The sequence below is a fragment of the Microbacterium sp. NPDC088619 genome, assembly GCF_044752825.1.
Classification (GTDB): Bacteria; Actinomycetota; Actinomycetes; order Actinomycetales; family Microbacteriaceae; genus Microbacterium.
Genome location: NZ_JBIVLZ010000001.1, coordinates 2816118 through 2928956, shown reverse-complemented (window position 1 = coordinate 2928956; position 112839 = coordinate 2816118). Strand labels below are relative to the sequence as shown.

At 68.7% G+C, this 112839-nt stretch carries 109 protein-coding genes and 1 riboswitch (2 of these 110 running past the window's edge); of the genes, 47 read left to right on the top strand and 62 right to left on the bottom strand.

Translation table 11 applies throughout. The annotated features are described in order from the left end of the window. Both ACIP5T_RS14155 and ACIP5T_RS14150 read left to right on the top strand, forming a co-directional pair. Positions 1 to 440, top strand: partial view of a carbohydrate ABC transporter permease gene (locus ACIP5T_RS14155; RefSeq protein WP_400864382.1) — the end only. It extends 466 nt beyond the left edge of the window; the window shows 440 of its 906 coding nt (coding positions 467-906); the start codon falls outside the window, past its left edge; its stop codon occupies positions 438 to 440. 37 nt (positions 441 to 477) lie between these two features. Next, positions 478 to 2001, top strand: coding sequence for an alpha-N-arabinofuranosidase (locus tag ACIP5T_RS14150; protein WP_400864380.1), 1524 nt, complete (start codon positions 478 to 480; stop codon positions 1999 to 2001). A gap of 82 nt (positions 2002 to 2083) precedes the next feature. On the opposite strand, the gene ACIP5T_RS14145 is transcribed toward ACIP5T_RS14150, so the two are convergent. From ACIP5T_RS14145 to ACIP5T_RS14105, 9 genes are all read right to left on the bottom strand, one after another. Then, positions 2084 to 3097, bottom strand: coding sequence for an arabinan endo-1,5-alpha-L-arabinosidase (locus ACIP5T_RS14145; RefSeq protein WP_400864378.1), 1014 nt, complete (start codon positions 3095 to 3097; stop codon positions 2084 to 2086). Positions 3098 to 3102: 5 nt separating this feature from the next. Further along, positions 3103 to 4602: an alpha-N-arabinofuranosidase gene (locus tag ACIP5T_RS14140; protein WP_400864375.1), complete on the bottom strand. Its 1500-nt coding sequence runs from the start codon at positions 4600 to 4602 to the stop codon at positions 3103 to 3105. Positions 4603 to 4679: 77 nt separating this feature from the next. After that, positions 4680 to 5330, bottom strand: coding sequence for a YesL family protein (locus tag ACIP5T_RS14135; protein ID WP_400864373.1), 651 nt, complete (start codon positions 5328 to 5330; stop codon positions 4680 to 4682). Then, positions 5327 to 6667 (bottom strand): arabinan endo-1,5-alpha-L-arabinosidase, encoded by a 1341-nt coding sequence (locus ACIP5T_RS14130; protein WP_400864371.1) that lies wholly within the window; start codon positions 6665 to 6667, stop codon positions 5327 to 5329. Before ACIP5T_RS14130 ends, ACIP5T_RS14135 begins: the two co-directional genes overlap by 4 nt. 1 nt (position 6668) lies before the next feature. Next, positions 6669 to 7634 carry a carbohydrate ABC transporter permease gene (locus ACIP5T_RS14125; protein WP_400864368.1) on the bottom strand — a complete coding sequence of 322 codons (966 nt, stop codon included), beginning with the start codon at positions 7632 to 7634 and terminating at the stop codon, positions 6669 to 6671. Between the two features lie 8 nt (positions 7635 to 7642). Continuing rightward, positions 7643 to 8545: a carbohydrate ABC transporter permease gene (locus ACIP5T_RS14120; RefSeq protein WP_400864366.1), complete on the bottom strand. Its 903-nt coding sequence runs from the start codon at positions 8543 to 8545 to the stop codon at positions 7643 to 7645. A gap of 81 nt (positions 8546 to 8626) precedes the next feature. Continuing rightward, positions 8627 to 9949 carry an ABC transporter substrate-binding protein gene (locus ACIP5T_RS14115; protein ID WP_400864364.1) on the bottom strand — a complete coding sequence of 441 codons (1323 nt, stop codon included), beginning with the start codon at positions 9947 to 9949 and terminating at the stop codon, positions 8627 to 8629. A 166-nt stretch (positions 9950 to 10115) separates the two neighbouring features. After that, positions 10116 to 11126, bottom strand: a complete 1011-nt coding sequence (locus ACIP5T_RS14110; protein ID WP_400864362.1) for a LacI family DNA-binding transcriptional regulator — start codon at positions 11124 to 11126, stop codon at positions 10116 to 10118. A gap of 165 nt (positions 11127 to 11291) precedes the next feature. Further along, positions 11292 to 13463, bottom strand: a complete 2172-nt coding sequence (locus tag ACIP5T_RS14105; RefSeq protein WP_400864360.1) for a S1 family peptidase — start codon at positions 13461 to 13463, stop codon at positions 11292 to 11294. Positions 13464 to 13802: 339 nt separating this feature from the next. Between ACIP5T_RS14105 and ACIP5T_RS14100 the strand changes: the two genes are divergently transcribed. Next, positions 13803 to 14234 (top strand): META domain-containing protein, encoded by a 432-nt coding sequence (locus ACIP5T_RS14100; protein ID WP_400864357.1) that lies wholly within the window; start codon positions 13803 to 13805, stop codon positions 14232 to 14234. 73 nt (positions 14235 to 14307) lie between these two features. On the opposite strand, the gene ACIP5T_RS14095 is transcribed toward ACIP5T_RS14100, so the two are convergent. The 5 genes from ACIP5T_RS14095 to ACIP5T_RS14075 form a co-directional block, all read right to left on the bottom strand. Beyond that, complete coding sequence (locus ACIP5T_RS14095; protein WP_400864354.1) at positions 14308 to 15441, bottom strand: bifunctional 2-methylcitrate synthase/citrate synthase; 1134 nt, start codon at positions 15439 to 15441, stop codon at positions 14308 to 14310. A gap of 2 nt (positions 15442 to 15443) precedes the next feature. Further along, positions 15444 to 16346 carry a methylisocitrate lyase gene (gene prpB / locus ACIP5T_RS14090; RefSeq protein WP_400864352.1) on the bottom strand — a complete coding sequence of 301 codons (903 nt, stop codon included), beginning with the start codon at positions 16344 to 16346 and terminating at the stop codon, positions 15444 to 15446. Beyond that, positions 16346 to 17872 carry an MmgE/PrpD family protein gene (locus ACIP5T_RS14085; RefSeq protein WP_400864349.1) on the bottom strand — a complete coding sequence of 509 codons (1527 nt, stop codon included), beginning with the start codon at positions 17870 to 17872 and terminating at the stop codon, positions 16346 to 16348. Before ACIP5T_RS14085 ends, prpB begins: the two co-directional genes overlap by 1 nt. After that, positions 17869 to 18537 (bottom strand): GntR family transcriptional regulator, encoded by a 669-nt coding sequence (locus ACIP5T_RS14080; protein WP_400864347.1) that lies wholly within the window; start codon positions 18535 to 18537, stop codon positions 17869 to 17871. Before ACIP5T_RS14080 ends, ACIP5T_RS14085 begins: the two co-directional genes overlap by 4 nt. 73 nt (positions 18538 to 18610) lie before the next feature. Then, the gene (locus tag ACIP5T_RS14075; protein WP_400864345.1) at positions 18611 to 19591 is read right to left on the bottom strand and encodes an EamA family transporter; all 981 of its coding nucleotides are present in this window, start codon (positions 19589 to 19591) and stop codon (positions 18611 to 18613) included. A gap of 39 nt (positions 19592 to 19630) precedes the next feature. On the opposite strand from ACIP5T_RS14075, the gene ACIP5T_RS14070 reads away from it, so the two are divergent. From ACIP5T_RS14070 to ACIP5T_RS14035, 8 genes are all read left to right on the top strand, one after another. Beyond that, positions 19631 to 20167, top strand: a complete 537-nt coding sequence (locus tag ACIP5T_RS14070; protein WP_400864342.1) for a CGNR zinc finger domain-containing protein — start codon at positions 19631 to 19633, stop codon at positions 20165 to 20167. Positions 20168 to 20329: 162 nt separating this feature from the next. Next, a complete protein-coding gene (locus ACIP5T_RS14065; RefSeq protein WP_400864340.1) occupies positions 20330 to 21313 on the top strand; it encodes an acetylxylan esterase in 984 nt (327 codons plus the stop codon). A 221-nt stretch (positions 21314 to 21534) separates the two neighbouring features. Next, positions 21535 to 22125, top strand: coding sequence for a glucose-6-phosphate isomerase family protein (locus tag ACIP5T_RS14060; RefSeq protein WP_400864337.1), 591 nt, complete (start codon positions 21535 to 21537; stop codon positions 22123 to 22125). 9 nt (positions 22126 to 22134) lie between these two features. Next, positions 22135 to 23637 (top strand): xylulokinase, encoded by a 1503-nt coding sequence (gene xylB / locus ACIP5T_RS14055; RefSeq protein ID WP_400864335.1) that lies wholly within the window; start codon positions 22135 to 22137, stop codon positions 23635 to 23637. Further along, complete coding sequence (locus ACIP5T_RS14050; RefSeq protein ID WP_400864332.1) at positions 23637 to 24593, top strand: phosphoglycerate dehydrogenase; 957 nt, start codon at positions 23637 to 23639, stop codon at positions 24591 to 24593. The genes xylB and ACIP5T_RS14050 overlap by 1 nt, the downstream gene beginning before the upstream one ends. Before the next feature lie 11 nt (positions 24594 to 24604). Continuing rightward, positions 24605 to 25549 (top strand): shikimate dehydrogenase family protein, encoded by a 945-nt coding sequence (locus tag ACIP5T_RS14045; RefSeq protein WP_400864328.1) that lies wholly within the window; start codon positions 24605 to 24607, stop codon positions 25547 to 25549. Beyond that, on the top strand, positions 25549 to 26517 hold the full coding sequence (locus tag ACIP5T_RS14040; RefSeq protein WP_400864326.1) for a phosphotriesterase: 969 nt from the start codon (positions 25549 to 25551) through the stop codon (positions 26515 to 26517). The genes ACIP5T_RS14045 and ACIP5T_RS14040 overlap by 1 nt, the downstream gene beginning before the upstream one ends. Before the next feature lie 61 nt (positions 26518 to 26578). After that, positions 26579 to 26875, top strand: a complete 297-nt coding sequence (locus tag ACIP5T_RS14035) for a putative quinol monooxygenase (protein WP_400864324.1) — start codon at positions 26579 to 26581, stop codon at positions 26873 to 26875. Positions 26876 to 27262: 387 nt separating this feature from the next. Here the strand turns inward: ACIP5T_RS14035 and ACIP5T_RS14030 are convergent, their stop codons facing one another. From ACIP5T_RS14030 to ACIP5T_RS14015, 4 genes are all read right to left on the bottom strand, one after another. Further along, on the bottom strand, positions 27263 to 28264 hold the full coding sequence (locus ACIP5T_RS14030; RefSeq protein WP_400864322.1) for an ABC transporter substrate-binding protein: 1002 nt from the start codon (positions 28262 to 28264) through the stop codon (positions 27263 to 27265). A gap of 49 nt (positions 28265 to 28313) precedes the next feature. Then, positions 28314 to 29348 (bottom strand): ABC transporter permease, encoded by a 1035-nt coding sequence (locus tag ACIP5T_RS14025; RefSeq protein ID WP_311257874.1) that lies wholly within the window; start codon positions 29346 to 29348, stop codon positions 28314 to 28316. Next, positions 29348 to 30850, bottom strand: coding sequence for a sugar ABC transporter ATP-binding protein (locus ACIP5T_RS14020; protein WP_400864318.1), 1503 nt, complete (start codon positions 30848 to 30850; stop codon positions 29348 to 29350). The genes ACIP5T_RS14025 and ACIP5T_RS14020 overlap by 1 nt, the downstream gene beginning before the upstream one ends. Before the next feature lie 187 nt (positions 30851 to 31037). After that, positions 31038 to 31907: a sugar phosphate isomerase/epimerase family protein gene (locus ACIP5T_RS14015; protein ID WP_400864315.1), complete on the bottom strand. Its 870-nt coding sequence runs from the start codon at positions 31905 to 31907 to the stop codon at positions 31038 to 31040. A 213-nt stretch (positions 31908 to 32120) separates the two neighbouring features. On the opposite strand from ACIP5T_RS14015, the gene ACIP5T_RS14010 reads away from it, so the two are divergent. Continuing rightward, positions 32121 to 33122 carry a LacI family DNA-binding transcriptional regulator gene (locus tag ACIP5T_RS14010; RefSeq protein WP_400864312.1) on the top strand — a complete coding sequence of 334 codons (1002 nt, stop codon included), beginning with the start codon at positions 32121 to 32123 and terminating at the stop codon, positions 33120 to 33122. Positions 33123 to 33137: 15 nt separating this feature from the next. Here ACIP5T_RS14010 and ACIP5T_RS14005 read toward each other — a convergent pair whose 3' ends face one another. Next, positions 33138 to 34103 carry an aldo/keto reductase gene (locus tag ACIP5T_RS14005; protein WP_400864309.1) on the bottom strand — a complete coding sequence of 322 codons (966 nt, stop codon included), beginning with the start codon at positions 34101 to 34103 and terminating at the stop codon, positions 33138 to 33140. Continuing rightward, on the bottom strand, positions 34090 to 35385 hold the full coding sequence (locus tag ACIP5T_RS14000; RefSeq protein WP_400864307.1) for an L-fuconate dehydratase: 1296 nt from the start codon (positions 35383 to 35385) through the stop codon (positions 34090 to 34092). Before ACIP5T_RS14000 ends, ACIP5T_RS14005 begins: the two co-directional genes overlap by 14 nt. A gap of 135 nt (positions 35386 to 35520) precedes the next feature. Between ACIP5T_RS14000 and ACIP5T_RS13995 the strand changes: the two genes are divergently transcribed. After that, a complete protein-coding gene (locus tag ACIP5T_RS13995) occupies positions 35521 to 36381 on the top strand; it encodes a fumarylacetoacetate hydrolase family protein (RefSeq protein WP_400864305.1) in 861 nt (286 codons plus the stop codon). Further along, entirely contained in the window at positions 36363 to 37136 is a 774-nt protein-coding gene (locus ACIP5T_RS13990) for an SDR family NAD(P)-dependent oxidoreductase (protein ID WP_400864303.1), read from the top strand. Before ACIP5T_RS13995 ends, ACIP5T_RS13990 begins: the two co-directional genes overlap by 19 nt. A 140-nt stretch (positions 37137 to 37276) precedes the next feature. Here the strand turns inward: ACIP5T_RS13990 and ACIP5T_RS13985 are convergent, their stop codons facing one another. Then, a complete protein-coding gene (locus ACIP5T_RS13985) occupies positions 37277 to 38257 on the bottom strand; it encodes an amidohydrolase family protein (RefSeq protein ID WP_400864300.1) in 981 nt (326 codons plus the stop codon). A gap of 46 nt (positions 38258 to 38303) precedes the next feature. Between ACIP5T_RS13985 and ACIP5T_RS13980 the strand changes: the two genes are divergently transcribed. After that, entirely contained in the window at positions 38304 to 38981 is a 678-nt protein-coding gene (locus tag ACIP5T_RS13980; protein WP_400864297.1) for a FadR/GntR family transcriptional regulator, read from the top strand. A gap of 174 nt (positions 38982 to 39155) precedes the next feature. Here the strand turns inward: ACIP5T_RS13980 and ACIP5T_RS13975 are convergent, their stop codons facing one another. After that, positions 39156 to 39818 (bottom strand): transaldolase family protein, encoded by a 663-nt coding sequence (locus ACIP5T_RS13975; protein WP_400864294.1) that lies wholly within the window; start codon positions 39816 to 39818, stop codon positions 39156 to 39158. A 107-nt stretch (positions 39819 to 39925) separates the two neighbouring features. On the opposite strand from ACIP5T_RS13975, the gene ACIP5T_RS13970 reads away from it, so the two are divergent. The 6 genes from ACIP5T_RS13970 to ACIP5T_RS13945 all read left to right on the top strand — a co-directional run bounded on the left by ACIP5T_RS13970 (position 39926) and on the right by ACIP5T_RS13945 (position 44851). Further along, entirely contained in the window at positions 39926 to 40876 is a 951-nt protein-coding gene (locus tag ACIP5T_RS13970) for a ribokinase (protein ID WP_400864292.1), read from the top strand. 19 nt (positions 40877 to 40895) lie between these two features. Further along, positions 40896 to 41300: a D-ribose pyranase gene (rbsD, locus tag ACIP5T_RS13965; RefSeq protein ID WP_400864289.1), complete on the top strand. Its 405-nt coding sequence runs from the start codon at positions 40896 to 40898 to the stop codon at positions 41298 to 41300. Between the two features lies 1 nt (position 41301). Further along, complete coding sequence (locus ACIP5T_RS13960) at positions 41302 to 42105, top strand: GntR family transcriptional regulator (RefSeq protein ID WP_400864286.1); 804 nt, start codon at positions 41302 to 41304, stop codon at positions 42103 to 42105. Between the two features lie 495 nt (positions 42106 to 42600). Next, the gene (locus ACIP5T_RS13955; RefSeq protein WP_400864283.1) at positions 42601 to 43122 is read left to right on the top strand and encodes a hypothetical protein; all 522 of its coding nucleotides are present in this window, start codon (positions 42601 to 42603) and stop codon (positions 43120 to 43122) included. 20 nt (positions 43123 to 43142) lie between these two features. Next, positions 43143 to 44201, top strand: a complete 1059-nt coding sequence (locus tag ACIP5T_RS13950) for a PLP-dependent cysteine synthase family protein (protein WP_400864280.1) — start codon at positions 43143 to 43145, stop codon at positions 44199 to 44201. Between the two features lie 134 nt (positions 44202 to 44335). Then, the gene (locus ACIP5T_RS13945) at positions 44336 to 44851 is read left to right on the top strand and encodes a glycine cleavage system protein R (protein WP_400864278.1); all 516 of its coding nucleotides are present in this window, start codon (positions 44336 to 44338) and stop codon (positions 44849 to 44851) included. Positions 44852 to 44971: 120 nt separating this feature from the next. On the opposite strand, the gene ACIP5T_RS13940 is transcribed toward ACIP5T_RS13945, so the two are convergent. Then, a complete protein-coding gene (locus ACIP5T_RS13940) occupies positions 44972 to 45688 on the bottom strand; it encodes a FadR/GntR family transcriptional regulator (protein ID WP_400864275.1) in 717 nt (238 codons plus the stop codon). Between the two features lie 164 nt (positions 45689 to 45852). Between ACIP5T_RS13940 and ACIP5T_RS13935 the strand changes: the two genes are divergently transcribed. Genes ACIP5T_RS13935 through ACIP5T_RS13920 form a run of 4 tightly spaced genes read left to right on the top strand, consistent with a single transcriptional unit; the run spans position 45853 to position 50318 of the window. Beyond that, the gene (locus ACIP5T_RS13935; RefSeq protein ID WP_400864272.1) at positions 45853 to 47088 is read left to right on the top strand and encodes an aminotransferase class V-fold PLP-dependent enzyme; all 1236 of its coding nucleotides are present in this window, start codon (positions 45853 to 45855) and stop codon (positions 47086 to 47088) included. 60 nt (positions 47089 to 47148) lie between these two features. After that, positions 47149 to 48462, top strand: a complete 1314-nt coding sequence (locus ACIP5T_RS13930; protein WP_400864269.1) for an ABC transporter substrate-binding protein — start codon at positions 47149 to 47151, stop codon at positions 48460 to 48462. A gap of 3 nt (positions 48463 to 48465) precedes the next feature. After that, positions 48466 to 49416: a carbohydrate ABC transporter permease gene (locus tag ACIP5T_RS13925; protein WP_400864267.1), complete on the top strand. Its 951-nt coding sequence runs from the start codon at positions 48466 to 48468 to the stop codon at positions 49414 to 49416. Beyond that, positions 49413 to 50318 carry a carbohydrate ABC transporter permease gene (locus tag ACIP5T_RS13920; RefSeq protein ID WP_400864265.1) on the top strand — a complete coding sequence of 302 codons (906 nt, stop codon included), beginning with the start codon at positions 49413 to 49415 and terminating at the stop codon, positions 50316 to 50318. The genes ACIP5T_RS13925 and ACIP5T_RS13920 overlap by 4 nt, the downstream gene beginning before the upstream one ends. A gap of 62 nt (positions 50319 to 50380) precedes the next feature. On the opposite strand, the gene ACIP5T_RS13915 is transcribed toward ACIP5T_RS13920, so the two are convergent. After that, positions 50381 to 51394, bottom strand: a complete 1014-nt coding sequence (locus tag ACIP5T_RS13915) for an aldo/keto reductase family protein (protein ID WP_400864262.1) — start codon at positions 51392 to 51394, stop codon at positions 50381 to 50383. Positions 51395 to 51480: 86 nt separating this feature from the next. After that, positions 51481 to 52989, bottom strand: a complete 1509-nt coding sequence (locus ACIP5T_RS13910) for a PLP-dependent aminotransferase family protein (protein ID WP_400864259.1) — start codon at positions 52987 to 52989, stop codon at positions 51481 to 51483. Between the two features lie 19 nt (positions 52990 to 53008). On the opposite strand from ACIP5T_RS13910, the gene ACIP5T_RS13905 reads away from it, so the two are divergent. After that, positions 53009 to 53344 (top strand): hypothetical protein, encoded by a 336-nt coding sequence (locus ACIP5T_RS13905; protein ID WP_400864256.1) that lies wholly within the window; start codon positions 53009 to 53011, stop codon positions 53342 to 53344. 18 nt (positions 53345 to 53362) lie between these two features. Here the strand turns inward: ACIP5T_RS13905 and ACIP5T_RS13900 are convergent, their stop codons facing one another. Together ACIP5T_RS13900 and ACIP5T_RS13895 are read right to left on the bottom strand one after the other, a co-directional pair. After that, complete coding sequence (locus tag ACIP5T_RS13900; RefSeq protein WP_400864254.1) at positions 53363 to 54988, bottom strand: DUF4407 domain-containing protein; 1626 nt, start codon at positions 54986 to 54988, stop codon at positions 53363 to 53365. A gap of 88 nt (positions 54989 to 55076) precedes the next feature. After that, positions 55077 to 55643: a TetR/AcrR family transcriptional regulator gene (locus tag ACIP5T_RS13895; RefSeq protein WP_400864251.1), complete on the bottom strand. Its 567-nt coding sequence runs from the start codon at positions 55641 to 55643 to the stop codon at positions 55077 to 55079. 66 nt (positions 55644 to 55709) lie between these two features. Between ACIP5T_RS13895 and ACIP5T_RS13890 the strand changes: the two genes are divergently transcribed. Beyond that, entirely contained in the window at positions 55710 to 56372 is a 663-nt protein-coding gene (locus tag ACIP5T_RS13890) for an NAD(P)H-dependent oxidoreductase (RefSeq protein ID WP_400864249.1), read from the top strand. On the opposite strand, the gene rlmN is transcribed toward ACIP5T_RS13890, so the two are convergent. Next, positions 56321 to 57610 (bottom strand): 23S rRNA (adenine(2503)-C(2))-methyltransferase RlmN, encoded by a 1290-nt coding sequence (gene rlmN / locus ACIP5T_RS13885; RefSeq protein ID WP_400864247.1) that lies wholly within the window; start codon positions 57608 to 57610, stop codon positions 56321 to 56323. The two genes, ACIP5T_RS13890 and rlmN, sit on opposite strands and share 52 nt — an antisense overlap. A gap of 70 nt (positions 57611 to 57680) precedes the next feature. Here rlmN and ACIP5T_RS13880 point away from each other — a divergent pair, with 70 nt between their 5' ends. From ACIP5T_RS13880 to ACIP5T_RS13870, 3 genes are read left to right on the top strand one after another with little or no spacing between them, the layout of a single operon-like run. Next, the gene (locus tag ACIP5T_RS13880; RefSeq protein ID WP_400864244.1) at positions 57681 to 58235 is read left to right on the top strand and encodes a ribosomal protein L7/L12; all 555 of its coding nucleotides are present in this window, start codon (positions 57681 to 57683) and stop codon (positions 58233 to 58235) included. Between the two features lie 54 nt (positions 58236 to 58289). Next, a complete protein-coding gene (locus tag ACIP5T_RS13875; protein ID WP_400864242.1) occupies positions 58290 to 58928 on the top strand; it encodes a bifunctional 4-hydroxy-2-oxoglutarate aldolase/2-dehydro-3-deoxy-phosphogluconate aldolase in 639 nt (212 codons plus the stop codon). A 16-nt stretch (positions 58929 to 58944) separates the two neighbouring features. Further along, positions 58945 to 59694 carry a sulfite exporter TauE/SafE family protein gene (locus ACIP5T_RS13870; RefSeq protein WP_400864239.1) on the top strand — a complete coding sequence of 250 codons (750 nt, stop codon included), beginning with the start codon at positions 58945 to 58947 and terminating at the stop codon, positions 59692 to 59694. A gap of 111 nt (positions 59695 to 59805) precedes the next feature. Here the strand turns inward: ACIP5T_RS13870 and ACIP5T_RS13865 are convergent, their stop codons facing one another. From ACIP5T_RS13865 to ACIP5T_RS13855, 3 genes are all read right to left on the bottom strand, one after another. Continuing rightward, complete coding sequence (locus ACIP5T_RS13865; protein WP_290161686.1) at positions 59806 to 60636, bottom strand: NAD(P)-dependent oxidoreductase; 831 nt, start codon at positions 60634 to 60636, stop codon at positions 59806 to 59808. Between the two features lie 29 nt (positions 60637 to 60665). Continuing rightward, positions 60666 to 61427 carry an SDR family NAD(P)-dependent oxidoreductase gene (locus ACIP5T_RS13860; protein WP_400864237.1) on the bottom strand — a complete coding sequence of 254 codons (762 nt, stop codon included), beginning with the start codon at positions 61425 to 61427 and terminating at the stop codon, positions 60666 to 60668. A gap of 171 nt (positions 61428 to 61598) precedes the next feature. Further along, a complete protein-coding gene (locus tag ACIP5T_RS13855; RefSeq protein WP_400864234.1) occupies positions 61599 to 62225 on the bottom strand; it encodes a hypothetical protein in 627 nt (208 codons plus the stop codon). 138 nt (positions 62226 to 62363) lie between these two features. Here ACIP5T_RS13855 and ACIP5T_RS13850 point away from each other — a divergent pair, with 138 nt between their 5' ends. Continuing rightward, positions 62364 to 63089 carry a phosphotransferase gene (locus ACIP5T_RS13850; RefSeq protein ID WP_400864231.1) on the top strand — a complete coding sequence of 242 codons (726 nt, stop codon included), beginning with the start codon at positions 62364 to 62366 and terminating at the stop codon, positions 63087 to 63089. A gap of 3 nt (positions 63090 to 63092) precedes the next feature. Here the strand turns inward: ACIP5T_RS13850 and ACIP5T_RS13845 are convergent, their stop codons facing one another. From ACIP5T_RS13845 to ACIP5T_RS13825, 5 genes are all read right to left on the bottom strand, one after another. After that, the gene (locus ACIP5T_RS13845; RefSeq protein WP_400864228.1) at positions 63093 to 64403 is read right to left on the bottom strand and encodes a hemolysin family protein; all 1311 of its coding nucleotides are present in this window, start codon (positions 64401 to 64403) and stop codon (positions 63093 to 63095) included. 94 nt (positions 64404 to 64497) lie between these two features. Next, a complete protein-coding gene (locus ACIP5T_RS13840; protein ID WP_400864225.1) occupies positions 64498 to 65535 on the bottom strand; it encodes a TerC family protein in 1038 nt (345 codons plus the stop codon). A 217-nt stretch (positions 65536 to 65752) separates the two neighbouring features. After that, complete coding sequence (locus tag ACIP5T_RS13835; RefSeq protein WP_400864223.1) at positions 65753 to 66550, bottom strand: energy-coupling factor transporter transmembrane component T family protein; 798 nt, start codon at positions 66548 to 66550, stop codon at positions 65753 to 65755. Further along, the gene (locus ACIP5T_RS13830; RefSeq protein WP_400864220.1) at positions 66547 to 68010 is read right to left on the bottom strand and encodes an ABC transporter ATP-binding protein; all 1464 of its coding nucleotides are present in this window, start codon (positions 68008 to 68010) and stop codon (positions 66547 to 66549) included. The genes ACIP5T_RS13835 and ACIP5T_RS13830 overlap by 4 nt, the downstream gene beginning before the upstream one ends. Then, on the bottom strand, positions 68007 to 68663 hold the full coding sequence (locus ACIP5T_RS13825; RefSeq protein ID WP_400864217.1) for an ECF transporter S component: 657 nt from the start codon (positions 68661 to 68663) through the stop codon (positions 68007 to 68009). Before ACIP5T_RS13825 ends, ACIP5T_RS13830 begins: the two co-directional genes overlap by 4 nt. After that, positions 68657 to 68766, bottom strand: a riboswitch (TPP riboswitch). (Overlaps the previous gene by 7 nt.) A gap of 82 nt (positions 68767 to 68848) precedes the next feature. On the opposite strand from ACIP5T_RS13825, the gene ACIP5T_RS13820 reads away from it, so the two are divergent. After that, on the top strand, positions 68849 to 70546 hold the full coding sequence (locus ACIP5T_RS13820; RefSeq protein WP_400864215.1) for a D-alanyl-D-alanine carboxypeptidase family protein: 1698 nt from the start codon (positions 68849 to 68851) through the stop codon (positions 70544 to 70546). 149 nt (positions 70547 to 70695) lie between these two features. On the opposite strand, the gene ACIP5T_RS13815 is transcribed toward ACIP5T_RS13820, so the two are convergent. From ACIP5T_RS13815 to ACIP5T_RS13805, 3 genes are all read right to left on the bottom strand, one after another. Next, positions 70696 to 72945, bottom strand: a complete 2250-nt coding sequence (locus ACIP5T_RS13815; protein WP_400864213.1) for an ABC transporter ATP-binding protein — start codon at positions 72943 to 72945, stop codon at positions 70696 to 70698. Continuing rightward, positions 72942 to 74669: an ABC transporter ATP-binding protein gene (locus ACIP5T_RS13810; RefSeq protein WP_400864210.1), complete on the bottom strand. Its 1728-nt coding sequence runs from the start codon at positions 74667 to 74669 to the stop codon at positions 72942 to 72944. The genes ACIP5T_RS13815 and ACIP5T_RS13810 overlap by 4 nt, the downstream gene beginning before the upstream one ends. Before the next feature lie 200 nt (positions 74670 to 74869). Next, entirely contained in the window at positions 74870 to 75931 is a 1062-nt protein-coding gene (locus ACIP5T_RS13805; protein ID WP_400864208.1) for an enoyl-CoA hydratase/isomerase family protein, read from the bottom strand. A 121-nt stretch (positions 75932 to 76052) separates the two neighbouring features. On the opposite strand from ACIP5T_RS13805, the gene ACIP5T_RS13800 reads away from it, so the two are divergent. After that, a complete protein-coding gene (locus ACIP5T_RS13800; RefSeq protein ID WP_400864205.1) occupies positions 76053 to 78131 on the top strand; it encodes an ATP-binding cassette domain-containing protein in 2079 nt (692 codons plus the stop codon). 82 nt (positions 78132 to 78213) lie between these two features. Here the strand turns inward: ACIP5T_RS13800 and ACIP5T_RS13795 are convergent, their stop codons facing one another. Next, positions 78214 to 78663, bottom strand: coding sequence for a hypothetical protein (locus ACIP5T_RS13795; protein ID WP_290161661.1), 450 nt, complete (start codon positions 78661 to 78663; stop codon positions 78214 to 78216). Positions 78664 to 78808: 145 nt separating this feature from the next. Here ACIP5T_RS13795 and ACIP5T_RS13790 point away from each other — a divergent pair, with 145 nt between their 5' ends. Beyond that, positions 78809 to 80203 carry a DUF222 domain-containing protein gene (locus ACIP5T_RS13790; protein WP_400864202.1) on the top strand — a complete coding sequence of 465 codons (1395 nt, stop codon included), beginning with the start codon at positions 78809 to 78811 and terminating at the stop codon, positions 80201 to 80203. Between the two features lie 109 nt (positions 80204 to 80312). Here the strand turns inward: ACIP5T_RS13790 and ACIP5T_RS13785 are convergent, their stop codons facing one another. From ACIP5T_RS13785 to hemE, 11 genes are all read right to left on the bottom strand, one after another. Then, complete coding sequence (locus ACIP5T_RS13785) at positions 80313 to 81635, bottom strand: glutamate-1-semialdehyde 2,1-aminomutase (RefSeq protein ID WP_400864199.1); 1323 nt, start codon at positions 81633 to 81635, stop codon at positions 80313 to 80315. A gap of 107 nt (positions 81636 to 81742) precedes the next feature. Further along, positions 81743 to 82720, bottom strand: coding sequence for a porphobilinogen synthase (hemB, locus tag ACIP5T_RS13780; protein WP_400864197.1), 978 nt, complete (start codon positions 82718 to 82720; stop codon positions 81743 to 81745). Further along, a complete protein-coding gene (locus tag ACIP5T_RS13775; protein ID WP_400864195.1) occupies positions 82717 to 83508 on the bottom strand; it encodes a uroporphyrinogen-III synthase in 792 nt (263 codons plus the stop codon). Before ACIP5T_RS13775 ends, hemB begins: the two co-directional genes overlap by 4 nt. Beyond that, positions 83505 to 84521, bottom strand: coding sequence for a hydroxymethylbilane synthase (gene hemC, locus ACIP5T_RS13770; protein ID WP_400864192.1), 1017 nt, complete (start codon positions 84519 to 84521; stop codon positions 83505 to 83507). Before hemC ends, ACIP5T_RS13775 begins: the two co-directional genes overlap by 4 nt. Before the next feature lie 7 nt (positions 84522 to 84528). Continuing rightward, positions 84529 to 85206, bottom strand: coding sequence for a hydrogen peroxide-dependent heme synthase (gene hemQ, locus ACIP5T_RS13765; RefSeq protein WP_400864189.1), 678 nt, complete (start codon positions 85204 to 85206; stop codon positions 84529 to 84531). 67 nt (positions 85207 to 85273) lie between these two features. Continuing rightward, entirely contained in the window at positions 85274 to 85555 is a 282-nt protein-coding gene (locus tag ACIP5T_RS13760) for a hypothetical protein (protein WP_400864186.1), read from the bottom strand. Beyond that, positions 85542 to 85949 (bottom strand): phage holin family protein, encoded by a 408-nt coding sequence (locus ACIP5T_RS13755; RefSeq protein ID WP_400864184.1) that lies wholly within the window; start codon positions 85947 to 85949, stop codon positions 85542 to 85544. The genes ACIP5T_RS13760 and ACIP5T_RS13755 overlap by 14 nt, the downstream gene beginning before the upstream one ends. Before the next feature lies 1 nt (position 85950). Continuing rightward, positions 85951 to 86373: a hypothetical protein gene (locus tag ACIP5T_RS13750; RefSeq protein ID WP_400864181.1), complete on the bottom strand. Its 423-nt coding sequence runs from the start codon at positions 86371 to 86373 to the stop codon at positions 85951 to 85953. Positions 86374 to 86577: 204 nt separating this feature from the next. Continuing rightward, positions 86578 to 88128, bottom strand: a complete 1551-nt coding sequence (gene hemG, locus ACIP5T_RS13745) for a protoporphyrinogen oxidase (RefSeq protein ID WP_400864178.1) — start codon at positions 88126 to 88128, stop codon at positions 86578 to 86580. Positions 88129 to 88160: 32 nt separating this feature from the next. Then, a complete protein-coding gene (locus ACIP5T_RS13740; RefSeq protein ID WP_400864176.1) occupies positions 88161 to 88490 on the bottom strand; it encodes a metalloregulator ArsR/SmtB family transcription factor in 330 nt (109 codons plus the stop codon). A gap of 75 nt (positions 88491 to 88565) precedes the next feature. Beyond that, complete coding sequence (gene hemE, locus ACIP5T_RS13735; RefSeq protein ID WP_400864173.1) at positions 88566 to 89588, bottom strand: uroporphyrinogen decarboxylase; 1023 nt, start codon at positions 89586 to 89588, stop codon at positions 88566 to 88568. A 61-nt stretch (positions 89589 to 89649) separates the two neighbouring features. Between hemE and ACIP5T_RS13730 the strand changes: the two genes are divergently transcribed. The 4 genes from ACIP5T_RS13730 to ACIP5T_RS13715 all read left to right on the top strand — a co-directional run bounded on the left by ACIP5T_RS13730 (position 89650) and on the right by ACIP5T_RS13715 (position 92511). Further along, entirely contained in the window at positions 89650 to 90957 is a 1308-nt protein-coding gene (locus ACIP5T_RS13730; protein ID WP_400864170.1) for a glutamyl-tRNA reductase, read from the top strand. Positions 90958 to 91101: 144 nt separating this feature from the next. Further along, positions 91102 to 91467, top strand: a complete 366-nt coding sequence (locus tag ACIP5T_RS13725; RefSeq protein ID WP_400864168.1) for a hypothetical protein — start codon at positions 91102 to 91104, stop codon at positions 91465 to 91467. 49 nt (positions 91468 to 91516) lie between these two features. Further along, complete coding sequence (locus ACIP5T_RS13720; RefSeq protein WP_400864166.1) at positions 91517 to 92089, top strand: HhH-GPD-type base excision DNA repair protein; 573 nt, start codon at positions 91517 to 91519, stop codon at positions 92087 to 92089. Next, positions 92086 to 92511, top strand: coding sequence for a DUF1801 domain-containing protein (locus ACIP5T_RS13715; protein ID WP_400864163.1), 426 nt, complete (start codon positions 92086 to 92088; stop codon positions 92509 to 92511). The genes ACIP5T_RS13720 and ACIP5T_RS13715 overlap by 4 nt, the downstream gene beginning before the upstream one ends. A 57-nt stretch (positions 92512 to 92568) precedes the next feature. On the opposite strand, the gene ACIP5T_RS13710 is transcribed toward ACIP5T_RS13715, so the two are convergent. From ACIP5T_RS13710 to ACIP5T_RS13700, 3 genes are all read right to left on the bottom strand, one after another. Then, complete coding sequence (locus ACIP5T_RS13710) at positions 92569 to 93954, bottom strand: glycine--tRNA ligase (protein ID WP_400864160.1); 1386 nt, start codon at positions 93952 to 93954, stop codon at positions 92569 to 92571. A 104-nt stretch (positions 93955 to 94058) separates the two neighbouring features. Continuing rightward, entirely contained in the window at positions 94059 to 94748 is a 690-nt protein-coding gene (locus ACIP5T_RS13705) for a GNAT family N-acetyltransferase (protein ID WP_400864157.1), read from the bottom strand. A 50-nt stretch (positions 94749 to 94798) separates the two neighbouring features. Further along, positions 94799 to 95422: a hypothetical protein gene (locus ACIP5T_RS13700; RefSeq protein WP_400864154.1), complete on the bottom strand. Its 624-nt coding sequence runs from the start codon at positions 95420 to 95422 to the stop codon at positions 94799 to 94801. Between the two features lie 42 nt (positions 95423 to 95464). Here ACIP5T_RS13700 and ACIP5T_RS13695 point away from each other — a divergent pair, with 42 nt between their 5' ends. Both ACIP5T_RS13695 and ACIP5T_RS13690 read left to right on the top strand, forming a co-directional pair. Next, on the top strand, positions 95465 to 96928 hold the full coding sequence (locus tag ACIP5T_RS13695) for a peptide MFS transporter (protein ID WP_400864151.1): 1464 nt from the start codon (positions 95465 to 95467) through the stop codon (positions 96926 to 96928). A 57-nt stretch (positions 96929 to 96985) separates the two neighbouring features. Beyond that, entirely contained in the window at positions 96986 to 98428 is a 1443-nt protein-coding gene (locus ACIP5T_RS13690) for an MFS transporter (protein ID WP_400864148.1), read from the top strand. Positions 98429 to 98446: 18 nt separating this feature from the next. Here the strand turns inward: ACIP5T_RS13690 and ACIP5T_RS13685 are convergent, their stop codons facing one another. The 4 genes from ACIP5T_RS13685 to ACIP5T_RS13670 form a co-directional block, all read right to left on the bottom strand. Continuing rightward, positions 98447 to 98842, bottom strand: coding sequence for a hypothetical protein (locus tag ACIP5T_RS13685; RefSeq protein WP_400864146.1), 396 nt, complete (start codon positions 98840 to 98842; stop codon positions 98447 to 98449). A gap of 69 nt (positions 98843 to 98911) precedes the next feature. Further along, positions 98912 to 99835 (bottom strand): serine hydrolase, encoded by a 924-nt coding sequence (locus tag ACIP5T_RS13680; protein WP_400864143.1) that lies wholly within the window; start codon positions 99833 to 99835, stop codon positions 98912 to 98914. A 179-nt stretch (positions 99836 to 100014) separates the two neighbouring features. Beyond that, entirely contained in the window at positions 100015 to 101979 is a 1965-nt protein-coding gene (locus tag ACIP5T_RS13675) for a M13 family metallopeptidase (protein WP_400864141.1), read from the bottom strand. Positions 101980 to 102041: 62 nt separating this feature from the next. Next, positions 102042 to 102602, bottom strand: coding sequence for a DUF1992 domain-containing protein (locus tag ACIP5T_RS13670; RefSeq protein ID WP_400864139.1), 561 nt, complete (start codon positions 102600 to 102602; stop codon positions 102042 to 102044). A gap of 93 nt (positions 102603 to 102695) precedes the next feature. Between ACIP5T_RS13670 and ACIP5T_RS13665 the strand changes: the two genes are divergently transcribed. Next, on the top strand, positions 102696 to 104015 hold the full coding sequence (locus ACIP5T_RS13665; RefSeq protein ID WP_400864137.1) for an MATE family efflux transporter: 1320 nt from the start codon (positions 102696 to 102698) through the stop codon (positions 104013 to 104015). 30 nt (positions 104016 to 104045) lie between these two features. Here ACIP5T_RS13665 and ACIP5T_RS13660 read toward each other — a convergent pair whose 3' ends face one another. Next, positions 104046 to 104513 carry a VOC family protein gene (locus ACIP5T_RS13660; protein WP_400864135.1) on the bottom strand — a complete coding sequence of 156 codons (468 nt, stop codon included), beginning with the start codon at positions 104511 to 104513 and terminating at the stop codon, positions 104046 to 104048. 71 nt (positions 104514 to 104584) lie between these two features. Next, positions 104585 to 105244 carry a TrmH family RNA methyltransferase gene (locus tag ACIP5T_RS13655; protein ID WP_400864132.1) on the bottom strand — a complete coding sequence of 220 codons (660 nt, stop codon included), beginning with the start codon at positions 105242 to 105244 and terminating at the stop codon, positions 104585 to 104587. A gap of 70 nt (positions 105245 to 105314) precedes the next feature. On the opposite strand from ACIP5T_RS13655, the gene ACIP5T_RS13650 reads away from it, so the two are divergent. Then, positions 105315 to 106604, top strand: a complete 1290-nt coding sequence (locus tag ACIP5T_RS13650; protein ID WP_400864129.1) for an Nramp family divalent metal transporter — start codon at positions 105315 to 105317, stop codon at positions 106602 to 106604. A gap of 97 nt (positions 106605 to 106701) precedes the next feature. On the opposite strand, the gene ACIP5T_RS13645 is transcribed toward ACIP5T_RS13650, so the two are convergent. Continuing rightward, a complete protein-coding gene (locus tag ACIP5T_RS13645; protein ID WP_400864127.1) occupies positions 106702 to 109263 on the bottom strand; it encodes a rhamnogalacturonan lyase in 2562 nt (853 codons plus the stop codon). A gap of 158 nt (positions 109264 to 109421) precedes the next feature. Here ACIP5T_RS13645 and ACIP5T_RS13640 point away from each other — a divergent pair, with 158 nt between their 5' ends. The 5 genes from ACIP5T_RS13640 to ACIP5T_RS13620 are packed head-to-tail and all read left to right on the top strand — an operon-like array spanning position 109422 to position 111986. Continuing rightward, entirely contained in the window at positions 109422 to 109724 is a 303-nt protein-coding gene (locus ACIP5T_RS13640) for a hypothetical protein (RefSeq protein ID WP_042541277.1), read from the top strand. Between the two features lie 32 nt (positions 109725 to 109756). Beyond that, positions 109757 to 110389 (top strand): metal-dependent transcriptional regulator, encoded by a 633-nt coding sequence (locus ACIP5T_RS13635; RefSeq protein WP_400864123.1) that lies wholly within the window; start codon positions 109757 to 109759, stop codon positions 110387 to 110389. A gap of 55 nt (positions 110390 to 110444) precedes the next feature. After that, on the top strand, positions 110445 to 111254 hold the full coding sequence (locus ACIP5T_RS13630; protein WP_167948302.1) for an HAD-IIA family hydrolase: 810 nt from the start codon (positions 110445 to 110447) through the stop codon (positions 111252 to 111254). Between the two features lies 1 nt (position 111255). After that, entirely contained in the window at positions 111256 to 111825 is a 570-nt protein-coding gene (locus ACIP5T_RS13625; protein WP_400864119.1) for a YdeI family protein, read from the top strand. Beyond that, entirely contained in the window at positions 111822 to 111986 is a 165-nt protein-coding gene (locus tag ACIP5T_RS13620; protein WP_400864116.1) for a hypothetical protein, read from the top strand. Before ACIP5T_RS13625 ends, ACIP5T_RS13620 begins: the two co-directional genes overlap by 4 nt. A 24-nt stretch (positions 111987 to 112010) precedes the next feature. Here ACIP5T_RS13620 and ACIP5T_RS13615 read toward each other — a convergent pair whose 3' ends face one another. Beyond that, positions 112011 to 112839 carry the 3' portion of an anhydro-N-acetylmuramic acid kinase gene (locus ACIP5T_RS13615; protein WP_400864113.1) on the bottom strand. It continues 329 nt past the right edge of the window, so 829 of the gene's 1158 nt are visible here — the last part of the coding sequence; its start codon lies off the right edge, out of view; the stop codon is at positions 112011 to 112013.

Genomic DNA, 112839 nt, shown 5'->3' with positions numbered 1-112839 from the left:
TCGCGTTCAACATGATCGACACCTACTGGGGTCTGATCCTGCCTCAGGTGGTCACCCCCGCGATGGTGTTCATCCTGAAGCGCTTCTTCGACGCGATCCCGATCGAGCTCGAAGACGCGGCCCGCGTCGACGGCGCCAGCCGCCTGCGCATCTTCTGGTCGATCGTGCTGCCGCTCTCGCGGCCGATCCTGGCATCCGTCGCGATCTTCGTCTTCATCGGCGCCTGGAACAACTTCCTCTGGCCGTTCCTCGTCATCAACGACACCACCCTGATGACGCTGCCGGTCGGCCTGCAGACGGTGATCAGCGCCTACGGCGTGCAGTACGCCCAGGTCATGGCGCAGGCCGTGCTCGCGGCGCTTCCCCTGATCATCGTGTTCATCGTCTTCCAGAAGCAGATCGTCAAGGGCGTCGCGACCAGCGGCTTCGGCGGTCAGTAGTCCCCACCCGGCTCGAGAGCCAGAACCTAGGAGAGCAATGTCTCAGGCCCGCATCACCATCGATCGCGACTTCACCATCGCCGACGTCCCCCGGAGGCTCTTCGGGTCGTTCGTCGAGCACATGGGGCGCTGCGTGTACACCGGCATCTACGAGCCGGGGCACCCGCAGGCCGACGAGCGCGGCTTCCGCCAGGACGTGCTCGCCCTGGTGAAGGAGATGGGTCCGACCGTGGTCCGCTACCCGGGCGGCAACTTCGTCTCGGGGTACCGCTGGGAAGACGGGGTCGGCCCGGTCGAAGACCGCCCCGTGCGCATCGACGGGGCATGGCACACGATCGAGACGAATGCGTTCGGCCTGCACGAGTTCATGGACTGGGCGAAGGAGGCCGACGTCGAGGTCATGGAGGCGATCAACCTCGGCACCCGCGGCGTCGAAGAGGCACGGTCGCTCGTCGAATACGCCAACCACCCCGGTGGCACCTACTGGTCGGACCTTCGTCGCAAGAACGGTGCCGAGCGGCCGTTCGACATCAAGCTGTGGTGCCTGGGCAACGAGCTCGACGGCCCCTGGCAGATCGGCGGCAAGACCGCGACCGAGTACGGCCGCCTCGCGCAGGAGTCGGCCAAGGCGATGAAGCTCGTCGACCCGACGATCGAACTCGTCGCGGTCGGCTCGTCGGCCCGGTCGATGCCGACGTTCGGCACGTGGGAGCACACCGTGCTCACGCACGCCTACGACGAGGTGGACTTCGTCTCGATGCACGCCTACTACCAGGAGCACGACGGCGACGCCGAGTCGTTCCTCGCGGAGTCGGTCGACATGGATGCGTTCATCGACGGCGTCATCGCGACGATCGACGCCGTCAAGGCCGCGGGCAAGCACACCAAGCAGGTCGACATCTCGTTCGACGAGTGGAACGTGTGGGATCAGCGCACGTTCAACGACGTCGAGTCGGTCGAGATCGCTAAGGCGGGGTGGAAGAAGCACCCGCGGCTGATCGAAGACACCTACAACGTGACGGATGCCGTCGTCGTCGGCACCCTGCTCAACAGCCTGCTACGTCACGGCGACCGCGTGAAGATCGCCAACCAGGCGCAGCTCGTCAACGTGATCGCGCCGATCCGCTCGGAGGAGAACGGTCCGGCCTGGCGCCAGACGAGCTTCTGGCCCTTCGAGCGCATGGCGCGCCTCGCGAAGGGCCGCATCCTGCGCCTCGCGGTGTCGGCACCGCAGATCGAGACGAAGCGCTACGGCGGGGTCGACTCGGTCGACGCCGCAGCCACGTGGGATGAGGAGACCGGCCGCGTCGTCGTGTTCGTCGCCAACCGCTCTCTCGACGAGGAGAGCGACCTGACCGTCGAGCTGCGCGGCCTCACGGGACTCCGCGTCGTGAACGCCGAGACCCTCACGATCCCCGAGGGAGGCGACCGCAAGACCGCGAACCTCGAGACCACGCAGGATGCCGTGCACATGGTGCCGCTCGCAGCCGCCGAGGTCGTCGACGGCGCGGTGCGAGCGATGCTCCCGCCGCTGTCGTGGTCGGTGATCGAGCTGGCCTGACCGCCGGAATCGAATCGCTCATCTGACCCGTTTCTTCGGAACACCGGGCAGATGGGCGATTCGACGGCCGGACGGCGGTCGATCAGTCCGCCGAGTCGTCGGCCGGCCACTCGACGTGCGGCCAGCCGTCCTCCCAGGTGATCGGCAGCAGGCCGAGCGTCGCGACACCGTCTGCACGGCCGTCGTAATAGTGGAACGCGAGCGCGCCGTCAGACACCGACTGCCCGCCCGGTCCGATGCGATCGCCGTCTGTGGCGAGCACGACGGTGCCGCCGTCGTCGAGCAGAGCACCCCCGTCGGCATCCAGATAGGGTCCGCCGACCGATGTCGACCGGCCGACGATGATCTCGTACGTACTGTCGACACCGCGGCAGCAGAAACCACGAGACGCGAACAGATAGAAGGCCCCGTCGTGCGCGACGATGTACGGCGCCTCGATCGCGTTCTCCATCAGCCCGCGATCGGCGAGGCGCAGAGGCTCGTCCTCGTCGGCCCGCAGACCGCTCGGCCACGACAGCTGCACCATGCGGATGCCCGAGGAGAACGAGCCGAAGGCCATCCAGGGCACGCCCTCCTCGTCTTCGACGATCCCGGGATCGATCGCGTTGAAGTCGGTGCCTGCGGACGCGATGACCTCTCCGCGGTCGACCCATTCGTACTCGGGGTCGTCGGGGTCCAGCGTGGTGTTGGTCGCGAGAGCGATCACCGACGTGTTCGCTCCGAAGGTCGATGCCGAGTAATAGAGGTACCAGGTGCCGTCGTGCTCATACAGCTCGGGCGCCCAGAGGTTGTCCACCCCCGGCACCGCCTCCGACAGCCATGCGGGCTTCTCCGCCCATACCTCGCCGACGTACTCCCAGTCGATGCCGTCGTCGGATCGACGGATCTGCACGTTGCCGTCGCCGATCTGCCCGTTGCCGGTGGAGTAGACGAATGCCTCGTCACCGTCACTCACATAGGCGGGGTCGTGCACGAACACGTCGCCCGAGAGCGCGGCCGCCGGCTCTGCCGCGGGCGGCGCCGCCGCGCAGCCGGCCAGCGCCGCCGCGAAGATGAAGACTGCGGCGGCACCGACCGGGCGCGCGGGGCGGATCATGCTGCTCAACCGAGGGCGAGAGCCGACCACGAGACCGGAGGCAGTGTGACCGTGAGCACCCCGTCCGCGATCACCGCACCGTCGAGGTTCTTCAACCCGACGCGCTCCTGATCCGCGAGCGTGTTCTTGGCGTACACGTCGTCGTCCCACACGGTGACGGCCTCGTCGATGCGCGTCGCACCGAGCTCCGAGACCGCGATGCTGACCTCGATCGCCTCGGTCTGGCTGCGGTTCACGAGGAACACCGCCGATGCCGTGCCGTCGGTCGTCACCACCGAGTCGACGAGCGGAGCGGATCCGTGCACCGCCGTCTCATAGGTCGGCACGTCGATGCGCGGCCGGACGATCTCGCCCTTCGCGAGTCTCGACGTCACCGAGAACGGGAAGAACGTCGTCTGACGCCAGGCGGCGCCGCCGGGCTCGGTCATGATGGGGGCGATGACGTTGACGAGCTGCGCGAGCGAGGCCGACGCCACGCGATCGTGGTTCTTGAGCAGGGTGATGAGCAGATTGCCGAGCACGACCGCGTCCGCCACCGAATACACGTCCTCGAGCTGACGCGGCGCGACGCGCCACTCGTCGTTGACCTCGTCGGACGCCTGGTGCTCGTCGAGGTACCAGATGTTCCACTCGTCGAAGGAGAGCTTGATCTTCTTCGACGACTTGAGCTTGTTGCCGACGTGGTCGGCGGTGGAGACCACGGTCTCGATGAAGTACTGCATGTCCAGCGATGAAGCCAGGTACGACGCGAGATCGCCGCCGCGCTCCTGGTAGTACGCGTGGCAGGAGATGAAGTCGACGTGCTCGTAGGCGTGCTCGAGCACCGTGCGCTCCCAGTCGCCGAACGTCGGCATCGACGATCCCGACGACCCGCAGACGACCAGCTCGAGGTCCTTGTCGGCCGCCTTCATCGCCTGGGCGGTGCGGGCGGCGATCTTGCCGTAGTCGTCGGCCGTCATGTAGCCGGTCTGCCAGGGGCCGTCCATCTCGTTGCCGAGGCACCACATGCGGATGCCGTGCGGCTCGACGGTGCCGTTCGCGATGCGCTGGTCGCTGAGCGCGGTTCCCGACGGGTGGTTGCAGTACTCGAGCAGGTCGAGGGCCGCCTCGATTCCGCGGGTCCCCAGGTTCACTGCCATCATGAGCTCCGAGCCGGTGAGCGCGAGCCACCGCGAGAACTCGTCGACGCCGACCTGGTTGGTCTCGAGCGAGTGCCAGGCGAGGTCACGGCGCACCGGCCGCTGGTCCCGCGGCCCCACGGAGTCCTCCCAGCGGAAGCCCGATACGAAGTTGCCTCCGGGGTAGCGGATCGTGGTCGATCCCAGCTCGCGCACGAGCTCGACGACATCGAGACGGAAGCCGTCTTCGTTCGCGGTCGGATGCCCCGGCTCGTAGATGCCGTCGTAGACGCAGCGGCCGAGGTGTTCGACGAACGAGCCGAAGATGCGTCGATCGATCGTCGCGACGACCGCCTCACGGTCGATGGAGATGCGTGCCTTGGTCACAGGGTTTCCTTCTCTGGTACGGGCCGGCTCGGCGAGTCGGCGAGGGGGTCGGTGAGTGGGGACGAGCACTGCGGTGTTCAGCGCAGCGCGTCCGCGGACTGCGGATCGCGAGCATCGATCGTCGCCAGGCGTCGATCGATCAGGCGCACCGCGATGGCGAGGGGAAGAGAGGCGCCGATGAGGGGGACGACGACGGGGAAGACCCCGGCGATCACCACGAAGGCGACGAGGACGACGAGCACACCGGCGCCCGTGACGGGAGAGGTGAGCGGAATGGTCAACGCGTAGCGCAGCACGGCGACGGGGGTGTCGCGGTAGCGCACGAGCAGAGTGGCGCAGACGATCCACATCAGCAGCACCGCGAGCGCGACGGCCGTGGTCAGCGCGGTGAGCACGGCGGCCAAGGGGCCGTCGAGCCGCGGGAGCACCAGGGCGTCGGCGGCGAGCAGCACGCCAGCGAGGAGGAGCGGACCGCCTGTCAGGTTGGCCCGCACGAACGACTCCCGGTACGCGCGGAGGAACCGTCGCACCGTGCCGGTCTCGGAGGCGTCACCGGGGAGCAGCACCGTTGCGGCGGCCACGCTCGCGGGCATCAGCCCGAGGATCCCGAGGCCGGCGACGACGCCGGCCACGCAGAGCAGGTTCACCAGCACCAGTGTGCACACCGCCTGCAGCACCTGCATGACCCGGCCGGTCCAGCCGAGCCCCACCTGCGCGTCGGCGCTCACGATCGCACCGCCTGAGAACCGCTCCAGACCACGCCGTGCGCGTCGATGCCGCTGAAGGCGAGCACCGTGCACTCGGCGACGGGATCCCAGGCGCCGAACACGACGGCGTCGAGAACGACTGCCTCGGCGTCGGCGGTCATGCCCGCGCCGTCGCTCGCGCCGTCATCGTCGGACAGCCTCAGGATCAACGACGCTGCGACGGGTTCGCCGTCGGACGACAGCACTGACTCGCAGCGCACCCGTCTGGAGTCGACCATCGTCGACACCTCGGGAGCGAAGCGCACGGCATCCCACTCCCCTGCGACGGGCTCGGCCACGGCCAGCCGCTCGGTGCCGAGTCCGGCGAACGGATGCGGCGACACGACGGGCCATCCCGATGCGGTCCAGTGCACGCGCCGCACCTGCGCCTCGTGCTGAGCGGGGTCGTCGGCGAAGCGCACGTGGTGCACCATGAAGGTCGCGTCTCCGTCATGGAAGATCGAGTTGTGTCCCGGCGCGATGAGGCCGGTGCCGTCGGGGAACCGCAGGCCACCCAGGATCTTCGTGCCCACGACGAGGGCCTCGGCGTCTGACGGAGAGGTCAGGTCCCGTCCCTGCTGATCCCGATAGGGGCCCGTGATCTCGTCTGCCACGCCGACCCGCACGCTGTACGTGTCGACCAGCGAATCGAACGAGACGAACAGCACGTACCGGTCCTCCTGATCGCGGTGCAGCACGTAGGCGCCCTCGATCGCGCCGTCGACGCTGCGGGGCCGGCGCGCGATCAGCACACCGGGCTCGTCGCGGAGGCGAAGACCCGTCTCGCGCGACAGCTCCACAGCGTGGATGCCGCCGAAGAACGACCCGTAGAGCATCCACGGCGAGCCCGCCCTGTCGAGGATGACGGCCGCGTCGATCGCGTTGAACCCGTCGCGATCGTGACGGGTGGCGATCACTATGCCGCGGTCGACCCACGGACCCGCGAGATCGGTCGCCGTCGCCAGCCCGATGGCCGAGGTGCGGGACCCGAAGGTCGACGCCGAGTAGTACATGTGCCACCGCGGCGAGCCGTCCGCCGTGGGCCAGCGGACGACCTCGGGGGCCCACAGCCCCGAGGCCCCGCTCCACTCCTGCGCCTGATCGGGCACTCCGTCGAGCGCGGTGCCCCGATAGGTCCACTCCACCAGATCGGGCGAGGTGCGCACGTGAGCTCCGGCCGGAACTCGATCGGCACCGGCCACGGCATCCGTGGAGAACATGTACCAGAGCCCGTCATCCCCGCGGACGACGGTCGGGTCGTGCGCGTGCCTGGCACCCCAGGTCGAGGTGTCGATATCGATGTCGATGTCGGCGTGCATGTCAGCCCTTCGCTCCGGTCAGCGCCACGGATTCGATGATCTGCTTCTGGAACACCACGAACACGGTGAGCACCGGGATCAGCGCGATGAAGGACGCCGCCATGATCAGCGGGTAGTCGGTCTGGCTCGCGTAGGTGGCGTTGAAGCTCGCGATCACGAGCTGCAGGGTCTGACGCTCCGGGGTGTTCAGGTAGATGATCGGCGCGAGGTAGTCGTTCCACACCGCCATGAACCAGAGGATGAACTGCGCGGCGATCGCCGGCCGGATCGCCGGGAAGATGAGCGTCCCGAAGATCCGCAGATAGCCGGCGCCGTCGAGCTTCGCAGCCTCGATGATCGAGTCGGGCACCGAGTCGAGATACTGGCGCAGGAAGAAGATCATGACGATGTTGCCGAAGATCCCGGGCAGGATCAGGGGCCAGAGCGTATCGACGAGTCCGGCGTTCGCGAACATCGTGAACTGCGGGATCATGATCGTCGGGAACGGGATCATGATGGCGGCGAGCAGCGACAGGAACACGACGTTCTTGAACGGCAGGCGCATCTTCGCGAACGCGAACGCCGCGATCGCCGAGCTGACGGTGCCGACGATCGTGACGCTCACGGACACGATGAGGCTGTTCACGATGCCGCTGGCGAGCGGACCGGCGGACCACACCCGGATGTAGTTCTCCCACTGCACCGGATCGGGGATCCACTGCGGCGGCAGCGAGAAGACCGCCTCCTTGGTCTTGAGGGAGGTGCTGAAGGTCCACAGCAGCGGCGCGATCATGATGACGCCGCCGAGGGAGAGCACGGCGAAGAGGATCGCGTCGACGGCACGGCGTCGGGTCGTGCGCGATCGCCCGGTGGTGATGCCGTTGCCGGTGGGGCGGCCCACGCCTCCGCGGAGCTGACGACGACGACGGGCGGTGGGGACGGTGACCGCGACGGTATCGTCGGCGGTGTCGGTCAGGAGCTGGTTCATGATGGGCCTCAGTCGATCGAGAACTGGAAGCGGCGGTTGATCCGGAACTGGATCGCGGTGATCACGAAGACCAGGAGTCCGAGCACCACCGACATCGCGGTGGCGTAGCCCATCTGCAGGTAGTTGAATGCCTTCTGCCAGATGTACCAGACGATGGATGCCGTCGAGAACTCGGGGCCGCCGGTCGGGGTCATGATGTTGATCTCGATGAAGATCTGGGCTCCGCCGATGATGCTGGTCACGACGAGGAAGAACGTCACCGGGCTCAGCATCGGGATCGTGATGTGGCGGAACTGCTGGAATGCGTTCGCCCCGTCGATGGCCGCGGCCTCGTACAGGTGCCTGGGCACCGACTGCAGCGCTGCGAGGTACAGCAGCATCGAGAAGCCGAGCCCCTTCCACACCGACATGATGATGATCGCGGGCTTCGCGGTGTCGGCGTTCTGCAACCAGTTGGGGCCGTCGATGCCGAAGATCGCGAGCACCTGGTTGATGAGCCCGAAGTCGCCGTTGTACGCCCACTGCCAGAGGATCGCGACGGCGGCGAGAGACGAGATCACCGGCACGTAGTAGACGGTGCGGAAGAACGTCGTGCCGCGCATCTTGCGGTTGAGCGCGAGCGCGAGCAGCAGTGACAGGACGAGTCCGATCGGGATGCCGATCATCATGAACACGGTGTTGCCCATCGCCTGCCAGAAGTACGGGTCGGCGAACATCTCGGCGTAGTTGTCGAGACCGTTGAAGACCGGGTCGCTCAGGCCGTTCCATTTGGTGAACGAGGCGTAGAACGAGAACAGCAGCGGATAGGCGATGAAGATCAGGAAGCCGAGCACGGGGATCGCGACGAACGCGGCCGCGACGAGATGTTCACGGCGGTGCAGTCGGGATCGACGGGATGTCGTCGTCGACATGGTCACCTCTTCTCAGAGAACGGGAGCGGATGTGGTCAGGGGCTCTGCGGGGCCGCGCACATGCGCGGCCCCGCAGGACGGTCAGCCGATGCCGGCGTCGGCGTTGGCCTTGTCGAGCAGCTCCTGCATGCGCGGCTGCACCTCGGCGAGGTAGTCGGCGGCGGTCTGCTTGCCGTCGAGCACCGGCTGGATGTTCTTGAAGAGCTCGTCGTACCACTCGGCGCTGTAGGTCGTGTTGGCGGGCAGGGCGCGGCCGTCCTGGTTGACGATGTCGAGGAACTCCTGCTTGTTGGCGGGCGGCAGCGTCGCGGATGCCACCCACGTGTCTGCCATGTCCTTGAGGTTGGGCACCTGCACGCCGGCGTCGACGAGCGACTGCTGCGCGGTCTCGTCGGTGGAGAGATAGATCGCGAGCTTCGTGGCGAGATCCGCGTTCTTGGACGATTCGGCGACGGCGATGCCGAGGGTGCCGACCCAGGTGGCGGTCTCGCCGGTCGAGCCGACCGGATACGGGATCAGGTCCCAGTCGAAGTCGAGCGTCTCGTAGGTGGGCACGTCCCACGGCCCGACGGGGAAGAAGCCGATGTCGCCCTGCATCCACCGCTGGTAGGTGTCGAGGGTCTGCGCGTCGGTGACCGACGGCGTCACCTGCGCGACGTTCTGCATGTCGGCGAAGAACTGCAGGGCCTCGGCGAACTCGGGGCTGTCGACGGTGACCTCGGTGCGGTCGTCGTTCAGCCAGTCACCGCCGTTCGACCAGACGAAGGACTGCAGGTTCCACTGCACGTTGAGGCCCGTGCCCCATTGGTCGAGGACGCCGTCGCCGTCGGTGTCGAGCGTCAGCTTCTTGGCGACGTCGATGAACTCGTCCCACGTGTAGGGGTCGTCGACCGAGGGCAGCGGGATGCCGGCCGCCTCGAACATGGTCTTGTTGTAGCCGAACGAGAATGGCCCCACGTCCTTGGGCATCGCGTAGATCGCGCCCTCGCCCATGAGCTTGCCGTCGAAGCGGTAGCTGTCGACGCCGTACTGCCAGACGTTGTCGAGGTCGACCGTGGCCTCGACCTCTTTCGTGATGTCCTTGATGATCCCGGACTTCACGTACGCCTGCACGCTGCCGGGATCGACGTAGAACACGTCGGGGATCTGCTTGCCGGTGATCGCCGCCTTGAGCTTGGTGCTGTACTCGTCGGCCGTCGTCATGATGATCTTCACCGTGACGTCGTTGTCCTTCTCGAACTGCTCGATCGCTGCGGTGTACGCGGCCTTCTCGGCATCGCTGCCGCGGAACATGAAAGTGAGCGTGTCGCTGTCGCCCCCTGCGGCCGTGCCGCTCGAGCATCCGGTGATGGTTGCCGTGGCGAGGGCGATAACGCCGGCGACGGCCAGGATCCGTGACTTCATTGTGCTGTGATTCCTCTCGGGAAGTGACTTCGATGTCGTCGCTCAGCTGCTGCGCTGGAGCGGTCCCACTCGTTTACAACGTTGTAGTAAACGTTGTAGAAGACATTGTGACTCGATTGGCCGGAACTGTCAATCGCCAATTCCGGAGGCGTACGGCCGAGTCGGATCAGGCCGAGGGGGCGGATTCCCGCTCGAGGATGCGGTAGTCCGCGAGGAGGGTCCTGGCCGGGGCGTCGGCATCCCCCGCGATCCGCGCGAGCAGGGTCGACACCGCGGTCTTCGCGATCCACGCGCGCCCGGGGTCGACCGTAGTCAGCGAGGGGATCGAATAGGCGGCCTCGTCCAGCCCGTCGAAGCCGACCACGGCGATGTCATCGGGCACACGGCGCCCCGACTCCTGGAGAACGCGCATGGCGCCGAGCGCGAGCGTGTCGTTCAACCCGAACACCGCGTCGAACTCGCCCCCGCGGGCGAGGAGCTCGCGCATCGAGTCCGCACCGTTCGCGCGGTGCCACAGGGTCGTGTACCCGATGATCGTCTCGTCGTAGGCGATGCCCGCCGCCTCCAGCGCCTCACGGTAGCCCTGCAGCCGCAGCGCCGCCGAGCCGAGGACCTCGCCCTCGTGCGCACCCACCACCGCGATGCGGCGACGCCCCTGCGAGAGGAGATGCTCGGTCGCGGCACGCGCCGCCTCGACATTGCGCATGGTGACGTGATCGGTCGGACCGTCGAAGATGCGCTCGCCGAGGAGCACCAGGGGGAACGAGACATCGAGAGCCGCGGCGTCCTCCTGCCCCATGCCGAGCGGGCTGAAGATCAGCCCGTCGGTCAGTTTGAGTCGGGGGCTGCGCAGCAGATCGAGCTCGCGGATGCGGTCGGCACCCGTCTGCTCGACGAGGACCACGACGCCGGCCGCCTCCGCCTCCTGGATCACGAGCGCGGCGAGCTCGGCGAAGTACGGCAGACCCAGGTCGGGCAGGGCGAGGGCGATGGCCCCCGTGCGCCCCGAGCGCAGATTGCGCGCCGTGAGGTTCGGCGTGTAGCCGAGCTCGGCGATCGCGGCCTCGACCTTCTCACGAGTGGCCGGGCGGATGTGCGGATAGTCGTTGATGACGTTCGACACCGTCTTGATCGACACCTCGGCCAGGCGTGCCACATCGTGCAACGTCACCGCCATGGCGCCTCCCGGATCCCTTCGGCTCACCGTTGCAGAAACGCTGATTCACCGCGAGATCACCCTACACAGAACGCGGGTCCCGCGGCATTCGCCACGGGACCCGCGTTGCTTCTCGATCTTCAGTCAGCGGCGCCTTCCGGCGTCACCGACGGGTGATCAGCGTGTTCAGCTCTCCATCGTCTGGCGACGACGGAAGACCAGCAGCAGTCCACCCGACAGCAGCGCGAGCGCGATGGCTGCGGCGGAGAGCGGGACGAGCATGTCGGCACCGGTCACGGCGAGTCCGCCGTCACCGGGTGCGGCTGCACCACCGTCACCGGGAGCAGCGCCGCCACCACCGGCGACCGGTGCGGCGAGAACCGCGAACGCCAGATCGGTCGGAGCCGACGAGACGCCGTCGACGACCTGCGTCGCCGACACCGTGTACGTGCCCGACTCGAGAGCCGCGCCGAACTGGACGCTCCATGCGCCGTCCTCGACCGTGGCCGTGAACGTGCCGCTCGCGGCGGCGAAGGCGCCCGCGAGGGCCGCCGTGTTCGCGGATGCCGGCTCAGCGCCGTTGAGCTTCACCGTGACGGTCGCGCCGTCGATGCCCGTGCCGGCGAGCCCTGAGGGGCCGTCGTTGTGGGCGAACTCCGCACCGTTCGCGACCGAGGTCACGGCCGGCGAGACGGGGCGGACGGCGAACGTCGACGTGGCCTCAGGCGAGACCTCGCCGTCGCGGGTCTGCGTCACGACGACGCTGTGCTCGCCGTACCCGAAGGTGAGTCCGTCGACGGTCCAGGAACCGTCTGCGGCGACCTCGGTCGTGCCGAGCACGTCGTCGGTCTCGGCGTCCGTCACCGTGATGCCGGTGGTCGGCAGGCCGGTGCCGCTGATCGCGGTGACGGCCTCGGTGACCGTCGAGCGGTCAGCCGGCGAGGTGATGACCGGTGCGACGAGCGGAGCAGGCACCACGGTCACGTCGATCGAGACGGTCTCGGAAGAGCTGAAGCCGGTGCGCGCACGGACCGAGATGGTCTGCTCACCGAGCTCGACAGGGCCGACGACCGAGAAGGCGCCGTCCACGACGTCGACCGTCTGGTCTGCGCCGAAGCCGCTGACCGTGACCTTGGCCGCTCCGGGAGCGGTTCCGGTGATGGCCGTTCCGGGCTGCACCTCTGCACCGTCGGTCGGGCTCGTGATGACCGGAGCGTCGAGGTCGAGCGCGACCTGGTAGCCGTTGGTCTTGGGCAGAGCGGTCACGAGCGATGCCGCCCAGGTGAACTGCTCTTCGGTCTCTGTCGCCTCGGATCCACCGCTGATGAGGCCGACGGCCGCATTGCCCTGGATGACCGCGCCGCCGGAGTCGCCGGGAGCCGCGGGAGTGTTGCTCGAGAAGCCCTGAACCCAGTGGCCGTCGATGCTCGCCCATCCGTCGAGGATGTCGTCGCCGTCGACCACACCGGTGGTGAAGCCGGTGGTGCGACCGCTCTTGTTGACCTCGCCGAGCGCCGGGGCGGCGACGGACTTGATCTCGATGACGCTGTCGGCGAGCGAGCTCAGCGAGTCACCGGCCGTGGTCCAGTCGGTGACCGCGGGAACCGGGTTCCAGCCGGCGGCCTCGTCGATGTCGATGACCGAGATGTCGGTCGCGGTGGTGTCGCCGTTCGAGCCGAGGCCTCCGTCGCCGCCGCCGAACTGGGCGAAGCCGAACGTGCCGAGCAGCTCGATCGACGCGGGGAGTGAGGGGGATCCGCCGACTGCCGGCTCGTCACCGGGAACGGTGAGAGTGGTGTCGGTGAGCGGTGCGCCGCTCTCGTCGAAGGCGCAGTGTCCGGCGCTGAGGAGCGCAGGGTCACCGGTGGGCGTGAATGCGGCGAAGCCCACGGAGCACGACCAGGCGTTGCTTCCGGGCTCGCCGGCGACGAAGCTCTCGAGGTCGGGGCTGACCGACAGGTAGCCCTGTCCGCCGACGACGTCACCCTCGTCGAAAGCCGAGAGCACGCGGTCGACCGTGACGACGGCCGGGTCGGTGAGGCGGGCCTTGGCCGCGACATCGTCGATCGCTTCGCCGCTGGTCGGGCTGTCGGAGGTGACGACGACGACGCCTCCACCGTTTGCGTTCGTGCCGAAGGCGACGACCTCGACGCCCTGCTCGGCAGCCTTCTTGGTCGCCTCGACGACCTCTGCGTCCGGAGCGTCCTGAACGGGGGCTTCGGTCGTGGTCGGAGCCGGAGTCGGCTCGGCGTCATCCTGCGCGAACGCCGCAGGCGCTCCCAGGAAGAGGCCCGAGAGGGCGAGGGTGGTGGCGGCCGTCAACGCCAATGGGCGTCGGCCTGTCACTCTGTGCTTCATGTGATGTATGTCCTTGCTGGTCACGGATCGTCAGTCAGTTTCATCTCCGGCAGTGTGCGATGCACACAGAACCGTTCGCCTCCCGGTGGAGGCGTGAACTGCGACGCTGGCCCCCCGACAAGCAGGATCCTGTCCGTCGGGACGAACAGGGATCTCTAGAAGAGTACCCAGTAAATCCACAGAATGGGGAAATTGTTTACCGGAATTTCACCGCTTGACCTGGACGTCCGGTGTGGGGTAAACGCGCCCGCGTTGCGTCATCCGGATGCGGGATCGGTCAGCTCCGGCCGGATCACGCGCGCCATTGCGTTCGCAGGCGGCACCGTTAGCATGGCCAGCATGAGCACCCACCGCAGAGCACGAAACCTCGTCGGCCTCGCGATGCTGGGAGCCTTCGCCCTGATGGGCGCGGCCTGCGCGACGGGCGCCCCGAGCGGCGCACCGACCTCGAGCGGCGATCCCACGGGCGAAGACAACGCCATCGTCGAGAAGCTCGTCGGCCTGTGGGGCGACGACGCCTCGGGCCAGCCGCACCTGGAGTTCACCGCCGACGGAGAGGTGCACGGCAGCGATGGCTGCAACGGCATCACGACGACCTATTCGGTGAACGGCGACCGCGTCGACCTCGCCCGATTCGCCTCGACGCTGAAGGCCTGCCCCGGCGTCGACGACTGGATGCGGGGCGTTCGTGCCGTGGAGATCGACGGCGACGTCCTCGTGATCAAGGACGCGTCGGGCGCGGAGCTGGGGAACCTCACTCGCGCGAGCTGATCATCTCCGCCGCGGCGAGTGCGGCGTGCGATCGAACCCGACCCGGGTGCACTGACCCGGGCCGGCGCCCCGGTCAGCCTTCGACGTGCCGCTCGTCGACACCGTCGTAGAGAGACAGCGGACGGATCAGCGCGTTGGCGCCGGCCTGCTCGATCACGTGTGCCGTCCACCCCGTCACCCGTGCCGCCACGAACAGGGGCGTGAAGGTGAGGGTGTCGAAGCCGATCAGGTTGTAGGCGGGTCCGGACGGATAGTCGAGGTTCGGGTAGATGCCCTTGCGGGCGACGAACTCCGACTCGAGGGCGTCGTACAGCTCGGCCACCTCGGCGCGGTCGTAGTGCTCGACGAGCGTGTCGAGCGCGGCCTTCATGGTGGGCACACGCGAGTCGCCGCTCTTGTAGACGCGGTGGCCGAAGCCCATGATCTTGCGCTTCTCGGCCAGAGCCGCATCCAGCCAGGGCACCACGTTCGACGCCTCGCCGATCTCGTCGAAGATGTGCAGCACGGCCTCGTTCGCGCCGCCGTGCAGCGGCCCCTTGAGCGCACCGATCGCACCGACCACGGCTGAGTAGAGATCGCTGAGCGTCGACGTGATCACCCGGGCCGTGAACGTCGAGGCGTTGAACGAGTGCTCCGCATACAGGATCATCGAACGGTTGAACGCATCGACGACCACCGGATCGGGCTCTTCGCCGAACGTCATCCAGAGGAAGTTCGCCGAGTAGTCGAGGTCTTCGCGGGGTGCGATCGGCTCCTGACCACGACGGCGGCGCTGCCCGTAGGCGACGATCGCCGGCAGGGCCGCGAACAGGCGGATGCTGCGCTCGAGGTTCTGCTCGGGGCTGCCACCGGCATCCAGCACCGACCCGCCCGCGTTCGTGTCGGAGGCGCCGAGCAGGCTGACGGCCGTGCGCACCTCGTCCATCGGGTGAGCCTCGACGGGCACCAGGTCGATCGCCGTCTTGACGTTCTCGGCGAGCGCTCGATGCTCGCGCTCGGTCGCACGGAATGCGGCCAGCTGCGCGGCATCCGGCAGCTCCCCATGCCAGAGCAGGTAGGCGACCGCCTCGAACGACTGGGTCGCCGCGAGCTCCTGCACGGGGTAACCGCGGTAGAGCAGGCTGTTCGTCTCGGGGTTGACCTTCGAGATCGCGGTCGTATCGACGACGACCCCGGCGAGGCCCTTCTTGATGTCCGGCTCGGTCATGCTCACTCCTTCGTGACGGTGAAGCCTGCGACGCCCGAGTCGAACTGCGTGTAGGACTCGTAGTCGATCAGGTCGTAGAGATCTGCACGGTGCTGCATCTCACCGAGCTTCGAGGTGAGCTGCCCCTCCTCGCCCAGCGTATCGAGCGCACGACCGGCCGCGCCCATCGCGATGCGCAGCAGCGACACCGGCCAGATGACCATGTTGACGCCGGCATCCCGCAACTGGTCGACCGAGAACAGGTCGCTCTTGCCGAACTCCGTCATGTTGGCGAGGATCGGCACGTCGAGTGCGTTCGCCACCGCCTCGAATTCGGCGAGCGAGCGCATCGCCTCGGGGAAGACGGCATCGGCTCCGGCATCCACCAGCGCCTTGGCGCGGTCGATCGCCGAGTCCAGTCCTTCGACCGCGCGGATGTCGGTGCGGGCCATGATCAGGAAGTTCGGGTCACGGCGTGCATCTGCGGCCGCTCGGATGCGGCGGATCGCGGTGCTCTCGTCGACGACGCTCTTGCCGTCGAGATGCCCGCAGCGCTTCGGGTTGATCTGGTCCTCGATGTGGGTGCCGGCGAGACCGGCGTCCTCGAGCTCCTGGATCGTGCGGGCGACGTTCATCGGCTCACCGAAGCCGGTGTCGGCGTCGACGATCGCGGGGATGTCGGTCATCCGCGCGATCTGCTTGGCACGGCCGGCGACCTCGGTCAGGGTGGTGAGACCGATGTCGGGCACCCCGAGGTCGGCAGAGAGCACAGCGCCCGAGATGTAGACCCCGTCGAAGCCCTTCTGCTCGATGAGTCGGGCGCTCAGCGGATTGAAGGCGCCCGGGAACCGCAGCAGCTCACCGCTCGCGAGCCGCTCACGGAACAGGCGGCGCTTCTCGGCCGGGGTGACGTGGGAGTAGAGCATCAGAACAGGCCCTTCGGGGCGTCGGCGCCCTCGAGCAGACCGGGCTTCGCGATGATCGACAGCTCGCCGACCTCGGCGGCCGTCAGCTCGGGCAGACGCTGCACGAGCGCGAGGAAGCGCTCGATCTCGGCCGGCTCGAGCACCGGCTCGGCCAGCAGGCGGAACTTCGCGATGTAGTTGTCGCGCGCGAACGGACGGGCGCCGAGCGGATGCGCATCGGCGACGGCGATCTCGTCGACGACGGTGGTGCCGTCGGCGAGGCGGAATTCGACGCGACCGCCGAACGCCTTCACGTCGGGGTCTTCGGAGTGGTAGCGGCGCGTCCACTCGGCATCCTCGGCCGTGGTGATCTTGTGCCACAGCGCGACCGTGTCCTCGCGACCGGCCCGCTCGGGGGTGTACGAGTCGACGTGGTGCCAGCCGCCGTCCTGCAGCGCGACGGCGAAGATGTACGGGATCGAGTGGTCGAGCGTCTCGCGCGATGCCGTGGGGTCGTACTTCTGCGGGTCGTTCGCTCCCGAGCCGATCACGTAGTGGGTGTGATGGCTGGTGTGCAGCACGATGGCCTCGATGTTCGCGGGGTCGCGCAGCGCCGGATTCTCGGTGCCGAGCTTGCGGGCGAGGTCGATCCACGCCTGCGCCTGGTACTCGGCCGAGTGCTCCTTCGTGTACGAGTCCAGGATCGCGCGCTTCGCCTCGCCCGCGGCGGGCAGCGGCACCTCGTAGGCGGCGTCCTTGCCGTCGAGCATCCAGGCGATCACACCGTCTTCGCCCTCATAGATCGGGGCGGGGCTGGTCTGGCCGCGCATCGCCCGGTCGACGGCCTCGACCGCGAGCTTGCCGGCGAAGGCCGGGGCGTGCGCCTTCCAGGTCGAGATCTCGCCCTTGCGGCTCTGACGGGTCGCGGTGGTGGTGTGCAGTCCCTGGCCGACGGCCTGGTAGATCGTCTCGACGTCGAGGCCGAGCAGGGTGCCGATGCCGGCGGCGGCCGACGGGCCGAGGTGCGCGACGTGGTCGATCTTGTGCTTGTGCAGGCAGATCGCGCGCACGAGGTCCATCTGGATCTCGTAGCCGGTGGCGATGCCGCGCAGCAGCGCGCGACCGTCGGCCTGCACGTGCTGGGCGACCGCGAGGATCGGCGGGATGTTGTCGCCCGGGTGGGAGTACTCGGCCGCGAGGAACGTGTCGTGATAGTCGAGCTCGCGCACGGCCACGCCGTTGGCCCAGGCCGCCCACTCGGGGCTCGTGCGGTGATCGAGCGCCGCGCCGAAGACCGTGGCCCCGATGCCGCCGGTCGAGACGGGGTGGCTGAACGCCTGGGCGCGGGCCGCGTTGATGGGGCCGCGGGTGAGGGATGCCGCCGCGACCGACGCGTTGTCGATGATGCGGTTGATGATCATGTCGGTGACGTCCTGCTCGACCTCGACCGGGTCGGCGGCGACCTCGGCGATCTTCCAGGCGAGCTGGTCTTCGCGGGCGAGGTTCTCATCGCTGCGGTGGACGCGGACGTGGTGGGTGACGGTCATTTCACACCTTCTGGGTTGGCTGTCAGGGAGTCGAGGATGCCGGCGAGCGCGTTGTGCAGATGCACGTGCGTGGCATGAGCGGCGAGGTCGCCGTCTCGGGCGCCGAGGGCTGCGGCGATCGTGCGGTGCTCTGCGGCGGAGGCCGCGAGACGGTCGGGCTTGTCGCGGGCCATCCGGCGCACCCGCACGAGGTGGGTGCGCACGGTGCGCAGCGCCGAGGCGATGTAGTCGTTGTCGACCGCGGCGTCGAGCGCCGCGTCGAAGCGGGCGATGAGGGCGTAGTACGCGTCGCGCCCCTCAACCGCGGCGAGGTCGACGTGCGCGAACTCGTCGGCGAGCGCGGCGAAGAGATCGGCGTCTCCTCGCTGGGCGGCGAGACGGGCGGAGGTCTCCTCGAGCGCGCGGCGGATCTCGAACAGTGCGCGGATGTCGTCGGCATCCAGGTCTGCGACCACCGTGACCCGCGGGGACTGCTGCACGACCAGGCCGTCGGCCGCCAGGCGTCGGAGCGCCTCGCGCATCGGAGTGCGACTGATGCCGAGGCGGGCGGCCTGCTCGACCTCGCCCAGCACGAAGCCGGCGGGGAGGGCGCCCGACTGGATCTCCTCCAGCAGTGCCGCGTGGGCTCGATCACTCGCGCTGATGCGATCGGCGACGGAGCTCATTCCCTTAGTGTATACACAAATACACGAGGTCGGTCATTCGGGCGAGCTCTGAGTGCCTCACGTATACATTGAGCTACCGCTGCGGCAGCTCCACGGCATCCGGCACCGGCTCGACGAACTCGGCCGGCCGCGGCTCGCCGAGCTTCACGACGACCACGCCGACCAGCACGAGCGCTCCGCCGAGGGCCTGCAGAAGGTCGGGCAGCTGACCGAGCAGCAGCCAGCCGAAGAGCAGTGCGGCGACCACTTCGGAGAGAGCGACGAACGACGCGAGGCGGGAGCCGAGCATCCGGGTCGAGGCGATGCCGAGCACGTACGCGAGGGCCGTTGCGATGAGCCCGATCGCGAGCACCGGCACGAACCACGGCACGGTGCCGAAGCGGTAGGTGATGTCGTCGGTCGTCCAGGCGATGGGCAGGATGCCGACGAGGCCCGCGACCGTCAGTGCGATCGCGCCGAGCAGCAGCCCGCCCCCGGCGAGCGCGATCGGAGGCAGTCCGGTGTCAGCCTTGGCCGAGAGCAGGAAGTACGTCGCGGCACCCACCATCGCGGCGAGCGCCCAGAGGATGCCGGCGACGTTGACCTCGGCCCCGGTGAGGATGTCGAGCATCAGCACGAGACCGACGAAGGCGATGGCGGCGCCGATCACGCTGCGGCGGCTCGGGCGCTCGCCGCGACGGAGCCACAACCACAGGATCACGGCGATCGGCGCGGTGTACTCGATGAGCAGCGCGAGGCCGACGTCCATCACGGCGACGGCCTGGAAGTAGCAGAGCTGCGTGGCGGTCACGGCGAGCAGACCGTAGGCGGCGACCATCCCGGCGTTCTTGCGGAGCACTCCCCACCGCCCGCGCAGCGACAGGATCGTGGGCACGAGCAGCACGAGGGCGGCGACCCAGACCCGCGCGGTCACCGCAGCGCCGGGAGTCCAGCCCGCGTCGATCAGCCCCCGAGCCCAGGCGCCGGACATGCCGAACGCGAAGGCCGCGCCGATCGCCAGCGGCAGACCGAAGCGCACGCCCAGCGCCGTGACGTCATTTGCAACCTTGCTCATGACAGGTGACGCTACTCGTGCACGATGTAAGGTGTCAACATGAACTTCACCGATGACACGGAAGAGACCCTCCGTGCTGCCGTCTGGCTCGTGAACTCTGCGGAGGACCCCGACACCCTCGAGACGCTCGCCGACTACGACGCGTTCCTCGCGAACTTCGCCTATTCGGGTCGACTCGACCGTGACGAGGCCGAACTCGGCGGGCTGCGAGCCCTGCGTCCGCGGCTGCGCACCATGCTGCTCGCACCCCGAGACGAGATGGCCGAGCACGTCAACGCCGCGCTCGCCGAAGCGCATCTGGCTCCGAGGCTGGTGCGCCACGACGACGTCGACTGGCACCTGCACGCCGTCGCGGACGAGCGCCCCCTGCCCGAGCGCGTGCTGATCGAGACGGCCATGGCACTGATCGACGTCATCCGCGCCGATGAGGGGTCGCGCATCTCGATCTGCGCCGACGACACCTGCCAGGCACTCGCCCTCGATCTGTCTCGCAACCGCTCCAAGCGCTTCTGCTCGACGACCTGCACGAACCGCAACGCCGTGGCCGCATATCGCGCGCGGCGCGCGAGCGCCTGAGCCCTGCGCCGTCGCCCGACCGGGCCTGAGCCGATGCGCCCTCGGCGTCGTCCGCAGCCCCGCCTGATATCAGGCGAACCGCGCCGGATCAGGAGGATCTCCGCAGGATGCTCCTGATCTCGGCACACGCTCATGATCTCGGCCGGGTACCCTCGGTGACCGATGAGCATCTCCCCCTCCCCCTACGACATCTGGTTCGCCGACGCCGAGTTCGACGCGAGCTACGGCCACACACTGAGCACGCTCCGCGCGATCGCTCCGGTCGCCGCACCCGACGGATTCGCCGAACGGTGGCGGGGCTGGCGGCAGCAGGCGAAGACGGTGGATGCCGCACCCACCGTGCTGTCCACAGAGAGCGTCCACGGACGGCGGGTGTCGATCATCGAGCACGCCGGGGTCGACGGCATCCGGCTGCGCGCCTGGCTCGTTGAGCCCGTCTCGTCGCCCGCGCGCGTCGGTGTCGTGCACAGCCACGGCTACGGCGGACGGGATGCGGTCGACCTCGCTCGCATACCCGACGATGCGGCCGCGATCTTCCCCGTCGCCCGAGGGCTGCCCACGCTGAACACGGGCGTCGGCGCCCCCGCACGCCAGGCCGAGCATGTGCTGGCCGGGATCGAGAGCCCGGACTCGTACGTGCTCGGCCTCTGCGCCCGAGACCTCTGGCTCGCCGCGGATGCTCTCACCACCCTCGTCGGCCCCCTGCCCCTCTATTACGTCGGCGAGAGCTTCGGCGGTGGCATCGGCGCCCTCGCCCTGCCGTGGGACGACCGCTACGTCGGGGCGACCCTCATCGTGCCGAGCTTCGGACAGTACGACGAGCGCCTCGCCGTGCACTGCGTCGGCAGCGGCGAGACCGTGCGCGACCACGTCGCTGCCCATCCGGAGGCCCGCGAAGTGCTGCGCCTGTTCGACGCCTCGACAGCCCTCGGCTTCGCCCGCATCCCGGTGCGCGTCGAGGCGGCGATGTGGGACCCGTACGTGCCGCCGCCCGGACAGTTCGGCGTCGCGAACGCGGCTCGGATGCTCGAACTCGCCGTCCTCCCCGCGGGCCACGCCGACTATCCGGGGGCCGGGGAAGTGGCGGCCGGGGCGGTCCGCGACGGCAGGTCCCACCTCGCACGCGCGCTGCGCGCGGCATCCTGAGATCAGGAGAAGGCGACGAGATCAGGATGATTCTCGCCCTTCTCTCCTGATTCGCGTCGATCCTCCTGATCTCGCGTCCCGGCAACGGCCCCGCACCCCGCGCCCACGCCCGCGCGCTCACCCCCGCGCATCGGAGCACTGGACGCCACTTGTCATAACAGGTACACTCAGCTTGTCATTACAGGTTGCGCAGCGCCGCAGCATCCGCCCAAGGAGCACCGATGCCCCAGTTCCACACGCCCCCGATCTCCCCGATGGCGATCGCGTTCGACGCCGAGAACCTCACTCTCTCGCCCGAAGGGCCCACCCTGACGCGGCGCATGTCCGACCTCGAGGGCCTGTTCCTCGACGCGGAGGCCTGGGCCTCGGCATCCGCCGGGGAGAACCCCGTGGTCTACACCGTCACCAGCTCGCCCGTGCCCGAGATCGACCGCGAACTGCCGCAGTCGATCACGACGATCATGCCCGGCGACACGTCCGGTGAGCTCTGGATGACGAAGGGGCACCAGCATCCGAACCACCAGGGCGAGATCTACCTCGCGCTGAAGGGACGCGGCGGCCTGCTGATGTTCGACGGCGAGCGCACCGAATGGCTCGACATGCTGCCCGGCACCATCGGCTACATCCCGCCAGGGTGGGCGCACCGCTCAGTGAACACGGGGGACGAACCGTATGCGTTCCTCGCCGTGTATCCGGGCGGCGCCGGCCACGACTACGGCTGGGTGCTCGAGCACGGGATGGGCTCACGCGCCTACCGCTCGGCCGAGGGCGTCGACCTGCGCCCCTATTCCGCGACCCCCTCCGCGGAATAGGGGTCGGCCATGCTGATCGCGCACGACCTGGGGACGACCGGCGACAAGGCGTCCTTGCACCATGACGACGGCCGTCTCGTCACGTCGGTCACGGTCCCCTACCCGGCCCACTTCGCCGCCGGCGGCATCGCCGAGCAGGACCCGGCGGACTGGTGGAATGCCGTCGTCTCGGCGACCCGGCAGCTGCTGTCGCGGGCGGGCATCGCCCCCGAGACCGTCGGCGGCCTCGTCGTGAGCGGCCAGATGATGGGCACGGTGCTGCTCGACGCGCACGGCGATCCGGTGCGGCCCGCGATCATCTGGGCCGATACCCGCTCGGGCGCGCAGACCCGCGCGCTGGAAGAGCGCCTCGGCGTCGAAGCCGCCTACCGCGTGCTCGGCCACCGCCTGAACCCCACCTACTCGCTCGAGAAGATCATGTGGGTGCGCGACAACGAGCCTGATGTCTGGGCTCGCGTGCGCCACTTCTGCGTCGCCAAGGACTACATCGTCTACCGGCTCACCGGGCACCTCGCGACCGAGCGCTCCGACGCCTCCGGCACGAACGCCTACGACCAGGTGCACGGCACCTGGTCGGCCGACGTTCTCGCCGCCGCCGGACTCGACGCCGCGCTCTTCCCCGAGATCCTCGAATCGACGGCCGTCGCGGGCTCCCTCACGACCGAGTCTGCGGACGCGCTCGGGCTGTCGGCATCCGTCCGCGTGGTCATGGGCGGCGGAGACGGCCCGCTCGCCGCGGTGGGCTCGGGCATCGTCGCCCCCGCAGACGGCGCCTACGTGTGCCTGGGCACGTCGTCGTGGATCTCGTTCGCGAGCCTCGCTCCGCTGCACGATCCGCAGATGCGCACCATGACGTTCGACAACGTCGTGCCCGGCTCGTTCGTGCCGACCGCGACCATGCAGGCCGGCGGCGCATCGGTGCAGTGGATCGCCGAGGCGCTCTCCCCCGACCCCGCCCACCCCGACACCGCGCGGCTGACGGCCGAGGCCGGCGGCGACCTCGACACCGAAGACCTCTACTTCCTCCCCTACCTGCTCGGCGAGCGCTCTCCCCTGTGGGACCCGCACGCGCGCGGAGCCTTCGTCGGCCTCGGCCGTCACCACACCCGCGCGCACCTGACCCACGCCGTGCTCGAGGGCGTGGCCTACAACCTGCTCACCTGCATCCAGGCGTTCCGCGAATCCGGAGCCTCCATCGACCGCATCGACGCAGTCGGCGGCGGAGCGCAGAGCGACGCGTGGCTCAGCATCCTCGCCGATGTCTGGGGAGTTCCGATCCGCCGCCGCACGATCGTCGAAGAGGCCAACAGCCTCGGCGCCGCGGTCACCGGCGCGGTCGGCCTCGGCCTCGCCGACTTCTCGGCGGCGAGGGCGCTCAGCGAGGTGACGGCGGAGTTCACTCCGGATGCCGGTCGGCACGCCGTCCACGCGCAGCGGCACGCCCGCTTCGTCGACGCCTACACCGCGCTCGAGCCGTGGTTCGCCCAGGCACCCGCCACGCGGGACGCCTGATGGGAGTCATCCTCGCCACCAGCCGCTCGTTCTCCGACGGCGATCTCGACCTCGTCGGGCGGGCCACGGCGGCCGGCCACCAGATCGTCCGTGGACCCGCGCACCACGGGCTCACCGAGCTCGCGCCGCTGCTCGCCGCGGCTGAGGGATGGATCGCCGGCACGGGACCTGTGACCGACGAGCATCTCGCCGCCGCACCGAACCTTCGGGTCGTAGCCCGCTACGGCGTCGGCACCGAGGCGGTCGATCTCTCTGCGGCGCTGCGGCGCGGAATCCCGGTGACGAACACCCCCGGCGCGAATGCGGATGCCGTCGCCGACCACACCGTCGGACTCATGCTCGCGGCCCTCCGGTTCATCCCCGACGGCGACCGCCGTGTGCGCATCGGCGACTGGAGCGTGCGCCGCGGCCGCGAACTCGGAGCCGCCACGGTCGGCGTCGTGGGCTTCGGCCGGATCGGCCAGGGCGTCGCCCGACGCCTCAGCGGCTTCGGCGCCCGAGTGCTCGCCACCGATCCGTTCCTCCCTGCCGACGTCATCGCCGCGCGAGGGGCCGAGCCGGTCGACCTCGATGAGCTGTTCCGCACCGCCGACCTGATCACCCTGCATGCCCCCGGCGGCCAGACGCTGGTCGATGCCGCCAGACTCGACAGCATCCGTCCGGGAATGATCCTGGTGAACACCGCCCGCCCTGACCTCGTCGACGAGCACGCGCTGGCGCAGGCCCTGCACGACGGACGCCTCGGCGGATACGCCGCCGACACCCTGAACGGCGACACGGCAGCGAGCGCGAGCCCGCTGCTCGCCGACGACCTCGCCGACCGCGTGACCGTCACCCCGCACCTCGGTGCGCAGACCACGCAGGCCGTCGACAACATGGGGTCGATGTCTCTCGACGACGTGCTCGCCGTGCTGGCGGGCACAGCACCCGCCCACCCTGTCTCTCCCCGACCCTGAAGGACCAGGCTATGACCCTCACCGAGACCCCCGCGACCACGACCGGCGGCTACATGGGCTTCGTCGGCGTGAGCACCGGCTCGTCGTCGATCATGAAGGTGTTCCCGAAGTGGGCCGAGGTGCTGGGGCTCCCCACCGAGAACCTCATCGGGCACGACCTGCCGATGGATGCCACCCCTGAGCAGTATGTCTCGATGGTCGAGCAGATCCGCGACGACCCGCACCACCGGGGCGCTCTCGTCACGACGCACAAGATGAACGTCTTCGCCGCGGCATCCGGCCTGTTCGACGAGCTCGACCCGTTCGCCGTCTCGTGCTCCGAGATCTCGAGCATCTCGAAGCGGGGCGATCACCTGATCGGTCGCGCGAAAGACCCGCTCACCGTCGACCTCGCACTGAACGACTTCCTCCCGACCGACCACTTCGGGCGCACGGGGGCCGAGGTCGTGATCCTCGGCGCCGGCGGTTCGGGCACGGCGCTCAGCTGGGCGCTGGCGGAGAGAGCGGATGCTCCGGCGAAGATCACCGTCACCGCCCGCGACGACGACAAGCTCGATCACCTGCGCGAGGTGCACCGCCAGCACGGCACTCGCGACGGTCTGATCACGTACGTGCGCACCGACACGGTGCAGGATGCCGCGGCCATCGTCGCCTCGGCTCCCGCGGGGTCGCTGATCGTGAACGCCACGGGACTCGGCAAGGACCGCCCCGGCTCCCCGTTGCCCGACGACGTCGCGTTCCCCGATGGCGCGTGGGTGTGGGAGTTCAACTATCGAGGGTCGCTCGAGTTCCTGCACCAGGCACGAGCGCAGGAGGCCGCGCGCGGGCTGCACGTGATCGACGGCTGGCGCTACTTCATCCACGGCTGGTCGCAGGTCGTCGCCGACGTGTTCGAGATCGACCTCACCCCCGAGATCGTCGAGCGGCTCGCCGAGGCTGCCGAATCGGTGCGCTGATGCCCGTCGTGCGCACGGTGCTCGGCGACATCGACCCGGCCCAGCTCGGGGCGACGGACTATCACGAGCACCTCTTCCAGATCTCGCCGCTGCTGGTGGGCGACGAGCTCGACGACGAAGACCTCTCCGGGCAGGAGGCCGCCCTGCTCAAGGCCAGCGGCTTCGCGGCGATGGTGGATGCGACGCCGTTCGGGCTCGGGCGCGACCCGGAGGGCGTCGCACGGATCAGCGCCGGCACCGGGATGCGCGTCGTCGCGACGACCGGCCGCCACCGCGAGGCGCACTACGGCGATGACCATCCGATGCAGGTGTGGAGCGCCGAGCGTCTGACCGAGCTGTTCGTCGCCGAGGTGACGCTCGGGATGTTGGTCGACGACGCGCTGGTGTTCGAGACTCCCGACGTCCCCCTGGCCGCAGCTCCGGATGGATCACCGGTGCGCGCCGGGATGCTGAAAGCCGGCGTCGGCTACTGGAGCATCAGCTCCTTCGAGCGCACGACCCTGCTCGCGGTCGCCGCGGCGCATCGGGAGACGGGAGCACCGGTGATGGTGCACCTGGAGTTCTGCACCGCCACGCACGAGGTGCTCGACGTGCTCGAGGCCGAGGGCGTCGCATCCGATCGCGTCGTGCTCGCGCACGCCGATCGCGATCCGGATGCCGGACTGCACGCCTCCCTCGCCGAGCGCGGCGCGTACCTGGGATACGACGGCTTCGCCCGCCCGCGCACCCGGTCGGATGCCGAGCTGCTGGCCCTCACCGAGCGGGTCGTCGAGCTCGGCGCGGCCGACCGCATCCTGCTCGGCGGCGACGTCGCCCGACGGACCCGGTACATCTCCTACGGCGGCATGCCCGGACTCGCCTACCTCGGCGAGCGCTACCTGCCGCGCTTGCGGTCCGCCGTGGGCGACGACGCCGTCGAGCGGATGCTGGTCGCGAACCCGGCGCGCCTGCTCACCCTGTCGCCCTGATCCCGCATCGCCTGCCCCGCATCCCGCATCCTGCATCCCGTATCCATCCCGAGGAGCCCTCATGGCCGAGCCGACCATTTTGCACGCCGTGTTTACCGCACGCCCCGAGAAGGGCGACGAGGTCGCCGCACTGCTCCGCGATTTCGCCGAGGTCGTGCGAGCCGAAGATGGCAACGTCGTGTTCGATGCGACGCGCCTCGTCGATGACCCCGACCGGTTCTTCGTCTACGAGGTCTATCGCGACGAGGCGGCCTTCCGGGCGCACATCGCAGCCCCGGCCGGGGTCCCGTTCAACGAGGCGCTGCAGCAGCTGATCGTCGAGCCGTCGTCGATCCTGACCTTCCTCCGCCGGATCTGACGACGCCGCGCGCTCCCCTCCCCGGCATCCGCCCCTCACACCTGCAGCCCCTCACACCTGCATGCCCAGAACACACCTGCATGCCGATTCCCCGCGTCTGGGCCTGCATCCGCGATCTGAGCATGCACCTGTGCGCCGAGGCCTCACCCGCACCCCTCCCGCATCCACCCCTCACACCTGCAGCCCCTCACACCTGCATGCTCAGAACACACCTGCATGCCGATTCCCCGCGTCTGGGCCTGCATCCGTGATCTGAGCATGCAGCCGTGCACGGATGCCGCCAGCCCCCGGCCACCCGGCACACAGAAAACCACCCGGCACGCAGAAGCCCCGGGCACACAGAAAGCCCCCCGCCCGAAGGCGAGGGGCTTCTGCGATCTCAGCGGGTCACTCGTAGAGGACGGCTGCGATCTTCTCATCCTCGAGGTTCGTGCTGTCGTACCAGTACGAACCCGTGTCGTAGAACTCGTCGACGGTGTCGCCGTTGGCTGCGTCGTATGCCGCCTGGACGACCTGCGCGCCGATGCCGATCGGGTCCTGCGTGATGGCGCCGGCCATCGTGCCGTCCTTGATCGCGTTGATCTGGGCCGCTCCCGAGTCGAAGCCGACGATCGTGATCTTGCCCTTCTCGAGACCGAGCTCGTTCACGGCGTTCACGACGCCGATGGCCGAACCCTCGTTGGTGCCGTAGATGCCCTTGAGGTCGGGGTGGGCGGCGATCAGCGTCTTGGCGATGTCGGCCGACTTCAGGTGGTCGCCGTCGCCGTACTGGATGTCGACGATGTCGATGTCGGGGAAGTCGGCTTCCATCTTCTCGACGAAGCCGTCACGACGCTCGACACCGGTCGAGTTGATCTGCGAGTGGCCGACGATCGCGACCTCGCCCTCGCCGCCGATCAGCTCTGCCATGTGCTCTGCAGCCAGCGCGCCGGCGACCTTGCTGTCGGTCGCGGCCAGGCTGAGCCCGACGTCGCCGTTGCAGGGAGCGTCGAAGTACACGACAGGGATGTCCTTCGACTTCGCCTGCTCGAGCGGGGCGACACAGGCCTCGGGGTCCAGCGCTGCGTATGCGATGGCATCCGGGTTCTTGTCGATGGCGCTGGTGAGCATCTCGAGCTGCTGGGCGATCTCGGTCTCGGCGGCGGGGCCTTCGAACGTGATCTTCACGCCGAGCTCGTCTGCCTTCTCCTGAGCGCCCTGCTTGACGGCCTGCCAGAACTGGTGCTGGAAGCCCTTCGAGACGAGCGCGATGTACATCTCACCGTCGCCGCTCGATCCGTCGGTGCCGCCGCCTTCTTCGATGACGTCACCGCCGCCTGCGCACCCCGCGAAGACGAGGGCGGATGCGGCCACGAGTGCCGCGAATGCGGTCTTCTTGCCGAATTTCATGGAAACTCCATTGTTCTCTGTGTGGTGGTGGGGGGATAGGTCGAGTGGGTCAGGTGCGCTGCCGGTTGCGCAGCGAGTCGAGGAACACGGCCAGCAGCACGACGACGCCGACGACGATGTTCTGCCATTCCGACTGGATCGACATGATGCGCAGGCCGTTGACGAGCACGCTCATGATCAGCGCGCCGATGACGGTGCCGAGGATCGACCCTCGTCCGCCGAGCAGGGAGGTGCCGCCGATGATCACCGCGGCGATCGCCTGCAGCTCGTAGCCGGTGCCGATCTGGGGCTGCGCCGAGTCGAGCCGGGCGGCGATCACGATGCCCGCGATACCGGTGAAGGCGCCGGCGAACATGTAGATGAGGATCGTCCAGCGGCGGGTGTTGACGCCCGACAGGCGGGTCGCCTCCTCGTTCGAGCCGATCGCGAACGTGTAGCGACCGAGCAGCGTCTTCGACAGCACGAGGAAGGCGACGATCGCGAGAGCCGCGGTGATGAGCACCGCGTTCGGGATGCCGGGGATGATCACGCCGAGCGCGATCTTCTTGAAGTCGGGAGCCGAGGTCGAGAAGTAGATCGGGGCGACGTTCGAGATGACGAGGGCGAGACCGCCGGCGATCATCATCATCGCGAGCGTCGCGATGAACGGCGGGAGTCGGAGGAACGTGATGTTCACGCCGTTCACCAGGCCCATCAGCACACCGGTGAGGATGCCGCCGATGACGCCGACCCAGACCGGAAGGCCCATGTTCGTGACGATGACACCCGTCATCACCGCGCACAGCGCCATGCCGGTTCCGATCGACAGGTCGATGCCGCCGGTGATGATGACGAACGTGGTGCCGAGGGCGAGGATGCCGATGACCGCCGTCGAGAGCAGCACCGTGGCGATGTTGCTGAACGTGAAGAAGTTGGGGCTGGCGATCGAGAAGAACAGCACCAGCACGATCAGCGTGCCGAAGGCGAGCGACTGCTGGAGCTGACGCTTCAGGAACGCTCCGACATCGCGCTTGTCGGTGTTCTCATCGAGCGCGGTCTGGATGATCGTCGTCGTAGACGATCCGGGCTGCTGCGGAGCGCTCATCAGTCTTCCTCTCCGTGGGCTGCGAGTTGCATGATCTTCTCCTGGCTGGCTTCCTCGTTGCGGAGGGTGCCGGTGACGCGTCCGTTCGCGAAGACCGCGATGCGGTTCGCGACGCGGAGGATCTCCGGAAGTTCCGACGAGATGACGATGATGGATTTGCCCTGGTCAGCGAGCTGCTGCATCAGGCGGTAGATCTCTTCCTTCGCGCCGACGTCGATGCCTCGCGTCGGCTCGTCGAAGATGAGGATGTCGCAGTCGCGCATCAGCCACCGGGCGATGACGACCTTCTGCTGGTTTCCTCCCGAGAGCAGCTTCACGACCTGGTTCACCGAGGGCGTCTTGACCCTCAGCTGCTGCACGTACTCCTTGGTGCGGCTCTTGGCCTTGCTGTCGCCCATCCACCCGATGCCGTTGGCATACGAGCCGAGCGAGGCGAGCACGGTGTTGAAGGTCACGTCCTGCTCGAGCATCAGGCCGAGCAGCTTGCGGTCCTCCGAGAGGTAGCCGAGGCCGTGCTTCACGGCATCCGCCGGCTGTGCGATGCGCACCGGTCGTCCGCTGATCGAGATCGTGCCCGCATCCCGGTGGTCGGCGCCGATGATGGCCCGCGCGGTCTCGGTGCGCCCGGCACCCATGAGGCCTGCGAATCCGAGGATCTCGCCCTTGTGCAATTGGAACGACACGTCTTTGAGCAGGCTCTTGGTCGAGAGCCCCTGCACGTCGAGCACGATCGGATCGTTGGCGTGCTCGCGGGCCTCGGGGCGGGTTCCCTCGTCGATCACGCGTCCGACCATCATCTCGATGATCTTCGGGATGCTGACCTCTGACTTGTCCAGTGATCCGATGTATGTGCCATCGCGCAGCACCGTGACCCGGTCCGCCAGGCGCCGCAGCTCGTCCATGCGGTGCGAGATGTAGACGATTCCGGTGCCGGTCGCCCGCAGCTGCTCGATGAGCACGAACAGGGTCTCGGTCTCGGAGTCGGTGAGTGCCGAGGTCGGCTCGTCCATGATGAGCACCTTGGCGTTGAACGAGAGAGCCTTGGCGATCTCGACCATCTGCTGCTCGGCCACGGTGAGCTCACCCACGAGCTGCCGTGGGTTGAGCCGGATGCCGAGGCGATCGAGCAGCTCGGCAGTCTGCGTGTTGAGCTTGCGCTCCGACAGGAAGGGCCCCGTGGTGGGCTCGCGTCCCACGTAGATGTTCTGCGCCACGGTGAGGTCGGGCATCAGGTTGAGTTCCTGGTGGATGATCGTGATGCCGAGCTGCTGCGCCTGCAGCGGGCTGGTGAGCTCGACCTCCTGGCCCTCGAACGTGATCGTGCCCTCGTCCTTGGTGTAGATCCCGGAGAGGATCTTCATCAGAGTCGACTTGCCCGCGCCGTTCTCGCCCACGAGCACCAGCACTTCGCCGGCCCGCACCTCGAGGTGCACGTCCTTGAGAGCCTGCACACCGGGGAATCCCTTGCTGATCCCCTCGACTCTGAGAATGGGGTCACTCATGTGCTCACCTGCTTCCTTGAAGGTCGAAATGCGATATTCCAGTCGAGCCTGGAAACATCGGATCAATTCTGCGTCCTGCGCCCCACCCTGCGCAAGTTGTATCTAAATGTAACTAAGACTTCTCCGGATGGGAAGACCTGTAATAACAAGTTGGCAACAGGTCGCCCGATCCGGTGATCGGGCCCACTCAGTGCAGCCGGATCGAGTCGACCGCGACGAGCTTGTCGCGGATGTAGGCGTTGGCGTGTGCGCCGAGTTCGACGTTGTCGGTCCACAGGTTGCGCCAGATGCCGAGCATCCGGCTGAGGTCGGGCGCGACGACCGCCGACGAGAACGACTCGAACACGATCGGACCGTCGTAGCCGATGCGGCCTAGCGCCTTGAAGAAGTTGTCGAAGTCGACGGTTCCCGTGCCGAGATAGCCGCGGTGGCTCTCGCCGATGTGCACGTAGCGGAGGGCGGGAGCCGCATCGAGGACCGGCGCGAACATATCCGACTCCTCGATGTTCATGTGGTACGTGTCGAGATGGATGCCCAGGTTCGGCCGGTCCACCTCCGCGAGGTAGGCGAGCGCTTGCCGTGCGGTGTTCAGCACATTCGTCTCGTAGCGGTTGACCACCTCGAGTGAGACCGAGATGCCGCGCTCGGCGGCGTGGTCGGCGACCCGGGCGATCGTGCGGCGACTGCTCTCGAGCCCCTCGGGGGTGACCGGGTCCATGTACTTCTGCATCGCGCTGTAGATCACGCCGCAGAAGTGATGCCCGCCGAGATCGGCGAGCACGTCGACCGCCTTGAGCAGCAGAGCCTCCCCCGCGGCCACCACAGCAGGGTCGGAGCTGGTGACGTCGGTCGCACCCGACAGCCCGAGCGAGGCGCTGACGGCGAGGTCGTGCTCTTCGAGGGCATCCTTCGCGGCGGCCACATCGAACGTGAAGGGATCCATCAGCGGGAACTCGATCAGGTCGAACCCCGCCGCCTTGGTCTTCTCGACGGAGAGGCGGATGCCGTCGGCGTCGAAGCGTCCGGTCCAGACGAGCCCGTGGCATCCGATGTTCATGAGACCTCTCGGAGACGGGTGTGGGGCACCATCGCCTCTGCAATTTGGCACGTGCCAAGTCTGCGTTCAGGTCACGGTACGCGGGGTCGGATGACCGTGTCAAGAACTTTCTTGGCACGTGCCAATCCCTCGGCTACTGTGGATCCGTCAGCGCCGCGCGGGCGAGCAGCCACGCTCGCACAATCGCGCACCGCGCAGTCGACAGGGAGCTCCATGCCAGCCAGCGTCAAAGACGTCGCCGCCCTCGCCGGGGTCTCCTCCTCGACCGTGTCGAACTACCTCAACCACCCGCATGTGCTGGGCGAGGCGAGCGCAGCGAAGGTCAGGGACGCGATCGAGCAGCTCGGCTACGTGCCCAACGAATCGGCACGGCAGCTGCGCGCGGGGTCGAGCAAGGCGCTCGCGCTGATCCTCCTCGACGCCTGGCTTCCGTACTTCCACGAGCTCTCGCGCGGGGTCGAAGATGTCGCCCGCGAGGAAGGCTGGTCGCTCTTCTTCAGCAACAGCAACCGCGACGCCTCTCTCGAGCGCCGCAACATCGACATGTTCGAGGCGCACCGGGTACAGGGCATCGTCATCTACCCGCTCGAAGACGTGGTGCCCCGGCTCGAACAGCTCGCCGACCGCGGCATCCGCTCGGTGGTGGTCGGGCCCATCCCCGATTCCCCGACCGTCGGCTCCGTCCTCTTCGACGACCGCGGCGGCGGGCGTCTCGCCGGTGAGCACCTGCTGTCGATCGGACGCCGCAGGATCCTGTTCCTGGGCGCCCCGAGCGTCAGCCAGTCGAACGACCGGCTCCTCGGGCTGCGCGACGCCGTCACCGCGTCGGACGCCGCGGTCACGGTGCTCGATGTGCCGCACCTGACGACCGAGGACGGCCTCGACGTCGGCGCGCGGATCGCCGAGATGCCCGCGGCCGAACGGCCCGACGCGATCTTCGCCGCGAACGACATGGTGGCGATCGGCGTGCTCACCCAGCTGCTGCGCCGGAGCATCCGCGTGCCCGAGGAGATCGCGCTGGTCGGCTTCGACGATGTCGCACAGGCCCACCAGAGCGTCGTGCCGTTGACGAGCGTGCGGCAGCCCGGGTACGAGATCGGCCGCGCTGCGGGTGCCGCGCTGATCCGTCAGCTCTCCGACCCCACGGCCGAGCTCCCCGCGCCGACGCCGTTCGCCGCCGAGCTCGTGGTCCGCGAGTCGACCGTCGGGCGCTGACCCGCCGCCCCTGGCTCAGGCCGGGATCAGCCCTTCAGCAGCGAGCTCAGCCCACAGGGCGCCGGGAATCTCGAGCGCCGCGTACTCGGAGTTCTGGCGCAGCTGCGCCGGACGACTTCCTCCGACCACCACCGAGCGCACCACATCGGACTGCAGCGGGAACTGGATCGCCGCGGCGGGCAGCGGCACGTCGTGCTCGGCGCACACCCGGGCGATGCGCAGCAGCCGTTCCCAGAGCTCGTCGGGCAGCTGGCCGTACTCGTACCGGCCGTCCCGACGGGGTTCGTCCGACGCCAGCAATCCCGAGTTGAAGACCGACGCCGCGACGATCCCCGTTCCGGTCTCGCGGCAGGCCGGCAGCACGTCAGCCGCTGCGGGCTGCTCGAGCAGCGTGTACCGACCGGCGACCATGACCAGGTCGAGGTCTGCGGCGCGCACGGACGCGGCGAGCGCCTCCGACACCATCGACCCGATTCCGACGGCGGTCACCTCGCTGTCGGCCCGCAGCTGCTCGAGCGCCGGCAGCGCCTCCGCGAGTGCGAGGTCGAGGTCGTGGCGCTCGGGGTCGTGCAGGTAGAGCAGGTCGATCCGATCGATGCCGAGGCGCTCGCGCGACTCGTCGAGACTGGCGCGGATCCCCGATGCCGAGAAGTCCCACACGCGCTGCAGGTCGTCGGGCACGTGGAAGTCGTTCGCGGTGTCGAGGCCGCCGTCGTGGTCGGGGTTCGGCCGCAGCAGCCTTCCGACCTTGGTCGACAGCACGTACTCATCGCGCGGCTTGGTCTGCAGGAACGCCCCGAGGCGACGCTCCGAGAGCCCGAGGCCATAGTGCGGAGCGGTGTCGAAGTAGCGGATGCCGCTGTCCCACGCCGCATCCAGCACGGCCCACGATTCGTCGTCGCTCAGCGCGCGGAAGAGGTTGCCGACGTTCGCGGCGCCGTACCCGAGCGAGGGAACCGCCAGAGCATCAGACCCCGACATGCTGCCCCGTCCAGGTGTAGGCGGCGATGCTCTCGGCCTTCATCTCCATGCCCGAACCCGGCACGGTCGGCGCCATGTACGAGCCGCCCTGGATGTCGGTGGGGATCACGAAGTGCTCGTGCAGGTGGTCGACGAACTCGATCATCCGTCCCTCACGCGTGCCGGTGACGGCGACGAAGTCGAACATCGACAGGTGCTGCACGGCCTCGCACAGTCCGACACCACCGGCGTGCGGGCACACCGGCACACCGAACTTCGCGGCCAGCAGCAGGTTGGCGATGTTCTCGTTGACCCCCGCGACACGCACGGCGTCGATCTGCATGACCGAGATCGCTTCGGCCTGCAGCAGCTGCTTGAAGATCACGCGGTTCTGGGCGTGCTCGCCGGTCGCGACGCGAATGGGCGCGACTCCCCTGGCGATCTCGGCGTGACCGAGCACATCGTCGGGGCTGGTGGGCTCCTCGATCCAGGCGGGGTGGAACTCGGCGAGCGCGTTGACCCACTCGATCGCCTCCGACACCTCCCACCGCTGGTTCGCGTCGATCGCGATGGGGAAGTCTGGTCCGCAGACCTCGCGCGCCTTGCGGAACCGGCGGATGTCGTCGTCAAGGTCGGCGCCGACCTTGAGCTTGATCTGCGTGAAGCCGTCGGCCATCGCCTCGCGAGCCAGGCGCTCGAGCTTCTCGTCGGAGTAGCCGAGCCAGCCGGGACTGGTCGTGTAACCCGGATATCCGGTGGCCAGCAGCTCCCGCTCGCGCTCGAGGCGCCCGGGTTCGGCGGCGCGCAGGATCTCGAGGGCATCCTCGGGCGTCAGCGCATTGGTGAGGTAGCGGAAGTCGACGAGGCCCACGAGCTCCTCCGGCGTCATCCTCGCCAGCAGCTGCCAGAGCGGCAGACCGGCGCGTTTGGCCTTGATGTCCCAGAGCGCGTTGACGACCGCGCCGATGGCCATGTGCATCACGCCCTTCTCGGGGCCGAGCCAGCGCAGCTGCGAGTCGCCGATGATGTCGCGGAACGTCGTGCCCATGTCGTCCAGCAGCGGCTCGATCTCGCGACCGACGAGGTGCCCGGCGAGCGCGTCTATCGCGGCGACCTGCACGTCGTTGCCGCGGCCGATCGTGAAGACGAAGGCGTGGCCGTCGATGCCGTCTTCAGCATCCGTGCGCACGATCACGTATGCAGCGGAGTAGTCGGGGTCGGGGTTCATGGCATCCGACCCGTCCAGACTCAGCGACGTGGGGAAGCGGATGTCGGTCGTGTCGAGGGCGACGATGCGGCTCACGGGGTCCTCTCGTGCACGGGGTGGGGATTCGTGCGGATCTCTTGGAGTGTAAACATCCGATGTCTATACTGTCAACGAGACGGGCCACCACGGCGCGCCCTCAGCAGCACAGAATCCCCCGCGGTCAGGAGAGACATGAAGTTCGCACGGCTAGGCACTCCCGGCGCCGAGATCCCCGTCCTCGTCGAAGGCGAGCGCTACCTCGATCTGAGGTCGGTGACATCCGATGTGAACGGTGACTTCCTCGCCACCGACTTTCGCGCACGGATCGACGCCGCTCGCGCCGCCGACGAGCTGCCTGTGCTCGAGGACGCTGCTGCGATGCGCATCGGAGCGCCGATCGCCCGCCCCAGCGTCGTCATCTGCATCGGTCAGAACTACGCCGCCCACGCCCGCGAGTCGGGCTCCGAGCCGCCGACCGTGCCGATCATGTTCCTGAAGACCCCGAACACGGTCGTCGGCCCGAACGATGCCGTCACGATCCCCCGCGGCAGCGAGAAGACCGACTGGGAGGTCGAGCTCGGCATCGTCATCGGCGCCCGCGCCGCCTACCTGGATTCGCCCGAGGATGCCGACGCACACATCGCCGGCTACGTCACCGCGAACGACGTCTCGGAGCGCGCCTTCCAGATGGAGGTCTCGGGCGGGCAGTGGTCGAAGGGCAAGATCGCGCCCGGCTTCAACCCGACCGGCCCGTGGCTGGTCACCCCCGACGAGGTCGACGTCGACGACCTGCAGCTGCGCAGCTGGGTCAACGGCGAGACCCGTCAGGACTCGAACACGAACGACATGATCTTCGACGTGCGCGTGATCGTGCACCACCTGTCGCAGTACGTCACCCTCGAGCCCGGCGATCTGATCCTCACCGGCACCCCGCAGGGTGTCGCATTCGGGGGCAAGTTCCCCTACCTGAAGGCGGGCGACGTGGTCGAGATCGAGATCGAAGGACTCGGGCATCAGCGCCAGGAGTTCGTGGCATGGGAGGCACAGAAGTGACCAGGACACTCGACGGACTCGTCGCGATCGTCACGGGCGGAGCATCCGGAATCGGCGCGGCCGTCGCCGCCCGCCTGCACGCCGATGGAGCTCAGATCGCGGTGCTCGACCGCGACACCTCAGGAGCGGACGCCGCCTTCGCCGCGTTCACGGCCGACGTGTCCGACCGTGCATCGGTGGATGCCGCCGTCGCGGCCGTCGCCGAGAGGTTCGGCCGCATCGACATCGTGGTGAACAACGCCGGCGTCGGCGCGCAGGGTGACATCAGCGCCAACGATGACGACGAGTGGGCCCGGGTGCTCTCGATCAACGTCACCGGCATCGCTCGCGTCACCTCGGCGGCGCTGCCGTGGCTCAAGAAGTCGCCGAGTGCGGCCGTCTGCAACACGGCATCCATCGCCTCGACCACCGGTCTGCCCCAGCGCGCGCTCTACAGCGCGTCGAAGGGTGCCGTCTCCGCTCTGACGCGAGCCATGGCCGCCGATCACCTGCGCGACGGCATCCGCGTCAACGCCGTGAACCCCGGCACCGCCGACACCCCCTGGGTCGGACGCCTGCTCGACTCTGCCGACGATCCGGCCGCCGAGCGGGCCGCCCTCGAGGCCCGCCAGCCGCACGGCCGTCTGGTCTCGCCCGACGAGGTCGCCGCGGCTGTCGCCTACCTGGTGAGCCCCGCCGCCGGATCCACCACCGGCACCTTCATCGAGGTCGACGGCGGCATGGCGCAGCTGCGCCTCCGCCCCGCCGGCAGCTGAGCGCGTCGGCCTCCACCCCGGTCCCGGTCCCGGTCCCGGACAGCACAGCAGGCCCCGATTCGCACACGATCCTCGGCAGTTCGTGTGCTGTTCGGGGCTCGGTGTGCACGCCGTGACAGCCGGGGCGTGAGGAGCGCCCGCTACTCGCGGTCGCCGCGCAACCACCCCAGGAACCCGCGCCGCGGCCGCTCCTCCCGAGCATCCTCGCGCGGGGGCCTGGCGCCCACGCGGTAGAACTCCTCAGCGTTGCGCCACATGAGGGCGTCGACGTCGTGCCCGCGGCGCTCGGCCCAGCCGCTCACGGCATCCGCCCACCGGCTGCGCGCCGTCGGCTGGTACATCGGGGATCCGTCTTCGTTCGCATACGGATCATCCGCCTCGGCGGGGCCGATGACCGAGACCGGCCAGTCGCTCCCCCACATGAGCCGCTCGACCCCGAACGCGTCGGCTGCGGCGTCGAGGAACGGATGCAGCTGCTCGGCCGACCAGTCGCCGCCGGCCTCCGCCGGGAGCCCCGACAGCTTGCACCACACGTTCGGATGCCGTGCGAGGTCGTCGAGGTCGCGCACCCATTCCATCGTCGGTGCCACCGGAGCATCCGCGGTGCCGACCGTCGGCTTGCCGAGATGATCGAGCACAATCCGCAGTTCGGGCACCGCTCCCGCGAGACGAGCGATCTCCGGAAGCTGCGAGGCGCGCACGCATGCGTCGAAGGCCCACTCGCGCGCGGCGACCTCGCGTGCCCCCGTCACGAACGCGGCCGACACCGCGAGTCCGTCGGGCTCGCCCTGCAGGTTGTGCCGCACTCCGACCACGAGCGGCTCGGCGGCGAGGCCCTCGAGGTGCGCTGTGGTGTCGGTGCCGCGGTCGAGGCGGGCGCCGGCGACGATTCCGACCACCCCGACCCGATCAGCCAGGCCCGCGACCCAGCGCACCTCGTCGAGGAAGTCGTCCTCGATGGTCTCGGCCTGCACGAAGACCGCCCGCTCGGAGGTTGCCCGCCCTATTCGCGCATGCTCGATCTCGGTCGCACCGAACAGCCAGCCGAGGGGGCCTTCGAGCCAGATGTAGTGCAGAAGCTCGGGATCCCAGAGGTGCAGGTGCGAATCGAGTACGCGCATGCCCCCATCCTGCCGCAGACATCCGATGAATGGCTAGGATGACGCCATGGCTGTGACTGACGACGCGATCGAGAAGATCAAGGCGATGATCGTGTCGGGCGAGCTCGCCCCCGGCGATCGCCTCCCTCCCGAGAAGGAGCTGTCCGAGCGACTCGGGCTCTCTCGCAACTCGATGCGCGAGGCGGTGAAAGCGCTCGAGGTGATCCGCGTGCTCGACGTGCGCCGCGGCGACGGCACCTACGTGACGAGCCTCGAACCCCACCTGCTGCTCGAGGCGATCTCGTTCGTGGTCGACATGCACGACGACGATTCGATGCTCGAGATCTTCGCAGTGCGACGGATGCTGGAGTCGCAGGCGACCGGTCTCGCGGCCACCCTCGGCACCGACGAGGCGATCGCCGACCTCGACCGCGAGGTCGAGTCCATCGACCCCACCGTCAGCGTCGAAGCGCTCGTCGAGCACGACATCCGCTTCCACCGCGAGATCGCCGGGATGGCGGGCAACGCCTATCTCGCCAGCCTCATCGAGCACCTGAGCAGCCAGACCGTGCGTGCCCGCGTGTGGCGAGGTCTCACCGAGGGCGGGGCGGTCGAACGCACCCTGTCGGAGCACCGGGCCATCGCCGAGGCGATCGCGCGGCACGATTCGGGCCTCGCGACCTCGCTCGCCACCGCGCACATCGCCGGGGTCGAGCGGTGGCTGCGCCAGGCGGCATCCGCCTGACGCCGCGTCGTCCTTCTCGGCCGCGCGCACGTCCCTCGGAGCTTCCCTCCACGCTCGCGTCACCCGGCCCTTGCCGGCACGTTCGGCCAGACGCGCTTCGCTCGGCCGTATCCGTGACGTCGGGCCGCATCTGGCACGTCTGGCCGACGCTGGACCACCCGATCGAATCCCGCCTCAGGCCCCGAGCCGCCCCATGGCCGCGTCGAACTCGGCCGCCGAGCTGTCGCTGATCTCGTGGAACAGCACCTGCTCGATCACGTCGGGGGCTGCGGTGAAGTACGGCACCCCCGCGAGCCGCAGACCCGTGATGTCGTCGGGTGAGCGCAGGCTGGCCGCGAGCACGTTCGACTCGCTGCCCGCACAGACCCCCTGCATGCGGGCGATCACGGCATCCCCGTCGATGCCGGCATCCCGCATCCGTCCGAGGTAGGGAGCGATGTACTGCGCGCCGATCGAGGCGCAGGCCAGTGCCTGCGCGACCGAATAGACGGCGGTGACGAGCACGGTCGCGCCGTCGGCCACCAGAGCGGATGCCGCGGCGAAGCCGTCGCGCGTCGCGGGGACCTTCACGACCACCCTGTCGCCGAGCGCCCGGATGCCCTCGGCGTTGCGCAGGAACGATGCGGTGTCGCCGCCCCACGTCTGGAAGAAGATCTCCCGGGCGCCTTCACTCGACCAGCGCGCATAGAGGTCGGGGATCTCGGCGGCGGTGCGTCCACCCCGCTCGAGGATCGTGGGGTTGGACGTGACGCCGTGCACGACCCCCGCCGCGAGGAGGGAGGCGACGCGATCGACGTCCGCGCTGTCGACATAGAGACGGGGGGCCAGCGCGGTCATCGGGTCTCCTTGTGCACAACCTGTCGTTACAGGTTCGGATTCGGCTAATGTAATGACAGCCGCGGAGGATGTCAAAGCACCCCGCATCGACGACGATCAGGAGTGCCATGACAGCCGCCACCTCGCCCGATCGCACCGGCGTCGTCATCGTCGGCAGTGTGACCGCAGACGTGACGACCTTCTCGACCCGACTCCCCGCCCGCGGCGAGACCATCCTCGGCGACGAGTTCACCCTCATGCTCGGCGGCAAGGGCGCGAACCAGGCGGTCGCCGCCGGACGCTCCGGAGCACGCACGAGCTTCGTCGGATGCGTCGGCGACGACCTCTTCCACGACCTCGTCGTCGACGGGCTGAGCGAGGCAGGCGTCGACCTCGCGCACCTGCGCACGGTGCCCGGGCCGACGGGCATCGCGCACATCCGCGTCGACGCCTCGGCGCAGAACGACATCGTGATGGTGCCGCTCGCCAACGCCGCTCTCAGCACCGAGCAGATCGATGCGGCGCTCGCGGCCCTCGCGCCGACCACGTCGGTGCTCCTGACTCAGCTCGAGACGCCGTCGGCGCTCACCGCGCACATCACGTCGCGCGGACGCGAGCACGGCATGACCGTCATCCTCGACCCGGCACCCGCCGCTCCTCTCGACGACGCGGTCTGGGCGAGCATCGACATCGTCACTCCGAACGAGACCGAGGCGTCGGTGCTCAGCGGCATCGAGGTGACGGATGCCGCCTCAGCCGCGCTCGCAGGACGCTGGTTCCTCGACCGCGGTGTCGGTGCGGCCGTGATCACGCTCGCAGGACAGGGATCCTGCGTCGTGACGGCGGCCGGAGCATCCGTCATCCCACCGTTCCCGGTCGAGGCCGTCGACACGACCGCCGCGGGCGACGCCTACGCCGGGTATCTCGGTGCTGCACTGGCGAACGGCCTCGAGCTGACGGATGCCGTGCGCATCGCCACCGCGGCCGGCGCCCTCGCCGTCACGAAGCAGGGCGCATCGCCGAGCCTGCCGCTGCGAGCCGAGGTCGATGCATTCCTGGCCGCACGAGAAGCCCACTGACATCCTCCGAGGAGACACCATGCGCAAGACAGCGACGACCATCAACCCCGCCCTCTCGCGCGTCATCAGCGAGACCGGCCACACCGATCTGCTGGTGGTGACCGATGCGGGGCTGCCGATTCCGCCGGGGTCCGAGCGCATCGACCTCGCGTACCGCCCCGGGGCGCCGGCGTTCTTCGACGTGCTCGACACCGTGCTGGCCGAGCTCGTCGTCGAGGGAGCGACCGTGTCGGAAGAGGTCGCCGACAAGAGCCCGGAGGTCCTCGCCGCACTGCGCGAGCGCTTCGCCGACCAGGACTTCGAGATCGAGCTCATCCCGCACGTCGAGTTCAAGAAGCTGACGCACTCGGCGCGCGCGTTCGTGCGCTCGGGCGAGTTCACTCCGTATGCCAACGTGATCCTGCATGCGGGAGTGGCGTACTGAGATGAACGACACGATCGACCGCCACTCCGCGGCACCCATGTACGACCAGCTGCGTCAGCTGATCATCGAGGGCATCTCGCGAGACGGCCTGCAGCCGGGCGACCCGCTGCCCGGCGAGCACCGTCTGTGCGAGCGCTACGGCATCTCCCGCACCGTCGTGCGCCAGGCGCTGGCCCAGCTCGAGCACGAGGGGCTCGTCGAGCGGGTCAAGGGCAAGGGCACGTTCGTCTCGCGTCCGCGCACGAGTGAGAGCCTCGTGCACACGCTGGTCGGGCTCTACGACGACGTCGAGCGCCGCGGCGGACACGTGCACAGCGACGTGCTGCGGCACGAGCAGACGCTCGCCGACGACGAGATCGCGGCGGCGCTCGAGGTCGAGGTCGGCACGCCCGTCGTGGTGCTCGATCGCCTCCGTCACGTCGACGGCGAGCCGTGGTCGCTCTCCACGACCTGGATGCCGGATGCCGTCGGCGGCGTCACGCTCGGCGTCGACCTGTCGGAGCGATCGCTGTATCGCCTGCTGTCCGATCACGACATCGTGGCGACCAGCGGCGTCCGCTCGGCCGAGGCCACAGTCGCGACCCACGAGCAGGCGCAGCATCTCGGTGTGAGCGCCGGCTCGGCGCTGCTGCGGCTGCGCAGCGTGAGTCGTTCCGCCGACGGCATCCCGATCGAGTATTTCGTGGCCCACCACCGTGGTGACCGCTCGCGCTTCGAGTTCCAACTGCAGCAGGAGCAGTCGCAGGCGTCGCTGCTGCACGTCGACGGCGACGGCGGCACGTCCCGCGCCGGCACCGTCAGCTGAACAGGCGAGCCGGACGAGCCGGACGAGCCGGGCGAGTCGGCCGAGGCCGCTAGCCTGAAGCGGAGCACGCGTCGCACCGGGTGACGCGAGCAGGGGGGCAACACGATGGTCGACGACGCGCACGCGACAGGGGCGGATCCCGATCCGGTCATCCCCCCGCCTCCCGCTGCGCCGCCCGCCGGCGCCGGGTCATCCGTGCCGCTCGCGCCGCCGGTGGGTGGCCCTGCGGCACCTCCGCTCCCTCCCTACGCGGTCGGCTCGCAGCCCGCTTCCCCGGCGGGCCCTCCCGCACCTCCGCTGCCTCCCTACGCCTCGGTTCCGCAGCCAGGGCAGCATCCGTCGCAGTATCCCGCAGCGCAGCCAGGTGGGTATCCGGCTCCGCAACCGGGCCGGTTCCCGACGGGGCAGCAGTCATCTGCACCCTACGGAGGGGCATACCCGTACCCCTCCGCGCCCCCGAGCCCTCCTTCGCGCTCGGGCAGGACCCTCGGCATCGTGATCGCGGCGGTCGCCGCGTTCGTGCTGATCATCGTCGTCGGTGTCGGCGTGGCCGTGACCCTGCTGCTGAGTTCGCGTACCGAACCGGCGACCGCGCCGCCGGACACGACCATCACGGAAGAGCCCGCAGCTCCCTCCGCCCCACCGCAGAACGAGTCGGATTCCGATTCCGACGGCTCCGGTGACTCCGATGCGTCGGGCATCGAGGCGACGCTGCAGGCGAAGATCGACGAGTACAAGCGACTGCGCGACAGCGGCGCACTGTGGGAGAGCATCCCCGACAACGACTTCAACCGCACCGCCGTCTCGGCCTTCCTCTACCTCCTCACCGACATGAAGGTCGCGACGCTCTGGGGCGCCGACGAGGCGCAGGCGCAGGAGTACGAGGAGCGGATGGCGATGCTCGAGGAGCGCCTGCTCGCCCAGCAGCCGCTCGGCGACGACATCAAGATCTCTCTCGAAGACAAGGTCTTCACCTACGACGGCGAGACGGGCGAGGGCGGCTACACCGACAGGTAGACGGGCGTTACGCTCGAAGGATGAGCGACTGGACCAGCACCGCGATCGCCCTGCTGGAAGCCGACGCGAACCGCAGCGCAGACACGCATCTGCATCTGTTCCCTCTGCCGCCCGAGTGGGGCATCGATCTGTATCTGAAAGACGAGTCGGTGCACCCCACCGGTTCGCTCAAGCACCGTCTCGCCCGCTCGCTGATCCTGTACGGACTCGTCAACGGCCGCATCACCGAGGACTCGACGCTCGTGGAGTCCTCGAGCGGATCCACCGCCGTCTCCGAGGCGTACTTCGCGCGGATGCTGGGGCTGCCGTTCGTCACCGTCGTGCCGCGGTCGACCAGCCAGGAGAAGATCGACCTCATCGAGTTCTACGGCGGGCGCTGCCATTTCGTCGACCGCGCCGAGGACATGTCGCCCGAGGCGCAGCGTCTTGCGTCCGAATGCCACGGGCACTATCTCGACCAGTTCACGTTCGCCGAGCGCGCCACCGACTGGCGAGGCAACAACAACATCGCCGAGAGCGTCTTCAGCCAGCTGTCGCAGGAGCGGCATCCGATCCCCCGCTGGATCGTGGTGGGTGCGGGCACCGGCGGCACGAGCGCGACCTTCGGCCGGTACGTCAAGTACCGCCGCCACGAGACGCAGATCGCGGTCGTCGACCCCGAGGGCTCGGCGTTCTACGACGGCTGGGCCGGAACCGTCGATCCACCCGTCGGGCGCCCGAGTCGCATCGAGGGCATCGGCCGACCGCGCGTCGAGGCATCGTTCGTGCCGAGCGTGATCGACGAGATGATCCGTGTTCCCGATGCGGGCTCGATCGCCGCGATCCGGATGCTGCGCGAGCGCACCCTGCACCTGGCCGGCGGCTCGACCGGCACGAACCTCTACGGGGCGTTCCAGCTGATCGCGCGCATGCGCGCCGCCGGGGAGACAGGCAGCATCGTCACCCTGATCTGCGACAGCGGCATCCGCTATGCGGGCACGTACTTCAACGACGAGTGGGTCGCCGGGCAGGGCTGGGATCTCGCCCCGCATCGCGCGCGCCTCGACCACTTCCTCGACACCGGCGTCTGGGTCGACTGAGCAGCGTTCAGTTTCCATGACTCCGGAGATCCGGACAGGTCACCTCGGAGAACACGCTTCCTCGGGACCGAGCGACACCGATATCCGGAGTTGTGGCACGTCGCGCGCCGAGACCCTCCGGCTACGCTGGCCGCATGACTACTCTCATCCTCACTGTCGCGGGTGCTGATCGCCCCGGTCTCGTCGCTGCCGTCGCCGATGTCGTCGATGCCCATGGCGGCAACTGGGAGAACAGCTCGCTGGCCGAACTCGCCGGAACCTTCGCCGGCGTGATCGAGGTGTCGGTCGCCGCGGAGCGCACAGCCGAACTGCAGGATGCGTTGCGCGGCCTGCAGGGGCAGGGCCTGCTGACCCTCGCCGTGCTGACCGGTTCTGCGGCAGATGCCGACGCCGAGGATCAGGTTCTCGAGATCCGGGTGCTCGGCAACGACCGCTCGGGCATCGTCCGCGAGGTGTCGAACGTGCTGAGCGCGCATGACCTGAGCATCGAAGAGCTGGCGACCGAGACCCGGGATGCCGCGATGGCCGGGGGACGCCTGTTCGAGGCGTCGGTGATCGCCCGGGTTCCCTCATCAGTCGATCTCGACGCCCTGCGCCATGACCTGGAGCGGATCGCCACCGAGATCCAGGTCGACATCACCCTCGCCTGACCGCGGCGTCCCCTCCGCCCGATACGCACACAGCGCCCCGCACGGCCCCCGAGGCGACCGCAAGCCTGTGCAGACCGAGGCGAACTGTGCAGAACGGGCGAGATGAGACGGCGATCGTCGTCACTCAGGGCGATCGACGGACGACCCTTCGGCGCGCATATCCGTCTCGGTGTACCGCCGTACCCAGTACTCGGTCTGTGCCACATGAGCGGATGCCGCAGCGGATGCCGCGACCGGATCCGCGGCGGCGAGTCCGCGAAGGATAGCCCGGTGCCCCGCGTCCGAGTGCAGCTTGAGCTCGGCGGCGTCGCCGGCATCGGGAATCCGATACGCCCGCGATCGTGAGCGCAGCACGTCGATCAGGCTGGTGAGCGCGTCGTTGCCGGCGACCTCCGAGATGGTCATGTGGAAGGCGTGGTCGAGGCGCGAGTGGTCTTCGAAGTCGTCGCTCGCCTCGATCTCGTCGAGCACACCGCTGAGCTCCTCGATCGTCGCGGAGTCGATGCGCGCGGCGGCGAGCGCGGCGGCGTGCGGCTCGAGCACCCGGCGCAGCTCCGTCAGTTCGAGCACTCCCGCCATCGGCAGCAGCCCGACCGTCAGCGAGAGGCTGCCGATCAGGTCGGCGGCGCGAAGTTCGCTCACGTAGCTGCCGGAGCCGTGGCGGGTCTCGAGCACCCCGAGTGCGGCCAGCATGCGGATGGCTTCGCGCAGCGATCCTCGCGAGACGCCCAGCATCTCGCACAGCTCGCCCTCGCTGGGCAGACGGTCGCCGGGGCGCAGCGCGCCGTCGGCGATCAGCGCACGCAGCCCGTGCAGAGCCGTATCCAAAGCGCTCATCGTGATCCTCTCTGACACCGGCCACTCCCCTGCGAGTCTGTCTGACGCGCGCTCTTCATCAAATTCGTATGACAACTATGTTTCATCTTTGCCTTTCCATAGCCATATCGGAACCTCTGTGGCAAAGTTGTGCAACAACTCCCCCACTGCACCGACGAGGACCGATGCCCGCACCACTCTTCCCCGCACCGCTCACGCTGAACTCCGGCATCCGAGCCCGTGATGCGTGGCCGCTCGATCCCGACGTGATCCACCTGAACCACGGCTCGTTCGGCGCGGTCCCCACCGCGGTCGTCGAGCAGCAGGATGCGCTGCGGCGCCGGGCCGACCTCAGCCCGGTCGAGTGGTTCCCGCGCATCGCCGAGCGAGTGCGCGCCGCCCGCGAGAGCACCGCCCCCTTCCTCGGCGCCCACGCCGAAGACAGCGTCTTCGTGCCGAACGCGTCGGCCGCCGCCACCGTCGTCTACAACGCGATGCACCTCGAGCACGGCGACGAGATCCTCGTCACCGACCAGGGCTACGGCGCGATCACGATGGGCGCGCAGCGCCTGGCCCGCCGCTTCGGAGCATCCGTCCGCGCCGTCGAGCTGCCATTGCTCGCCTCCGACGACGAGGTCGTGCAGCGCTTCGCCGACGCGCTCACCCCGAGCACCCGCCTGATCGTGGTCGACCAGATCACCTCGCCCACCGCCCGCATGCTGCCCACCCGCCGCATCGCCGAGCTCGCCGCCGAGCGCGGCATCCGCACGCTCGTCGACGGCGCCCACGCCCCCGGTCTCGTCGCCGACGCCGCGGCAGTCGCCGGCGGGGACTGGTGGTTCGGCAACCTGCACAAATGGCCGTGCGCCCCGCGCGGCTCGGCACTGCTGGTCACGAACGCACCCGACCGCGACGACCTGTGGCCGCTCATCGACTCGTGGTCGGCGAACGAGCCCTACCCCGAGCGCTTCGACACCCAGGGCACGATCGACGCGACGACCTATCTTGCGACTCCGGCCTCGATCGAGTTCATCGAGGCCGAGTTCGGCTGGCACAACGCCCGCCGGGCGATGGCGGAGATGGCGGATGCCGGAGCCGAGATCATCGCCGAGGGTCTGCGCCCCTATGGCGACGAAGACCCCCTGACGCCACTGCCCTCCCCCGTGCCGTCGATGCGGCTCGTGCGCCTGCCGCTCGGACTCGGCTCCACCCGTGAAGAGGCCGACGCTCTGCGCATGGATCTGCTCGACGAGACCGGCGTCGAGACCGCGTTCACCAGCTTCCGAGGCATCGGCTACTTCCGCCTGTCGGCGCACCTCTACACCGAGGCCTCGGACTTCGAGGCCTTCGTCGAGCGCTGCATCCCGCAGATCCTCCGCCGAGCCGGCATCCGCACCCCCGACTCGATCATCGTCTCCTGACCCGACCACCCACTCCACCCACCACCCGACCCACAACCATCACCAACTGAGAGGCACCTCGTGAAGAAGAACAGAATCTTGACGACCGCCGCGGGAATCGGCACCGTCGCCGCACTCGCGCTCACCGGCTGTTCCGCAGGCGGCGGCGACTCCGCCGACGGCACGGTCACCCTGCAGATGGTCGAGAGCCTGACCAACCCTGCACGCACCGACCTGCTCCGCGGGCTCCTCGACGACTTCGAGAAGGAGAACCCCGACATCAAGGTCACGCTGGTCTCGCCGCCGACCGAGCAGGCCGACGCGAAGATCCAGCAGATGCTGCAGTCGGGCAAGGGCGTCGACGTGCTCGAGGTGCGCGACATCACCGTCGGCCCGTTCGCGAACAACGGCTGGCTGCACGACATCTCGGGCGACCTCGAGAAGTGGGACGGCTGGGACGCCCTGACCGACAACGCGCAGGCCGCGTCGGTGGCCACCGACGGCAAGAGCTACTTCGTGCCGTACGGCTTCTACGGCCTGTCGCTCTTCTACCGCACCGACCTGGTCGAGGAGGCGGGCTTCGACGGCCCGCCGCACAGCTGGAAGGACCTGCTCGAGCAGGCCAGCGCCATCCAGGATCCCTCGAACAACATCTACGGCTACGCGTTCCGCGGCGGTGCGAACGCGAACAGCAACGTCGTCGCCGCGATCGAGGCGTACACGATCGACGGCCTCGACGTCGATGACGCGTTCCTGATGGAGGACGGCTCGACGATCTTCGCCGCCCCCGAGGCGCAGGAGGCCGTCGACGACTACTTCGACCTGTTCAAGGAGGCCTCGCCGCCTTCCGCCGTCTCGTGGGGCTACCCCGAGATGGTCGCCGGCTTCACCAACGGCACCACGGCGTTCCTGCTGCAGGACCCCGAGGTCATCGCCACCGTGCAGGACTCGTCGCTGACCGAGGACCAGTGGGACACCGCTCCGCTGCTCGTCGGCCCCTCGGGCAAGGCCGCACAGCCGCTGGCCGTCGCCGGCTGGGGCGTCGCCGAGAACAGCGAGCACCAGGATGCCGCGGTCAAGCTCGTCGAGTTCCTCTCGTCGGCCGAGCCCGCGACCGAGTTCGCACAGGCCAACAGCCTCGTGCCGATCATCTCGGAGGCCGCAGACGACGAGTTCTACTCGTCCGGCCCGTGGACGAGCTACGTCACGATGACCGAAGACCCCGAGACGTACGTCAACGTCAAGCAGCCTCGTGGCGTCAGCTGGTGGACCGAGTGGATCCAGAAGTCCGACCAGGACGTGCAGAACGTGCTGCTCGGCAACATGTCGACCAGCGAGCTGCTCGAGTCGTGGGACACGTTCTGGACCGAGAAGTACGCTGCGGAAAAGGGCTGATCCGTGACCCGGACCACACTCGAAGGGGGCTCCGTCGGCACCGCCGGCGGGGCCTCCCCGGCATCCCGCCGGCGCCGCCCCTTCCGTGGCCGCCACGCGCTGACGCTGCTGGCCTTCATGGCCCCGGCGATCGTGTTCGTGTGCTGGTTCACCTACTGGCCCATGCTGCAGGGCGCACGCATGGCCTTCCACGACTGGAACCTGTGGGATCTCACCTCGACCCCGTGGGTGGGCTTCGACAACTTCCTCACCGTCTTCCAGGACCCGGCTTTCCCGGTCGTCGCCTGGAACTCCGTCCTCTGGGTCGTCGGCTCACTCGTGCCGCAGCTCGTGATCGGCTTCCTGATCGCCCTCGCGCTGCGCAAGCGGTTCCGCTTCCGCGGGCTCTACCAGGCGCTCGTGTTCTTCCCGTGGGCCGTCTCCGGCTTCCTGATCGGCATGCTGTTCCGCTGGATGTTCAACGCCGAGTTCGGCGTCGTCAACGACCTGCTCATGAAGGCGGGCCTGATCGACGCCCCGCTCCCCTGGCTGGCGGATCCGAAGCTCGCGATGTTCGCGGTCATCGTGGCGAACATCTGGTACGGCGTGACGTTCTTCGCGATCATGATCCTCGCAGCGCTCCAGTCGGTGCCTGACGAGATGCTCGAGGCCGCCAGCCTCGACGGTGCAGGCAAGGTGCGCCAGCTGTTCTCGATCATCATCCCGTACATCTCGATGACGCTGCTGCTGACGATCCTGCTGCGCATCATCTGGATCTTCAACTTCCCCGACATCATCTACGCGATGACGAACGGCGGGCCGGCGAACCAGACGCACATCATCACCACGTGGATGATCAACTACACACAGCAGGGCAACTACGGCATCGCGAGCGCGATCGGGCTCATCGTGGTCGCGTTCCTGTTCGTGTTCTGCGCGTTCTACCTGATGGCGATGCGGAAGGTGCAGCGATGACCATCACCGGCACAACAGTCACCGAGACCCGGCGTCTCACCGTTCCCGACATCGCGAAGGCACCCCGCCCGAAGCGCACGGTGTCGGTCGGCGGCGTCGTGCGCGTCGTCGGACTCGCCCTCTGGCTCGTCGTCACGCTGTTCCCGCTGTACTGGATCGCGCTGACGTCGTTCAAGTCGCCGGGCACGATCAACTCGTTCCCGATCGAGTACTGGCCGTCAGAGCCCTCGTTCGACAACTACGTCAGCCTGTTCCAGCAGAGCTCGTTCGGGGTCTTCCTCGCGAACTCCGCGATCGTGGCCACGATCGCGGGCGCGGTGGCGACGCTGATCGCGCTGCTCAGTGCCTACGTGATCGCCCGGTTCGAGTTCCGCGGCAAGGGAACGGTGCTGGTCGCGTTCCTGCTCACGCAGATGATCCCGGCGTTCATCGCGCTCGGGCCGCTGTACTCGATGATGACCGACCTGGGCCTGGTCGACACCAAGCCCGGCCTGATCCTCGTGTACATCGCGGTCTGCATCCCGTTCTCCACGGTCATGCTCCGCGGCTTCTTCGAGAATGTCCCCGACGCGCTCGAAGAGGCGGCGATGATCGACGGATGCTCGCGCTTCGGCGCCCTGTTCCGCGTGCTCGTCCCGGTGATGACCCCGGGCATCATCGCGGCGTTCATCTTCAACTTCGTCAACTGCTGGAACGAGCTGTTCCTGTCGGTCGTGCTGATGAACACCGATGCCAACCGCACGGTGCCGTCGGCGCTGAACGGCTTCATCTCGACATTCAACATCGACTGGGGCTCGATGAGCGCCGCAGCCGTGCTGACGATCCTGCCGACCATGGTGATGTTCGCTCTCGCGAGCCGCTGGATCGTGCAGGGGCTGACAGCCGGGGCCGTCAAGGAGTAGGCGCTCCGGCGCATGACGAAGGCCGCCGTTCGGGAGGAACGGCGGCCTTCGTCATGCGGCGGTCAGACCAGGCGCGCCTTCGGCGAGACCGAGTACGTGGCCTCGGCGTCGCGGTTGACCGTGTCGCCCAGCGCGGCGTCGATCGCAGCGAGCGTGTCGGCGTCGAGCGTCACACCAGAGGCTTTGACCGTGTCGGCGAGCTGCTCGGGGCGCGAGGCGCCGACCAGGGCCGCCGCGACGTTCGGGTTCTGCAGCACCCATGCGATCGCGAGCTGCGGCATCGACAGGCCCGCCTCTTCGGCGATCGGCTTGAGCTTCTGCACCGCGGTGAGGATGTCATCCTGCAGGAAGCTCTTGATGAACTCCGAGCCGCTGTGCGGGTCGGTCGCACGGGAGCCCTCGGGCACCGGCTGGCCGGGCAGGTACTTGCCCGACAGGACGCCCTGGGCCATCGGCGACCAGACGATCTGCGAGATGCCGAGTTCTTCGGACGCCGGCACGACCTTGCCCTCGATCACGCGGTGCAGCATGGAGTACTGCGGCTGGTTCGAGATGAGCTGCACGCCGAGCTGCTTCGCGAGCGCATGACCGTCGCGCAGCTGCTCCGCCGTCCACTCCGAGACGCCGATGTAGAGCGCCTTGCCCTGACGGACCACATCGGCGAACGCCTGGAACGTCTCCTCCAGCGGGGTCTCGTAGTCGAAGCGGTGCGCCTGGTAGAGGTCGACGTAGTCCGTGCCGAGTCGCGTGAGCGAGCCGTTGATCGACTCGAGGATGTGCTTGCGGCTCAGTCCGGTGTCGTTCGGGCCCTTGGGACCTGTGGGGAAGTAGACCTTCGTGAAGATCTCGAGCCCTTCGCGGCGCTGTCCTTCGAGGGCCTTGCCGAGCACGACCTCCGCGGCGGTGTTCGCATAGGTGTCTGCCGTGTCGAATGTGGTGATGCCGGCGTCGAGCGCCGCGTGCACCGTCTTGACAGCGGCGTCGTCGCCGACCTGCGAAGCGTGCGTGACCCAGTTGCCGTAGGTGATCTCAGAGACCTTGAGACCGCTGTTGCCGAGATAGCGATAGTTGACCATGCGACAACGCTACCGGCCGTCGCCGACACCGGGGCCCGATCACCGTGACCGGTCTCAGAACAGCAGGTGTCAGGAGCGGGCTCACGCTAGCGGCGGTCGCCGAGAGCATCCCGATACTCCCGCCACGCGACACCGAGGCGGCGCACCCCTTCCGTCAGGACCTCGTCGGGCGCCGTGAACGGGATGCGAATGTGGTCGTCCGGCAGGACGGATGCCGCGAACGCCGCGCTTCCGGCGATAGACACCCCGTGCACGGCGGCGATCCTGGCGAAGGCGCTGGCCGACCCCACTGGCAGCGCCGCCCAGAGTGAGAGTCCACCGCGAGGCTCGGCCCAGCGCCAGTCGGGCACGTGCTCGGCCAGCAGCGACCGCACGAGCCTCAGACGCTCACCGTGGATGCGGCTGGTCGCGGTACGCAGATCGACCGCCCTCGCCAGCAGGTCGAGGGCGAGGAGCTGACCAGGCACACTCGTCGACTGGTCGGCGAGCTGTCGCGCCGCGCGCAGTCTGCGCACCAGAACGGGGTCGGCCCGCAGCCAGCCGATCCGCAGACCAGCCCACGCCCACTTCGACACCGACTCGACGACGATGATCGGGGCATCGGCACGTTCCGCCGCCAGCGTCGGAGGCACGACGCCGTCGAATGAGATGCCCGCGACCACCCTGTCTTCGATGACGGGCACGCCGTATTGCGCGGCCAGTTCGGCCACACGATGTCGTGTGTCCGCAGGAAGTCGTGTGCCGGTGGGGTTCTGGTGGTGCGGGTTCAGCGCGATGGCGACGGGCCGCAGCCGGGCGATCGCGACCTCGAGCGCATCGACATCGAGCCCGTCATCCCCCATCGGGATGCCGTGCACGATGCCTCCGCGAAGACCGACCGAGTCGGTGACGCCCGGCCACGTCACCTCCTCGGCGAGGACCACATCGCCGGGGCTGACCAGCGCATTGATCACCAGGCTGATCGCCTGCTGCGCGCCGTGGGTCACCAGGATCTGCTCGCGCGTGGTCGGCGTGCCCTCCGCACCGTACATCTCGGCGATCAGCTCGCGGAGCGCCGGCAGTCCGGCGGGGTCGGTCTCGGGGAGCAGCGCGAGTTCGAGCCGCGGCTGGTGCTCGCGGATCAGCTGGACGGCGAGATCGGAGAGCTGCGGCACGGTGCGCAGCAGATCGATCGCGTTCGGTGACGCCGAGAAGAGCGCCTCTCCACGCCCCGGTCGCTGCACCGACGCGATCGCCGGCGTCGCGATTCCGGTGACGCGCGTGCCGCTGCCCTGGCGGCGGTCGACGAGTCCCCGCTCGGCGAGGTCCGCGTAGGCCGCGACGACCGTCCCCCGCGACACCGCGCTCGCTGCGGCGAACGCGCGCTCCGCCGGAAGCCGGTCGCCCGCTCGCAGTTCGCCACCCGAGATGAGGGCGGCCACGCCCTCGGACAGCCGCGCCGCCAGGGTGCCCTCTCCCTGCGTCCATCGACCGAGTCGAGCAGCCAGGCCCTCCGCCGACACCTCGCCCGCCCGCACGAGCGGCGCGAGGGGCGCGAACCCCTCGTCCGATCGTTGGGCCACTGGCCCGCCATTGGCTCTGTCGATGACGCTCATGGCATCCGATTCTGGACCAATGACCCAGCCAATCGCCATCGAACCTCAGGATCTTGAACCAATATCGCCCGATTGGACCATCAGCGAGCTCGTCGCGTGGCTCTCAGAGGACTCACGCCAGCATGACCCGGCGCTCCGCGGGTCGCTGATGCGCGTCGAGACAGCGCTGACCGGCGCCACCTGGAAGGGTGAGCCGTCGACGGTCGCACTGATCCGCTCACTCGCCGCCGCTGTGCACACGCAGGGCGATCTCCGGATCATCGACGTGCTCTCCCCGTCGTCGCGGATCTCGAGACCCGTCGAGCAGGTGCGGATCCGCGACCTCGCGGCACGCCTGCCGCGCCGCGTGGCCTGAGACGATCCAACCGGAAGGTCAGACCCGGGGCTCGACCAGCTGCTCCTGCTCCGCGAGCGTCTGAGCCTGCGCACGCTTCTCCGCGAGCTCGCGCTCCTCGGCCTGCGCCCGCTCCTGCGCCGCCTGCTCGGCCTCCTTGCGCTCGGCCCGCGTCTGCGGTTCGCCTGATCCGGCATCCGCCTGGATCCCCTGGGACTGCACGGTCACGATCGCCGCACGGTCGCGGAAGCCCTCGGCCGTGACCTTGTCGAGTGCGACCTGCCTGCGGATCGCGGCGGCCTTCTCGTAGAGCGACGGGTCGCCGTAGGAGGTGAGCACCTTCACGAGCACCGGAAGCAACTCGATCATGAAGAACAGCGCGGCGATCAGGATGTGCGCCCACAGGATCGTCGGCTCCTTCTCGCTCAGCCGGTTGAGTCCGCTGATCTGGCTCAGCAGACCGATCGCTCCCGCATTGCCGGACGCCACGGATTCGGCCCGTGCGTTGTACGCGTCGAGCGCGGCGTCATAGCTGTCGCGCGCGGCGGGCAGCTGCGACTGCGCCTCCTCGCGGTTCTGCGCCTCCGACGTGCTGGTGTTCTCCTTCGCGGCGGTGCCTGCCGCGGCGAGCTCCTCGTTGGCGGTGCGCAGCTGCGCGGCGAGCGCATCGTAGGTCTGCTGCGCCTCGGCGAGCTGGGCCTGGGCGGCATCGGAGCTCGCGCCCTCGCCGTTCACGCCGGTGCACCCGGGAACCGTGCCTGCACCTTCACCCGTGAGCTCGCACTGGTACAGAATGCGCGCCTGGTCGATGACGGCCTGCTGGTCTGTCATCTTGGTGGTCAGATCGTCGACCGTCGCCTGAGCGGCGGATTCGCTCGCCGACGACGAGTCGGTGCCGGCCACGACGCCGGTGGCCGCCTGGTTCTCGAGCGTGGCGACCCGATCGGATGCCGCGTCGAGCGCCTTCTTCTCGGGGCCCGTCTCCAGAGCCTCCTGGTCGGATTGCGCCTGCGTGATGTTCGTCGCGGCGACCTCGCGAGCGATGTCGTTGTGGAAGATCTGCAGCACGAGCGGCTCGGCGACGACGAAGCCGATGATCGCCGCCATGATCACACGCGGGATCGCGAGCCCGATGAGCTTCCAGACGTTGCGCGTCGACGTCATGGTCGAGGTCAGGAATCGGTCGAGGTTGAAGATGATCAGCGCCCACACGACCGCCAGCGGCACGGCCAGCCAGATCGCAGCCTGCACTCCGGTGGTCAGCGCGAACAGCATCGAGATCGCCGAGACCAGCGCGGTGCCGGCGAGCACGAAGAACATCTGCACAAAACGAGGGGTCTCGCCGGGAACCCGGTCGAGGATCTCGCCGTCGGCACCACCGAGGATCGCGAGCTTGCGAAGACGCGAACCCGGCACGCGCGGCGCACGCTCACGCGGCTGGCGACGGGGCTTCGGCTCGCGCACGGGCTCGGCGGGTGCCGTGGCATCCTGCCCGCCCTCTGCGTCCGGCGTGGGGTCGACCGACTCCGGCGCCTGCAGATCGGCGCCGGTGGGCTCGTACGCACGCAGGAAGTCGAGGTCGTCCGTGTCAGCGTTCGGGTCGCTGTCGAGGATGATCCGACCCTGCGAATCGAACCGTCCGGGGCGGTGAGCGGAATAGGGCATTCCGACAATCTACGAAAGGTCGCCTGTGGAAAACGTGCACGAACCCTGTGTTTCCGCCTCTGCAGGGCCGCTCGCACGCGTCTGACGGTCAGCTCGGGAGCATGCGGGAGAGCGCATCGGCACCAGCGGCGAGCGCGTCATCGAGCGTGAAATGTCCGGCTGCGCACAGCGTCGCGAGGCCATGCACGAGGCCCCACACGCCGGTGACGCTCTGTTCGTCTAGCCCGGCGGAGACGGATGCTGCAGACAGCAGCTCTTCGAGCTCGGCGATCAGCGGCGCCATGGTCTCGCTCGGCTCGCCGGGGATGCACACCGTGGGGTCGTAGATCACGTCGAAGCCGTTCGGATGCTCGACCGCGTAGCGGATGTACGCGGCACCGCCCTCGATCACCGCGGATGCCGGGTCGGGTGCCGCCGCGATCGCGTCACGCACTGCGGCCACGAGGTCGGCCATGCTCCGCTCGGCGAGCACCTTGAGCAATCCCCGACGGTCGGAGAAGTGGTGGTACGGCGCGTTGTGGCTCACATCGGCAGCGCGCGCGACCTCGCGCAGGCTGATCTCGCCCGCGGGTTTATCGGCGAGCAGCTGCATCGCGGCGGCCTCGAGGGCGTGGGGGAGATCGCCGTGGTGATATCCCGATCGAGAACTTGACACAAGCAACATTGTTGCCTATCTTGACAGTGTCCACCAGTTCTTGACACTGTCAACATAGGAGTCCTCATGTCTTCCGCGCTGATCATCGACGGCCACCCCGACGCCCGCTCCCTCACCGCCGAGCTCGCCCGGCGCTATGCCGCAGCGCACGGAGATGCGCGCATCCTCGCTCTGCGCGATCTCGAGTTCGATCCGTCACTGCGCTTCGGCTACCGCCAGCGCATGGAGCTCGAGCCCGACCTGATCGACGCCAAGCGCGCCCTCGCCGAGGCCGCCACGGTCGTGGTGTTCACGCCGCTCTGGTGGGGTTCGGTGCCCGCGCTGCTCAAGGGCTTCTTCGATCGGGCGCTGCTGCCGCAGCAGGAGTACCGCTACTCGAAGCTCGGGCTCGTCGAGGGACTGCTGCCCGCGCGCAACGGTCGGCTGTTCCTGCTCGGCGACACCCCGTGGTTCCTCACGCCCTTCACCGGTCTGCCTGCGCAGACGCACGTCGCCCGTGGGACGCTGCGGTTCTGCGGCGTCCGCTCAGTGCGCACCACCCGGATGCTGGGCGTCAAGGATGCGAGCCCCGAGCGCATCGCCTCATGGCTGAGTCGCGCCGAGTCCCTGGGCCGCCGAGACGGCGTCCGCGACAGATCGCCGCGCAACCCCTCCGGGCCCGCGGAGCGTCAGGAGTCTCAGGCCATGGCGGCGGACGCCGCCTCATCCTCGGTCGTCGCGACGAGCTGACCGCAGGCTCCGTCGATCTCCTTGCCGCGGGTGTCGCGGAGGGTCGTCGGGATGCCGGCGTCATTGAGTCGGCGCACGAACTCGTTCTGGGCCTCACGGGTCGACGAGGTCCAGATCGAGCCGGGGGTCGGGTTCAACGGGATCGGGTTCACGTGCACCCACCCGCGCCCACGCTCATTGAGCTTGTCGGCCAGCAGGTCGGCGCGCCACGCGTGGTCGTTCATGTCCTTGATCAAGGCGTACTCGATCGAGACGCGGCGACCCGTCTTCTCGTAGTAGTAGCGGGCGGCGTCGAGTGCCTCGTCGACCTTCCAGCGCGAGTTGACCGGAATCAGCTCGTCGCGCAGGTGGTCGTCGGGTGCGTGGAGCGAGAGCGCGAAGGTGACGGGGATCCCCTCGTCGGCGAGCTTCTTGATCGCCGGCACGAGACCGACCGTCGACACCGTGATGCCGCGAGCACTCATGCCGAGACCGTCGGGCTGAGGTGCGACCATCGAGCGCACGGCATCCATCACGCGCTTGTAGTTGGCGAGCGGCTCACCCATGCCCATGAAGACGATGTTCGAGACGCGCTCCATCGAGTGGTCGTCGGACTTCTTGCCGCCCAGACCGCCCTCGGCGATCAGCCGGTTGGCGCGCACGATCTGCTCGATGATCTCAGCGGTCGACATGTTGCGCGTGAGGCCCGCCTGGCCGGTGGCGCAGAAGGGGCAGTTCATGCCGCATCCGGCCTGCGACGACACGCACAGCGTGATGCGGCCGGGGTAGCGCATGAGCACCGACTCGACCAGGGCGCCGTCGTGCAGACGCCACAGGAACTTGATCGTGTCCCCGCGGTCGGTCTCGAGGCGACGCACCTCGGTGAGCAGCGGCGGCAGCATGCCCGCGACGAGCTGCTCGCGGGTGTCGGCGGGCAGGTCGGTCATCTCGGCGGCGTCCGACGTGTAGTGCCGGAAGTAGTGGGTCGAGAGCTGCTTCGCGCGGAATCCGGGCAGGCCGAGCTCCTTGACCTTCTCGACGCGCTCCGCGGGCGTGAGGTCGGCGAGGTGCACCGGCGGCTTGCCGCGCTTGGGGCTCGCGAACTGCAGCAGCGGACGCCCCTCGGCATCCTTCTGCTGGGTCCAACCCTCGGTCGCAGGGCGAACCTGCGCAGTGCCGGTGGAACGGACGGCCCCCGAACGGGACGACGCGGGTGCCGTGGCGGGGCGCGTCTCGCGCGTGCGGGGAGTCTCGGTCATATCTCCAGGGTACGCGGTGCCGGGTGGGAAGGCCCTGGGGCGGCGGCACGCGCATCCCTAGACTGAGCGAATGGACATCATCATCGCTGTCGGCGCGGTCATCGCAGCTGTCGTCGTGGGCGTGGTGATCGTCGGCGCCGCACTGCGGTCGATGCGCCCCCAGCCCCCCGAGCCCCACGTGTTCACCCCGTCGCCGACGATGGCTCGCTCGGTGGCCTCCACGTCGACGTCGACCGCTTCGGCGTCTCAGCTGACTCCCGCGGCGATCGCCGAGATCGACCGGCTCGTCGCAGCCGGACACAAGATCAACGCCATCAAGCTCTACCGGCAGCACACCGGTGTGCGCCTGCAGGAGGCCAAGGATCGGATCGACCACTGGTCGGTCAGCACCACGGCTCCGCATCTCGCGGCCGTGTCGAACGCCTCGGCGGTGCACTCGTCGATCACCGCGACGCCGTCGTCGGTGCGTGGAGCGCTCGGCACGCCTGTCGCCTCGGAGGTCGATCGACTCGTGTCCGCCGACCAGAAGATCCAGGCGATCAAGCTCGTGAGGGAACACACGGGGCTGGGCCTCAGGGAATCGAAGGACGTCGTCGAGGCCTGGCCGCGCCCACGCCAGTTGTAGTTACAGGTTGCGGTCGGAGAGAATGGGTGGGATCCCCCCACTGAAGGAGCTCCGATGCCCGACCGTCTCGCCCGTGCCCGCGCCACCGGTGTCCTCGCCGTGCTCCGCGCGCCCTCGCCCGAGCTCGCCCTCGAGGCATCAGAGGCCATCATCCGCGGCGGTGTGACCGGCATCGAGGTCACCTTCTCGACCCCCGACGCCCCCGCGGTGATCCGTGAGCTGATCGCCCGCCACGGCGACGCCGCGTACATCGGCGCCGGCACCGTCACCACCGCCGAGCAGGCCGCGCTCGCAGCCGACGCCGGCGCGGAGTTCCTCGTCAGCCCCGGCACCCTTCCCCCACTCACACGCGCGATGCTCGACACCGGCCGCGTCGTGATGACCGGCGCCATGACCCCCACAGAGGTCATGGGCGCGCTCGAACTGGGCGTCGACGTGGTCAAGATCTTCCCCGCCTCGCTCGGCGGCCCCTCGTATCTCGGCGCGCTGCGCGGGCCCTTCCCCGACGCCCCGCTGATGCCGACCGGCGGAGTCAGCCCCGACAACCTCGCCGAGTGGTTCCGGGCCGGAGCCGTCGCCGTCGGTGCCGGCGGCGACCTCGCCAACGGCGCATCGCTCGCGGCCTCCGACTGGGCCGACATCGAGCAGCGCTCGGCTCGCTTCGCTGCAGCACTCGCCGCCAGCCGCGGCTGACTCAGACGATGACCCGGTGATCGAACTCGCACCCCTCGCGTGGGCGGCGCTCGGCCTCGCCGCCGTCACGATCGGCATCTCGAAGACCGCGCTGCCCGGCGGCAGCATCCTGGCGATCGCCCTGTTCGCGACCGTGCTGCCCGCGCGCACGTCGACCGCGGCGATGCTCCTGCTGCTCATCGTCGGCGACGTGTTCGCGCTCATCACCTACCGCCGCCACGCGCACTGGCCGACCCTGCTGCGCCTTGCTCCGGCAGTGATCGCCGGCCTCGTCGCCGGGTTCGCGTTCCTCGCGCTCGCGGGCGACGGGATAGTCCGGCGCGCGATCGGCGTGATCCTGCTCGCGATGATCGCGGTGACACTGTGGCGGCGATGGAGGCAGAACAGGGCGGATGCCGTGGCCCCCGCGCCCGGCGGCATCGTGCTCTCGGGCGTCTACGGCACGCTCGGCGGGTTCACCACCATGGTCGCGAACGCCGGCGGACCGGTCATGTCGATGTACTTCCTCGCGACCCGCACACCGGTGCAGGTGTTCCTCGGCACCTCGGCCTGGTTCTTCGCGATCATCAACCTCGTGAAGATCCCGTTCCTCGCGGGCCTCGGCCTGTTCGAGGGGCACGTGCTGCTGATGGATGCCGTGCTGGCGCCGCTCGTCGTGATCGGTGCACTCGTCGGCATTCGCCTCGCGAAGCGGATGAACCAGGTGCTGTTCGACCGCATCGTGATCGTGCTGACGATCGCCGGGGCCGTCTACCTGCTGTTCTGACCCGCGATCCCTCGGGAAAACCCAGACGTAAGGCGGTCAATCCGGCGCGTCGTCGAACGACGCGCTGTGCCCGGCGCATCCCGTCTCCGTTCTCCGAGCGGCGATCCCGCCTCAGTCGAGGAAGATGTCGGGGAACAGCCGGTCATCGGGCGTTCCCGGCACGGCGGCGTACTTCGAGAAGTCGGTCACTCCATCGGCCTCGAGCACGTCCTCGACGATGAGCGTCTGGCCCGTATACTCCGCCGCAGGCTTGAGCAGCACCGCATAGGCGGCGTCGGCGTAGATGTCGGGCGTCCGGCTCGCGGCCATGACCTTGTCGCCGCCGAGCAGGTTCTGCACCGCGGCGGTCGCGATCGTCGTGCGCGGCCACAGCGTGTTCGCGGCGATGCCGTCACGAGCGAACTCCGCGGCGAGACCGAGGGTCACCATCGTCATGCCGAACTTCGCGAGCGTGTATCCGGTGTGCGCCCCGAGCCACTTCGGCGTGGGGTTCAGAGGCGGAGACAGCGACAGGATGTGCGGGTTCTCGGCATCCTTGAGGATCGGCACGGCCGCGCGCGAAAGCATGAAGGTTCCCCGCACGTTCACGTCCTGCATGAGGTCGTACTTCTTCGCGCCGAGGTCGAGCGAGCGCGACAGGTCGATGACGCTGGCGTTGTTGATGACGATGTCGATGCCGCCGAACTCGCCCTGCGTCTTCATCACGGCCTCTGTGATGTCGTCGTCGTCGCGCACGTCGCCGACGATCGGCAGCGCCTGGCCGCCGGCTGCCCTGATCTGCTCCGCCGCCGAGTGCACGGTGCCTTCGAGCTTCGGATGCGGGGTGTCGGTCTTCGCCAGCATCGCGATGTTCGCGCCGTCTGCCGCGGCGCGCAGCGCGATCGCGAGGCCGATGCCGCGGCTTCCGCCGGACATGAGGATGGTCTTGCCTGCCAGTGACATGGATGCTCCTTGAAGCGTGGGGCTTGGGTCTACTTCGGGGCCATGCGGATGGCGCCGTCGAGGCGGATCGTCTCTCCGTTGAGGTAGCCGTTCTCGACGATCTGCTGCACGAGGGCGGCGTATTCGTCGGGGCGTCCGAGGCGAGAGGGGAACGGCACCTGCTGGCCGAGCGAGTCCTGCGCCACCTGGGGCAGACCCATCAGCATCGGTGTCTCCATGATGCCCGGGGCGATGGTGCAGACGCGGATGCCGTGACGGGCGAGCTCGCGCGCCACCGGAAGGGTCATCGCGTGCACGCCGCCCTTCGAGGCGGAGTATGCGGGCTGACCGATCTGACCGTCGAAGGCCGCCACGCTGGCGGTGTTCACGATGACACCGCGGTCACCGCCATCGGTCGGGTCGTTCTTCGCGATCACGGCCGATGCCTGCGAGAGCACATTGAAGGTGCCGACGAGGTTGATGCGCACGATGCGCTCGAAGTCGGCGAGCACCGCGGGGTTGCCCTCGCGGTCGAGCACCTTGGCCGGCGGGGCGATACCCGCGCAGTTCACCACGATGCGCAGCGGCGCCGCCGCCTGCGCGGCGGCCACGGCCGCGGCGGCATCCTCAGCGCTCGTGACATCGCCGCCCGCGAAGACCCCGCCGAGCTCTTCGGCGATCGCGGCTCCGGCCGACGACGGCAGGTCGAGAATCGTGACGACAGCGCCTGCGGCAGCGAGCGTCCGTGCGGTGGCGAGGCCCAGACCGGACGCACCGCCGGTGATGAGAGCACTCGAGCCCTGGATCTGCATGCGGTTCTCCTTCGAAACGTGTGCGACTCAGTGTCAGTTTAGCTGATTCCGAGTGTCAGTCGACACGTCGAGAGTGCGGCTCCCCTCGACAGTGCCGTTCCCGAGCCTACGCCGCGCACGCCGAAGGGGCGGAGCCGTGACGGCCCCGCCCCTTCGGAACGACGTGCGAGATCAGACCTCGATCTGCGCGGCGATGCCCTTCAGCTTGTGACGAGCGAGCGCGAGGTTCGCCGACGCGCGGTTGAGCACGAGGTAGATGAAGAGACCGCTTGCACCCGTCGCGTTGAGCACGTTGATCAGGTGATACTGCGAGCTCAGGGTGATGAGGATGTCGTCGATCTCGTCGGTGACCCCGAGGTCTCGCATGGTGGCGAGCTTGGCACGCACGACGTTCGAGTTGCCGGCCGCGGCGATCCCCAGGTCGAATGAGGGATTGCCGCCCTGGGCGAGTGCCATTCCGCTGCCGTAGTCGACGATCGCGGCGCCGGTGGCGCCCTCGATGGCCAGCAGCTGCTGCAGGGCGTCGTCAAGTGAACTCATGTTGTACTGCTCCTCATTGGTGATGCGTGTGCTCTGGACGCTGTCATCGGGCGCGGAGACCTGTGCGTCGCCGCTCCAGATCCACTCGACGAACTGGTCGAGATCCCGCTCGCCCGGCTCCTGCGACGAGATCGCCGGAGCCTTCGGCAGCTCGACCGCGTCAGCGTGAGCAGCGTCGGCACCGGGCGCCGTGGGTGAAGAGGCGTCGGCATCACTGCCGTGACGCCGCCACCACTGCGACCGAGACGAAACGCGCACGAAGACCTCTGGTGTGTCGAGTGGGATGATGGTGCGGCCGCCGACGGCGACCGGGACTGAGACTAACCTCGTCCGGCCCGCCAGAACCGGAAAAATACATGCATTCCGATATACGTTCGAACACGAGGTGAGCGACCCATGAGCATCCCTTCGGCAACAACCGATATCCCGCCCACCGTGCGGTCGCTGGCTGCGGGCGCCGCGCTGACGCCGGTGTGGCTGAACGGCATCGGCGGGCTCACCTTCCGCACCGACGACGGTCGCTACATCAAATGGGGGCCGCACGACGCCGAGGCGAACATGCGCGACGAGGCGGAGCGGATGCGGTGGGCGCGCCGCTGGATCACTGTTCCCGAGGTGATCGATCAGGGCTCGGACGACACGCACGAATGGCTCGTCACCGTCGCTCTGCCCGGTCACAGCGCCGTGGACGAGCGGTGGGCCGATGACCCCCGCACCTCGGTGCGCGCAGTCGGTGGCGCCCTGCGGACGATGCACGACTCGCTGCCGGTCGAGCAGTGCCCCTGGATGTGGGACCCCGCGTGGCGGATCGCGAACGCCGAAGAACGCGGCGTCACCGTGCCCGCCGAGCTGCTCGACCTTCCGCCCGTCGACACACTCGTGGTGTGCCACGGCGACGCGTGCATGCCGAACACGCTGCTCGACGACGCCGGTCGACCGGTCGCACATGTCGACCTCGCCGCACTCGGCGTCGCCGACCGCTGGGCCGACATCGCCGTGGCCTCGATGAGCACCCGGTGGAACTTCGGCCCAGGGTGGGAGGACGTGCTCATCGAGGCCTACGGCGCCGCCCCCGATCGGGAGCGGCTCGAGTACTACCGCCGACTCTGGAACGAGACCTGAGCCTCAGCCCTTCGACGCAGCGGCGTCCTGAGCGGCGCCGCCGTCGGCATCCTCGTACAGAACCACCCGGATCTCGGCGATCCGACGGCGGTCGACGGCGGTGACTCGGATCGTCGCGCCGGGCACCTCGACCGAGTCGCCGACCACCGCGAGGCGTCCGAGCATCTCGGTCACGAACCCGGCGACCGTGTCCGACGCACCTCGGGGCAGGGCGATGCCGGTGATCTCGGCGAAGTCCTGCAGGTTGAGACGTCCGTCGAGTGCGCCGCCGGCATCCGTCATCCGGTCTTCCGTGTCGTACTCGTCGAAGATCTCGCCGACGACCTCCTCGACGAGGTCCTCGAGGGTCACGATGCCGTCGGTTCCGCCGTACTCGTCGACGACCACCGCGATCTGGTGCCCCGCGGCCCGCATGCGGGTCAGAGTCGGCAGCACCCCGGCCGTCGACGGCACGTACTCGACGGGACGCATGAGTCCGAGCACCTGACGCGACGCGTCGTCGGCTGCCGCCTCGAAGAGATCGCGCACGTGCACGAAGCCCACGATGTCGTCAAGCGAGGCGTCGACCACGGGATAGCGCGAGAACGGCAGCTCTCTGACCTGCGCGATGGCCTCTGTCAGGGTCGCCGTGCCGTCGAGGGCGACGACCTCGGGGCGAGGCCGCATGACCTCGCTCACCTGGCGGCCCCGCAGCGACAGCACGTCGTCGAGGATTCGGCGCTCCTCGTCGGGGAGGCTCTGGTGGGTCGCGACGATGTCGCGCAGCTCCTCCTCGCTGAGCTCGTCCGCCGCTTTGTTCGGATCGCCGCCGAGCAGACGCACGACCGCGTTCGTCGACACCGAGAGCAGCCAGATGACCGGCCGCATGACGGTGGCGAAGCCGTCGAGCACCGGCGCGACGGCATACGCGAACTGTGCGTTGCGCTGAATCGCGAGGCGCTTGGGCACGAGTTCGCCGAGCACGAGCGAGAGGTACGCGATCACCAGCGTCAGCAGCACCGTCGCCAGCGTCAGTGCCAGCGGGGCCGCGACTCCGAGGTTCTCGAGCAGCGGGGCGACAGACGGGGCGATCGATGTCGCTCCATACGCCGCTGATGCGAAGCCGGCGACCGTCACGCCGATCTGCACGGCGGAGAGGAAGGTGTTGGGATTGCGGGCGAGGCCCGCGACCTTCTCACCGCGCTTGCCCCGAGCCGCGATCGCATTGATCTGGCTCTCGCGCAGGGTGACGAGCGCCATCTCGGTCGCGGCGAACACGCCACCGACGAGCACGAAGACGAACACCAGGGCGATGTTCACCGCGAGGTCGCCCATCAGCGGGTCACCTCACGAGGTGCGGGGGTGCCCGAGGTCGTTCGGGCGCCGGGTCTGTCGGGGTCTGCGGACGCGTCGGAGCGGCGCGACTGATTCACGAGTGTTCCTTCTGGGTGTCGGTGGTGAGGGATGCAGAGGTCGAGGAGGTGTCGTCGAGCGCGTCGCGCCTGTCGTCGCGCCGCGTCTTCATGAGGCTGGCGATGGTGGCGACCGCGATGGTCGCGCCGATGAAGACCAGCGAGAACCAGATCGGTATCTCGGGAGCCCACAGCATCGGCTCGCCGCCGTTGATGAACGGCAGCTCGTTGACGTGCATCGCGTGCAGCACGAGCTTGACGCCGATGAAGGCGAGGATCACCGCGAGGCCCTGAGCCAGGTACACGAGGCGCTGCAGCAGACCGCCGATGAGGAAGTACAGCTGGCGCAGACCCATCAGCGCGAAGGCGTTGGCCGTGAAGACGATGTAGGCCTCTTCGGTCAGACCGTAGATCGCGGGGATCGAGTCGACCGCGAAGATCAGGTCGACGAAGCCGATCGCGATGATCACGAGGAACATCGGAGTGAAGAAGCGCTTGCCGTCCCGCTGCACGGTCAGGCGGTCGCCGTTGTACTCGTCGCTCACCGGAAGGATGCGGCGCACGAAGCGCATGAATCGGCCGTTGGCCGGGTTGTGGTCGCCCTGCGCGAATGCCTGGCGGTACGCGAGGAACAGCAGCAGGGCGCCGAAGAGGTAGAAGATCCAGGAGAAGTTCTCGATCAGCGTGGCGCCGAGGGCGATGAACCCACCGCGCATGATCAGAGCGATCACGATGCCGATCATCAGCACCTTCTGCTGATAGATGCGCGGTACCGCAAAGCCGGTCATCACGATCAGGAAGACGAAGAGGTTGTCGATCGACAACGCCTTCTCCGTCAGGTACCCGGCGAAGTACTCGCCGCCGTACGTCCAGCCCGAGACCGTGCCGATGCCGACGCCGAAGAGCAGCGCCAGACCGATGTAGAACGCCGACCAGCGGGCGGACTCGCCGATCGTGGGCTCATGGGGCTTTCGCACGTGCGCGAAGAACTCGTACACGAAGAAGGCGATCGTGACGGCGATCGTGATGATCCACACGAGGGGGGTGATGTTCAAGGAGGTCTCCAGAAGACGAGGCGTGACGATGTCGACGCCAAGGTCTTCTCCATTCTCGAGAACGAGAACCGGGGACCCGGGATGCAGGGACATCCGTAATGACGAGCCGCCCGTGGTGGAGTACTCCCCTTGGGTTCACTCGATGCTAGCGAATACACCGGCATTCCACCTTTGAGGAAGCTGAGTGGATGCTGCGCGTCCGTCGCGTCCCGTCGCCTCAGGCGGTCGGCCCGAGGATGAAGTTCCAGGCGCCGGTGAGCACGGCCGCGCCGATCGCCATCACCGGGATCACCGCCGCCACGGCGACGAGCACCGAGTCTCGTCGATCCCACCTCGACTTCCGCGCCCACGAGCGTCGACCGGTGCCGCCGAAGCCGCGGGCCTCCATCGCGGTGGCCAGCGAGGATCCGCGACGGATCGCCAGCACGAACAGCGCGAAGGCCATGCCGAACGCTCGTCGCACCCGCCCCTCGTCGGCCACGCCACGAGCCCTCCGAGCGAGCGCCAGTGCGCGCCAGTCATCGACGAGCAGGCCCAGCATGCGCATCCCGGCGAGCGCGCCGACGACGAACCGAGCAGGCAGCTTGACCCGCTGCGCAAGGTCGTCGGCGAGATCGGTGGGGTCGACCGTGATGAACAGCACCACGGCAGGCAGTCCGATCGCGAGGACTCGCACGGCGGTCGCGGCGGCGAGGGTGAGCGACCCGTCGCTGATGCGCATGACCAGCCATTCGAAGTGCACCGTGCCGCTGGTCGCACCGTAGAGCGCGATCGTGACCGCGCTCAGCGGCGCGGCGACCCACAGCACGGCGGTGCGGGTCCAGAACTCCCTAGCGCGCAGGCCCGCGAGGAGGAGCAGCGGGATCTCGAGCAGCAGGGCGACGGATGCCGAGACGACGTCGATCGTCAACACGAGCGGCAGGGCGATGAGCAGCGCGGCTGTGAGCTTGGCGAGCGCGGAACGCGGAGCGATCGGCCCCGGACGATCGACGCGGGCGGTCAGCGGATCGATCACGATGCGCTCACCTCGATGCGGCGGGCGTGCAGGGCCTCGAGCACGGCCTCGTCGTGACTGATCGCGACGATCCCCGTGCCCTCGTCGCGCAGGCGTGCGATCAGGCCGACGAGCTCGGCCCAGGTCGTCGCGTCCTGACCGAAGGTGGGTTCGTCGAGCACCAGCATCCGGGGACGTGTGGCGAGGGCCGCCGCGACCGTGAGCCGCCGCTTCTCCCCTCCCGACAGCGTGTAGGGATTCGCGCCGGAAAGGGATGTGAGCCGAAGCCGTTCGAGCAGATCGTCGACGCGGACGGCGATCTCGGCTTCGGGCAGTTTGAGTGCTCTCGGGCCGACCGACAGCTCCTCTCGCACCGTCTTGGCGAGCAGCTGGTGCTCGGGAGTCTGCATGACCGACGCGATGCGCGTGAGCAGGGCGCGCGACGACCAGCGGAACGGGTCGGGTTTCTCGCCGGCGGCGAGAGAGGGCAGGGCAGACACTCGTCCGCTCTCGGCCGGGATGAGCCCCGCGAGCGTGAGGCCGAGGGTCGACTTACCGGCCCCGTTCGCCCCTGTCACGCCGAGCACTTCGCCCGCGCGCACCTCGACATCGAACGGACCGGCGACCGCGAGCCCGCGCCGCCGCGCGACCGTGAGTCCGCGCGCCTCGAGCAGCGTCTCTCCCGGCGTGTGCGCCGGGGCGGGCGGAACGGCGGGCGGGTGGCCGGGAACCCACACACCGGATGCCGCGAGCTCGGCCCCTCGCGCGCCGAGCACCTGCTCAGGACTCCCGTCCGCCAGGACGAGCGTGCCCTCCGGGTCCGCGCCGAGCACGATCACGCGGGTGACGAGCGGCAGCCAGACGTCGATGCGGTGTTCGATCACCACGAGGGTGGCGCCGGTGGCGTCGAGGGCCGCGGCGACGGCATCCCGCACGTCCCGCACCCCCTCGGGGTCGAGGTTCGCCGTCGGCTCGTCGAGCAGGATGGCGCCCGGTCGCATCGCCAGCACGCCGGCGAGGGCGAGACGCTGCTTCTGGCCCCCGGACAGCGCAGCCGTCGACCGATCGAGCGCGACGTCCAGCTCGACGGCATCCAGCGCCGCCCGCACGCGCTGCCAGATCTCGTCGCGCGGGACCCCGAGGTTCTCGCAGCCGAAGGCGACGTCGTCGCCGACCCTGGCGAGGATCGTCTGGGTGTCGGGGTCCTGCAGCACCATGCCGACTCGACCGCGCGCCTCGGTGGGCGGCACGCCGTCGACGAGCAGCCGTCCATGCGTCTCGCCCTCGTCAGCGCCGCCGAGCACCCCTCCGAATCCCTGCAGCAGAGTGGACTTGCCGGAACCCGAGGCGCCCAGCAGCAGCACCCGTTCGCCGGGTTCGATGCGCAGAGCGATGTCGCGCACCGCCCAGCGCAGTCGCGTCGCGTACCGCCACCCCCAGCCGAGCGCTTCGAGGGTGGCGGGCGTCGTGGGCGAACTCACACCCGTGCGGTGACCTCGCGGCCGGCGGCGAACCGGCTGAGGGCGCCCGTGGCTGCGAGTCCCCGGGCGATCAACCACGCTCCGAGCCCGGCGATGATCGCACCCGAGATGGTCGTCGAGACGATGTACACGCTGGTGAAGAGCGTGTCGGCCCCGGCGTACCAGAGGATGCGGTCGTTGATGCCGCACGCGAGTCCCGCGCCGGCACCCGCCAGCATCGCGACAGGCAGACGCCAGACGCCGTAGAGGAAGACGAGGAAGATCAGCTCGGCGCCGAGACCCTGCACGAGTCCCGAGACGATCGTGAGCGGACCCCACGCGTTGCCGACGAGGGCCGAGATGATCGCGGCCACCAGTTCGGTGTAGAGCGCGGCACCCGGTTTGCGGATGATCAGCCCTCCGAGCACGCCCGCGATGAGCCAGGGGCCTGCGAGCAGACCCTGCACGCCGGGGAGCAACGGTGTCAGGATGCTGCTCGGCACCTCGTAGCCGACGTTCCAGAGCAGGAAGATCAGTGCGCACGCGACGGCGATGACACTGGCGACGACGATGTCGACGACCCGCCAGCGCCAGAGCTCAGGGCGACCGAGGCCCCTCGAGGCGCGCGAGACGGATGCGGATTCCGTGGTGGATCCGGACGTGGATGTACTCATCAGTGACTCCTCCCTGCGCTGGCATTACCCAGATCAGGTTCGACGGTCGAAGCGCGATTCGCTCCCTCTCAGCCCGGCTCGCCGGACTCCCGTGGTTGTTCTGACGATCTTACCCAGTGCCGACACTCGCGTCTGCTCCTGTTGCAGCGACACGGAACTCTGCGCGAGTTCGGTACCGTGAGGAGGTGACCGCTCCTGACTCCGCCGAGGCCACCGCCTCCGCCGTTCCTGCGGGCGACGCGTCGACGCCCGATGCGTCAGCGCTCGATGCATCAGCGCCTGCCGCTGCGGTGCCTGATGCGTCAGCCGCCGCTGGTTCAGCATCCGATGTGTCAGCCGCTGGTTCAGCATCCGACTCGTCGGGCGCCGCTGGTGCAGCGGCGACGCTGCCGGATGCAGTCGACCCGTCGGCCGTCATGACGGACGCGTCACCCGAATCCGCCGTCTACGACGACGCCTCTGCGGCGGCCGCCGGTGAGCCGGCTACCGATACTCTCGAGACCGCTCCCGACGCGCAGTGGGCAGAGGGCACCAGCGGCGGGACGCCGCTGACATGGGTCGACGCGGTCGAAGTCGCTCGGCACCCGGCGACCGAGGCGCTCGATGACGCACCTGCCGCAGCGCGCGGCGACGCCCTTCTGACCGGAGCGCACCTGCGCCCGGCGATCGCCCGCCCCGGCGTGCTCGTCCCGCTCGGCGTGCTCGTCGGCCTGCTCGGCACCTACGTGGGGTCGGCCATGCTGTGGCCCTTGCACGAGGTGCCGCCGACCGTGCAGGCGGCGGAGCTCGGCACGACCGCCGCGCCCGCAGCCGCGATCACCTGGCCCGCTCAGGGAAGTGCGGCCGTGGGAATCGGCGGTATCGGCACGACCTCGTCGTCGCTCGATGCGGCGGCGATCGCGAGCGTCACCAAGGTCGTCTCGAGTCTGATGGTGCTCGATCGGATGCCCCTCGCCGAGGGCGAGCAGGGCCCCGAGTTCTCGTTCACCCGGGCCGACAACCTGGCGTACTGGGACTACCGCCGCTCCGACCAGTCGGCACTCGACGTGCCGGTGGGCGGCACGCTCACGGAGTTCCAGCTCCTGCAGGGAACGCTGCTCGGTTCGGCGAACAACTACATCGATCGTCTCTCGCAGGAGATCTGGGGCGCCCCGTCGGCGTTCACCGCTGCGGCGGAAGTGTGGCTGCGTGACCGCGGCCTCGACGACATCACGATCGTGACCCCGTCAGGGTTCGACGACCGCAACAGGGCCACGCCCGAGTCGCTCGTCGCACTGGCCGAGCTGGCGATGCAGAACCCGGTGTTCGCCGGAATCGTCGGCACCCCGTCTGTCGACCTTCCGGGCGCAGGCACTGTGGTGAACACGAACGGAATGCTGGTGGATCCTGGCGTGGTCGGCGTCAAGACGGGGACCCTGGGTGACAGTTGGAATCTGCTGACCGCGAAGGTCATCACCCTCGACGACACGACCGTGCACCTCTTTGCGTCCGTGCTCGGACAGGCCGACGATGAGCAGCGCCTCGCCGAGACCCGTTCGCTGTTCTCTCAGGTGGAGACGGCGCTCGAGCAGCAGGCTCCCGCTGTCGCGGCCGGCACTGTCGTCGGCACCGTCACGACACCGTGGGGCGCGACCGCCGACATCGTCACCGATGCCGACGCCGACATCGTGTTGTGGAACGGCGCGACGGCCGAGGCCTCGACAGATTTCGCCCTCGGGGACAACCGCGAATCGGGCGATGCGGTCGGCACGATGACGAGCACCGGGCCGTTGAACACGGTGACGACCTCGCTGTCGCTCGCGGACGACGTCGATGCCCCGAGCCCGTGGTGGCGCCTGACCCACCCGCTCGAACTCCTCGGCATCACCGCAGCTCAACGCTGACGCTGACGCTGACGCTGACGCTGACGCTGACGCTGACGCTGACGCTGACGCTGACGCTGACGCTGACGACAGCAGAATGCCCCACCTCCGAATGAACGGAGGCGGGGCATTCTGCTGTCGTGTCTCGTGCGGATCGCGACGCGCGCGGATCAGGCCCTGTGTCCCCCGTCATCCGAACGCTCGACGACCGACTGGGCGGCCGCAGCCTCAGCGGCGGGAACCTGCGCCCCCACCGAGACCCCGAGCTGTGCCGCCGCGCCCGCTTCTTCGGCGTCGCCGCTCACGACGACAGGAGTCGAGCCCGTGAGGGCGTCCTCTGCGTCGATGTCGGTCGCCGCCTGCTCGAACTGCGACTGGTAGAGGCGCCAGTACGCCCCCTGAGCCGTGATGAGCTCGTCGTGCGTGCCCTTCTCGACGATGTCACCGTGCTCCATCACGAGGATGAGGTCGGCGTCGCGGATCGTCGACAGACGGTGAGCGATCACGAACGAGGTGCGTCCCTGTCGCAGCGCCGCCATCGCGTGCTGCAGCAGCACCTCGGTGCGGGTGTCGACCGCCGACGTCGCCTCGTCGAGGATCAGGATCGACGGCTGAGCGACGAACGCTCGCGCGATCGTGATCAGCTGACGTTCGCCCGCGGAGACGTTGGACGCGTCCTCATCGAGCACCGTGTCGTAGCCCTCGGGGAGGGAGCGCACGAAGCGATCGACGTACGTCGCCTTCGCCGCCTCGAGAACCTCTTCGTCGGTCGCCGTCGAGCGTCCGTACCGGATGTTCTCTCGGATGCTGCCGGCGAACAGCCACGGGTCCTGCAGCACCATGCCTGTACGTGAACGCAGCTGCTCGCGCGTGACCTCGGAGATGTCCTGACCGTCGAGCAGGATCCGCCCGCCGTTCAGTTCGTAGAACCGCATGATGAGGTTGACCAGCGTCGTCTTGCCCGCGCCGGTCGGACCGACGATCGCGACCGTCTGGCCGGGCTCGACCCGGAACGAGAGATCGGTGATGAGCGGCCGCTCGGGAGTGTACGAGAACGCGACGTTCTCGAATTCCACGACGCCCTTGCCATCGGCGAGCTTCGGAGCATCAGCGGCATCGGCCTCCTGCTCTTCGGTGTCGAGCAGTTCGAACACCCGCTCGGCAGACGCCGTTCCGGACTGCACGACCGCGGCCATGCCACCGAGCTCCGACAGCGGCTGCGTGAACTGCTGTGAGTACTGGATGAACGCCTGCACGTCACCGAGACGCAGCTGTCCGCTCGCGACCATGAGACCGCCGAGCACAGCGATGCCCACATAGGTGAGGCTGCCGACGAAGGTCATCGCCGGCATGATGATGCCGGAGAGGAACTGCGCCTTGAAGCTCGCCTGGAACAGCTCCTCGTTCTCGTCCTTGAACTTCTCGAGCGCATCCTGCTCACGACCGAAGACCTTGACCAGCGCGTGGCCGGAGAAGGCCTCTTCGACGCGGGCGTTCAGACGGCCGACCTTGCGCCACTGCGTGCCGAAGGCCTTCTGCGACCGAGGACCGATGACACCGAAGATCACGCCCATGAGGGGCAGCGCGACCAGCGCGACGAGAGCCAGCTGCCACGAGATCGAGAACATCAGCACCAGCACGCCGACGACCGTGAGCACGGCAGTGATCGCACCGGACAGCGATTGCTGCATCGTCTGCGTGATGTTGTCGATGTCGTTGGTCACGCGCGAGATCAGGTCGCCGCGCTGCACCTTGTCGAAATACGACAGGGGCAGGCGGTTGATCTTCGCCTCGACCTCTTCGCGCAGGCGCCACATGGTGCGGACCATGATGACGTTGATCACATAGCCCTGGAGCCAGCTGAGGAAGGCGGCGGTGACGTAGATCGCCAGCACGGCGATGATGATCCACCGCAGCGCGTCGAAGTCGACGCCGTCACCGACTCGGAAGCTGCCGAGGGCGGCGACCTGGTTGGCGAAGTCGTCCTGCCCGCCCTGACGGAGTGCGGCGACGACGTCGTCCTGCGAGGTGCCAGCGGGGAACCCGGGGAAGTCGCCGTTCGCCTGCGCGAGCTGCACCGAGATGAAGCCCTTGTAGATGAGGTTCGTGGCCTCGCCGAGCACCTTCGGCGCGGCGACCGTCAGCACGACGCCGACGGCGCCGGCGATCGACACGAGGATGAACCACACGGCCGACGGCTTGAGCAACCCGATCATCCGGCTGAAGCTCTTGCCGAAGTTGTCGGCCTTGCCCGGTGCGACGCTGTCCCAGCCGCCGCCGTCCTGACGCGCCTTCTCGGCGAGTTCGGCTTCGTACTTCTCTTCTTCGGTCAGTTCGGGCTCGACCGTGGTGGTCGCGGCCGTGGCTTTGGCCTTGGACGCGCGACCGCGGCGGGTCTGCGGAGGGTTCTGCTCGCTCATGCGTCCACCCCCAGCTGCGATTCGACGATCTCTCGGTAGGTGGTGCTCGTCTCGAGGAGCTCCTCGTGCGTGCCGACGCCGACCATGGTGCCCCCTTCGAGCACGACGATGCGATTCGCATCGGTGATGGATGAGACGCGCTGCGCGACCACGATCTTCGTCACGTGCGGCAGCTCACGCCACAGGGCCTGCCTCAATCGGGCGTCGGTGGTGAGGTCGAGAGCCGAGAACGAGTCGTCGAACACCAGGATCTGCGGCTGACGGACGATCGCGCGGGCGATCGCCAGACGCTGACGCTGACCACCCGAGACGTTCGTGCCGCCCTGGGTGATGCGCGATTCGAGGCCCTGCGGCATCTCCTCGACGAAGTCACGGCCCTGAGCGATCTCGAGGGCGTGCCAGAGCTCTTCGTCGGTCGCGTCCTCTCTGCCGTAGCGGAGGTTCGATGCCACCGTGCCGGTGAAGAGGAACGGACGCTGCGGAACCAGACCGATCGTCGCCCACAGCGACTCGACGTCCGCTTCGCGGACATCGGCACCGCCGACGAAGACGGCTCCGCCCGAGACGTCGAAGAGTCGCGGGATCAACGACACGAGTGTCGTCTTGCCTGCGCCGGTCGAACCCACGATCGCGACCGTCTCGCCGGGCTCTGCCGCGAAGCTGATGCCCTTGAGCACGGGAGAATCGGCCCCGGGGTAGGTGAACTCGACCTCGTCGAAGGCGACCGAGCCGGGGGTCGGGAAGTCGGTGACACCGTTCGCCGGGCGCTGCATGCTCGACTGCGTCTCGAGGACCTCGCCGATGCGCTCGGCGGAGACCGCGGCGCGCGGGATCATGATCGCCATGAAGCTGGCCATGATCACACCGCCCATGATCTGACCGATGTACTGCATGAAGGCGAAGATCGTGCCGACCTGCACCGTGCCGCTGTTGACCTCGATGCCGCCGAACCACACGACCGCCACGATCGTGACGTTGAGGATGAGCATGAACAGCGGGAACAGCAGGACGAACAGCGAGCCGACCTTGCGGCCGACCACCATGATGTCGGTGTTGGCGCCGCGGAAGCGCTCTTCCTCGATGCTCTCCCGGACGAAGGCACGCACCACGCGCACACCGGTGAGCTGCTCGCGCAGCACGCGGTTCACGGTGTCGAGCTTGCCCTGGTAGCTGCGGAACAGCGGGACCATGCGGCTGACGACGAGCCCGGCGACGATCAGCAGCAGCGGCACGGACACCGCGATGAGCCAGCTCAGACCGATGTTCGTCTGCACGGCGAAGATGATGCCGCCGATCGCGAGCAGCGGCGCGGTGACGAGCATGGTGGCGCCCATCATCGCGAGCATCTGCACCTGCTGCACGTCGTTCGTGTTGCGGGTGATGAGGGAGCCGGCGCCGAACTGCGACACCTCCCGCTCGGAGAACCCGCTGACCTTGGCGAAGACGTCGGCACGGATGTCCCGGCCCGCGCCCATCGACGCGCGGGCCGCGAAGTAGGTCGCGATGACCGAGGCGATGATCTGCCCGAGCGAGACGGCGAGCATGAAGAGGCCGGTGCGCCAGATGTAGGCGGTGTCGGACTGGGCGACGCCCTTGTTGATGATGTCTTCGTTGAGGCGCGGGAGATAGAGGGTGGCGAGCGCGCTGGCGAACTGGAAGACCAGGACGGCCACGAGCAGCCACTTATAGCGGGCGAGATAACGGAGGAGGATTTTTCCCAGCACAGGCGGACTTTCTAGGAAGGATGAATCGGCGGATCTCCCGACGGGCGGACGCAGGCCGACGATCACGCACTTGCAAGAGTGGCACGAACTCCGGACATTCGTATCCCCCTGCAGGCGGACCTTCGCTCACAGCGAACCATTTAGCCTACGGCCAGCGGTTTATGCACCGCGACGAACAACCGCAGATATATCGAAATGCCTCAGAAGAGGGAGCGTTCGGGCGTGAAATCCCGAGCGTCGGCACCAGCGTCCGACGGGAGTTCGGCGATGGTCGCCGGGTTCCACTTCGGGTTGCGGTCCTTGTCGACGAGCTGGGCGCGGATCCCCTCGACGAGATCGGGGTGCCGCGTGACGAACCACATCACGCGGCGGTACTCGCCCTCGAGAGCGGCTCGCAGGTTCGGAAGCCGACGCGCCTCCCTGACGGCGTCGAGGGTGACGGCGAGTCCGGTCGGCGCCAGGCTCTCGAGCAGGTCGGCCGTCGTCGCGGCATCCGCGCCCTCCTCCGCACGCAGTCGCGACACGATCTCCGCGATCGTGTCGGCAGAGAACGCGCGGTCGATCCACTCGCGTGAAGCCGGCAGCGCAGACGGCTCAGGCGTCTCGTCGAACAGCAGCACGATCTCGGCCGGCCCCGTCGGGTCGGCGCGATAGGCGAGCGCCTCGCGGAGCGCATCGAGCCGATCGGACGGCACGAAGTGATCGGCGAAGCCGAGCAGCACGGCATCCGCGCCGTTCATCGTCGCGCCGGTGAGTCCGAAGTACTCGCCGAACCGGCCGGGCATGCGACCCAGCAGCCACGTGCCGCCGACATCGGGAGTGAAGCCGATCCGCGTCTCGGGCATCGCGAGCTTGGAACGTTCGGTGACGATGCGGATGGCGGCGTGCCCCGAGAGTCCGACGCCTCCGCCCATCGTGATGCCGTCGGCGATCGTGACGACCGGCTTCGAGTACTCGGCGATCATCGCGTTCAGCGCGTACTCCGCGCCGAAGAACTCCGCCGTCTCATCGGCTCGACCAGCGACGATCTGCTCGTGCAGCGCCCGCACGTCTCCACCGGCGCACATCCCGCGCTCGCCCTCGCCGTCGATCACCACGATCTGCACATCTGTGTCGTCGCGCCACCGCTCTAGCGCCTGGGTGAGCTGCTGGATCATGTCGACATCGAGCGCATTTATCGCTTCCGGCCGGTTCAGGGTCAGTCGGCCGAGGGCTCCTTCGGTGCGGACGAGGACCCGGGGAGCGGCGCTGGATTCGGTCACGGGTGCCAGGCTACCCCGTGGACGGACTCTTGCATCCGGACGTGTTTGTAGGGTAAATGCACGATCCTGCGGCTTTTCCGGCAGGATAGACAGAACTGCCCACTGCAACGAGAGGTCGCAGATGCCCGACGGACAGGTGCTCGAGTTCACGCACGTCACGAAGCGCTTCAACGACGTGACGGCGGTGTCCGATTTCTCCGCGCGGGTCGAGCCCGGTGTCGTGACCGCTTTCCTCGGCCCGAACGGGGCCGGCAAGACCACCACCCTGCGCATCCTCCTCGGGCAGGTGCGCGCCACGAGCGGCACCGCCACGATCGGGGGGATCGCGCATCCGGAGCTCCGCCACCCGCTGCGCACGATCGGCTCCGTCCTGGAGGAGACCGCGTACCGCCCTCGCCGCTCGGCCTCGCGCCAGCTGACGATCGCGGCCAAGGCCAACGGCATCCCGCTCGCGCGCGTCGACGAGGTCCTCTCGCTGGTCGGTCTCGAGCACGAGGCCGACGGGCGCATCGGCAGCTTCTCGCTCGGAATGCGTCAGCGCCTGAGCGTGGCGCACGCGCTGCTGGGCGACCCCGGCGCTCTGGTCTTCGACGAACCGGCGAACGGCCTCGACCCGGAGGGCATCCGCTGGATCCGCCTCCTCCTGCGCCGTCTCGCCGACGAGGGCCGCACGGTTCTCGTCTCGTCGCATGTGCTGAGCGAGATCGAGCAGGTCGCAGACCACGTGCTCGTGCTCTCGAAGGGCCAGCTCGTGCTCTCGAGCGGCATCGAGAAGCTCGCCGACCCCGCTGCGGGATCGGTCGTGGTCGACGCGGTGGACCGCGCCGCCCTCAGATCTGCACTGTCGGCTGCGGGGCTCGAGGTCGAGGTGCTCCGCTCCGGCCTGACCGTTCGCGGCAGCAATGCGGGAGCGGTCGGTGCCATCGCGGCGTCAGCCGGCATCGCCCTCGCAACCCTGGTGCAGCGCGGCCCCACTCTCGAGGACGTCTTCATCGAGCTCGTCCGCGGCGGCAGACTCGCGCCGCAGGCCATCACCGCGGCGCCCGTCGCGGATTCGGCAGCGCCGGCCGCGGATACCGCAGTGCCTGTCGCGGATTCGGCAGCGCCGGTGGCGGATACGGCAGCGCCGGTCGCAGGAATCCCAGCCGCAGCCGATGCGCCGGATGTCGATTCCGTCGGACCCGACTCCGGCCCTGCCGATTCCGATGTCCCCGATTCTGATGTCCCCGATTCCGACGCCGACGCATCGGTCGCCTCCGACTCCGGAGTCTCAGAGTCCGACGCCGACGCGTCCGAAGCCGCGCGCGCCGAGGCTGACGCGGCGGATGCCGAGGCCGACGACGCGGCGGATGCTGCGGATGCCGCTCGCGATGTCGAGTACGCCGCGGCAGAGCTCGGCTACGCAGCGGATGCCTCGGATGCGAACGACGCAGAGGATGCGGCCGACGTCGCCTCGGAGGCAGCGCATGCGGGCGGCGAAGATGCCCCCGGTGACCACGATTCCGCCGGCGGATCGACCGAGCCGGAAGCTCCCACGGATGCTGAGCCGGAGACCGGGCGGCCTTCGTTCGACGACATCCTGTTCGGCACCACACCTGCCGACGGGGCCGACGCTCACGTCGCCGAGCACACCGATGCACAGGTCGCCCCATACACCGGCGCGCACGTAGGCGATGACACCGACGTGCCCGCGCATGAGGACGGCGACGACGAGCACTCCGGAGTCGAGTTCTTCGCCGAAGTGAACGAAACCGAAGCGTCGGACGACACCCCGTCGAGCGACGACGACCCTCGTTCGGCGGCCGTCACCTCGATGCTCGCCGCCGCGGCGCGCGCCTACTACGAGGACGAGCCCAAGGACTATCCGCTCGGAGACGCCGACGCTTCATCAGAGGCCGAGGCCGATGCCGATGCCGACGCAGATGCCGATGCCGATGCCGATGCCGACGCTGCTTCGGAAGTGAACGGCGGTCACGAGGAGCAGCACGACGGCGGACACCACGACGGCGAGCATCATGAGCAGCACGACGGCGGACACCACGATGGTGAGCACCACGAGCAGCGCGACGGCGGACACCACGATGGTGAGCACCACGAGCAGCGCGACGGCGAAAACCATGATGCCGAGAACCACGAGCAGCGCGAGCACAACGAAGGCCAGCAGCACGAGCACGGCGAGGGCGAGCACGACCGGTCCTGAGGCCGCGCCTGCCCCTGCGGGCCCGATGCGAACGCCCTCCGCGCCGTAAGGCTGCGGAGGGCGTCGCTCGTTCTCGAGTCGCTCAGGCGGGCCGTGGACGGATCACCGGACGGCGACTGCCCTTCGACACCGGCGTGGGCGACGTCGCCACGATCTCCTCGACGTCGGCCGGCTCGTCCGACACGTCGAGTCGGAGCGCCTGCGTCAATGCGAGGCCGTGCCTCGTCGTGAGGATCAGTCGGCGGTACTGCGCGTCACCGGACAGGTCGATGACCACGCTGGGACGCCGGCGGCGGATGAGGACGAAGTCGACGCTGCCCGCAGCCTTCCACGTTCCTGCGGCGAGCACACCGGGGATGTGCGTTCCCGGGTTCGGCACACCGCGCAACCAGGTCCACGCGTCGTCGATCAGCTGGACCTTGGTGATGGTGTCGCGCACGAGCCGCACGTTGTCACGGTGGAAGCTCGCCGCACGCTCGATCGGCGAGAGCACGATCTCGAGTTGCGTCTGGTCCAGCAGCAACGTCACCATGCGTCCAGTCTGCCAGCGGCACCCTTCCAGATGTCTGTGTCTTGCTCACAGGAAGGCAACGATCCGTTGTCGGTTCCCACGATTCCACCCCTCTTCCATTCCGATGTTCTGCTCGACCTTCGAACAAATCTACTAGACTCAGAGCATGACATCCGCCAGCGACAACGGTCTCGAGCAGCGCAGGGAGCTGCTCGATTCGTGGGTCGAGAAGCGGCGACAGATCGCCAGCCTCGAGGCCGAGGCTTCCGATCTTCTCGCCGAGCGGATGCGGCTGTGCGGGTCGGACTCCGATGAGAACCCGTTCCACCGCGACGCGATCCACAGATCGATGATCGCGGAGTACTCCGCGGCGGGGCGCCTGACCCAGGGCAGCGTCGAGTACGCCTTCACCGACGCCGGCTTCCTCGGCTCCAGCCATCCGCGCGTGCGCGAGGCATTCCGGCGCGGCACCATCACCGGTGCGCACGTCCGAGAGATCGTGCGAGCCGCCGGAGTCGTGCGCGAGGCGGTGAACAACGGCCGAGCGGATGCCGACGTGCTGCCTCTGTACGACACCGTCGCCGTCATCGTCGCCGAGCGCGAGACCGCTGCGCGCACACGCGTGCATCTGCGCGAGCTGGCAGCGGTGCTGTCGGGCTCGACGACCACCGAGCGCCATGCGCGAGCAAAGTCCGAGCGCACCGTCACCGTTCGCCCCGCAGGAGACGGACTCTCCGTTCTCACGGTCGTGCTCCCCGAGCATCTCGCCACGGCGATCCTCGATCGCCTCACCCAGCTCGCGCACGCCGTCATCAAGGCTCGGCAAGACCGCGAGCCGCTGCTCGAGCCGATCGATGACGGCGAGCATCCGATCTACCCGGAGGACATCGCGCACGACGATCCGTCACGAGACGACTACGCGATCTTCGGCGAGGCGACGTTCACAACCGACCCCACAGGCCCCGCCGTGGAGCAGATCCCGGCAGACACGCGCACGATCGATCAGGTGCGCGCCGACCTGCTGATCGACCTCCTGCTCGCCTCAGATCCGAGCGCCGCCAACGGCTCGGGCCTCGACAACATCCAGGGGCGCATCCACGTCACGGTTGCCGCCACCACTCTCGCAGGGTGCGATGATCACTCCGCCCAGCTCGATGGGCACGGCCCGCTTCACCCCGACGTGGCACGCGACCTCGCGGGCCGCAACGGCGGTTGGTCACGGTTGTTCCTCGATCCGACCGGCCTGGTCGTCGAGACCGACACTTACAAGCCCACCGAGCCGATGCGACGGTTCCTTCGGGCCCGAGACCAGCACTGCCGATTCCCTGGATGCAGAATGCCGGTCCATCGCTGTCAGATCGACCACACGTTCGATCATGCGGAGGGAGGGCGGACCGAGATTCGCAACCTCGCCCACCTGTGCGCGCGCCATCACTCCCTCAAGCATCCCGATGTCGCCGACGACCACAGGTGGACGGCACAGCAGCTCCCCGACGGCACGATCAGCCCACTCGGCCGGACCTACACGGACGCACCACGACGGCGAGTGATGTTCGTCTGAGCGAGGCGCCCTCGCTGAGCTGAACTCAAACGCGTTCGTCTGAGCTGAACTCCTACGGTGAGCGATGCTCGGCAGAGAGCCCGTCGGGTGTCGACGGTCGGATGGGGGCTCAGACGCCTGCCTGCGCCGCAGCGCGGGCAGCGATGGGCAGAGCCGCCTCGATGCGCTGCAGCTCTTCCTCGCCATGCGCCGCGGTCAGGAACCAGGCCTCGAACACGCTCGGCGGCAGCGCGACTCCCTGCTCGCGCATCGCGTGGAAGAACGGTGCGTACCGGAACGATTCCTGCGCCTGCGCCTCGACATATGTCCGGGGCGCCGACGCTCGGAACGACGCGCTGAACAGGCTTCCTGCGTGGGCCACGGAATGCGTGACGCCGGCATCCGTCAGAGCAGCATCCAGTGCACCCGCGACGCGAGCGGCGGCCGCATCGACCGTCGCATAGACCTCCGGGGTCGCGAGCTTCAAAGTCTTCAGGCCAGCAGCGACCGAGAGCGGGTTACCCGAGAGGGTGCCTGCCTGATAGACCGGGCCGAGGGGGGCCAAGAGGTCCATGACCGCAGCGCGGCCACCGAGGGCGGCCAGCGGCATACCTCCGCCGACGACCTTGCCGAAGGTGAAGATGTCGGGCAGATAGTCCTCGCCGGTCGCGGCCTGCAGCCCCCAGAAGCCTGCGGGGTGCACACGGAAGCCCGTCAGCACCTCATCGAGGATCAGCAGAGCACCGTGAGCGTGTGCGGTCTCGGCCAGCAGTCGGTTGAACCCCGGCAGCGGCGGGACCACACCCATGTTCGCGGCCGCGGCCTCGACGATCACCGCGGCGATGCGCGGGCCGTGCTCGGCGAAGACGGCCCCGAGTGCGTCGGGGTCGTTGTAGTCGATCACGAGGGTCTGCGCGGCGATCGGCGCGGGGACCCCCGCAGAGCCGGGCAGAGCGAGGGTTGCGACTCCCGAACCGGCCGCGGCGAGGAGGCCGTCGGAGTGCCCGTGGTAGTGGCCGGCGAACTTGACCAGCAGGTCACGACCGGTGGCACCGCGGGCAAGGCGGATGGCGGTCATCGTGGCTTCGGTGCCGGTCGACACGAGCCGCACACGTTCGACGGGCCGGATCTCGCCGAACCGCACGCGGTCTGCGATCAGCTGAGCGAGCTCCACCTCGCCCTCCGTCGGGGCACCGAACGAGAGCCCTCGAGTCGCGGCCTCCTGCACGGCGGCCACCACCTCGGGCTGCGCATGACCGAGCAGCGCGGGGCCCCAGGACGCGACCAGGTCGACGTACTCGGTGCCCGCGGCATCCGTCACCCTCGCGCCTGTGGCCGAGGCGAGGAAGCGCGGCGTGCCGCCGACGGAACCGTACGCGCGCACCGGCGAGTTCACACCGCCCGGGATCACCGTGCGGGCAGCGGAGAACAGGTCGTCATTGCGGTCGGTCACAGCACACTCCTCAGCGATGCGCGGAACTCTCCCGCCATCACTCCCAGGCTAGTCCGCAGACCTGAAGGAGGGACTCAGACGAGCACCCCCGAACGGAGGAAGCGCGATCAGGACCGCAGCCAGCGCGCGGCCTCGGTCGCCCAGTAGGTCAGAACGACATCAGCGCCCGCACGCCGGATCGACAGCAGGGACTCGAGGATAGAGGCGCGGCGGTCGATCCAGCCGTTCGCCGCGGCGGCCTCGATCATCGCGTACTCTCCCGACACCTGGTATGCCCACACCGGAATATGAACGGTGTCGCGCACCTCGCGCAGAACGTCGAGGAAGGCCATGGCGGGCTTGACCATGACGATGTCGGCCCCCTCCTCCTCATCGACGACAGCCTCGCGCACGCCCTCGCGGCGGTTGCCCGGGTCGAGCTGATAGGTGCGACGATCACCCTTCAGCTGCGAGTCGACGGCCTCTCGGAACGGCCCGTAGAACGCACTCGCGTACTTCGCTGCGTAGGCGAGCAGCAACGTGTCCGTGAAACCCTCGGAATCGAGCGCCGCGCGGATGACAGCTACCTGCCCGTCCATCATTCCCGACAGGCCGAGCAGCTGAGAGCCGGCACGGGCCTGAGCCAGCGCCATCGACGCGTAGCGCTCGAGCGTCGCGTCATTGTCGACGGTGCCATCGGCCGCGAGCACGCCGCAGTGGCCGTGGTCGGTGAACTCGTCGAGGCACAGGTCGGTCTGCACGACGAGGGCGTCGCCGACCTCGGCCGCGAGGGCCTCGGTGGCCACGTTCAGAATGCCCTTCGAGTCGTCTGCACCCGAGCCCTCAGCGTCTCTGACGGACGGAACTCCGAACAGCATCACGCCCCCGACGCCAGCCTCGGCCGCCTCGGTCGCGGCGGCCCGCAGAGAGTCGAGCGAATGCTGCGCGACCCCGGGCATCGATCCGATGGGGACGGACTCTGTGAGCCCTTCGCGCACGAACAGCGGAAGCACCAGCTGTCGCGGTTCGAGAGAGGTCTCCCGTACCAGGCCGCGGACGGCAGGCGACTGCCTCAGGCGCCGCAGCCGGACATCGGGAAAGCTCACGGCGCCAGCTCGTCCGCCGCGTGCGGGAGGGTGAAGCTCGACACGGCATCGATGAGCGCGTCGACCGTCTGACGATCGGCGACGACCGTGATCGGAAGACCCGCCCTGTCAGCATCCTTCGCGGTCCGCGGACCGATCGCAGCCAGCAGCGTCTCATCCGGGATCAGGGGGAACTGCTCGCGCACCTGCTCGGCGACCGAACCGCTCGTGATCAGGATCGCGTTGATGCGTCCGTTCTCGACGTCGCGCTTGATGCGGTCGGTGACCGGCACTCCGACTGTCCGGTAGGCGACGACGCTGTCGACGTCGTGACCCGCCTCCTGCAGAAGGACGCTGAGCACGGGCTTCGCGATCTCGCTGCGCAGCGCCAGGATGCGACGCGGCTCCGCCTCGAGGGCGATGAGCTGCTCGGCCATGCCCGCCGCCGAGTTGTCTTCGTCCGGCACCATCGCGACTTCGTACCCGACCGCCTGCAGCGCGGCGGCGGTCGTCTCGCCGACTGCTGCGATCTTCGTACGACGCGGCACCACCGCGCGGTGCGCGAACATCACGTCGACGGTTGTCGCGCTCGTCACTGTCAGCCAGTCGTACTCACCGGCAGCGAGCCGGGTGAGCGCCACGTCGAGCGCAGCCTGGTCGGTGGTGGCCGCGAAGTTGATCAGCGGCGCGACGACGGGCACTGCTCCGCGGGAACGCAGACTGGCGGCGACGCCGTCGCCCCACGGGCCTCCGCGGGGTACGAGGATGCGCCAGCCGTCCAGCGGTCGGTCCTGCTTCGAATTGGTCATGATGAGGAATGCTCTCGGGAGACGAGGTCGGCCGCCCCTTGCTCGAGCAGCCGATGGGCGACAGACAACCCGAACTCGCGTGCTGCGTGCATCGGGTCTGCACCACCGGCAGCATCCGCTCCATTGCCGCTGCCGTTCCGACGAATATACTCCCCGTTCAGAGTCTCCGTGACGTCGAGGCCGATCCGGCGCCCACCGTCGGTCGAGTAGACGACCGTCCTGACGCGGATCTCGTCGCCGTCCACGACCGCGTGAGCGGCCATCGGCGCCTGGCATCCGGAGTCGAGTCCTTCCAGGACTCCTCGTTCGACCGTGATGGCCAGACGGGTGTCCCGATCGTCGAGCTCCGCAAGGGCGGCGAGCAGCTCAGCCGGAGCGTCGGAGCGGGTCTCGACCGCGAGCGAACCCTGGCCCGGTGCGGTCGGCCACTCGGACAGCCCCAGCTCCTCGCGACGCAGCGGCGAGTCGCTTCCGAGGCGTGACAGGCCGGCGGCAGCGAGGATGACGGCATCCAGCTCGCCTGATGCGACCCGCTGCAGACGTGAGTCGACGTTGCCGCGGATGTCGACGACCTCCGCGTGAGGAGCCCTGCGGTGCACCTGGGCGATGCGGCGGGGAGACCCGGTTCCGACCTTGCTGCCCGAGCGCAGCTGGTGCAGCGGCGTGCCTCCGCGAGTGATCGCGACATCACGAGCGTCTTCGCGCACCGGGGTGGCCGCGATGAACAGACCCTCGGGGATCGCCGTGGGCAGGTCCTTCAGGGAATGCACGAGGAAATCGCACTCCCCGGCGAGCAGCGCCTCGCGCAGGCGGGTGGCGAAGATGCCCTGGCCGCCGATCTCCGACAGCGACGCTCGATTCGTGTCGCCTTCACTGGTGATCGGCACGAGCTCGACGCGACGCCCGGAGATCTTCTCGAGCGCGGTGGCGACATGACCGGACTGCGCCTGCGCCAGCGCGCTGCGGCGGGTGCCCAGACGGATCGGGACGGCTGTGTGACTCTGAGTGCTCATCGTCGGCCTACTGCAGCACGTCCGCGATCTCGTCGAACCGGAGGCGACGGCCCGTGTAGAACGGGATCTCCTCCTTCACGTACAGACGCGCGTCGGTGTAGCGCAGGTCACGCATGAGGTCGACCAGCTCGGTGACGTCGTCGGCTTCGAGCGGCAGGATCCACTCGTAGTCGCCCAGTGCGAACGCGGCGACGGTGTTGGCGATGACCCCCTTGAAGGCGGCACCCTTGCGACCGTGGTCGGCGAGCATCTTGCGACGCTCCTCCTCCGGCGCGAGATACCACTCGGGCGTGCGGACGAACGGGTACAGGCACAGCCAGTCCTTGGGCTCGACCCCCCGCAGGAATCCCGGCACGTGCGCGCGATTGAACTCGGCATCGCGGTGCACGCCCATGACGTTCCAGACGGGCAGCAGAGTGCGCAGCAGCTCGGTGCGGCGCAGGCGCCGCAGGGCCTTCTGCAGGTCTTCCGCCGTGTCGCCGTGCAGCCACACCAGCAGGTCGGCGTCGGCCTTCAGACCGGAGACGTCGTAGAAGCCGCGGACCGTGACGCCGGAGTCCTCGATGTAGGAGACGATCGTCTCGAGCTCCGTGGAGTCGGACTCGGTGACCGCCACATCGGGGTTCCGTCGCCAGACGGCCCAGAGGGTGAAACCGGACGGGTTCTCTTCGCGTGCGTCGGACATGGATCCAGTCTGCCCCCTTTGTGAACCACTCGCGAACGCGAGTCAGGATGCGGGGATTCGCCTCCGGTCAGCGAGAGAGCGCACGGGCGATCGCCCAGACGGCTCCGCCCACGATGACGGCGATTCCCACCGCTCCGGCGATCGCCGCTGCAGGGTTGCGGTCGGCGAAGACCCGTGCCTTCGCGGCGGCGCGCTTCGATGCCTTGTCGATCCGTCGAGGGAAGTTGCCCTTGACCTCGATGGCCGCGAGCGCCGCCTTGAGCTCGGCGCGGGCGGACTGCACCGGATCGACGATCCCTGCAGGAACGGCCGTCTTGGGCAGCGGCCTCGTGATGTCAGTGTTCGTCATAGCCGGCTTCCTTCACGAGTCTGATGTCCTCGCCCACCGCCTGAGCGGGGTTCTTGCGAGCGAGCACCTTGCGGAACTTCAGGATGCCGAGCAGCGCGAACAGCAGCACGGCGAGGATCAGGATTCCGAACACTGCCAGTGCGGACAGCCATACCGGCCACCACGACGACAGCCCGGCGATCGCGAAGACCAGGATCACGGGCACGGCCCAGAACAGGAAGAAGAGCGCGACGAGGAACCAGACGGAGCCGATCCCCGCGTCCTTCGCGGTCTTCGAGATCCACGTCTTGGCCGCGTTGATCTCGGCCTTGACGAGGCTGCTGATGAGCTCCGGAAGATCGCCGATCAGGGACAGCAGGCTGTCTTCGGCACGGTCGCGGTATCCGCGGGGCATGTCAGCTGCCAGACTTCGCGGCGGTGGAGCGCGGGGATGCCGGCTTCTTGGCCGCGGGCTTCTTCGCGTCGTCCTTCTTGGCGGCGTCCTTGACCTCGTCGACGGCGTCTTCGGTGGCGTCGACGATGTCGTCGGCGGCCTTGCGTCCTGCCGCGACAGCCGAGTCGAGTCGCTGACCGGCGGTCTTGTCGCCGCCGCTGGCGGACTTGACGACCTTCTGCACGCCGGTCCAGATCGCACCGGGCACTGCTGCAGCCTTGTCGCCGACGTAGCCCTTGACCTTGACGACCTGCTCCTGCACGGGGTCGAGGTTCCAGACCTTCAGCCACTGCGTCTTGATCTGCTCGTACCGCTCGCGCCCTGCACGGGTTCCGAGCACGTATCCCACGCCGATTCCTACGACGAGTCCGATCTTCCCCTTCATGGGGTCTCCTCACGTTGTTCCGGTGTGAACGCCTGGGGCGAACCGACGGCACGGAGCCGCCTGCCAGGTGTCCAGCGTAGCCCCGTATGCCGATTTCGGCATCTGTCAGGCAGAGGGTTGACAGCAGAGCGACTTTCGGGTTCGCCTCACGGAGCGCGTGACGCTCGTCCCCGCGCGATCGAACGGAGTCCTGAGACGCGCGCGTCAGTCCCAGAGCAGCGAACGCCGCAGCCGGTCGGCTTCTTCTCGCGCGTCGGGGATCACCTGCGCCAGTCCGGTGCCGGCGAGCCAGGCGCCGACCACTGCAAGGCCGGGAACGGCCTGAATGGCCTGCCGAGCCGCCTCGCGCCGCTCGCCGGAGCCGATGATCGAAGCGGGCTGCGACTGGACGAAGCGCGAACGGTGCGCGCCGACGAGATCGCTGCCGGCGAGCGGGACGCCGAGCAGAGCGGATGCTTCGCGGAGTGCGAGGCGCGCAGCCGCGTCGTCATCGAGGGCTGCGGTCGCGGCCGGTTCTCCCTGAGCACCGAACGAGACGCGCACCAGGTGCCGATCGCCTGCGGCGGCCCGAAGCCACTCCCATTTCGCCGTCGAGTGTGTGAGCGCCTTCGCGGTGTGGCTGCCGGGGACCGTCAGCACCCCCGTGCCCCGAGGTGCGCCCTGCAATGCCGAGGCCTGGAGCAGAAGCGTGACGATCTCGATCTCCGGCGCATCCGCCGCCGTGGTCTTCGCGAGTGCAGGGGCGACGTTCTCGAGCAGACGTCGAGCGGCCGTTTCCGATGTACCCAGCACGACGCCGTCGGCGGTGAACTCGAGCACCTCCGTGGTCGGATCCGCCTCGGCATCCGACTCGACGAGCGACTCGGCGAGCGTCTTCCCTTCGGCGCGCAGGGTCCAGTTCGCACCGGACCGTGCGATCTCGGTCACCCGGACGCCGGTGCGGACCACGCCGCCGAGCTTCTCGATGTCGGCGACCAGCGCCTCGATCAGCACCATCATGCCGCCGGCGAGGCCCTCGACGGCCGCACCGGGCGCCTGCGCCGCAGCGGCCTGCGATGCGCGCGCCGCGCTCTCGTCACGCAGAGCCTGCACAGCGCCCGACAGTGAACCGACGCGCGTGAGGGCGGCGTTGAGCCCGGGTGCCGCGACGTCGACGTCGACGTCGTCGGGCGACGCGGAGTACACGCCCGTCGTCACCGGAGCCACCAGCCGGTCGCGCACCTTGACGCCCATGCGCGAGGACACCAGCTTGCCGAGGCTGTGTCTGTGTCCGATCGTCAGAGGCGGCCGCACGCGGTCGAGGTAGGCACGCCACACCCCCGACCAGCCGATGATGCGACGCACGTCATCTTGGAACGGGTTGCTCGGGATGCCGAGGATCCCACCGACCGGCAGCGGTGCGGCCCCGACGCCGGGGATGCCGGCGAGCCAGGCACTGCCGGCTGCGGGGGCGACGATGCGATCGGTGAGGTCGAGTTCGGCGAGGAGCGCGCGCACGCGCCCGCCCCTGGTCGCGTAGCTCTCCGCCCCCGCGTCCACGACGACGCCGTCGATCTCAGCCTGACGGATCGCGCCGCCGACCGCATCCGACCCCTCGAGCACGGTGACGCGCATGCCGACCTTCACGCATTCGCGTGCCGCGATGAGCCCCCCGACGCCACCCCCGACGACGACGATGTGGCGCGTGGCCGCGCGGGCTGCCAGAGACGCGGACTCGGCTCGGGACGACTCACGGTTCGCGGGATTAGACGACATGCGTCAATCCTTTCATCCGCGACCCTGATGCCTCACCGGTTGCGACCGGGTAAACCGGAGTCGCGCTTGCGCACCTCGCGGAGCACGATCTGCTCGGGGCACACCGTCGAGAGGAAGTCGCCGACCGAGAGCGCGAGACGCTCGCCGACGAGTGAGTAGAGGATGCGGTTCGCATCGCGACGCTCGCTGACGAGGCCCGCCTGACGCAGCACGCTCAGGTGACGCGAGATCGTGGGACCGCTCGCCGCGAACCGCGACGCGATCTCACCCGCCGCGAGCTCGCCGTCCTTGAGATCCTGCAGGATCTGGCGGCGCGTCGGGTGGGCCAATGCCGCGAAGATGTCCGACGCGCTGTCTGTCATGTTCGCAATATAGCACTCGTGCTAGATAGCATCTCGCGGCCGAGGTTCCGACACCGGAGCGGACGCCTCAAGCGGTCAGATCGAGTGCACCAGCTCGACGATGCGGGTGAGCTGATCGGGGTCGGTCTCGGGCGGAACGCCGTGCCCGAGGTTGACGATGTGGCCTCTGGCCGCACGCCCGCGCTCGACCACGTCGCGCACGTGCGCCTCGAGGACCGGCCACGGCGCCGAGAGCAGCGCCGGGTCGATGTTGCCCTGCACCGAGACGTCAGGCCCGAGGATCGCGGCGGCCTCATCGAGAGGCAGACGCCAGTCGACGCCGACACCGTCGGCGATGCCGTCGAGCCGCATGTCGTCGAGGAACGGACCTGTGCCCACACCGAAGTGGATGCTCGGGACCCCGATCGCGTCGAGGGCGACGCGAGAGTGCGGTGCGACGAACGCGCGGTAGTCGGCGGTGCTCAGCGATCCCGCCCACGAGTCGAACAGCTGCACGACGGATGCTCCGGCGTCGCGCTGGATCTCGAGGAAGCGGCGCGAGACCTGGGCCAGCCAGCCGGCCAGCCGGTTCCAGGACTCCGGATCCGCGTGCATCATGGCCCGCGCCCGCAGGTGCTCCTTCGACGGACCGCCCTCGACGAGGTAGGCGGCGAGAGTGAACGGAGCCCCCGCGAACCCGATCAGAGGGGTGTCGCCGAGCTCCGCCGTGACGATGCCGACAGCCTCGGCGATCGCGGTGCCGTCAAGCGAGAGCGGGTCGATCGCCGTGATGCGGTCGACGTCTGCCGCCGAGCGCACGGGGTTCGCGAACACCGGACCGCGGCCGGGCTCGATCTCGACCTCGACGCCGGCGAGACGCAGCGGGATGACGATGTCGCTGAAGAACACCGCCGCATCGACGCCGTGACGGCGCACCGGCTGCAGCGTGATCTCGGCCGCGAGGTCGGGGGTGAGGCAGGCGTCCAGCATCCGCGTTCCGACCCGCAGCTCGCGGTACTCGGGCAGCGATCGGCCTGCCTGGCGCATGAACCACACGGGGGCATGCTCAGGTCGGGGGCCGGTGAGGGCGCGCAGCAGCGGAGCGTCGGAGAGGGGCATGCGTCCATCCTCCCATCCACCCCTGGGCCGACCTGCATGAAGCCTCAGGTAGACTCGAAAGGTGCTGCTGGTTGTCACGGCGAGTCACAAGACCGCCCCCTTCGAATTGCTCGAACGCCTGAGCCGCACCCCCGATGACGTCGCCTCCACGGTTGTGGACATGGCGACCTGCGTGCAGGGTGCGGTGGTTCTTGCTACCTGCAACCGCTTCGAGGCCTACGTCGAGATGGACGAGCCCGTCACGGCGGCAGGCGCGATCGGCGTCGAGGCGGTGCTCGAGGCCGTCGAGTCGTCGACCGGCATCCGCGCGTCCGAGCTCGACGGCGCGTACGAAGTGCACTCCGGCCGTCGGGTCGCGGAGCACCTCTTCTCGGTCGCCTCGGGACTCGAGTCCGTCGTCTCCGGCGAGGGTGAGATCGCAGGGCAAGTGCGCCGCGCTCTGAAGTCCGCCCGCAAGGAGGGCACCACCTCCCCCGAGCTCGAGCGCCTGTTCCAGCGGGCCAGCCAGGCGCAGCGCAAGGTCAAGAACGTCACGGCCCTCGGCCGAGCCGGGCGGTCGCTCGTGCGCCTCGCCCTCGAACTCGCCGACAGCCGCATCGTCGACTGGTCGGCCGAGCGCGTGCTGCTCGTCGGCACCGGTGCCTACGCAGCCGTCACGCTCGCGACACTGCGCGAACGGGGCGCCGTCAACATCTCGGTGTACTCGCCCTCGGGTCGCGCGGAGAAGTTCGCCGCGAAGCACGGCATCCGTCCGGTCTCCGCAGAGGACTACGCCCGCGTCGCCTCGCGATCGAGCCTGCTCATCACCTGCACGACGGCGACCGCTCCGGTGCTGACTCCCGAGCACCTGCAGGCTCCGACCGGCATCGCCCCCGAGGGCTGCCCCGTCACGTCGCACAACCAGATGGTCGTCGACCTCGGCATGCCGCGCAACGTCGACCCCGCGGTCGCCGCGCTCGAAGGCGTCACCCTCCTCGATCTCGAGACCATCAGCCTGCACGCGCCGCTCGAGGAGCTGCAGGCGACGGATGCCGCGCGCACCGTGGTGCGCGAAGCCGCAGACACTTTCCACGTCGTCGGCAGCCGACAGAGCGTCACCCCCTCGGTGGTCGCGCTGCGGTCGCACATGTTCGCGCTGCTCGAGTCCGAGATCGCCCGAGCCCGCGCCAGGGGCGACGACGACGGCAAGGTCGAGCAGGCCCTGCGCCACCTGACCGGCGTGCTCCTGCACGTGCCGACGACCCGGGCGCACGAGCTGGCCGCCACCGGACGCGCCGACGAGTTCGCCGCGGCGCTGTCGACGCTGTACGGCATCGAGCCGATCGAGCCCGCCGTCGCGTCGGACGCAGACGACGCAGCGACCGCCTGAGCCTCGCTTCTTCTGCACGCGAGCCCGTCGAAGGCTCTTCTCCACCATGCACGCGAGAGGCAGGACGGTCCCCCACGAGACCCCTCCCGTGCTTCATATCGTCGAACCCATGACAGTGTCGATCTCTCGGCGCAGACTGGGAGAATGCTCGTGGACCCGAACCTGATCGGCATCATCATCGCCCTCTTCGGCGTGACCGCCACCACGCTCGGCGGCGTCTCCCGAATGCTCGCACGGCAGGCCAAGGGGCTGGACGTGCGTTTCGACAAGATCGATGAGCGGTTCGACAGGGTCGATGATCGGTTCGACAAGGTCGATGAGCGGTTCGCGAAGGTCGAAGGCGACATCGCCGAACTCAGGGTCGAACTCAAAGGCGACATCGCCGAACTCCGTACCGAACTCAGGACGGAGATCGCCGACGTCAAGACCGAGCTCAAGGCCGACATCGCCGACGTCCGAGTCTCGATCGCGCGCCTCGAGGGTCCGCTGCCGAAGCTCCAGCGCATCTGATCCCACCAGAGCCCGGGCGGGGAACAGACCGGGGTGCCAGACTGGACGCATGGCCCTTCACATCACCGGAGACACCGCCGCTGACACTCTACTCACCGACAATCCGCTCGCACTGCTGGTCGGGATGCTGCTCGACCAGCAGGTCCCGATGGAGACGGCGTTCGCCGGTCCGCTCAAGATCGAGCAGCGCACCGGAGCGACCGACGCCACCACGATCGCCTCGATGGACCCTGACGAGTTCCTCGAGGCATTCACGCAGACACCGGCTGTCCATCGGTTCCCCGGCTCCATGGCCACTCGCGTGCAGACCCTGTGCCAGGAGATCGTCGATCGATGGGGCGGAGACGCCTCGGCGATCTGGACCGAAGGCGATCCGTCCGGCGCCGAGGTTCTGAAGCGACTCAAGGCGCTCCCGGGGTTCGGCGAGCAGAAGGCGAAGATCTTCCTCGCCCTGCTCGGCAAGCAGTACGGCTTCACCGGCACGGGATGGCGAGAGGCGGCCGGAGACTACGGCACCGACGGTTCCTACCGCAGCGTCGCCGACATCGTGTCACCCGAGTCGCTCACCAAGGTGCGCGAGCACAAGAAGGCCATGAAAGCCGCGGCGAAGGCCAAGGCATGAACCCCACCGGCGACGACGTCGCTGGACTCATCGCCCGCTCCACGCCGGCGATTCGCCGTCGGGATGCCGAGACCCTGACCGCTGTGATGCAGGAGATCACCGGCCGCGACCCGCAGACCTGGGGCACGATCATCGGATTCGGCAGCTGCCACTACAGGTATCCGACGGGCACGGAGGGCGACAGCGGTCTGCTCGGCTTCGCCCCGCGCAAGGCGGCGACGACGATCTACCTGTTCGACGGCGTCGACGCCCACGTCGAGGCCCTGGAGAAGCTCGGCCCGCACAGCACGGGCGTCGGATGCCTCTACATCAAGGATCTCGAGAAGATCGACCTCGACGTGCTCCGCGGCATCCTCGAGCGATCGTTGGCCTGGGTCGAGGCGGGCGGCACCGATCAGGTGCAGCTGACCGTCACCGGCTGACGCGAGAGGCCCGCCGTCCTCTCGGACAGCGGGCCTCTCGTTCGGATCGTCCGAGTGTCAGGCGCCCTTGAGACGCTCAGCCAGGTACTCGTGCAGCTCGTCGATCGAGACGCGCTCCTGCGCCATGGTGTCGCGGTCACGCACGGTGACGGCGCGGTCATCGAGCGAGTCGAAGTCGATGGTGACGCAGAACGGCGTGCCGATCTCATCCTGTCGGCGGTAACGGCGACCGATCGCCCCTGCGTCGTCGAAGTCGACGGCCCAGGAGCTGCGCAGCGTGTCGGCGACCTCGCGAGCGAGCGGCGACAGGCGCTCGTTGCGGCTCAGCGGCAGCACGGCGGCCTTCACGGGGGCGAGGCGCGGGTCGAGCTTGAGCACGGTGCGCACGTCGGTGCCGCCCTTGGCGTTCGGCACCTCCTCTTCGCGGTACGCGTCGACGAGGAACGCCATCATGGCGCGCGTGAGGCCGAACGACGGCTCGATCACGTACGGCGTGTAACGGTCGCCCGTCGCCTGGTCGAAGTAGGTGAGGCTCTGGCCCGACGCCTCGCTGTGGCTCGACAGGTCGTAGTCCGTGCGGTTGGCGACGCCCATGAGCTCGCCCCACTCCTTGCCCGTGAAGCCGAAGCGGTACTCGACGTCGATGGTGCCGGCGGAGTAGTGCGCGCGGTCGTCTTCGGGAACGTCGAACTGACGCATGTTCTCGGGATCGATCCCGAGGTCGATGAACCAGTTCCAGCATGCCTCGACCCAGTGCTCGAACCACTGCTGCGCGTCTGCGGGCGGCGTGAAGAACTCGATCTCCATCTGCTCGAACTCGCGCGTGCGGAAGATGAAGTTGCCGGGGGTGATCTCGTTGCGGAACGCCTTGCCTACCTGGCCGATGCCGAACGGCGGCTTCTTGCGACTGGCCGTGAGCACATTCGAGAAGTTCACGAAGATGCCCTGTGCCGTCTCAGGGCGGAGGAAGTAGAGGCCGGACTCGTCGTCGACGACGCCGAGGTACGTCTTCACGAGACCCGAGAACGACTTCGGTTCGGTGTACTGGCCCTTGGTGCCGCAGTTGGGGCACGGCACGTCGGCGAGGCCGTTCTCTGCCTTGCGGCCCTTGCGCGCCTCGAAGTCCTCGATCAGAGTGTCGGCACGGAAGCGCTTGTGGCAGCTCAGGCACTCGACCAGCGGGTCGGTGAAGGTGGCGACGTGACCCGACGCCTCCCACACCCGCTTGGGCAGGATGATGCTGGAGTCGAGACCCACCATGTCGCCGCGTCCGCGCACGAACGTCTGCCACCACTGGCGGCGGATGTTCTCCTTGAGCTCGGTGCCGAGGGGCCCGTAGTCCCACGCGGACCGCGAACCGCCGTAGATCTCACCCGCCTGGAAGACGAACCCGCGGTGGCGGGCAAGGGCGATGACCTTGTCAAGACGGGACTGTTCGGCCACGGTGGCTCCAATGGTCGGCGGTGGGAAAGCCCGTGATCACGGGCACGTCAATCTTATCCGCGACCTGTTCGCGTCAGGACCCCGGCCGGGTCGGGGCTGAGCCCTCAGGAGGTGAAGAGGTAGCCCTTGTCGACGTCGAATCCCGAGAGCGTCAGGCCGCTGCCCAGCAGGCCCTCCATCTGCGCGCGCAGACGCGTGCGCCATTCGTGCGCAACCTCCGGGTCCTCGACGCGGATCGTCTCGATGTCCGACGGGATCTCGAGCGTCTCGACGACCGCATCGGATGCCGGGGGCTTGGCGATGTCTGCGAGCGCCCATTCGACATCGAGCCGGTCGCTCTCGTCTCCTGCGTCCCCTCCACCGAAGATGCCGTAGCGGTTCACCGAATACCCGGTCACGCGGGCACCGAGAACCGTGAGGAAGAAGTGCGCGTTGCGGGCGACGAGCGGATCGAACGTCCAGGTGATGCGACCGACATCGCGTGAGAACGCCCACTGGCGCTGGTGCTCCTTGAGCTCTCGTCCCCAGCCGCGTCCGCGGTACTCGGGCAGCAGCGCCGTGATGTGCGAGTGCATCGCCCGGCGTCCGGGGGCGCCGAAGAAGGCGATCGAGGCTCCGACCATCCTCTCTTCGCCGCTCTCGGCATCGAAGAGTCCGACCACGTAGTTGCCCGACTGCTGCAGAGCTCGCAGAGTGCCGGCGTCGATCACGCGCTCGGGGCCGCGGATGGAGTCGAGCAGGCCCTGCGCGGCGATGATGAGTTCAACGGTGTCCAGATCACGGATGGTTCGCACGCCCCCAGTCTGCCCCTCCGGTCGCAGATATCGGAATCGAACACGGCTGGTCAGGCGCGCGAGCGCTCCGGGAAGGCCGTACCTCCTCCGGCCGCGAGGGATGTGGCGACGATCTCGAGGAACTCGTTCATCATCTCGACGGTCATCTCGAGGAGCATCCCGTCCCAGTAGGAGAGCACGGCTCCTCGCCCCTGCATCATCCCGGCCGGACGTGCGAATGCCCAGAGGTGAAGGTGCGCCGAGCCGTCGTTGAACCTGCTGAAGTGGCACCGCGCGACACCGGGGATGCTCTTCACCGCCTCCGAGATCCGCTGCATCAACGGCCCGAGTGCGGCGAGGACCTCGACGGGAGCGTCTTCGAGCAGCCAGTGCTCGCGCGGGGCGATCGCCCCGATGAAAGGAAGCCCGCCCGGCTCCCAGCCGGCTCGCACCTGCCACAGATCGTCGTGCCAGATCGTGTGCTCGTCGGGCTTGCACGATCCGCAGTTCTCCGGGTCGAGCTCACCGCTGCGCGGCTTCTCGGGCACGAGCATCGGCTCGAGCGGGCGCATGACGACCGACTCGTAGGCGTTGGCCGACCCGTGCGTCATCCACGAGCCATCGGGTCGCTCTCCGTAGACGAGCCTGCGGTGGAAGGGGCTGTCGGCAGGGTGCTGTTCGAGATCGACGCTCATCCCCATATCGAACCATGTCGCGACCGGGCGTACCGTGGAGGAATGGCAACCAGCGACACGACCGCCGAGAAATCCGACACCCGGTTCTTCGGGCAGCCCTGGGCGCTCGTCCACATCTTCGGCGTCGAGATGTGGGAGCGGTTCAGCTTCTACGGCATGCAGGGCATCCTGCTCATCTATCTGTACTTCTCGGTCACCGAGGGCGGACTCGGACTCTCCCAGGCCGTCGCAGGCGGGATCGTCGGCGCCTACGGAGGGTCTGTCTACCTCTCGACGATCCTCGGTGCGTGGATCGCCGACCGGATGCTGGGCTCGGAACGTGTGCTGTTCATCAGCGCCATCGTCATCGTCGCAGGTCACGTCGCTCTCGCGCTTCTCCCTGGATTCATCGGCGTCGGGGTGGGCCTCGTGCTCGTCGCCCTCGGCTCGGGCGGGCTCAAGGCGAACGCGACCTCGGTGGTCGGCACTCTCTACAGCGCAGACGACACCCGCCGGGATGCCGGCTTCTCGTTGTTCTACCTCGGCATCAACCTCGGCGCCTTCCTGGGCCCGATCCTCACCGGCATCCTGCAGTCCTCCCTCGGATTCCACTACGGATTCGGTCTCGCCGCGATCGGCATGACGTTCGGACTCGTGCAGTATTCGTTCGGCCGGAAGGCGCTGCCGGACGAGGCACGACGCGTGCCGAACCCCCTGCCGTCGTCGCGCTATCCGCTCGTCGCGATCATCGCGGTCGCCGCCCTCGCACTCGTCGCGGTGCTGGTGCTCATCGGCGTGATCAGGGCAGACAACCTGGCCGACATCGTGATCATCGGAACGATCGTCGCGACGGTGGCGTACTTCGCAGTCATCCTCAGCAGCCGCCGGATCGATGCCACCGAGCGTTCACGCGTGTGGGGGTTCCTGCCCCTCTTCGTCACGAGCGTCGCCTTCTGGTCGCTCTACCAGCAGCAGTTCACCGTGCTCACGGTCTACTCCGACGAGAGGCTCGACCGCAACATCTTCGGATTCGAGATGCCCGTCTCCTGGGTGCAGTCGATCAATCCGGTGTTCATCATCATCCTGTCCGGCGTCTTCGCGGCGATCTGGACCCGCCTCGGCCGCCGCCAGCCCTCGACTCCGGTCAAGTTCGCACTGGGCGCGATGATCATGGGGGCGGCGTTCCTGCTGTTCCTGCCGTTCGCGGGCGGTGGCCCCAACTCCACGCCGTTGATCGCGATCGTCGGCATCCTGTTCGTGTTCACGGTCGCCGAGCTGCTGATCTCGCCGGTGGGCCTGTCCGTGACCACGAAGCTCGCGCCGAAGGTGTTCCACACGCAGATGGTGGCGCTGTTCTTCCTGTCGATCGCGCTGGGCACCGCGATCTCGGGCTGGCTCGTCCAGTTCTACGACCCGAAGAACGAGGTGCCCTACTTCTCTGTCCTCGGGGCGATCGCGATCGTGGTCGGCCTCGGCCTCCTCTTCGCCGTGAAGCCGGTGCTGCGGCTCATGAAGGGCGTGAGCTGACGAGCGCAGTACGCGGGCTCGCGCCTCGGGTGTCTCAGACGCCGATAGCCTGAAGCGATGGGAGAGAACGATGATCGCGCGCGCAGAAGACTCTCCCGAAGATCACCGAAGTGGGCGATCGTCGCGGTGCTGGCCTTCGCCGGCCTCTGCTCGTCGTTCATGTTCACGCTGGTCGTGCCGCTGCAAGCCGAGCTCCCTCACCTGCTGAACGCGTCCAGGGAAGACACCACCTGGGTCGTCACGATCACGCTGCTCGTCGCCGCGGTCGCCACCCCGATCTCGGGCCGACTGGGCGACATGTACGGCAAGCGCCGTGTCGTGATCGTGCTGCTCGGGCTCCTGATCCTCGGCTCGCTGATCGCCGCGCTCTCGGGCTCGATCGTCGGCGTGATCATCGGGCGTGCGCTGCAGGGTGCGGTCACGGGCGTGGTTCCGCTGGGCATCGCGATCATGCGCGACGTCCTGCCGCCCGAGCGTCTGGGCACCGCCGTCGCGCTGATGAGCGCCACGATGGGGGTGGGCGGAGCGATCGGGATGCCGGTGGCCGCCCTGCTCGCGGTGAACGCCGACTGGCACTGGCTGTTCTGGCTCGCCGCAGCTCTCGGCGTCATCGGCCTCGCTCTCGTGCTGCTCGTGATCCCCGAGGACGTGCTGCGATTCCCCGGACGCCTCGATGTGGTCGGTGCGATCGGACTCGCGATCGGCCTCACCGGCATCCTGCTGTTCGTGTCGCGCGGTGCCGAGTGGGGCTGGACGGCCCCGCTGACCCTGACGTGCATCATCGGCGGTGTGGGTGTGCTGCTGGTCTGGGGCTGGTATCAGCTGCGCACGAAGGATCCGCTGCTCGACCTGCGCGTCGCCGCGCGCCCCGCCGTGCTCTTCACCAACATCGCCGCGATCGGCATGGGCTTCGCCCTCTTCGCCTCGAACGTGACGTTCCCGCAGCTGCTCGAGGGCCCCGTCGCCTCAGGCGCCGGCTTCGGACTCGACATGGTGTCTGCCGCACTCGTGATCATGCCGGCGGGTCTCGTGATGATGGTGATCTCGCCGCTGTCGGGCTGGCTCGAGCGCACCGTCGGACCTCGCCCCCTGTTCACCGTGGGGGCCGGCGCGATCGTGCTCGCCTACGTGTTCGTGCTGCTCTGGTCGAGCGAGGTGTGGCATATCCTCGTCGGCAACCTGCTGATCGGCGTCGGCATCGGCTTCACCTTCGCCGCGATGCCGATGATCATCATGCGGTCGGTGCCGGCGAACGAGACGGGCGCATCGAACGGACTCAACGCGCTGTTCCGCTCAGTCGGCACATCGAGCGCCTCCGCAGTGATGGGCGGGGTGCTCGCCGCCATGAGCGTCGACGTCGGCGGGGTCTCCGTGCCCACGAGGGCGGCGTTCGATCTGTGCTTCTGGCTGGCGATCGCGGCCGGCATTATCGCCCTCGTCCTGTCGCTCTTCATCCCTCGACAGCGTTCGACCGAGCAGCATCCCTCTCTTCCGGGGTGACCGCCGCCCGGACCAGGGTCAGAGCACCCGCGGGTCCGGGTCCGTCGGCGACGGAGCCCTCAGTCGGTCGGGGGCCGGCCAGGAGAGCACGTGCTGCTGCGAGGGCGGACGGGAGACGTCACCGAAGTCGTCGACCTTCACGACGATGCGTCCGGGTGCACCGTCTTCATCCGCGGTGACCTCGACGATGCGGACCCGCAACGGACCGCCGCCTTCGCCGTCGAGCACCCACGGGTCAGCGAGCCACGAGATGCCCCGCTCCTCCAGAGCGGCCTCGGCATCGAGCCACTCGGTCGGCCCGGACACCGTGCGCCCGAGGATGTCGACCGGCACCCACGCCTCGCCGTCGGGGTGGATCCAGCCGAGCAACTCGCCGTCGTCGCGGCGATGCGGAGTCCAGTCTGTGCGGGGCATCCCCCGATGCTAACCGGGGCCGACGCGCGATCGACGTGACGCGTGCACGATCGGCGTGACGAGTGCGCCTCAGTGGGTGTACTCCATGAGCTCGACGCCGAGCACACGGAAGGCATCGTGTGCACGCAGCCGGTGGGTGATCGACAGGTCGTCGAAGCAGACGATCAACGAGTAGGCGACACCCGCTCGCGGCCCGCCGAGGACTCCCGCCTCTGCGCGCACACCGCGATCGCGGCCGGTCTTGTTGATGAAGAGCAGGCCATGGGCGTCATGGTCGTGAGCGAAGGGATCGAGGCCGGTCGAGGCTGCCACCAGGCTCAGGTCCTGGTTCAGGCTCAGCCACTCGGACACCTGAGCACTCACCGAGGCGCCTACCACCTGCGAGTTCACGAGTGCCGAGAAGAGCCCGGCGAACTCCCGCGCTGAGCCCACCGCGACCTGGGGTGCGTCGTCGGGCCCGCGCTCGTCGCGGAACCGATCGAGAAGGGCAGTGCGGCGAAGCCCGAGGGTCTCGATGCGCTCACGCACGCGATCGTGACCGACCCGCTGCAGCAGAGCGTTGACCGCGATCGGATCACCAGCTGTCGCCGCGAGCACGGCGAGGTCTTCGAGCGGCAGGGCGGGCGCGTGCAGGTGTCGCCAGAGCCCCGAGGTCGACACCGGTTCGACGGCCGTGCGCTCCACGATCTCGAGCGGGTCGAGGGTGCCGGCATCGAACGCTGCCGCCACCTCGATGAGCAGCGGTACGACGCCGAGCCCGGCGACCGGCATGGTCACGTGGTCATCCCCCGACAGGACGTGCGTGTGGCTGTCGAGATCGACGACATGCACCGACACCTGCGCGCCCGCGTCCGCGAGCTGCTCGAGTGCCCGCAGCGTCGACGTGAACGATCGACGCCCCGTGGCGGCACGACGCGGCAGGCGTCGGCTGGGCCGCTGAGAGCGGCGCAGCGAGGCCAGTGGCGGGCCGTCGGCAGGCTCGGAAGCACCCACGCGTGATCCTTAATAGGGGGGTTGGATTGGCGGGATGCTGCGGTGTCCATCCGCCGCAGCACGGATATCGTAACCCCGTCAGGTGAGGATGCCCTACATACTCCGGTATACGGTCATCAGATCGTCATTCAGGAGACAGCAGGGCACCCGTCGGGGCCCACTCGGCTAGGCGGGACGACTCACCAGATCGTCACTCGCGACTCCTCCGGGAGCCACAGCGCGTCGGATTCGGCGACGTCGAACGCCTCGTAGAAGGCGTCGATGTTGCGGACGATCTGATTGCAGCGGAACTCGTTCGGCGAGTGAGGGTCGATCGTGAGCAGTCGCAGCGTCTCGGCGTCGCGGCTCTTCTGCTGCCAGACCTGCGCCCACGACAGCAGCAGGCGCTGCACGCCCGTGTAGCCGTCGATGACCGGAGCCTCTTCGCCGCCGAGCGCGATCTCGTACGCCCGGAGCGCGATGCCGAGGCCGCCCAGGTCTCCGATGTTCTCACCGATCGTGAGGGCGCCGTTCACGTGGTGCTCGGCGTCGAGGCCTTCCGGCACGAGCTCGTCGTACTGCGCGATCAGGGCCTTGGTGCGCTGCTCGAACGCCGTGCGATCCGCATCCGTCCACCAGTCCTCGAGCTTGCCGTCACCGTCGTAGCGGCTGCCCTGGTCGTCGAACCCGTGACCGATCTCATGGCCGATGACCGCGCCGATCCCGCCGTAGTTGGCAGCCGCATCGCGTGACGCGTCGAAGAACGGGTACTGCAGGATCGCCGCCGGGAACACGATCTCGTTCATCGAGGGGTTGTAGTAGGCGTTGACCATCTGTGGCGGCATGTGCCACTCGTCCCGGTCGATCGGCTTGCCGACCTTGGCGACGTTGCGGTCGTGCTCGAAGATCGCCGCGCGCCGCACGTTGCCGAACAGGTCGGCGCGGTCGATCTCGAGGCTGGAGTAGTCGCGCCAGACGGCGGGGTGCCCGATCTTCGGCGTGAACGAGTCGAGCTTGGCGAGCGCCCGCTCGCGCGTCTCGGCGGTCATCCACTCGAGGTCGGTGATGCTCTGCCGGTAGGCCTCGATGAGGTTCGCGACCAGCTCGTCCATCGCGGCCTTCGCCGTCGGCGGGTAGTGCCGCTCGACGTACACCTTGCCGATCGCCTCGCTCAGCGCGCCCTCCGTCACCGAGACGCCGCGCTTCCAGCGCTCGCGGATCGAGGGGACGCCGGTGAGCTCGGTGCCGTAGAACGAGAAGTTCTCCTGCACGAAGTCGTCGGTCAGATACGGAGCCGCGGCGTGGACGACCTGAGCGCGCAGCCAGGCCTTCCAGTCGTCGAGGCGCTCGGGGCTGAGCAGCGATCCGAGCCCTTCGAGGAAGCTCGGCTGCGAGACCACGACCTCGGCGAAGGCCTCAGGGTGCTCGGGCGCGACGGAATCGCGCCACGGCTCGAGGTCGACACCGGCGAGCTCCTGGATCTCGCCCCACGTCTTGAGGTTGTAGGTGGCGACGGCGTCTCGGCTTCGCACGTTGTCCCAGTGGTGGCCGGCGAGCTCGGTCTCGAGGGCGATCGAGCGGTCGGCCTGGCCTGCGGCATCCGCGATGCCGGCGAGCGTCAGCAGGCGCTCGAGGTGCGTGCGGTACGCCGCTCGCGTCTCGGTGAAGGTGTCGAGTCGGAAGTAGCTCTCGTCGGGCAGCGACAGGCCGGACTGCACGATCACCGGAAGGTAGCGCTCAGGGTTTCCGGGGTCGCCGTCGACGTAGAACCCGATCAGGTGCGCCCGACCGTCGCGGTCGTAGGCGCCGACCGTGCGCAGGAATGCGGGGATGTCGTCGATCGCCTCGATCTCGGCGAGGCTCTCGGCGAGCGGAGCGACGCCGGCCGCGGCGATGCGCTCGGTGTCCATGAAGCTCGCGAACAGGTCGCCGATCTTGCGGGCGAGGGTGCCGGGCTCGGCATCCTGCGACTCCTCGATGATCGTCCTGACGTCTTTCTCGGCCTGCTCGGCGAGCAGATGGAACGAGCCCCAACGCGCCTTGTCGCCGGGGATCTCGGTGCGCGCGAGCCAGGCGCCGTTGACATGACGATAGAGGTCGTCCTGCGGGCGGATGTCGGAACTGAACTCGGAGGTCTCAAGGCCAGAGGGAAGCACGTCGGTCATGCCGACCAGCCTATGCGTCGCTCCGACATTCGGGAGGAATCGGCTGGAGGCCCCCGACGTATTCAGCCTCGGCGACGGATGCCGAAGCGGTGCTTGCGCGGGTGAATCGGCTCCGGCGTCGAACGGGCGGCCAGGCGCGCCGCTCGACGCTCCGTCCACGCGGCGACCTCGGCATCGATGTCGCGAGGACTCGTCACGACGGGCGGTCCGCCCTGCAGCTGCCGTCGAGCCTCGATGACCCGTCGGTTGAAGTCCTCGAGCACCGCCCGCACGTCGGACTCGCGACCGAGCAGGTCGAGCTGGTCGTCGAGCTCGCGGTCCTCGGTGCGCAGCAGGATGGCCGGCGGGCCGAGTCCCGTGAGGTTCTCCTGCTCGATCTTGCGCCGGATCCACCAGTCCGGGTCGTGGTGAGTGCCGAGACCCTCGAGCGGCTTGCCGGCGCCGGGGAGATCGTCGAAGTCGCCCCGGCGGATCGCCACCTGGATCGCCGTCTCGATGAACGCCGCCCGGTCTGTGGCTGCGGCGATGCCGGGGGCCGTGCCGGATTCGGCGTCGTCCTCACCGTCGCTCTCGCTCTGCTGCCGCGCGCGGTACCTGGCCGCGGCCTCGCGTGGATCCGTCATGATGCACCTCCGTCGCATCCGATTGCTCCAGGGTACGACGGCGTGCGCGGAGCCGGCGATCGCTCTGTCGGCACCAGCCCATAGGCTCGGAGGATGACCGAGCGCACTCTCAACCGTGAGATCCTGCGCCTCGCCGTCCCCGCCCTCGGCGCGCTGATGGCCGAACCCGCGTTCCTCATCGTCGACGCCGCCCTGGTCGGGCATCTCGGCACGACGCCGCTGGCGGGCCTCGGCATCGCGGGAGCAGTGCTGCAGACGATCGTCGGGCTCATGGTCTTCCTCGCCTACTCGACGACCCCGGCTGTCGCGAGGCTGTTCGGAGCCGGCCGGCCCGGCGAGGCCGTCTCGGTCGGCATCAACGGCATGTGGCTGGCGCTGGCGATCGGTGCCGTGCTCGCCGCCGCTGGAGCCGTGGCCTCGCCATGGCTCGTGTCGCTGTTCGGCGCGAGCGACGCCGTGGCCGCCGATGCCAACGCCTATCTGGTCGTCTCGATGTGGGGTCTCCCCGCGATGCTCATCGTGTTCGCCGCGACCGGACTGCTCCGCGGGATGCAGGACACCATGACCCCCCTGTGGATCGCGGGAATCGGATTCGGCGCGAACGCTCTGCTCAACGTGCTGTTCATCTACGGGCTGGGATGGGGCATCGCCGGATCGGCGGCCGGCACGGTCGTCGCCCAGTGGGGCATGGTCGGCGCGTACGTGCTGGTGATCCGGCGCCTCGCGGCGACGCACGACGCGTCGCTGATGGCGCAGCGGGCGGGCATGGGCAGCACCGCGCGTTCGGGCGGCTGGCTGTTCCTGCGCACGGTGAGCCTGCGGGCCGCGCTGCTGGCCACCGTCGCCGTCGCGACGGGAATCGGCACCGACGAGCTCGCCGGCTGGCAGATCGTCTTCACCATCTTCTCGGCGGCGGCGTTCGCACTGGATGCTCTCGCGATCGCGGCCCAGGCGCTGATCGGCAAAGAACTCGGCGCGGGCGACGAACGGCAGGTGCACCGAGTGCTCAGACGCACGGTCGCCTGGGGCGTGTGGTTCGGCGTCGCGGTAGGGGCGCTCATCGCGGCGCTGTCGGGCGTGCTCGGCATCGTGTTCACCGGCGACCCGGCAGTCGCAGCGCTCGTGCAGCCGGCCCTCCTGATCCTCGCGGTCGCCCAGCCGATCGCCGGTGTGGTCTTCGTGCTCGACGGCGTGCTCATGGGGGCGAACGACGCGCGCTACCTCGCGCTCGCGGGCGCGCTCAACCTCCTGCCCTTCCTGCCTGCGCTGTGGATCATCGCCGCGACGGGGGTCGACGGCGCCGCCGGTCTGATCTGGCTCTCGGTCGCGTTCTTCGGCGTCTACCTGCTGGCACGACTCGGCACCCTCGGATGGCGCGTGCGATCAGGGCGCTGGGTCACGGCGGGCGTCTGAGACTGACCTGTCAGGGGACCTGCTAGGGGATCAGGCGTTCTCGAGCTCCGCGATCACGATCTTCTTCATGTGCATGAGCGCCTGGATCTGCTCCGGGCGCTGCTGCAGCAGATCGAGGCCTGCGGGCACGACCTGCCAGCTGACCCCGAACCTGTCCTTGCACCAGCCGCACGCCTCCGACTCCGGCACGGCCGAGAGCGCCTGCCAGTAGTGGTCGATCTCGGCCTGATCCGCACAGCCGATCACGAACGAGATCGACTCGTTGAAGGCGAACTCAGGGCCTCCGTCGAGGCATCCGAACGGCGAGCCGTTCAGCGTGAAGTCGCCGTTGAGCACCTTGCCGCTCATGCCCTCGAAATGTCGATCGAGCGATTCGTCGGGGTAGAGCACCACCTGGTCGATCGACGAGTTCGGGAACACCGAGACGTAGTACTCCATCGCCTCCTGCGCACGACCGTCGAACCAGAGGAACGGGCGGATGGGACTGAGCTCTGCCATGGCGACCTCCTCAGATCGGCACTCACGCTACGCCCGAGCAGGCGCCGTGTCGAGAGGGTTCGCGCACGCCGTCAGCCCGCGTATCTCCGGCACCACTCGTACATGATCACGGCGGCGGCCGCGCTCGCATTGATCGACCGGGTGGAGCCGTACTGCGTGATCTCGATGTGGGCGGATGCTGCGGCGAGCGCGGCATCCGACAGCCCCGGGCCCTCCTGACCGAACAGCAGCACGCAGCGCTGCGGCAGGTCGGCGCGGTCGACCGGCACCGCGCCGTCGACGTTGTCGACCGCGATGATCGGCAACCCCTCCGCCGCGGCCCAGGCGGTGAAGGTCTCGACGTCTTCGTGGTGCACGACGTGCTGATAGCGGTCGGTGACCATCGCACCCCGCTTGTTCCAGCGGCGCCGTCCGATGATGTGCACGGTGTCGGCGAGGAACGCGTTCGCGCTGCGCACGATAGACCCGATGTTCATGTCGTGCTGCCAGTTCTCGATGGCGACGTGGAACGGATGCCGCCTGGTGTCGAGGTCGGCGACGATCGCGTCCATCCGCCAGTAGCGGTAGCGATCGATCACGTTGCGCGTGTCGCCGACGGCCAGCAGCTCAGGGTCGTAACGCTCGTCCGCGGGCCATTCCGCCTCACCTCCGGGCCACGGCCCTACTCCGTAGCCGGGCTGCGCCGACGATCCGCCTGTCTCCGCTGCATCCGCGGGCGCCTGCTCTTCCATTCCGCCAGGCTATCCGCCGCGCACCGCACAACATATTTAGGTGTGCCGAAAAATCCGCTACGATTTCGGTATGCCTAAAAATCCCACCCTCGAGACGTCGGCGTCTGGCGCTCGCGCCACCGCGCCCCGCAGCCTCTGGCTTCTCGGACCCGCGCTGGTGGCCGGAGTCGCCTACCTCGATCCGGGCAACGTCGCGAGCAACATGACCGCAGGCGCCCAGTACGGATACCTGCTGGTGTGGGTCGTGGTCGCCGGCAACATCATGGCGTGGCTGATCCAATACCTCTCCGCCAAGCTCGGAGTCGTCACCGGACAGAGCCTCCCCGAAGTGCTGGGAACACGACTGAAGAACCCCTGGGCCCGACGCGCCTACTGGCTGCAGGCCGAGCTCGTCGCCATGGCGACCGATCTGGCGGAGGTCATCGGCGGAGCGGTGGCGCTCTACCTGCTGTTCGACATACCGCTGCTGCTCGGAGGGATCATCACCGGCGCCGTGTCGATGATCCTGCTGGCAGTGCAGAGTCGCCGCGGCCCCCGCCCCTTCGAGTTCGTGATCATCGCGCTCATGGCGATCATCACCGTGGGCTTCATCGCCGGCCTGTTCGTCGCTCCCCCAGACGCAGGGAGCATCGTCGGCGGCCTCGTCCCCCGCTTCGAAGGAACCGGGTCGGTGCTGCTCGCCGCATCCATCCTCGGGGCCACGATCATGCCCCATGCGATCTACGCGCACTCGTCGCTCACCCGAGACCGCTTCGGCTCGACGACGACCGATGCGCCGGCCGAGGCCGTGCGCACGGAGACCTCGCGCATCCGTCGCCTGCTCACCGCGACCCGCTGGGACGTCTCGATCGCGATGGTGATCGCGGGCACGGTGAACCTCGGCATCCTGCTGCTCGCGGCCGCCAACCTGGCCGGTGTCGAGGGCACCGACTCGCTCGAAGGAGCGCACGCCGCACTCGCCGCCGGGCTCGGCCCTGTCGTCGCGACGTTCTTCGCGGTCGGGCTGCTGGCCTCGGGACTCGCCTCGACCTCGGTGGGCGCGTATGCCGGAGCCGAGATCATGCACGGACTGCTGCACGTGCGCATCCCGTTGCTCGCGCGACGACTGGTGACCTTGATCCCCGCACTCGTGATCCTCGGCATCGGCTTCGATCCCACGCTGGCGCTCGTGCTCAGCCAGGTCGTGCTCTCGTTCGGCATCCCGTTCGCCCTGATCCCACTCATCGCGCTCACGGCTCAGCGCCGCACGCTCGGCGTCTGGGCGAACCGGGCATGGACGACGGCGGCCGGCATCATCGCGTCCGTCCTGCTCATCGCTCTCAACGGCGCCCTGCTCTGGCTGGTGCTGACCGGCGCCTGAAGCGGCAGCCCGTCGGACAGACACGCACCCGGGCACAGAACCGCCCCGAGCCGGCACGGGAAGAGTCGGCTCGGGGCGGCGTCCTGTCACCGCGCGGTCAACGAGAGCGGAGGGTCTCCGTCCACTGCGAGGTCGCGCCGTCGGCGATACGGTAGCCGGCATCCGGCACCGCGACCACGGTCACCACTCCGGTGACGCGCACCTTTCCGTTGCGCGCCTCGACCTTCTCGCCGTTCACGTAGTACGTGATGCCTTTCACGTTCGTCGGCACCTTCACCTCGTCGCGAGACGTGCCCGGCTTGTCGGTGAAGGTCGGCGCCTTCGGCGTCGTCGGGGCGGTCAGCACCGGCACTTTCGACCAGTCGACATCGCTCGCGAGGTAGAACGAGGTGTACGCCGGCTGGTTGTAGGTCGTCTGCTGACGCGCAGTCTCAGCCCGGTACTGCACATCGTGCATGAGGGTCGTGAGCTTGTGCGCGGTGGGTTCGGTCGTGGTGAAGAATCGCAGCGCGCTCGAATCCGCCGTGCGCACCAGCAGCTCCTCGCGCCAGTCGCCCAGCACGTCGGCGACGAGCGACGGGTTGCCCTTCGTGCCGTTGTTGGTGAGCGTCCCGGTCGCGGTGAGCACCGGTCCTCGGGCCCAGTCGTCGATGGTCGGCGTCTGGTCGCCGCTGCCGTTGACCAGCTGCGTCGTCAGGTCACCCGCCCAGCGGATCGACATGTTCGTTCCTGGCGTCTCCGCCTGCAGCACCTCGCCGGTCGCGCTGAGCAGACCGCTGCCCTCGGTGCCGCCGGGCATGCTCGACCACACCTCGATCCCCGGCACGTCTGGACGCACGTCGCCGATCATCGCCCGGCCCGTGTCGCGACCGGAGTATGCACCGAACAGCGACTCTCCCGTCGCGGCGTCGCGCATCACCGACCCGTAGGGCGCATAGGTGCCGCCCTCGTGCGCCGTCCAGATCTCCACACCGGGGCGACCCGGATCGATGTCGGTCACGTGCATCGCGTCTCCGTGCCCGAGTCGCACAGTCGCGCCGGGGTCGGCACTGCCCTCCGGCAGCACGTCGAACGAGCTGTAGAGCAGGCTGCCGTCGTCGTCGATCGTCGCCGATCCGTAGACCAGCTCCTGCCTGCCGTCGCCGTCGACGTCGGCGAAGCTCAGCGAGTGATCGCCCTGCGTCGTGATGGTGCCGAACTCGGGATCGGTACCGTCGCGGCCGTGCGGGGAGTCGTTGAACGGGTTCGACAGGGGCACGTGACCGCTGTCGATATCCCAGCGAGCCTTGAGTCGCTTGCCGTCCCAGTCGAAGGCGGCGACAGTCGTGCGCGTGTAGTACCCGCGGGCGAACACCGCAGACGGATGCTCTCCGTCGAGGTACCCGACACCGGAGAGGAAGCGGTCGACACGGTTGCCCGGTTCGATGCGCGACATCGCGTAGTCGCCCCACAGCAGACCGTCGTCGCCGCGCTCGGTCGGATACGGGATCGTCTGCAGCTCCTTGCCCGTCGCGCTGTCGAAGACCGTGAGGTACTCGGGCCCGTCGATGATGAAGCCCTCGAACTCGCGCAGCAGGTTGCGCGCGCTGCGGCTCGGCGCATACACGTCGATGAAGGTGGTCGCGAGCTCCTGAGCCGCCTCCTGCGACAGCGGGTACTCGTGCGAGACCGGCATGCCCCACGCTTCTTCGAGAGTCGCCGGCCACTGACCCGACACGACCTCCTCGCGGTCGCTCCAGCCGAGGAACATGTCGATCAGGTGCGCCTCGTAGTCGGCGGCGCTGAGGCGATAGTCGTCATCATTCGAGTAGCCGGCCTTGCGGTCGGCCTTGGGCAGGGTGATGTACGACTCGCTCGCGACGGTGCCGTCGGCGGAGTACTGCACGGACTTGGTCCCGGGGGCCGTCTTCAGCATGGTCTCGGACCGACCGTCCCCGTCGAAGTCGTAGACGAGGAACTGCGTGTAGTGCGCTCCGGCACGGATGTTCACGCCGAGATCGAGACGGTTCAGCAGGGTGCCGTCGAGCTCGTAGGTGTCGAGGTAGACGGGGCCGGTGTAGCCGCGCTGCGAGACGTCCTTCGAGTTCGAGGGGTCCCATTTCACGACGTACTCGTATTGCCCGTCACCGTCGACGTCGCCGACCGACACGTCGTTGGCCGAGTAGGTGTAGGCCTCGCCCTTCGGCGTGACGCCGTCTGCCGGCTTCTGCAGCGGAAGGTCGTGGTGGCCCTCGGACCACGCGGTGACGGGTGCCGAGGCGGACGCCGTCAGCTCGACGCCGTTCACCACCGGCACCACGGAGTACTGCGACGTGGCCGTGCCGTCGGCATCCGCGTAGTTCGTGCTGTCGGTGACCGTGGCGAGCTTCGTGCCGTCGCGATAGACCGCGAAGTCGGTGCCGGCGAGCCCGGTGTCGGTCGCCCCGCTCACCTCGGTGGCGAGGAGTCTCCAGCTGAGGAAGACCCCGTCGGCAGTCGACACGGCGACGAGACCGCGGTCGAGCGCCTCGAGCTGAGGCGTCTTCGGACCGGAATCATGGCGACCGGTCGCAGGTGCCGCGAGTGAGGCTGCGGTCGCCGTCTGCGCGCCTCCCACGAGGAGACAGCCGGCGGCGGCCACCGCCACGACGGCGCGGAACGATTGGTGTCGGATATTCATCGTCGAAATCCTTCTCTGGGCGTGAAGCCCGCTCGGATAGCGTTTTCCCGTGCCCGGTCGAAGCTACCCGCAGAGCTCGTCCCCCGTCAAGGAATCCCGCCCGATTGACACGATTCACAGCGTGCATGGCGGACTCTCCGGACGGTTAGGCTCGAAGGATGTCTGCCGAAACCGCGCGCCGCAACGTCCGCATCCTCACCTGGATCGGCATCGCGACCGGTGTGATCGGCGGGCTCCTCGTAGCGTTCCCCACGGTGCTGCCCTTCGGCGGCCCCTGGGTGCAGCTCGCCCTCGGCATCGCGACCCTCGTGCTGGCCTTCCGCGCGCGCAAGATCGGCATCGCCGAGATCGAAGGGTTCGACGGTCGTCTCTCGCTCTTCGCCGCGCTGCTCGGCTTCCTGATCATCTTCTTCGCAGGGCAGGTCGCTTTCGGCATCCTCGTCGACGTGGCCAACCCCTGAACACGACCACTCCCCTGATCTAGGCTGAACCCGTGGCATCCCCTGCAGCAGACGACTACCTGAAGACCGTCTACGCGCACACCGAATGGCAGGACGCTCCGATCACCCCCTCGGTGCTCGCGGCGAAGCTCGGCATCGCCCCCTCATCGGTGACCGAGATGGTCAAGAAGCTGGCCGCCGCCGGGCTCGTCTCGCACGTGCCCTACGGCGCGGTGCGACTGACGGATGCCGGCACGCAGCGCGCCCTGGCGATGGTGCGTCGCCACCGCCTGATCGAGACCTGGCTCGTGCAGGAGTTCGACTACGGGTGGGACGAGGTGCATGACGAGGCCGAGGTGCTCGAGCACACGATCAGCGATCGCCTGCTCGAGGGCATCGACGCGCGCCTCGGGCGGCCGCGGTTCGACCCGCACGGCGACGCGATCCCCGATGCAGCGGGCGTCGTCGAGCGTGAGCCCTTCGTTCTCCTCGCTGATGCGCCCGCCGGCCACACCGGACGCGTGCTGCGCGTCGACGACCGGGACCCCGAGCTGCTCAGAGCTCTCGAGGCGGCGGGCGTCGCCGTCGCGGCGAACATCACGACCACGCCCTCGGGCATCGAGCTCGAGGGAACCGAGACCGAGCTGCCCGACGGCGCCGCACAGGTCGTCTGGCTCAGCGCCTGAGAACCTCGTCAGATCCTGACACCTGCCCGTAACCGCCGCCGCATAGGCTGTGCACATGGCACATCGCGACAACATCGAATGCTGGCTGACCGACATGGACGGCGTTCTCGTGCACGAGAACGACGCCATCCCGGGAGCATCCGAGCTGCTCGCGGGGTGGGAGCAGAACGACATCCCCTACCTGGTGCTGACGAACAACTCGATCTTCACGGCGCGTGACCTGTCGGCCCGCCTCCGCGCAAGCGGGCTCATCGTGCCCGAGGAGCGGATCTGGACCTCGGCGCTCGCGACGGCCGACTTCCTCGCCCAGCAGCTGCCCGGTGGTTCGGCGTTCGTGATCGGCGAGGCGGGCATCCTCACCGCCCTGCACGAGGCCGGCTTCATCATGACCGAGACGAACCCCGACTTCGTGGTCGTCGGCGAGACGCGCAACTACTCGTTCGAAGCGATCACCAAGGCGATCCGGCTCATCATCAAGGGTGCGCGCTTCATCGTCACGAACCCCGACGCGACCGGACCGTCGGCCGACGGCGTGATGCCGGCGACGGGCGCGATCGCCGCCCTGATCACCAAGGCCACGGGCAAGGAGCCGTACGTCGTCGGCAAGCCGAACCCGATGATGTTCCGCTCGGCGCTCAACAAGATCGGCGCGCACTCGAAGAAGACCGGAATGATCGGCGACCGCATGGACACCGACATCATCGCCGGCATCGAGGCGGGGCTGCACACCGTGCTCGTCATGACGGGCATCAGCGACGAGGCCGAGGTCGAGAAGTACCCGTTCCGCCCCGACGAGATCGTCGACTCGGTCGCCGATCTGCTGCCGACGGTCACCGAGTCGATCCCGACGCTCGACGAAGACTGACATGGGCGCGCTCGACGAAGGAGAGCGGGTCGTCGCAGCGGATGCAGCCGCCTGGCGCGCCTGGCTCGAGGAGCACCACGAGCGCACCTCCGGTGTCTGGCTTCTGAGTGTGCGGGGCAGCCGAGCGGGCGGCGTCGGCTACGACGATGCCGTACGTCAGGCGCTGTGCTTCGGCTGGATCGACGGCCCCGTACGCACCTTCGACGACGCGACGGTCGGCCAGTGGTTCTCTCCCCGTCGGCGCGGCAGCGGGTGGGCGGCGACGAACAAGGCCCGACTGATCGACCTCGAGGCCGCCGGCATGCTCGCACCCGCCGGGATGCGCGTGCTCGAGTCCGCGAAGGCCGACGGGTCGTGGACGCTGCTCGACGGCCCCGAGGCGGGGATCGAGCCGCCGGAGCTGACCGAAGCGCTGGATGCGGTTCCGGCCGCACGAGCGCACTGGGACGCTTTCCCGAAGTCGGTCAAGAAGTTCGGCCTGACGCATATCGCCATGGCCAAGCGTGCAGAGACGCGATCCGCCCGGATCGCGAAGATCGTGGCGGATGCCACCGAGGGGAAGCGCCCATGAACCAGTCCGACCTGCTGTTCCTGGTCATCTTCCTGATCCTCCTCAGCACCCTCACCGTGTTCATCGTGCAGTTCGTCCGCTCACGCCGCCGGGGCGGCGAGGGCGACGGTCGCGCCGGCTGGTGGGAAGGCCCCTGGGACGACGACGACCGCAAGCGCTGACCGGCGCTTCGCACTCGGCTCGGATCAGCGCAGCGTCAGGGTGCGCACGCGCTCGACGGGGTCGGGCATCCGCAGCGGCCCGGCACCCGGCGTGATCGTGCCGAGGATGCGGGGCTCGCGAGCTCCGGTTCCGCCCGGCGTCACTCCGGCCACACCGTGCATGGTGCACCACCCGATCAGAGCGAACAGGATCGCCTCTTTGCTGTCGACGGGGGCACCGAGCTCATCGGCGAGCACGACCTCGATGTCAGGGAGCGCATCACGCAGACCCTGCATGATCAGCGGGTTGTGGCATCCGCCACCCGAGACGGCAAGGAAGCGGATGCCGGCGGCACGCACGTCCCCGGCCACCGTGCGCACGGTGAGTTCGGTGAGGGTGCGCACGAGGTCCTCCGCTGCGATGTCGGGCCGCACCCGGTCGACGTGGCCGCGCACATAGTCGAGGTGGAAGTGCTCCTTGCCCGTGCTCTTCGGGGCGGCCAGTGCGTAATACGGATCGGCGAGGAGCGCGGTCAGCAGTGCCGCATCGACGGTCCCGGTGCGGGCGATCGCAGCATCCGCGTCGTACCCGCGCTCGTTCAGCTCCTCCGCGACGACGACAGCGTCGACCAGCGCGTTCGCCGGGCCGATGTCGTACGCCGAGAGGCCGTCGGGGCCCACGACGGTCATGTTCGCGATGCCGCCGAGGTTGACGGCCGCCGAGACTCCCGCCCGGCCGCGCAGCAGCAGTTCGTCGAGGAAGGACACGAGCGGAGCGCCGTGGCCGCCGGCAGTGATGTCGCGGATGCGGACGTCAGAGACGACCGGCGCGCCCACCCGCTCGGCGATCCATGCCGGCTGTCCGATCTGCAGC

Excerpts from the sequence above, each read along its gene's own strand:
- ACIP5T_RS13865 (WP_290161686.1), bottom strand. The coding sequence starts at position 60,636 with ATGTCACTGGCAGGCAAGACCATCCTCATGTCCGGCGGAAGCCGCGGC.
- ACIP5T_RS14005 (WP_400864309.1), bottom strand. The coding sequence starts at position 34,103 with ATGTCGGGGTCTGATGCTCTGGCGGTTCCCTCGCTCGGGTACGGCGCC.
- ACIP5T_RS13720 (WP_400864166.1), top strand. The coding sequence starts at position 91,517 with ATGGCCCTTCACATCACCGGAGACACCGCCGCTGACACTCTACTCACC.
- ACIP5T_RS13650 (WP_400864129.1), top strand. The coding sequence starts at position 105,315 with ATGCCTAAAAATCCCACCCTCGAGACGTCGGCGTCTGGCGCTCGCGCC.
- ACIP5T_RS14145 (WP_400864378.1), bottom strand. The coding sequence starts at position 3,097 with ATGATCCGCCCCGCGCGCCCGGTCGGTGCCGCCGCAGTCTTCATCTTC.
- ACIP5T_RS13775 (WP_400864195.1), bottom strand. The coding sequence starts at position 83,508 with ATGACCAATTCGAAGCAGGACCGACCGCTGGACGGCTGGCGCATCCTC.
- ACIP5T_RS13640 (WP_042541277.1), top strand. The coding sequence starts at position 109,422 with ATGTCTGCCGAAACCGCGCGCCGCAACGTCCGCATCCTCACCTGGATC.
- ACIP5T_RS14085 (WP_400864349.1), bottom strand. The coding sequence starts at position 17,872 with ATGACCGTCACCCACCACGTCCGCGTCCACCGCAGCGATGAGAACCTC.
- ACIP5T_RS14065 (WP_400864340.1), top strand. The coding sequence starts at position 20,330 with ATGAGCATCTCCCCCTCCCCCTACGACATCTGGTTCGCCGACGCCGAG.
- ACIP5T_RS13845 (WP_400864228.1), bottom strand. The coding sequence starts at position 64,403 with ATGGGCGACCTCGCGGTGAACATCGCCCTGGTGTTCGTCTTCGTGCTC.
- ACIP5T_RS13990 (WP_400864303.1), top strand. The coding sequence starts at position 36,363 with ATGGGAGGCACAGAAGTGACCAGGACACTCGACGGACTCGTCGCGATC.
- ACIP5T_RS13900 (WP_400864254.1), bottom strand. The coding sequence starts at position 54,988 with ATGCCCTATTCCGCTCACCGCCCCGGACGGTTCGATTCGCAGGGTCGG.
- ACIP5T_RS13620 (WP_400864116.1), top strand. The coding sequence starts at position 111,822 with ATGAACCAGTCCGACCTGCTGTTCCTGGTCATCTTCCTGATCCTCCTC.
- ACIP5T_RS13890 (WP_400864249.1), top strand. The coding sequence starts at position 55,710 with ATGTCTTCCGCGCTGATCATCGACGGCCACCCCGACGCCCGCTCCCTC.
- ACIP5T_RS13700 (WP_400864154.1), bottom strand. The coding sequence starts at position 95,422 with ATGAGCGTCGATCTCGAACAGCACCCTGCCGACAGCCCCTTCCACCGC.
- ACIP5T_RS14105 (WP_400864360.1), bottom strand. The coding sequence starts at position 13,463 with ATGAAGCACAGAGTGACAGGCCGACGCCCATTGGCGTTGACGGCCGCC.
- rbsD (WP_400864289.1), top strand. The coding sequence starts at position 40,896 with ATGCGCAAGACAGCGACGACCATCAACCCCGCCCTCTCGCGCGTCATC.
- ACIP5T_RS13725 (WP_400864168.1), top strand. The coding sequence starts at position 91,102 with ATGCTCGTGGACCCGAACCTGATCGGCATCATCATCGCCCTCTTCGGC.
- ACIP5T_RS13800 (WP_400864205.1), top strand. The coding sequence starts at position 76,053 with ATGCCCGACGGACAGGTGCTCGAGTTCACGCACGTCACGAAGCGCTTC.
- ACIP5T_RS14040 (WP_400864326.1), top strand. The coding sequence starts at position 25,549 with ATGCCCGTCGTGCGCACGGTGCTCGGCGACATCGACCCGGCCCAGCTC.
- ACIP5T_RS13645 (WP_400864127.1), bottom strand. The coding sequence starts at position 109,263 with ATGAATATCCGACACCAATCGTTCCGCGCCGTCGTGGCGGTGGCCGCC.
- ACIP5T_RS13910 (WP_400864259.1), bottom strand. The coding sequence starts at position 52,989 with ATGAGCGTCATCGACAGAGCCAATGGCGGGCCAGTGGCCCAACGATCG.
- ACIP5T_RS13940 (WP_400864275.1), bottom strand. The coding sequence starts at position 45,688 with ATGAGCGCTTTGGATACGGCTCTGCACGGGCTGCGTGCGCTGATCGCC.
- ACIP5T_RS13660 (WP_400864135.1), bottom strand. The coding sequence starts at position 104,513 with ATGGCAGAGCTCAGTCCCATCCGCCCGTTCCTCTGGTTCGACGGTCGT.
- ACIP5T_RS14015 (WP_400864315.1), bottom strand. The coding sequence starts at position 31,907 with ATGAACATCGGATGCCACGGGCTCGTCTGGACCGGACGCTTCGACGCC.
- ACIP5T_RS14130 (WP_400864371.1), bottom strand. The coding sequence starts at position 6,667 with ATGCACGCCGACATCGACATCGATATCGACACCTCGACCTGGGGTGCC.
- ACIP5T_RS13795 (WP_290161661.1), bottom strand. The coding sequence starts at position 78,663 with ATGGTGACGTTGCTGCTGGACCAGACGCAACTCGAGATCGTGCTCTCG.
- ACIP5T_RS13915 (WP_400864262.1), bottom strand. The coding sequence starts at position 51,394 with ATGGTCAACTATCGCTATCTCGGCAACAGCGGTCTCAAGGTCTCTGAG.
- ACIP5T_RS13850 (WP_400864231.1), top strand. The coding sequence starts at position 62,364 with ATGAGCATCCCTTCGGCAACAACCGATATCCCGCCCACCGTGCGGTCG.
- ACIP5T_RS14060 (WP_400864337.1), top strand. The coding sequence starts at position 21,535 with ATGCCCCAGTTCCACACGCCCCCGATCTCCCCGATGGCGATCGCGTTC.
- ACIP5T_RS13665 (WP_400864137.1), top strand. The coding sequence starts at position 102,696 with ATGACCGAGCGCACTCTCAACCGTGAGATCCTGCGCCTCGCCGTCCCC.
- ACIP5T_RS13975 (WP_400864294.1), bottom strand. The coding sequence starts at position 39,818 with ATGACCGCGCTGGCCCCCCGTCTCTATGTCGACAGCGCGGACGTCGAT.
- rlmN (WP_400864247.1), bottom strand. The coding sequence starts at position 57,610 with ATGACCGAGACTCCCCGCACGCGCGAGACGCGCCCCGCCACGGCACCC.
- ACIP5T_RS13920 (WP_400864265.1), top strand. The coding sequence starts at position 49,413 with ATGACCATCACCGGCACAACAGTCACCGAGACCCGGCGTCTCACCGTT.
- ACIP5T_RS13715 (WP_400864163.1), top strand. The coding sequence starts at position 92,086 with ATGAACCCCACCGGCGACGACGTCGCTGGACTCATCGCCCGCTCCACG.
- ACIP5T_RS14080 (WP_400864347.1), bottom strand. The coding sequence starts at position 18,537 with ATGAGCTCCGTCGCCGATCGCATCAGCGCGAGTGATCGAGCCCACGCG.
- ACIP5T_RS13755 (WP_400864184.1), bottom strand. The coding sequence starts at position 85,949 with ATGCCCCGCGGATACCGCGACCGTGCCGAAGACAGCCTGCTGTCCCTG.
- ACIP5T_RS14100 (WP_400864357.1), top strand. The coding sequence starts at position 13,803 with ATGAGCACCCACCGCAGAGCACGAAACCTCGTCGGCCTCGCGATGCTG.
- ACIP5T_RS14110 (WP_400864362.1), bottom strand. The coding sequence starts at position 11,126 with ATGGCGGTGACGTTGCACGATGTGGCACGCCTGGCCGAGGTGTCGATC.
- ACIP5T_RS14125 (WP_400864368.1), bottom strand. The coding sequence starts at position 7,634 with ATGAACCAGCTCCTGACCGACACCGCCGACGATACCGTCGCGGTCACC.
- ACIP5T_RS14150 (WP_400864380.1), top strand. The coding sequence starts at position 478 with ATGTCTCAGGCCCGCATCACCATCGATCGCGACTTCACCATCGCCGAC.
- ACIP5T_RS14025 (WP_311257874.1), bottom strand. The coding sequence starts at position 29,348 with ATGAGCGCTCCGCAGCAGCCCGGATCGTCTACGACGACGATCATCCAG.
- ACIP5T_RS14050 (WP_400864332.1), top strand. The coding sequence starts at position 23,637 with ATGGGAGTCATCCTCGCCACCAGCCGCTCGTTCTCCGACGGCGATCTC.
- ACIP5T_RS14035 (WP_400864324.1), top strand. The coding sequence starts at position 26,579 with ATGGCCGAGCCGACCATTTTGCACGCCGTGTTTACCGCACGCCCCGAG.
- ACIP5T_RS13905 (WP_400864256.1), top strand. The coding sequence starts at position 53,009 with ATGACCCAGCCAATCGCCATCGAACCTCAGGATCTTGAACCAATATCG.
- hemQ (WP_400864189.1), bottom strand. The coding sequence starts at position 85,206 with ATGTCCGACGCACGCGAAGAGAACCCGTCCGGTTTCACCCTCTGGGCC.
- ACIP5T_RS13995 (WP_400864305.1), top strand. The coding sequence starts at position 35,521 with ATGAAGTTCGCACGGCTAGGCACTCCCGGCGCCGAGATCCCCGTCCTC.
- hemG (WP_400864178.1), bottom strand. The coding sequence starts at position 88,128 with ATGTCGTCTAATCCCGCGAACCGTGAGTCGTCCCGAGCCGAGTCCGCG.
- ACIP5T_RS14030 (WP_400864322.1), bottom strand. The coding sequence starts at position 28,264 with ATGAAATTCGGCAAGAAGACCGCATTCGCGGCACTCGTGGCCGCATCC.
- ACIP5T_RS13740 (WP_400864176.1), bottom strand. The coding sequence starts at position 88,490 with ATGACAGACAGCGCGTCGGACATCTTCGCGGCATTGGCCCACCCGACG.
- ACIP5T_RS13675 (WP_400864141.1), bottom strand. The coding sequence starts at position 101,979 with ATGACCGACGTGCTTCCCTCTGGCCTTGAGACCTCCGAGTTCAGTTCC.
- ACIP5T_RS13790 (WP_400864202.1), top strand. The coding sequence starts at position 78,809 with ATGACATCCGCCAGCGACAACGGTCTCGAGCAGCGCAGGGAGCTGCTC.
- ACIP5T_RS13970 (WP_400864292.1), top strand. The coding sequence starts at position 39,926 with ATGACAGCCGCCACCTCGCCCGATCGCACCGGCGTCGTCATCGTCGGC.
- ACIP5T_RS13690 (WP_400864148.1), top strand. The coding sequence starts at position 96,986 with ATGGGAGAGAACGATGATCGCGCGCGCAGAAGACTCTCCCGAAGATCA.
- ACIP5T_RS14120 (WP_400864366.1), bottom strand. The coding sequence starts at position 8,545 with ATGTCGACGACGACATCCCGTCGATCCCGACTGCACCGCCGTGAACAT.
- ACIP5T_RS13935 (WP_400864272.1), top strand. The coding sequence starts at position 45,853 with ATGCCCGCACCACTCTTCCCCGCACCGCTCACGCTGAACTCCGGCATC.
- ACIP5T_RS13630 (WP_167948302.1), top strand. The coding sequence starts at position 110,445 with ATGGCACATCGCGACAACATCGAATGCTGGCTGACCGACATGGACGGC.
- ACIP5T_RS14075 (WP_400864345.1), bottom strand. The coding sequence starts at position 19,591 with ATGAGCAAGGTTGCAAATGACGTCACGGCGCTGGGCGTGCGCTTCGGT.
- ACIP5T_RS14020 (WP_400864318.1), bottom strand. The coding sequence starts at position 30,850 with ATGAGTGACCCCATTCTCAGAGTCGAGGGGATCAGCAAGGGATTCCCC.
- ACIP5T_RS14070 (WP_400864342.1), top strand. The coding sequence starts at position 19,631 with ATGAACTTCACCGATGACACGGAAGAGACCCTCCGTGCTGCCGTCTGG.
- ACIP5T_RS13760 (WP_400864186.1), bottom strand. The coding sequence starts at position 85,555 with ATGACGAACACTGACATCACGAGGCCGCTGCCCAAGACGGCCGTTCCT.
- ACIP5T_RS13880 (WP_400864244.1), top strand. The coding sequence starts at position 57,681 with ATGGACATCATCATCGCTGTCGGCGCGGTCATCGCAGCTGTCGTCGTG.
- ACIP5T_RS13860 (WP_400864237.1), bottom strand. The coding sequence starts at position 61,427 with ATGCAGATCCAGGGCTCGAGTGCTCTCATCACCGGCGGTGCGTCCGGT.
- ACIP5T_RS13960 (WP_400864286.1), top strand. The coding sequence starts at position 41,302 with ATGAACGACACGATCGACCGCCACTCCGCGGCACCCATGTACGACCAG.
- prpB (WP_400864352.1), bottom strand. The coding sequence starts at position 16,346 with ATGCTCTACTCCCACGTCACCCCGGCCGAGAAGCGCCGCCTGTTCCGT.
- ACIP5T_RS13950 (WP_400864280.1), top strand. The coding sequence starts at position 43,143 with ATGAGCGACTGGACCAGCACCGCGATCGCCCTGCTGGAAGCCGACGCG.
- ACIP5T_RS13625 (WP_400864119.1), top strand. The coding sequence starts at position 111,256 with ATGGGCGCGCTCGACGAAGGAGAGCGGGTCGTCGCAGCGGATGCAGCC.
- ACIP5T_RS13875 (WP_400864242.1), top strand. The coding sequence starts at position 58,290 with ATGCCCGACCGTCTCGCCCGTGCCCGCGCCACCGGTGTCCTCGCCGTG.
- hemE (WP_400864173.1), bottom strand. The coding sequence starts at position 89,588 with ATGCCCCTCTCCGACGCTCCGCTGCTGCGCGCCCTCACCGGCCCCCGA.
- ACIP5T_RS13825 (WP_400864217.1), bottom strand. The coding sequence starts at position 68,663 with ATGAGTACATCCACGTCCGGATCCACCACGGAATCCGCATCCGTCTCG.
- ACIP5T_RS13685 (WP_400864146.1), bottom strand. The coding sequence starts at position 98,842 with ATGCCCCGCACAGACTGGACTCCGCATCGCCGCGACGACGGCGAGTTG.
- hemC (WP_400864192.1), bottom strand. The coding sequence starts at position 84,521 with ATGAGCACTCAGAGTCACACAGCCGTCCCGATCCGTCTGGGCACCCGC.
- ACIP5T_RS14095 (WP_400864354.1), bottom strand. The coding sequence starts at position 15,441 with ATGACCGAGCCGGACATCAAGAAGGGCCTCGCCGGGGTCGTCGTCGAT.
- ACIP5T_RS13980 (WP_400864297.1), top strand. The coding sequence starts at position 38,304 with ATGGCTGTGACTGACGACGCGATCGAGAAGATCAAGGCGATGATCGTG.
- ACIP5T_RS13655 (WP_400864132.1), bottom strand. The coding sequence starts at position 105,244 with ATGGAAGAGCAGGCGCCCGCGGATGCAGCGGAGACAGGCGGATCGTCG.
- ACIP5T_RS14045 (WP_400864328.1), top strand. The coding sequence starts at position 24,605 with ATGACCCTCACCGAGACCCCCGCGACCACGACCGGCGGCTACATGGGC.
- ACIP5T_RS13695 (WP_400864151.1), top strand. The coding sequence starts at position 95,465 with ATGGCAACCAGCGACACGACCGCCGAGAAATCCGACACCCGGTTCTTC.
- ACIP5T_RS13815 (WP_400864213.1), bottom strand. The coding sequence starts at position 72,945 with ATGAGCGAGCAGAACCCTCCGCAGACCCGCCGCGGTCGCGCGTCCAAG.
- ACIP5T_RS13985 (WP_400864300.1), bottom strand. The coding sequence starts at position 38,257 with ATGCGCGTACTCGATTCGCACCTGCACCTCTGGGATCCCGAGCTTCTG.
- ACIP5T_RS14010 (WP_400864312.1), top strand. The coding sequence starts at position 32,121 with ATGCCAGCCAGCGTCAAAGACGTCGCCGCCCTCGCCGGGGTCTCCTCC.
- xylB (WP_400864335.1), top strand. The coding sequence starts at position 22,135 with ATGCTGATCGCGCACGACCTGGGGACGACCGGCGACAAGGCGTCCTTG.
- ACIP5T_RS14115 (WP_400864364.1), bottom strand. The coding sequence starts at position 9,949 with ATGAAGTCACGGATCCTGGCCGTCGCCGGCGTTATCGCCCTCGCCACG.
- ACIP5T_RS13945 (WP_400864278.1), top strand. The coding sequence starts at position 44,336 with ATGACTACTCTCATCCTCACTGTCGCGGGTGCTGATCGCCCCGGTCTC.
- ACIP5T_RS13670 (WP_400864139.1), bottom strand. The coding sequence starts at position 102,602 with ATGACGGATCCACGCGAGGCCGCGGCCAGGTACCGCGCGCGGCAGCAG.
- ACIP5T_RS13750 (WP_400864181.1), bottom strand. The coding sequence starts at position 86,373 with ATGAAGGGGAAGATCGGACTCGTCGTAGGAATCGGCGTGGGATACGTG.